103 protein-coding genes and 1 tRNA gene (2 of these 104 cut by a window edge) are annotated in these 103,582 nt (G+C 67.2%); 41 read left to right on the top strand and 63 right to left on the bottom strand.

All coding sequences use genetic code 11. The features are described from left to right. Positions 1-67, bottom strand: the 5' portion of a protein-coding gene (gene tyrS, locus Q5Z10_RS01735) for a tyrosine--tRNA ligase (RefSeq protein WP_303637642.1). Its footprint begins 1,142 nt before the window's first position; only the first 67 of its 1,209 coding nucleotides appear in the window; its start codon is at positions 65-67; the stop codon falls past the left edge of the window. A gap of 167 nt (positions 68-234) precedes the next feature. Here tyrS and Q5Z10_RS01730 point away from each other — a divergent pair, with 167 nt between their 5' ends. Both Q5Z10_RS01730 and Q5Z10_RS01725 read left to right on the top strand, forming a co-directional pair. Continuing rightward, the gene (locus Q5Z10_RS01730; RefSeq protein ID WP_303637641.1) at positions 235-1,707 is read left to right on the top strand and encodes a M23 family metallopeptidase; all 1,473 of its coding nucleotides are present in this window, start codon (positions 235-237) and stop codon (positions 1,705-1,707) included. Positions 1,708-1,772: 65 nt separating this feature from the next. Further along, positions 1,773-2,900, top strand: coding sequence for an anhydro-N-acetylmuramic acid kinase (locus tag Q5Z10_RS01725; RefSeq protein WP_303637640.1), 1,128 nt, complete (start codon positions 1,773-1,775; stop codon positions 2,898-2,900). Positions 2,901-3,006: 106 nt separating this feature from the next. Here Q5Z10_RS01725 and Q5Z10_RS01720 read toward each other — a convergent pair whose 3' ends face one another. From Q5Z10_RS01720 to Q5Z10_RS01710, 3 genes are all read right to left on the bottom strand, one after another. Then, positions 3,007-3,237: a hypothetical protein gene (locus tag Q5Z10_RS01720; RefSeq protein WP_303637639.1), complete on the bottom strand. Its 231-nt coding sequence runs from the start codon at positions 3,235-3,237 to the stop codon at positions 3,007-3,009. A gap of 77 nt (positions 3,238-3,314) precedes the next feature. Continuing rightward, on the bottom strand, positions 3,315-4,619 hold the full coding sequence (locus tag Q5Z10_RS01715) for an AmpG family muropeptide MFS transporter (RefSeq protein WP_303637638.1): 1,305 nt from the start codon (positions 4,617-4,619) through the stop codon (positions 3,315-3,317). Next, positions 4,616-5,416: an exodeoxyribonuclease III gene (locus tag Q5Z10_RS01710; protein ID WP_303637637.1), complete on the bottom strand. Its 801-nt coding sequence runs from the start codon at positions 5,414-5,416 to the stop codon at positions 4,616-4,618. The genes Q5Z10_RS01715 and Q5Z10_RS01710 overlap by 4 nt, the downstream gene beginning before the upstream one ends. A 163-nt stretch (positions 5,417-5,579) precedes the next feature. Here Q5Z10_RS01710 and pyrE point away from each other — a divergent pair, with 163 nt between their 5' ends. The 8 genes from pyrE to Q5Z10_RS01670 all read left to right on the top strand — a co-directional run bounded on the left by pyrE (position 5,580) and on the right by Q5Z10_RS01670 (position 15,034). Continuing rightward, entirely contained in the window at positions 5,580-6,239 is a 660-nt protein-coding gene (pyrE, locus tag Q5Z10_RS01705; RefSeq protein ID WP_303637636.1) for an orotate phosphoribosyltransferase, read from the top strand. An 18-nt stretch (positions 6,240-6,257) separates the two neighbouring features. Next, entirely contained in the window at positions 6,258-6,923 is a 666-nt protein-coding gene (locus Q5Z10_RS01700; RefSeq protein ID WP_303637635.1) for a hypothetical protein, read from the top strand. Between the two features lie 172 nt (positions 6,924-7,095). Further along, positions 7,096-7,188, top strand: a complete 93-nt coding sequence (locus Q5Z10_RS01695) for a potassium-transporting ATPase subunit F (RefSeq protein WP_005407770.1) — start codon at positions 7,096-7,098, stop codon at positions 7,186-7,188. A 12-nt stretch (positions 7,189-7,200) separates the two neighbouring features. After that, complete coding sequence (gene kdpA / locus Q5Z10_RS01690; RefSeq protein ID WP_303637634.1) at positions 7,201-8,910, top strand: potassium-transporting ATPase subunit KdpA; 1,710 nt, start codon at positions 7,201-7,203, stop codon at positions 8,908-8,910. Positions 8,911-8,920: 10 nt separating this feature from the next. Then, positions 8,921-10,981: a potassium-transporting ATPase subunit KdpB gene (kdpB, locus tag Q5Z10_RS01685; RefSeq protein ID WP_303637633.1), complete on the top strand. Its 2,061-nt coding sequence runs from the start codon at positions 8,921-8,923 to the stop codon at positions 10,979-10,981. Further along, entirely contained in the window at positions 10,978-11,628 is a 651-nt protein-coding gene (kdpC, locus tag Q5Z10_RS01680; protein WP_303637632.1) for a potassium-transporting ATPase subunit KdpC, read from the top strand. Before kdpB ends, kdpC begins: the two co-directional genes overlap by 4 nt. A gap of 51 nt (positions 11,629-11,679) precedes the next feature. Next, the gene (locus Q5Z10_RS01675; protein ID WP_303637631.1) at positions 11,680-14,340 is read left to right on the top strand and encodes an ATP-binding protein; all 2,661 of its coding nucleotides are present in this window, start codon (positions 11,680-11,682) and stop codon (positions 14,338-14,340) included. Beyond that, a complete protein-coding gene (locus Q5Z10_RS01670) occupies positions 14,321-15,034 on the top strand; it encodes a response regulator transcription factor (RefSeq protein ID WP_303637630.1) in 714 nt (237 codons plus the stop codon). The genes Q5Z10_RS01675 and Q5Z10_RS01670 overlap by 20 nt, the downstream gene beginning before the upstream one ends. A 47-nt stretch (positions 15,035-15,081) precedes the next feature. On the opposite strand, the gene Q5Z10_RS01665 is transcribed toward Q5Z10_RS01670, so the two are convergent. The 3 genes from Q5Z10_RS01665 to coaBC are packed head-to-tail and all read right to left on the bottom strand — an operon-like array spanning position 15,082 to position 19,217. Next, entirely contained in the window at positions 15,082-17,427 is a 2,346-nt protein-coding gene (locus tag Q5Z10_RS01665; protein ID WP_303637629.1) for a phosphomannomutase/phosphoglucomutase, read from the bottom strand. 12 nt (positions 17,428-17,439) lie between these two features. Next, complete coding sequence (gene dut, locus Q5Z10_RS01660; RefSeq protein ID WP_303637628.1) at positions 17,440-17,901, bottom strand: dUTP diphosphatase; 462 nt, start codon at positions 17,899-17,901, stop codon at positions 17,440-17,442. A gap of 23 nt (positions 17,902-17,924) precedes the next feature. Further along, a complete protein-coding gene (gene coaBC, locus Q5Z10_RS01655) occupies positions 17,925-19,217 on the bottom strand; it encodes a bifunctional phosphopantothenoylcysteine decarboxylase/phosphopantothenate--cysteine ligase CoaBC (RefSeq protein WP_303637627.1) in 1,293 nt (430 codons plus the stop codon). 196 nt (positions 19,218-19,413) lie between these two features. On the opposite strand from coaBC, the gene Q5Z10_RS01650 reads away from it, so the two are divergent. The 4 genes from Q5Z10_RS01650 to Q5Z10_RS01635 all read left to right on the top strand — a co-directional run bounded on the left by Q5Z10_RS01650 (position 19,414) and on the right by Q5Z10_RS01635 (position 23,556). Beyond that, entirely contained in the window at positions 19,414-20,040 is a 627-nt protein-coding gene (locus Q5Z10_RS01650; RefSeq protein ID WP_303637626.1) for a response regulator, read from the top strand. Positions 20,041-20,149: 109 nt separating this feature from the next. After that, a complete protein-coding gene (gene radC, locus Q5Z10_RS01645; protein WP_303637625.1) occupies positions 20,150-20,854 on the top strand; it encodes a RadC family protein in 705 nt (234 codons plus the stop codon). A 113-nt stretch (positions 20,855-20,967) separates the two neighbouring features. Then, the gene (argS, locus tag Q5Z10_RS01640) at positions 20,968-22,656 is read left to right on the top strand and encodes an arginine--tRNA ligase (RefSeq protein WP_303637624.1); all 1,689 of its coding nucleotides are present in this window, start codon (positions 20,968-20,970) and stop codon (positions 22,654-22,656) included. Positions 22,657-22,677: 21 nt separating this feature from the next. Further along, on the top strand, positions 22,678-23,556 hold the full coding sequence (locus Q5Z10_RS01635; protein ID WP_303637623.1) for an SPOR domain-containing protein: 879 nt from the start codon (positions 22,678-22,680) through the stop codon (positions 23,554-23,556). A 60-nt stretch (positions 23,557-23,616) separates the two neighbouring features. Here Q5Z10_RS01635 and Q5Z10_RS01630 read toward each other — a convergent pair whose 3' ends face one another. Further along, positions 23,617-24,369, bottom strand: a complete 753-nt coding sequence (locus tag Q5Z10_RS01630; RefSeq protein ID WP_303637622.1) for an SDR family NAD(P)-dependent oxidoreductase — start codon at positions 24,367-24,369, stop codon at positions 23,617-23,619. Positions 24,370-24,458: 89 nt separating this feature from the next. Beyond that, the gene (locus Q5Z10_RS01625; RefSeq protein ID WP_303637621.1) at positions 24,459-24,941 is read right to left on the bottom strand and encodes a hypothetical protein; all 483 of its coding nucleotides are present in this window, start codon (positions 24,939-24,941) and stop codon (positions 24,459-24,461) included. 86 nt (positions 24,942-25,027) lie between these two features. Here Q5Z10_RS01625 and Q5Z10_RS01620 point away from each other — a divergent pair, with 86 nt between their 5' ends. Next, positions 25,028-25,495 (top strand): YehS family protein, encoded by a 468-nt coding sequence (locus Q5Z10_RS01620; protein ID WP_303637620.1) that lies wholly within the window; start codon positions 25,028-25,030, stop codon positions 25,493-25,495. Here Q5Z10_RS01620 and Q5Z10_RS01615 read toward each other — a convergent pair. Continuing rightward, positions 25,464-26,351 (bottom strand): LysR family transcriptional regulator, encoded by an 888-nt coding sequence (locus tag Q5Z10_RS01615; protein ID WP_303637619.1) that lies wholly within the window; start codon positions 26,349-26,351, stop codon positions 25,464-25,466. The genes Q5Z10_RS01620 and Q5Z10_RS01615 overlap by 32 nt on opposite strands. A gap of 98 nt (positions 26,352-26,449) precedes the next feature. Between Q5Z10_RS01615 and Q5Z10_RS01610 the strand changes: the two genes are divergently transcribed. Beyond that, positions 26,450-27,643: an MFS transporter gene (locus Q5Z10_RS01610; protein ID WP_345783976.1), complete on the top strand. Its 1,194-nt coding sequence runs from the start codon at positions 26,450-26,452 to the stop codon at positions 27,641-27,643. Here the strand turns inward: Q5Z10_RS01610 and Q5Z10_RS01605 are convergent. After that, positions 27,640-28,338, bottom strand: coding sequence for a TorF family putative porin (locus Q5Z10_RS01605; RefSeq protein ID WP_303637617.1), 699 nt, complete (start codon positions 28,336-28,338; stop codon positions 27,640-27,642). The genes Q5Z10_RS01610 and Q5Z10_RS01605 overlap by 4 nt on opposite strands. A 177-nt stretch (positions 28,339-28,515) precedes the next feature. On the opposite strand from Q5Z10_RS01605, the gene Q5Z10_RS01600 reads away from it, so the two are divergent. Continuing rightward, positions 28,516-28,905: a DUF6165 family protein gene (locus tag Q5Z10_RS01600; RefSeq protein WP_303637616.1), complete on the top strand. Its 390-nt coding sequence runs from the start codon at positions 28,516-28,518 to the stop codon at positions 28,903-28,905. 6 nt (positions 28,906-28,911) lie between these two features. Here the strand turns inward: Q5Z10_RS01600 and Q5Z10_RS01595 are convergent, their stop codons facing one another. Together Q5Z10_RS01595 and Q5Z10_RS01590 are read right to left on the bottom strand one after the other, a co-directional pair. Next, complete coding sequence (locus Q5Z10_RS01595) at positions 28,912-29,592, bottom strand: response regulator transcription factor (protein WP_303637615.1); 681 nt, start codon at positions 29,590-29,592, stop codon at positions 28,912-28,914. A gap of 187 nt (positions 29,593-29,779) precedes the next feature. Beyond that, entirely contained in the window at positions 29,780-30,352 is a 573-nt protein-coding gene (locus tag Q5Z10_RS01590; protein WP_303637614.1) for an OmpO family porin, read from the bottom strand. 278 nt (positions 30,353-30,630) lie between these two features. On the opposite strand from Q5Z10_RS01590, the gene Q5Z10_RS01585 reads away from it, so the two are divergent. Next, positions 30,631-30,990 (top strand): DUF1428 domain-containing protein, encoded by a 360-nt coding sequence (locus tag Q5Z10_RS01585; protein WP_303637613.1) that lies wholly within the window; start codon positions 30,631-30,633, stop codon positions 30,988-30,990. Positions 30,991-31,005: 15 nt separating this feature from the next. On the opposite strand, the gene Q5Z10_RS01580 is transcribed toward Q5Z10_RS01585, so the two are convergent. Then, a complete protein-coding gene (locus tag Q5Z10_RS01580) occupies positions 31,006-31,695 on the bottom strand; it encodes a hypothetical protein (RefSeq protein WP_303637612.1) in 690 nt (229 codons plus the stop codon). A gap of 132 nt (positions 31,696-31,827) precedes the next feature. Beyond that, entirely contained in the window at positions 31,828-32,670 is an 843-nt protein-coding gene (locus Q5Z10_RS01575) for a histone (RefSeq protein ID WP_303637611.1), read from the bottom strand. Positions 32,671-33,173: 503 nt separating this feature from the next. Here Q5Z10_RS01575 and Q5Z10_RS01570 point away from each other — a divergent pair. From Q5Z10_RS01570 to Q5Z10_RS01525, 10 genes are all read left to right on the top strand, one after another. After that, positions 33,174-34,607 (top strand): Do family serine endopeptidase, encoded by a 1,434-nt coding sequence (locus tag Q5Z10_RS01570; protein WP_303637610.1) that lies wholly within the window; start codon positions 33,174-33,176, stop codon positions 34,605-34,607. A gap of 101 nt (positions 34,608-34,708) precedes the next feature. Further along, positions 34,709-35,071: a hypothetical protein gene (locus Q5Z10_RS01565; RefSeq protein ID WP_303637609.1), complete on the top strand. Its 363-nt coding sequence runs from the start codon at positions 34,709-34,711 to the stop codon at positions 35,069-35,071. 8 nt (positions 35,072-35,079) lie between these two features. Next, positions 35,080-35,550 (top strand): phage holin family protein, encoded by a 471-nt coding sequence (locus Q5Z10_RS01560; protein ID WP_303637608.1) that lies wholly within the window; start codon positions 35,080-35,082, stop codon positions 35,548-35,550. Further along, positions 35,547-35,999: a protein sip-5 gene (locus Q5Z10_RS01555; RefSeq protein ID WP_303637607.1), complete on the top strand. Its 453-nt coding sequence runs from the start codon at positions 35,547-35,549 to the stop codon at positions 35,997-35,999. Before Q5Z10_RS01560 ends, Q5Z10_RS01555 begins: the two co-directional genes overlap by 4 nt. A gap of 67 nt (positions 36,000-36,066) precedes the next feature. Next, entirely contained in the window at positions 36,067-37,173 is a 1,107-nt protein-coding gene (locus Q5Z10_RS01550; protein ID WP_303637606.1) for an AI-2E family transporter, read from the top strand. Positions 37,174-37,270: 97 nt separating this feature from the next. Next, positions 37,271-37,741 carry a hypothetical protein gene (locus Q5Z10_RS01545; RefSeq protein WP_303637605.1) on the top strand — a complete coding sequence of 157 codons (471 nt, stop codon included), beginning with the start codon at positions 37,271-37,273 and terminating at the stop codon, positions 37,739-37,741. A gap of 65 nt (positions 37,742-37,806) precedes the next feature. Beyond that, positions 37,807-38,535 (top strand): HAD family hydrolase, encoded by a 729-nt coding sequence (locus Q5Z10_RS01540; protein WP_303637604.1) that lies wholly within the window; start codon positions 37,807-37,809, stop codon positions 38,533-38,535. A 3-nt stretch (positions 38,536-38,538) separates the two neighbouring features. Beyond that, positions 38,539-39,906 (top strand): leucyl aminopeptidase family protein, encoded by a 1,368-nt coding sequence (locus Q5Z10_RS01535; RefSeq protein WP_303637603.1) that lies wholly within the window; start codon positions 38,539-38,541, stop codon positions 39,904-39,906. Positions 39,907-40,043: 137 nt separating this feature from the next. Further along, on the top strand, positions 40,044-41,147 hold the full coding sequence (locus Q5Z10_RS01530; protein ID WP_303637602.1) for a catalase family peroxidase: 1,104 nt from the start codon (positions 40,044-40,046) through the stop codon (positions 41,145-41,147). Then, complete coding sequence (locus Q5Z10_RS01525; protein ID WP_303637601.1) at positions 41,144-41,680, top strand: cytochrome b; 537 nt, start codon at positions 41,144-41,146, stop codon at positions 41,678-41,680. The genes Q5Z10_RS01530 and Q5Z10_RS01525 overlap by 4 nt, the downstream gene beginning before the upstream one ends. Positions 41,681-41,806: 126 nt before the next feature. Here Q5Z10_RS01525 and Q5Z10_RS01520 read toward each other — a convergent pair whose 3' ends face one another. Genes Q5Z10_RS01520 through Q5Z10_RS01505 form a run of 4 tightly spaced genes read right to left on the bottom strand, consistent with a single transcriptional unit; the run spans position 41,807 to position 45,296 of the window. Then, complete coding sequence (locus Q5Z10_RS01520; protein WP_303637600.1) at positions 41,807-42,409, bottom strand: response regulator transcription factor; 603 nt, start codon at positions 42,407-42,409, stop codon at positions 41,807-41,809. Beyond that, complete coding sequence (locus Q5Z10_RS01515; protein ID WP_303637599.1) at positions 42,406-43,620, bottom strand: sensor histidine kinase; 1,215 nt, start codon at positions 43,618-43,620, stop codon at positions 42,406-42,408. The genes Q5Z10_RS01520 and Q5Z10_RS01515 overlap by 4 nt, the downstream gene beginning before the upstream one ends. A gap of 6 nt (positions 43,621-43,626) precedes the next feature. Further along, complete coding sequence (locus tag Q5Z10_RS01510) at positions 43,627-44,403, bottom strand: ABC transporter permease (RefSeq protein WP_303637598.1); 777 nt, start codon at positions 44,401-44,403, stop codon at positions 43,627-43,629. Further along, a complete protein-coding gene (locus Q5Z10_RS01505) occupies positions 44,400-45,296 on the bottom strand; it encodes an ABC transporter ATP-binding protein (protein ID WP_303637597.1) in 897 nt (298 codons plus the stop codon). Before Q5Z10_RS01505 ends, Q5Z10_RS01510 begins: the two co-directional genes overlap by 4 nt. 203 nt (positions 45,297-45,499) lie before the next feature. On the opposite strand from Q5Z10_RS01505, the gene Q5Z10_RS01500 reads away from it, so the two are divergent. From Q5Z10_RS01500 to Q5Z10_RS01480, 5 genes are all read left to right on the top strand, one after another. After that, positions 45,500-46,750 carry an efflux RND transporter periplasmic adaptor subunit gene (locus Q5Z10_RS01500; protein ID WP_303637596.1) on the top strand — a complete coding sequence of 417 codons (1,251 nt, stop codon included), beginning with the start codon at positions 45,500-45,502 and terminating at the stop codon, positions 46,748-46,750. 101 nt (positions 46,751-46,851) lie between these two features. Beyond that, complete coding sequence (locus Q5Z10_RS01495) at positions 46,852-47,541, top strand: ABC transporter ATP-binding protein (protein WP_049435531.1); 690 nt, start codon at positions 46,852-46,854, stop codon at positions 47,539-47,541. Positions 47,542-47,555: 14 nt separating this feature from the next. Further along, positions 47,556-48,713: an ABC transporter permease gene (locus Q5Z10_RS01490; protein ID WP_303637595.1), complete on the top strand. Its 1,158-nt coding sequence runs from the start codon at positions 47,556-47,558 to the stop codon at positions 48,711-48,713. A 13-nt stretch (positions 48,714-48,726) separates the two neighbouring features. Further along, on the top strand, positions 48,727-50,043 hold the full coding sequence (locus tag Q5Z10_RS01485) for an ABC transporter permease (protein WP_303637594.1): 1,317 nt from the start codon (positions 48,727-48,729) through the stop codon (positions 50,041-50,043). A 358-nt stretch (positions 50,044-50,401) separates the two neighbouring features. Continuing rightward, the gene (locus tag Q5Z10_RS01480) at positions 50,402-53,260 is read left to right on the top strand and encodes a TonB-dependent receptor (RefSeq protein WP_303637593.1); all 2,859 of its coding nucleotides are present in this window, start codon (positions 50,402-50,404) and stop codon (positions 53,258-53,260) included. Positions 53,261-53,395: 135 nt separating this feature from the next. On the opposite strand, the gene rarD is transcribed toward Q5Z10_RS01480, so the two are convergent. Both rarD and yedA read right to left on the bottom strand, forming a co-directional pair. Continuing rightward, positions 53,396-54,295: an EamA family transporter RarD gene (gene rarD / locus Q5Z10_RS01475; protein ID WP_303637592.1), complete on the bottom strand. Its 900-nt coding sequence runs from the start codon at positions 54,293-54,295 to the stop codon at positions 53,396-53,398. Continuing rightward, positions 54,292-55,197 carry a drug/metabolite exporter YedA gene (gene yedA / locus Q5Z10_RS01470; protein WP_303637591.1) on the bottom strand — a complete coding sequence of 302 codons (906 nt, stop codon included), beginning with the start codon at positions 55,195-55,197 and terminating at the stop codon, positions 54,292-54,294. Before yedA ends, rarD begins: the two co-directional genes overlap by 4 nt. Positions 55,198-55,504: 307 nt before the next feature. Here yedA and Q5Z10_RS01465 point away from each other — a divergent pair, with 307 nt between their 5' ends. Then, a complete protein-coding gene (locus tag Q5Z10_RS01465; protein WP_303637590.1) occupies positions 55,505-56,839 on the top strand; it encodes an MFS transporter in 1,335 nt (444 codons plus the stop codon). A gap of 254 nt (positions 56,840-57,093) precedes the next feature. Here the strand turns inward: Q5Z10_RS01465 and Q5Z10_RS01460 are convergent, their stop codons facing one another. The 4 genes from Q5Z10_RS01460 to Q5Z10_RS01445 form a co-directional block, all read right to left on the bottom strand. Continuing rightward, positions 57,094-58,746, bottom strand: coding sequence for a M28 family metallopeptidase (locus Q5Z10_RS01460; RefSeq protein WP_303639122.1), 1,653 nt, complete (start codon positions 58,744-58,746; stop codon positions 57,094-57,096). Between the two features lie 119 nt (positions 58,747-58,865). Next, a complete protein-coding gene (locus Q5Z10_RS01455) occupies positions 58,866-59,798 on the bottom strand; it encodes an MBL fold metallo-hydrolase (protein ID WP_303637589.1) in 933 nt (310 codons plus the stop codon). Between the two features lie 159 nt (positions 59,799-59,957). Continuing rightward, a complete protein-coding gene (locus Q5Z10_RS01450) occupies positions 59,958-60,254 on the bottom strand; it encodes a hypothetical protein (RefSeq protein ID WP_303637588.1) in 297 nt (98 codons plus the stop codon). A 92-nt stretch (positions 60,255-60,346) separates the two neighbouring features. Next, entirely contained in the window at positions 60,347-61,639 is a 1,293-nt protein-coding gene (locus Q5Z10_RS01445) for a tryptophan--tRNA ligase (protein WP_303637587.1), read from the bottom strand. A gap of 108 nt (positions 61,640-61,747) precedes the next feature. Here Q5Z10_RS01445 and Q5Z10_RS01440 point away from each other — a divergent pair, with 108 nt between their 5' ends. Beyond that, complete coding sequence (locus tag Q5Z10_RS01440) at positions 61,748-62,554, top strand: hypothetical protein (protein WP_303637586.1); 807 nt, start codon at positions 61,748-61,750, stop codon at positions 62,552-62,554. Between the two features lie 68 nt (positions 62,555-62,622). Here the strand turns inward: Q5Z10_RS01440 and Q5Z10_RS01435 are convergent, their stop codons facing one another. The 3 genes from Q5Z10_RS01435 to rocF form a co-directional block, all read right to left on the bottom strand. Beyond that, positions 62,623-62,844 (bottom strand): CsbD family protein, encoded by a 222-nt coding sequence (locus Q5Z10_RS01435; RefSeq protein ID WP_117309302.1) that lies wholly within the window; start codon positions 62,842-62,844, stop codon positions 62,623-62,625. A 207-nt stretch (positions 62,845-63,051) separates the two neighbouring features. Beyond that, positions 63,052-63,189 (bottom strand): entericidin A/B family lipoprotein, encoded by a 138-nt coding sequence (locus Q5Z10_RS01430; protein ID WP_053520147.1) that lies wholly within the window; start codon positions 63,187-63,189, stop codon positions 63,052-63,054. A gap of 162 nt (positions 63,190-63,351) precedes the next feature. Then, on the bottom strand, positions 63,352-64,272 hold the full coding sequence (rocF, locus tag Q5Z10_RS01425; RefSeq protein WP_303637585.1) for an arginase: 921 nt from the start codon (positions 64,270-64,272) through the stop codon (positions 63,352-63,354). 563 nt (positions 64,273-64,835) lie between these two features. Here rocF and Q5Z10_RS01420 point away from each other — a divergent pair. Further along, positions 64,836-65,522, top strand: a complete 687-nt coding sequence (locus Q5Z10_RS01420; RefSeq protein WP_303637584.1) for a hypothetical protein — start codon at positions 64,836-64,838, stop codon at positions 65,520-65,522. After that, positions 65,498-66,286 (top strand): hypothetical protein, encoded by a 789-nt coding sequence (locus Q5Z10_RS01415; protein WP_303637583.1) that lies wholly within the window; start codon positions 65,498-65,500, stop codon positions 66,284-66,286. Before Q5Z10_RS01420 ends, Q5Z10_RS01415 begins: the two co-directional genes overlap by 25 nt. Positions 66,287-66,366: 80 nt before the next feature. Here the strand turns inward: Q5Z10_RS01415 and Q5Z10_RS01410 are convergent. From Q5Z10_RS01410 to birA, 4 genes are all read right to left on the bottom strand, one after another. Then, positions 66,367-66,442 (bottom strand) — tRNA-Thr (locus Q5Z10_RS01410). Between the two features lie 39 nt (positions 66,443-66,481). Then, positions 66,482-67,315 (bottom strand): SPOR domain-containing protein, encoded by an 834-nt coding sequence (locus Q5Z10_RS01405; RefSeq protein WP_303637582.1) that lies wholly within the window; start codon positions 67,313-67,315, stop codon positions 66,482-66,484. 9 nt (positions 67,316-67,324) lie between these two features. Beyond that, positions 67,325-68,056, bottom strand: a complete 732-nt coding sequence (locus tag Q5Z10_RS01400) for a type III pantothenate kinase (RefSeq protein ID WP_303637581.1) — start codon at positions 68,054-68,056, stop codon at positions 67,325-67,327. Continuing rightward, complete coding sequence (birA, locus tag Q5Z10_RS01395) at positions 68,053-69,018, bottom strand: bifunctional biotin--[acetyl-CoA-carboxylase] ligase/biotin operon repressor BirA (RefSeq protein ID WP_303637580.1); 966 nt, start codon at positions 69,016-69,018, stop codon at positions 68,053-68,055. The genes Q5Z10_RS01400 and birA overlap by 4 nt, the downstream gene beginning before the upstream one ends. A gap of 143 nt (positions 69,019-69,161) precedes the next feature. Here birA and Q5Z10_RS01390 point away from each other — a divergent pair, with 143 nt between their 5' ends. Both Q5Z10_RS01390 and Q5Z10_RS01385 read left to right on the top strand, forming a co-directional pair. Beyond that, entirely contained in the window at positions 69,162-69,440 is a 279-nt protein-coding gene (locus Q5Z10_RS01390; protein ID WP_303637579.1) for a hypothetical protein, read from the top strand. After that, positions 69,407-70,195, top strand: a complete 789-nt coding sequence (locus Q5Z10_RS01385) for a M90 family metallopeptidase (protein ID WP_303637578.1) — start codon at positions 69,407-69,409, stop codon at positions 70,193-70,195. The genes Q5Z10_RS01390 and Q5Z10_RS01385 overlap by 34 nt, the downstream gene beginning before the upstream one ends. 160 nt (positions 70,196-70,355) lie before the next feature. On the opposite strand, the gene Q5Z10_RS01380 is transcribed toward Q5Z10_RS01385, so the two are convergent. From Q5Z10_RS01380 to Q5Z10_RS01250, 27 genes are all read right to left on the bottom strand, one after another. Then, positions 70,356-71,780, bottom strand: a complete 1,425-nt coding sequence (locus Q5Z10_RS01380) for an ATP-binding protein (RefSeq protein ID WP_303637577.1) — start codon at positions 71,778-71,780, stop codon at positions 70,356-70,358. A 22-nt stretch (positions 71,781-71,802) separates the two neighbouring features. Beyond that, positions 71,803-72,486: a response regulator transcription factor gene (locus Q5Z10_RS01375; protein ID WP_004136763.1), complete on the bottom strand. Its 684-nt coding sequence runs from the start codon at positions 72,484-72,486 to the stop codon at positions 71,803-71,805. A 72-nt stretch (positions 72,487-72,558) separates the two neighbouring features. Beyond that, positions 72,559-72,927, bottom strand: coding sequence for a hypothetical protein (locus Q5Z10_RS01370; protein ID WP_303637576.1), 369 nt, complete (start codon positions 72,925-72,927; stop codon positions 72,559-72,561). A 214-nt stretch (positions 72,928-73,141) separates the two neighbouring features. After that, the gene (dusA, locus tag Q5Z10_RS01365; RefSeq protein WP_303637575.1) at positions 73,142-74,173 is read right to left on the bottom strand and encodes a tRNA dihydrouridine(20/20a) synthase DusA; all 1,032 of its coding nucleotides are present in this window, start codon (positions 74,171-74,173) and stop codon (positions 73,142-73,144) included. Between the two features lie 99 nt (positions 74,174-74,272). Beyond that, entirely contained in the window at positions 74,273-76,669 is a 2,397-nt protein-coding gene (locus Q5Z10_RS01360; protein ID WP_303637574.1) for a peptidoglycan-binding domain-containing protein, read from the bottom strand. 41 nt (positions 76,670-76,710) lie between these two features. Beyond that, positions 76,711-77,232, bottom strand: coding sequence for a lysozyme inhibitor LprI family protein (locus Q5Z10_RS01355; RefSeq protein WP_442758933.1), 522 nt, complete (start codon positions 77,230-77,232; stop codon positions 76,711-76,713). 198 nt (positions 77,233-77,430) lie between these two features. Further along, the gene (locus Q5Z10_RS01350; protein ID WP_303637572.1) at positions 77,431-78,231 is read right to left on the bottom strand and encodes a lysozyme inhibitor LprI family protein; all 801 of its coding nucleotides are present in this window, start codon (positions 78,229-78,231) and stop codon (positions 77,431-77,433) included. A 229-nt stretch (positions 78,232-78,460) separates the two neighbouring features. Beyond that, positions 78,461-79,915 (bottom strand): SulP family inorganic anion transporter, encoded by a 1,455-nt coding sequence (locus Q5Z10_RS01345; protein ID WP_303637571.1) that lies wholly within the window; start codon positions 79,913-79,915, stop codon positions 78,461-78,463. Positions 79,916-80,175: 260 nt separating this feature from the next. Further along, a complete protein-coding gene (locus tag Q5Z10_RS01340; RefSeq protein ID WP_303637570.1) occupies positions 80,176-80,907 on the bottom strand; it encodes a hypothetical protein in 732 nt (243 codons plus the stop codon). Beyond that, a complete protein-coding gene (locus Q5Z10_RS01335; protein ID WP_303637569.1) occupies positions 80,908-81,201 on the bottom strand; it encodes a hypothetical protein in 294 nt (97 codons plus the stop codon). It abuts the gene before it with no gap. Continuing rightward, on the bottom strand, positions 81,201-84,698 hold the full coding sequence (locus tag Q5Z10_RS01330) for a TipJ family phage tail tip protein (RefSeq protein WP_303637568.1): 3,498 nt from the start codon (positions 84,696-84,698) through the stop codon (positions 81,201-81,203). The genes Q5Z10_RS01335 and Q5Z10_RS01330 overlap by 1 nt, the downstream gene beginning before the upstream one ends. Further along, positions 84,695-85,312 (bottom strand): tail assembly protein, encoded by a 618-nt coding sequence (locus tag Q5Z10_RS01325; RefSeq protein WP_303637567.1) that lies wholly within the window; start codon positions 85,310-85,312, stop codon positions 84,695-84,697. The genes Q5Z10_RS01330 and Q5Z10_RS01325 overlap by 4 nt, the downstream gene beginning before the upstream one ends. Then, positions 85,305-86,045, bottom strand: a complete 741-nt coding sequence (locus tag Q5Z10_RS01320) for a C40 family peptidase (protein ID WP_303637566.1) — start codon at positions 86,043-86,045, stop codon at positions 85,305-85,307. Before Q5Z10_RS01320 ends, Q5Z10_RS01325 begins: the two co-directional genes overlap by 8 nt. Positions 86,046-86,109: 64 nt before the next feature. Next, positions 86,110-86,805, bottom strand: coding sequence for a phage minor tail protein L (locus Q5Z10_RS01315; RefSeq protein ID WP_303637565.1), 696 nt, complete (start codon positions 86,803-86,805; stop codon positions 86,110-86,112). A gap of 149 nt (positions 86,806-86,954) precedes the next feature. After that, on the bottom strand, positions 86,955-88,136 hold the full coding sequence (locus Q5Z10_RS01310) for a hypothetical protein (RefSeq protein WP_303637564.1): 1,182 nt from the start codon (positions 88,134-88,136) through the stop codon (positions 86,955-86,957). Next, complete coding sequence (locus Q5Z10_RS01305) at positions 88,102-88,572, bottom strand: hypothetical protein (RefSeq protein WP_303637563.1); 471 nt, start codon at positions 88,570-88,572, stop codon at positions 88,102-88,104. The genes Q5Z10_RS01310 and Q5Z10_RS01305 overlap by 35 nt, the downstream gene beginning before the upstream one ends. A gap of 1 nt (position 88,573) precedes the next feature. Continuing rightward, positions 88,574-89,728: a carbohydrate binding domain-containing protein gene (locus Q5Z10_RS01300; protein WP_303637562.1), complete on the bottom strand. Its 1,155-nt coding sequence runs from the start codon at positions 89,726-89,728 to the stop codon at positions 88,574-88,576. A 36-nt stretch (positions 89,729-89,764) separates the two neighbouring features. Next, a complete protein-coding gene (locus Q5Z10_RS01295; RefSeq protein WP_303637561.1) occupies positions 89,765-90,910 on the bottom strand; it encodes a hypothetical protein in 1,146 nt (381 codons plus the stop codon). A 69-nt stretch (positions 90,911-90,979) separates the two neighbouring features. Then, positions 90,980-92,128 (bottom strand): hypothetical protein, encoded by a 1,149-nt coding sequence (locus Q5Z10_RS01290; protein ID WP_303637560.1) that lies wholly within the window; start codon positions 92,126-92,128, stop codon positions 90,980-90,982. Positions 92,129-92,136: 8 nt separating this feature from the next. Then, complete coding sequence (locus tag Q5Z10_RS01285; protein WP_303637559.1) at positions 92,137-92,466, bottom strand: phage tail protein; 330 nt, start codon at positions 92,464-92,466, stop codon at positions 92,137-92,139. After that, positions 92,463-95,099: a phage tail tape measure protein gene (locus tag Q5Z10_RS01280; protein WP_303637558.1), complete on the bottom strand. Its 2,637-nt coding sequence runs from the start codon at positions 95,097-95,099 to the stop codon at positions 92,463-92,465. Before Q5Z10_RS01280 ends, Q5Z10_RS01285 begins: the two co-directional genes overlap by 4 nt. A 64-nt stretch (positions 95,100-95,163) precedes the next feature. Beyond that, complete coding sequence (locus Q5Z10_RS01275; protein ID WP_303637557.1) at positions 95,164-95,463, bottom strand: DUF1799 domain-containing protein; 300 nt, start codon at positions 95,461-95,463, stop codon at positions 95,164-95,166. Positions 95,464-95,471: 8 nt separating this feature from the next. Further along, a complete protein-coding gene (locus Q5Z10_RS01270; RefSeq protein ID WP_303637556.1) occupies positions 95,472-95,780 on the bottom strand; it encodes a phage tail assembly chaperone in 309 nt (102 codons plus the stop codon). Further along, positions 95,780-96,439: a phage tail protein gene (locus tag Q5Z10_RS01265; protein ID WP_303637555.1), complete on the bottom strand. Its 660-nt coding sequence runs from the start codon at positions 96,437-96,439 to the stop codon at positions 95,780-95,782. Before Q5Z10_RS01265 ends, Q5Z10_RS01270 begins: the two co-directional genes overlap by 1 nt. Before the next feature lie 76 nt (positions 96,440-96,515). Next, positions 96,516-96,872 (bottom strand): tail completion protein gp17, encoded by a 357-nt coding sequence (gp17, locus tag Q5Z10_RS01260; protein WP_303637554.1) that lies wholly within the window; start codon positions 96,870-96,872, stop codon positions 96,516-96,518. A 23-nt stretch (positions 96,873-96,895) separates the two neighbouring features. Further along, on the bottom strand, positions 96,896-97,246 hold the full coding sequence (locus tag Q5Z10_RS01255; protein WP_303637553.1) for a head-tail adaptor protein: 351 nt from the start codon (positions 97,244-97,246) through the stop codon (positions 96,896-96,898). Then, positions 97,243-97,755 carry a head-tail connector protein gene (locus tag Q5Z10_RS01250; RefSeq protein ID WP_303637552.1) on the bottom strand — a complete coding sequence of 171 codons (513 nt, stop codon included), beginning with the start codon at positions 97,753-97,755 and terminating at the stop codon, positions 97,243-97,245. Before Q5Z10_RS01250 ends, Q5Z10_RS01255 begins: the two co-directional genes overlap by 4 nt. 378 nt (positions 97,756-98,133) lie before the next feature. On the opposite strand from Q5Z10_RS01250, the gene Q5Z10_RS01245 reads away from it, so the two are divergent. Together Q5Z10_RS01245 and Q5Z10_RS01240 are read left to right on the top strand one after the other, a co-directional pair. After that, positions 98,134-99,090 (top strand): cation diffusion facilitator family transporter, encoded by a 957-nt coding sequence (locus Q5Z10_RS01245; RefSeq protein ID WP_303637551.1) that lies wholly within the window; start codon positions 98,134-98,136, stop codon positions 99,088-99,090. A 110-nt stretch (positions 99,091-99,200) separates the two neighbouring features. Then, on the top strand, positions 99,201-99,626 hold the full coding sequence (locus Q5Z10_RS01240; protein WP_303637550.1) for an organic hydroperoxide resistance protein: 426 nt from the start codon (positions 99,201-99,203) through the stop codon (positions 99,624-99,626). Between the two features lie 130 nt (positions 99,627-99,756). Here the strand turns inward: Q5Z10_RS01240 and mmsB are convergent, their stop codons facing one another. The 4 genes in view from mmsB to Q5Z10_RS01220 are tightly spaced (each overlapping or abutting the next) and all read right to left on the bottom strand, a layout consistent with a single transcriptional unit that may run on beyond the window. Beyond that, positions 99,757-100,647, bottom strand: a complete 891-nt coding sequence (mmsB, locus tag Q5Z10_RS01235; RefSeq protein WP_303637549.1) for a 3-hydroxyisobutyrate dehydrogenase — start codon at positions 100,645-100,647, stop codon at positions 99,757-99,759. Next, positions 100,644-101,819, bottom strand: a complete 1,176-nt coding sequence (locus Q5Z10_RS01230) for an enoyl-CoA hydratase/isomerase family protein (RefSeq protein WP_303637548.1) — start codon at positions 101,817-101,819, stop codon at positions 100,644-100,646. The genes mmsB and Q5Z10_RS01230 overlap by 4 nt, the downstream gene beginning before the upstream one ends. Continuing rightward, a complete protein-coding gene (locus Q5Z10_RS01225) occupies positions 101,816-102,613 on the bottom strand; it encodes an enoyl-CoA hydratase (protein ID WP_303637547.1) in 798 nt (265 codons plus the stop codon). The genes Q5Z10_RS01230 and Q5Z10_RS01225 overlap by 4 nt, the downstream gene beginning before the upstream one ends. Further along, positions 102,610-103,582, bottom strand: partial view of an acyl-CoA dehydrogenase family protein gene (locus Q5Z10_RS01220; protein WP_303637546.1) — the 3' portion only. The gene runs 194 nt beyond the window's last position; 973 of the gene's 1,167 nt are visible here — the last part of the coding sequence; its start codon lies off the right edge, out of view; it ends in the stop codon at positions 102,610-102,612. Before Q5Z10_RS01220 ends, Q5Z10_RS01225 begins: the two co-directional genes overlap by 4 nt.

Raw genomic sequence — 103,582 nt, 5'->3', positions numbered from 1 at the left:
CCTCGAGCTTGAGGATCTCGTCGGCACCACGGCCGATCAGGGCAAGGGCTTCTTCAATCGAGGACACGTGACTACTCCCGGCAACGCCGTTTCTTATGTGGGGTGTTAAAGCGAAGTTAACCCGATCGGCTTCACAAAAGCCAATAGGCACAAGGGTTTGACGCCAATTTGTTAGGTGTCTATGTTACCGGCGTTTAGGCCCGCGTTCCCGGGTCAGCCAGAGACCAACATCTGATGCTCAATTCCGATCAAGGCCGCGCACGCAAGCAGCGCTTCCAGGAACGACTCCACGTCCTGCACGACAACGCCCTGCACCGGAAGCTCAGGCAACACCTTCCTGCCGCCTTCAATGAACGCTGGACGCGGCGCCATTGGGTGCACGCCAGCCTGTTCGCCACCATCGGCGCGCTGGTGGCGACGATCGTGCCCGGCTTCTCGCACACCATCGACGCCCCCTATGCCGACAGCCACACCAGCCTGGCCCTGCCGCTGCCGCCGCTGGCCCTGGCCCGCCAGCAGCAGATCCCCGGCGACAGCTGGCAGGTGCTGCGGGTGCAGCGCGGACAGACGCTGAGCGATCTGTTCGACAAGGCCGGCATCTCCGCGACCACCCTGCACCGCGTGCTGGACCACCCGGGCGCGCGCGAGGCGCTGACCAAGCTGCGCCCCGGGGCCGAGATCGCGTTCGACCTGCCGCTGTCCGGCGAACTGCGCAGCATCCGCTTCGACCGCGATGCCGACAACCGGGTGGAACTGAGCCTGACCGCCGACGACATCAAGGAGAAGGTGACCCGGCGCGAGACCTCCACGCGGACGGTGGTCACCAGTGGCGAGATCACCAGCTCGCTGTACGCAGCGGCGCGCCGGGCCGGGCTGTCGCCGTCGGCGATCGCGACGATGACCGACGACATCTTCAAGTACGACATCGACTTCTCGAAGGACCTGCAGCCGGGCGACCGCTTCAGCGTGGTGATGGACGAGACCTGGCGCGAAGGCGAGAAGGTCGATACCAGCAAGATCCTGGCAGCGACCTTCACCACCGGCGGCAAGACCTACTCCGGCTTCCGCTTCGACCGCAACGGCAAGTCCGAGTATTACGACATCAACGGCCGCTCGCTGAAGAAGAGCTTCATCCGCATGCCGATCCCGTTCGCACGGCTGAGCTCGACCTTCGGCGCGCGCAAGCACCCGGTGCTGGGCAAGATGCGCATGCACAAGGGCGTGGACTACGCCGCGCGCACCGGCACCCCGATCATGGCCGCCGGCGATGCCCGCGTGCAGTTCGCCGGCGTGCAGCGCGGCTACGGCAACGTGGTGATCCTCGACCATGGCCGCGGCCACACCACCCTGTACGGCCACATGTCGCGTTTTGCGAACATCCGGACCGGCCAGCGCGTGGCGCAGGGCACGGTGATCGGCTATGTCGGCTCCACCGGCCTGGCCACCGGCCCCCACCTGCACTACGAATTCCGCGTCAACGGCGAGCACCGCAACCCGCTGACGGTGACCATGCCGCCGCCGGAACCGCTGAAGGGTGCCGAGCTGGTCGCCTTCCGCGCGCAGACCGCGCCGGCGATGGCGCGCATCCAGGGCATGGAAAAGCTGATCTACGCCGACGCCAGCCCGGCGCCGACCGGCCGCGACGAGGCCGCCGCCGAGGTGGCCAGCACCAAGGACAAGCAGGCGACCGGCCGCAAGCGCGGCTGAGCCCCTGCGTTGACGAGGAAGGACGCGGCAGCCCAAGCTTGCCGCGTCCTTTTTTTATGCCCGCCATGAACACGACTGCCGACGTTGACGCCCCCCTGTACCTTGGCCTGATGTCGGGCACCAGCGCCGACGGCATCGATGCCGCGCTGGTGCAGTTCCCCGGCAGCGGTGGCTGCCGCTTCGTGCACGGCCTGACCGCCCGCTGGGAGCCGGTGCTGCGCGCGCGGCTGGTGGCGCTGGGCGAAGGCGGACCGCTGGACTCGCTGGAGGAACTGGGCGAACTGGACGCGCGGATCGCGATCCACTTCGCCGAGGCCGCCAACCAGCTGCTGGCCGAGGCCGGTGTGGACCGCAGCCAGGTGCGCGCGATCGGCTCGCACGGGCAGACCGTGCGCCACCGCCCGCTGGCCGACCCGGCGTTCACGGTGCAGCTGGGCGATGGCAACCGGATCGCCGAGCTGACCGGGATCACCACCGTCTGCGACTTCCGCCGCCGCGACGTGGCGGCCGGGGGCCAGGGCGCGCCGCTGATGCCGGCCTTCCACCTGGGCATGCTCGGTACCGCCGAAGAAGACCGCGCGGTTCTGAACCTGGGCGGCATCGCCAACCTGACCCTGATTCCCCGCCAGGGCAGCGTGCGCGGCTTCGATACCGGCCCGGCCAACGCGCTGATGGACGCCTGGTGCCAGCGCCATACCAGCCGCACCTTCGACGCCGACGGCGCCTATGCGGCCAGTGGCGCGGTGGATGACAGCTTGTTGGCGGCGTGGCGTTCGGACCCCTGGTTTGCGCTGCCGCCGCCGAAGAGCACCGGGCGCGAGCAGTTCCACCTGCCGTGGGCCGAAGCGCACATGGCGGCCGGCCAGTACACAGCCGCCGACGTGCAGGCCACCCTGCTGGAACTGACGGCGGCAACGGTGGCCGACGCAGTGCTGGCCCAGCAGCCGGACACCCGACGGGTGCTGGTATGCGGCGGTGGCGTGCGCAACGCGCAGCTGATGCGGCGGCTGGCGGCGCGGCTGCCCGGCGTGGTGGTGGAGTCGAGCGCGCTGCACGGGCTGGACCCGGAGTATGTGGAGGCGATGGGGTTTGCCTGGCTGGCGCAGCGGACGATGGACGGGCTGGCCGGCAACCTGCCGAGCGTGACCGGGGCGAAGGGGCCGCGGATCCTGGGAGCGATCCATCTGGCCTGAGCGGGGCTACATCCGCCGGGCATGGCCCGGCGCTACCCCGTCGACAGCATCCCGGTAGCGCCGGGCCATGCCCGGCGGACAGGTATCGCGGCGACCGGGCGTCAGGTCAGTCGAAGCCCTGCCCTGCGGGCAAGGCCTGCAGGGCAGCGATGGCATCGGACAGCGCGTCCACTTCCGGATCGCCGAAGCCGGAGCGGACTTCCAGCTCGCTGCTGTACAGGCCCTGCTCGAGCAATGCCGCACAGGTCTGTTCGTGGGTCCAGCCGCGGGCGGCAGCCACCCGCTTGATGCGTTCCAGCAGCAACGGGTCCAGGTCCCGCAGCATTACGTCGGCCATGCTCCCCTCCCCGTTCGCAAGGCACCGCCCCCACGGCGCGTCCGGGCGATGATCCCGCAGTCCGGGCGGGCAGGCAATCAGGCCGCCGCGGACGGTCCACGGTCGAGGATGCGCGGCCACAGCCAGGCCAGCAGCAGCAGGGTCGGCACCACCGTGACCGCGCTGAGCATGAAGAAGGTGCTGTACGACGTTGCCTCCACGAGGTAGCCGGAGACGCCGCCGACGAACTTGCCCGGCAGGTTCGCCAGCGACACCAGCAGGGCGTACTGGGTGGCGGTGAAGTTGCGGTCGGTCAGTGACGACATGAAGGCCACCAGCACCGTACCGGCGAAGCCCTGGAACAGGTTGTCGGCACTGAGCGCGGCGTAGAACGCCCACAGCTGGCCCGGGTGGTGCGCCATCAGCAGGAAAGCCAGGTTCGACAGGGCCACGCCCAGCGCCGCCACCAGCAGCATCCGCCGGAAGCCGAACGCCGCCACCGCGATTCCGCCGAGGAAGGCGCCGCCAATGCCCATCCACACGCCGAACAACTTGGACACGGTGGCGATGTCGGCCTTGTCGAAGCCCGAATCCAGATAGAACGGGCCGGCCATGACCCCGATCACCTGGTCGGGGAACTTGAACAGGCCCACGAAGGCCAACAGCCCCAGCGCCAAGGCGATGCCGTTGCGGCTGAAGAAGCTGGTGATCGGCTGTACGAAGGCTTCGGCCACGTCGATGCGGCGCTGCACCGCGTTGGCCGGGCGATCGGGTTCACGGCAGAACAGCGTGGCCAGGATCGGCAGCAGCATCAGCCCGGCCATGGCCAGGTAGGCCACGATCCAGCCTTCGAACTGGGCCAGGTACAGGGCGCCGGCACCGGCCAGGATCAGACCGATGCGGTAGCCCAGCGTATAGGTGGCGGCCAGCGCGGCCTGCGCGGTCTGCGGGGCGATTTCGATGCGGTAGGCATCGACCACTGAATCCTGGGTGGCGCCGGCGAAAGACGCGGCCAGCACCCAGCCCACCAGCGGCCACACCCCCTGTTCGGGACGCACGAAGGCCAGCGCCACCAGGCCGGCCAGCACCGCCACCTGGGACACCAGCAGCCAGGAACGGCGGCGGCCGAGCCTGCCCAGCAGCGGAAACGCGTAACGGTCCAGCAGCGGGGCCCACACGAACTTGAGCAGGTAGAAGAAGCTGGCCAGGCTGATCAGGCCGATGCTGCCGAGATCCAGGCCGACATCGCGCAGGCGGGTCGACAGGGTCTGCGAGGCGATCAGCAGGAACGGCAGGCCGCTGCCGAAGCCGAGCAGCGCCATGGTCAACGCCGACGGCGTGCCGAAGGCGCGCTTGATGCCGGCCCAGCCCTTGTAGCTGGGCGCCGCCGCGGCCTCACTCACAGGTCGTAGTCCACGATGAACGGGGCGTGGTCGGAGAAGCGCTGGTCGCGGTAGATCGAGCAGCCGCGCAGGCGGTCACGCAGGCCCGGGGTGATGAACTGGTAGTCGATGCGCCAACCGACGTTGTTGGCGCGGGCGGCGCCACGGTTGCTCCACCAGGTGTAGTCCTCGCCGGTGGGGTTGAGCAGGCGGTAGGCGTCGGCCCAGCCGCGGCCGGCGGCGACATCGGTGGCCTGGCCGTGGTCGGCGCACAGGGCATTGAGCCAGTCGCGCTCTTCCGGCAGGCAGCCGGAGTTCTTCTGGTTGGACTTCCAGTTCTTGATGTCCAGCGCCGAACGCACGATGTTCCAGTCGCCGCACAGCACGTAGTCGCGGCCGCTGCGCGCCCACTCCTCGAGGATCGGCCGCAGCCATTCCATCACTTCGAACTTGAAGCCCTGGCGCAGATCACCGGAGCTGCCGGACGGAATATAGAAGGACACCACGCTGAGGTTGCCGTAGCGCGCCTCGATGTAGCGGCCTTCGTCGTCGAACGGGGCCCAGCCCAGCGAGGTGATGACCTGGTCCGGCTCGCGCCTGCTGTAGATCGCCACACCGCTGTAGCCCTTCTTGGTGATGGCGTCGCGGTAGAAGCAGTGGTGCCCGTCCGGGCGGAACATCGGGTCGGTCAGCTGGTCTTCCTGGGCCTTTGTCTCCTGGATGCAGAGGACGTCGGCATCCTGAGCCCGGAACCAGTCAAGGAAGCCCTTGGTGGCGGCCGAACGGATGCCATTGGCGTTGAAGCTGATGATGCGCATGCGGAAGAACCTACGGCGGGAAACCGGGCAAGCATACCGGTTGGCTGCCGGGCTGCGCAGTCCGCCCGGCGGGCCCGGGCGGTGCCCGTGAAGGCGCCGGACGAGCGCGGAAAGCCCAGCTGGATTAGGATTTGCGCTCCAAATGAAGATGAATCGAGTTTTGATGAGCGACCACCGTCACCGTTTCCTGCAGCTGGCCCTGACTGCCGACGCCCTGCGCTTTGGCCAGTTCACCCTCAAGTCCGGCCGGCTGAGCCCCTATTTCTTCAATGCCGGTCGTTTCGACTCCGGATCCCTGCTGTCGCAGCTGGGCGCGTGCTATTCCGATGCCATCGACGCCAGCGGGATCAAGTACGACGTGGTGTTCGGCCCGGCGTACAAGGGCATCCCGCTGGCCACCGCGATGGCCTGTGAGCTGGCCCAGCGCGGCCGCGACCTGCCGTTGTCGTTCAACCGCAAGGAGGTGAAGGACCACGGCGAAGGCGGCCAGCTGATTGGCGCCGACATGACCGGCAAGCGCGTGCTGATCGTCGACGACGTGATCACCGCCGGTACCGCGATCCGCGAGGCCCTGTCGATCATCCGCGCCGCCGGTGGCATTCCGGCTGGCATCGTGGTGGCCCTGGACCGCCAGGAAATCGCCTCGGACAGCGACCACCGCTCGGCGGCCCAGGCCGTGGCCGAGGAATCCGGGATTCCGGTGATCGCCGTGGCGACGCTGGCCGACCTGCTTGATTTCGCCTCCGGAAATCCGGAACTTGTGGGCTACCGGCAGCCGCTGGAGGCCTATCGCGCCCAGTACGGTGTCCGTTCCACACGCTGACCCCAGGGGAAAGGTCGCATGTTCCGAGTTCCTGCCATCGTTGCCGCCGGCCTGTTGCTGGCACTCCCGGCCGCGCTGCTGGCGCAGCCGCGCGGCAAGGCCGCTGCGGAGAAGAAGCTGTACTGCTGGAACGAGGGCAAGGAGCGGATCTGCAGCGATGCGCTGCCGGCCGATGCGGTGAACAACGCGCGCGAAGAGTTCAATGCGCGCAGTGGCGTGCGCAATGCCCAGGTGCAGCGCGCGTTGACCGACGAGGAACGCGCTGCCGCCAGTACGGCGGCGGCGCAGGCCCAGCTGGACCAGATGGCCGAGCAGACCCGGCAGCGCACCGAACAGGCGATGCTGACCACCTACAGCGACGAGGATGCGCTGCGGCGGGTGTTCGCCGAGCGCCAGGAAGTGCTCGACAACAACCTCAAGACCGCCCAGTACAACGTCGCCAGCCTGCGCGACTCGCTGGTGGCGCTGCTCGCGGCCGCCGGTGACCGCGAACTGGCGGGCGCCAAGGTGGCCGCAAAGCAGGCCACGGCCATCCGCCAGCGCCATGCACAGCTGCAGTCGCAGCAGCGGCTGCTGGCCAGTTTCGAGCAGCAGCAGCAGGCGCTGAAGTTCGAGATCGACAACAGCCTGCAGCGCTATCGCCAGTTGAAAGGCCTGGCGCCGCCTGCCGCCCCGGCGGGCTGAGCGCCGCATCGCGGCGGACCGGCCCGGCCACGCCCGGCGCCTGGTTACGGCAGCGGGCCAGGAATTTATGCACTTTTTACGTGCCGGCCAGCTCCGGCACGTAGTGCGTTTATGCGTGGCAGGATGACGATGGCGGCCTGAGGTGGAGGGGTTCCACCAGGTCTCACATTCCATGTCCCCCTGGCTGTCGTTGTTGTGTGGCGTGCTGGTGCTGGTTGCCGCCGCCTATCTTCTGTATGTCGTGCTGCGGCCCGAGTCGTTCTGAACGGAGCCTGCCATGACTGAAATTCTTGCCATTCTTGCCGCCAGCCTGCTGCTGGCATGGCCGCTGGGCCTGTACCTGGCGCGGGTGATGCGCGGCACGCCGATGAAGGTCGACGTGCTGTTCCACTGGATCGAGAAGCCGCTGTACAGGATCCTCGGCGTCGATCCCGCGCGCTCGATGTCCTGGCGCGGCTACGTGCTGGCCTTCGTGCTCAGCAACGTGGTGGTCGCGGTGCTGACCCAGGCCGTGTTCATGACCCAAGCGTGGTTGCCGCTGAATCCGGACCAGATCCCGAACATGCGCTGGGACACCGCGCTGCACACGATGATCTCGTTCCTGACCAACACCAACCAGCAGCACTATTCGGGACAGGCGCAGCTGTCCTACTTCTCGCAGATGACCGGCATCACCGGCCTGCAGGTGGTGACGCCGATGATGGGCCTGGCACTGGCGGTGGCCACCCTGCGTGCGCTGTTCTCGCCTGCGCCGCAGGCCGCTGCGGCCACCGGTAGCGGCGACGACCGCCAGGTGGCGGTGGGCAACTACTACGCAGACGTGGTCCGCCTGTGCGTGCGCTTCCTGTTGCCGTTGTGCCTGGTGTGGACGCTGCTGCTGACCAGCCAGGGGGTTCCCTCGACGCTGGCCGGCGGCCCGCAGGCGACGCCGATCGATGCCGCCGCAGGCATGGCCCAGCAGAAGCTGCCGCTGGGCCCGGTGGCGGCGATGGTCGCAGCCAAGCAGCTGGGCGCCAATGGCGGCGGCTGGTACGGCCCGAACAGCAGCTTCCCGCTGGAAAACCCGACCCCGGTGTCGAACATGCTGGAAGTGATCGGCATCCTGCTGGTACCGATGGCGGTGATCTTCATGATCGGCGCATTCACCGGCCGCCGCCGCTTCGGCGCCCTGGTGTTCAGCTGCATGCTCGGCATGTCGCTGCTGTCCACCGGCGCGATGGTGTGGAGCGAGGGCCACAGTGCCAGCGCGGCCACGCCGTTGTTGATGGAGGGCAAGGAAGTACGCTTCGGGGCCGATGCCACCGTGCTGTGGGCGGCGGTGACCACCCAGGTGTCCAACGGTTCGGTGAACGGCATGCATGATTCGCTGAGCCCGCTCTCCGGTGGCCTGGCGATGGTCAACATGCTGGTCAGTGCCATCTGGGGCGGCATCGGCTGCGGCCTGCAGCAGTTCATCGTCTACCTGCTGCTGGGTGTCTTCCTTGCCGGCCTGATGACCGGGCGCACGCCGGAACTGTTCGGCCGCAAGCTGGAGACGCCGCAGGTGCGCCTGCTGGCCCTGCTGGTGCTGCTGCAGCCGATCACGCTGCTGCTGTTCACCGCGATCACCCTGGCCGTGCCCGGCCTGGCCGGCACCTCCAACCCGGGCTTCCATGGCATCAGCCAGGTCTTCTACGAATACGTTTCGGCCTATGCCAACAACGGCTCGGGCTTCGAGGGCCTGGGCGATGCCACCCCGTGGTGGAACCTGAGCTGTTCTCTGGTGCTGTTGCTGGGCCGCTTCCCGCTGCTGGTGATTCCGCTGGTGGTGGCCGCGCAGCTGGCCGCCAAGCGGCAGGCACCGGAATCGGCGGGCAGCCTGCAGATCGAAACCCCGACCTTCGCCCTGACCCTGGTCTCGGTGATCGTCATCCTTACCGTGCTGCAGTTCATGCCGGCGCTGGTGCTCGGCCCGATCGCCGACCACCTGAGCCTGGGACTGCACTGAGGACACCCCCATGAGTAGTCACGCAACCGCACATCGTTCCTCTTCCGTGGTTTCCCGCCCCGCCCTGCTGGATGCCGCCGGCCTGCGCCGTGCGCTGTTCGAGGCGGTGCGCAAGCTGTCACCGATGCACCTGGTGCGCAGCCCGGTGATGGCCGTGGTCATGGCCGGCACCCTGGTCGCCGCGCTCATCACCCTGAGCGGCAATGCACCGCTTGGCTTCGGCCTGGCGGTGACCGCGATCCTGCTGGTCACGGTGCTGTTCGGCAACTTCGCCGAGGCGGTGGCCGAAGCCCGCGGCCGCGGCCAGGCCGCCTCGCTGCGGCGTGCCCGCCAGGACCTGGTGGCACGCCGGTTGGCGGCGCCGCAGGCAGGCGCGGTGGAAACCCAAGTGCCGGCGGCCGAACTGCGCCCCGGCGACCATGTGATCGTCAGCGCCGGCGAGCTGGTGCCGGCCGATGGCGAGATCGTGCAGGGCCTGGCCACCATCAACGAAGCAGCGGTGACCGGCGAATCGGCGCCGGTGCTGCGCGAAGCCGGCACCGACCGCTCGGGGGTGATCGGTGGCACCAAGGTGCTGTCCGACCAGATCATCGTGCGGGTGACCGCCGAGCCGGGCCACAGTTTCCTGGACCGGATGATCGCGCTGGTGGAAGGCGCCAACCGCCAGAAGACCCCCAACGAGATCGCACTGACCCTGCTGCTGGCGGCGATGACGCTGACCTTCCTGGTGGTGGTGGCGACGCTGCCGGCGATCGGCGCGGCGGTGGGCGTGGCGGTCGATCCGCTGCTGCTGATCGCGCTGCTGGTGTGCCTGATTCCGACCACCATCGGCGGCCTGCTGCCGGCCATCGGCATCGCCGGCATGAACCGGGCGCTGGCGGCCAATGTGCTGGCCAAGTCGGGCAAAGCGGTGGAAGTGGCGGGCGACGTCGACGTACTCCTGCTCGACAAGACCGGCACCATCACCTACGGCGACCGCCAGGCCAGCCATTTCCACGCGCTGGCCGGGATCGATGCCGAGCAGCTGCGTGAAGCCTCGTTGCTGTCGTCGCTGGCCGACCCGACCCCGGAGGGCAAGTCGATCGTGCGCCTGGCCCGCGAGCAGGGCTGCACCACGCCCGAACCGGACCACGCCGAGTACCTGGCCTTCAGCGCGCAGACCCGCATGTCCGGTGTCGATCTGGCGCACGGTCGTCAGATCCGCAAGGGGGCGGCTGATGCCATCCGTGCCCACGTGCAGGCGCTTGGCGGCAACGTGCCGGCCGAGCTGGCCGGCCGCGTGGATCAGGTCGCCCGCAATGGCGCCACCCCGCTGGTGGTGGCCGAGGGTCGCCACGTGCTGGGTGTCATCGAGCTGTCCGACGTGGTCAAGCACGGCATGCGCGAGAAGTTCGCGCAGCTGCGTGCGATGGGCATCCGCACGGTGATGATCACCGGCGACAATCCACTGACCGCGGCGGCGATCGCGGCCGAGGCCGGCGTCGACGACTACATCGCCGAAGCGCGGCCGGAAGACAAGCTGGCACGTATCCGCGCCGAGCAGGCCGGTGGTCGGCTGGTGGCGATGGTAGGCGATGGCACCAACGATGCACCGGCGCTGGCCCAGGCCGACATCGGCCTGGCGATGAACTCCGGCACGCAGGCGGCCAAGGAGGCCGGCAACATGGTCGATCTGGATTCGGATCCGGCCAAGCTGCTGGCGGTGGTGGAAGTGGGCAAGCAGCAGCTGATCACCCGCGGCGCGCTGACCACCTTCTCGCTGGCCAACGACGTGTCCAAGTACTTCGCGATCCTGCCGGCGCTGTTTGCCGCCACGGTGCCGGCGATGGCCGCGCTGAACGTGATGCAGCTGTCGAGCCCGCGCAATGCGGTGCTGGCCGCGCTGATCTTCAACGCCCTGGTGATTCCCGCGCTGATTCCGCTGGCGCTGCGCGGCGTGCGCTTCCGTCCGGCCACCGCAACGGCGCTGCTGCGCCGGAACATGCTGGTGTACGGCCTCGGTGGCGTACTGCTGCCCTTTGCTGCGATCAAGGCGATCGACCTTCTTCTTGTCCTGGTATTCGGCGCATGAACCGTCCCCTGTCCCCCTCCTCCTCCCTGCCGCGCGAACAGCAGGCCACTGCCGCCGTGTCCAGCCTGCAGGACGACGCCCGCTGGCGCCCGGCGATCGGGCTGGGCCTGGCGACCCTGCTGCTGGCCGGTGCGGTCTATGCCGGCATCGCCACCGGCTTCGCCGGCCTGTCCTTCCCGACCCAGGCCGAGGGCAGCGTGCTGCGCGATGGCAGCGGCCAGGTGCGCGCCTCGGCGTGGCTGGCACAGCCGTTCGTCGGCGATGGCTACTTCCAGGCACGGCCGTCGGCGGCCGGCTACGACCCGATGGCCGCGGCCGGCTCCAACCTGGCGCGCAGCAACCCGGCACTGGCCGAGCGCGTGGCCGCCGCCACCGCGGCGGTGGCCGCGCGCGAAGGGGTCAGCCCGGCGCAGGTCCCCGCCGATCTGGTCACCCAGTCCGGCGGTGGACTGGATCCGCAGTTGACGCCTGCGGCAGCGCAGCTGCAGGTGGCGCGCGTGGCGCGTGCGCGTGGCCTGCCGGTGCAACGCGTGCAGGCGCTGGTCCAGGCCCACACATCGGGACGCCAGTGGGGCCTGTTCGGCCAGCCACGGGTGAATGTGGTGACGCTGAACTTCGCCCTGGACCACGCGGCTGCAGCGCCATGATGCCGGCCCGCCCCGACAGCGCGCACAATGGTGGCCATGACAGCGGCCCCCATGACTGACCTGCGGACCCGCCAGGCTGATGCGCTGGCGGAAGGACTGCAACGCGAGGCAGGCGGCAAGCTGACCGTGTTCCTCGGCGCGGCGCCCGGCGTGGGCAAGACCTACGCCATGCTCACCCGTGCCCAGGAACAGCTGCGGCGAGGCGTGGACCTGGTGGTGGGGCTGGTGGAAACCCACGGCCGTGCCGACACCCAGGCCCTGCTGGAGGGCCTGCCGCAGGTGCCGCTGAAGGACGTGGCCTACCACGGCCATACCCTGCTGGAGATGGACCTGGATGCCGTGCTGGTGCGGCACCCGGCGCTGGTGCTGGTGGATGAGCTGGCCCATCGCAACGCACCGGGCAGCCGCCACGAGCGGCGCTGGCAGGACGTGATGGAACTGCTCGATGCCGGCATCGACGTCTGGACCACGGTCAACATCCAGCACCTGGAAAGCCTCAACGACGTGGTGATGCGCATCACCGGCGTACGCGTGAGCGAAACCGTGCCCGACGTCGTGCTCGATCGCCTGCACGACATCGTGCTGGTCGACCTGCCGCCACGCGAGCTGATCGCGCGCCTGCAGCAGGGCAAGGTCTACGTGCCCGAACAGGCGGCGCAGGCGCTGCAGGCGTTCTTCTCGCCGGCCAACCTGACCGCGCTGCGCGAGCTGGCGATGCAGGAGGCGGCCGACCGCGTCGACAGCAGCCTGCGCGAAGCACGCGCCGCACGCGGCGAAAGCAACCTGCCACTGCGCCGCGGCGTGCTGGTGGCGATCGATGGCGGCGGCCAGAGCGAGTACCTGGTGCGGGTGGCGCGGCGCATCGCCGAACGCCGCGACGCGCCCTGGACGGTGGTGACCGTACAGGGGCGACGCCAGGACGAAGCGACCCGGCGCGAGATCGATGCTGCCTTCGCGCTGGCGCGGCGGCTCGGTGGCGATGCCGAGCTGCTGCATGGTTCAAGCATTGCCGATGCCCTGCTCGACCACGCCGCGCACAACGGCGTGTCGACCCTGGTGCTGGGCCGGACCCGCGAGCGCCCGCTGGCGCGCATGTTCAACCGTACCCTGACCCAGCAGCTGATCCAGCGCGGCGCGCACTACGAGATCACCATCATCAGCACGCCGCAGGCGCGTGCACGCGCGCGCCGCGAAGGCCTGCTGCCGCCGATGCGCGGCATCAGCCACGAACCTCTGCAGGCGCTGCTCGCCACCGCACTGGCCTGTGCGGTGGCGTGGCTGGTGGAACGCTGGGTCGGCATGGCCGACCTGTCGATGGTGTTCATCGTGGCGGTGGTGCTGGTCGCCGCGCGCACCCGTGCCAGCGTCGCGGTGATGGCGGCGATCCTGTGCTTCCTGGCCTACAACTTCCTGTTCATCGCACCGCGCTTCACCTTCGCCATCGGCGCGCGCCAGGGCGTGATCACCGTGTTCCTGTTCCTGGCCGCCGCACTGGTGGCCGGCCGCCTGGCCTCGCGCCTGCGCATGCAGGTGGTGGCCCTGCGTGCCGCCAACCGCCATGCACGCGCGCGCCAGCAGCTGGGCCGGCAGCTGGCCAGCGCTGCCGGCAACGGCGAGGTGGCGCAGGCGGGTCGGCACGCACTGGAACAGGCCATGGACGTGCCGGCGTGGCTGCGGATCGGCGCCGACACCGCCGCCGGAGGCCGCAGCCTGCCGGGCGATACCGATCTGGCCGCCGCCGACTGGGCGCTGCGCCACGGCCAGCCCAGCGGCCGCTTCACCGATACCCTGGCCGGCGCGCAATGGTGGTTCCTGCCGCTGCTGGACGGCGATGATCGGGCGATCGGCGTGGCCGGCCTGTACCTGCCCGATGCACAGGCCCGGCTGCTGCCGGAGCAGCGCCAGCTGGCCGAGGCGATGGTCGATGACATCGCCCAGGCCGCGCTGCGCACGCGGCTGGTGGCCGAGCTGGAACAGGCGCACGTGAGCAACGAGACCGAACGCCTGCGCTCGGCGCTGCTCTCTTCGGTATCGCATGACCTGCGCTCGCCGCTGGCGGCGATGATCGGTTCGGCCGACAGCCTGGCCAGCTATGGCGGGGCGATGGACGTGGCCGATCGCCGCGCGTTGCTGGACACCATCCTGGTCGAAGGCGAGCGCCTGGACCGCTACATCCAGAACCTGCTGGACATGACCCGGCTCGGCCATGAGGGCCTGAAGATCAACCGCGACTGGATCGGCGTGGACGAGCTGATCGGTTCGGCCGCACGCCGCCTGCAGCGCTACCAGCCGAAGGTGCAGCTGCAGCTGGACATCCCGGCCACGCTGGCACCGATCTGGGTGCACCCGGCACTGGTCGAGCAGGCGGTGTTCAACGTGATGGAGAACGCCGCCAAGTTCTCCCCGCCCGATGCTGCCGTGCAGGTGCAGGCGCGCGAACTGGACGGCCAGCTGCGCATCGACGTGATCGATGCCGGCCCGGGCATTCCCGATGACGAGCGCGCACGCATCTTCGACATGTTCTACAGCGTCGAGCGCGGCGATCGTGGCCGCCACGGCACCGGCCTGGGCCTGACCATCTGCCAGGGCATGATCGGCGCGCACGGCGGCAGCGTGCAGGCGCTGCCCGGACGCGACGGTCGCGGTACCCTGATCCGCATCACCCTGCCCCTGCTCAAGCCGACCGCCCACGATGAGCCCGATCCAGACTGAGGCCAGTGCGCCCGCGCCGCGCGTACTGGTGATCGATGATGAAACCCAGATCCGCCGCTTCCTGGACATCAGCCTGCGCGCGCAGGGCTACCAGGTGCGGCAGGCGGCCAGCGGCCAGGAAGGGCTGCAGATGGCGGCCAGCGAAGACATGGACCTGGTGATCCTGGACATCGGCCTGCCGGACATGGAAGGCCACGAGGTGCTGGAGCAGCTGCGGCAGTGGAGCCAGGTGCCGGTGATCATGCTGACCGTGCGTGCCGGCGAAACGGAGAAGGTGCGCGCATTGGACAACGGCGCCAACGACTACGTGACCAAGCCGTTCGGCACCCAGGAACTGATGGCGCGGGTGCGGGCATTGCTGCGCACGCGCAGCGTGCCGGCCGATGGCACGCCGCCACTGTTCGACGATGGCCACCTGCACGTGGACCTGGTGCGTCGCGAAGTCGCGCTGGACGGGCAACCCGTGGCGCTGACCCGCAAGGAATACGCGCTGCTGTCACTGCTGCTGCGCAATGCCGGACGGGTGGTGACCCAGCCGCAGATCCTGCAGGAAATCTGGGGCCCGACCCACCAGCACGACACCCACTACCTGCGCATCCTGGTCGGAAAGCTGCGGCACAAGCTGGGCGATTCGGCGCTGGATTCGCGCTACCTGTTCACCGAACCGGGCGTGGGACTGCGCTTCAAGGGGTGAGGGGTGCCGACCCACGGTCGGCACCCACCCTGCGCGGGTGCACCGTCTCAGAACCCCAACGGGGTGTCGCCCAGCACCGGCTGCAGCTGGCTGCGGAACAGCGACTGGATGCGCTCCAGTGCCGCGTCGTCGACGCCTTCGAAGCGCAGCACCAGTACCGGCGTGGTATTCGAGGCACGGACCAGGCCCCAGCCATCGGGGAAGTCCACGCGCAGGCCATCGATGGTCGACAGGCGACCGCCCACGTAGGGGTTGTCCGGCGACTGCGCCGCCGCCACCAGCATCGCCACCAGCGCGTGCGGCGTGCCCTCCGCCACCGGCACCTTCAGTTCCGGCGTGGATACCCGTTCCGGCAGCTCGGCCAGCACCTCGTCCGGACTCTCTTCGCGCTGCGCCAGGATTTCCAGCAGGCGTGCGGCGGCATACAGACCGTCATCGAAACCGAACCAGCGCTCCTTGAAGAAGAAGTGGCCGCTCATCTCACCGGCCAGCTCGGCATCGGTCTCGCGCATCTTCGCCTTCATCAGCGAATGGCCCGTCTTCCACATCAGCGGGCTGCCGCCATTGCGCAGCACGTGGTCGGACAGGGTGCCGGTGCACTTCACGTCGTAGATCACCATCGCGCCCGGGTTGCGCATCAGCACGTCGGCCGCGAACAGCATCAGCAGGCGATCGGCGTAGATGATCCGGCCCTGCCCGGTCACCACGCCGAGGCGGTCGCCATCGCCGTCGAAGGCCACGCCAAGGTCGGCGCCGAAACGCTTGACCGTCTGCACCAGGTCCTGCAGGTTGGCCGGCTCGCTGGGATCGGGATGGTGGTTGGGGAAACTGCCGTCGACATCGCAGTACAGCGGGATGACCTCGGCGCCGATGGCCTCCAGCAGCTGCGGTGCGAATGCCCCGGCCACGCCGTTGCCGGCGTCGGCCACCACTTTCAGCGGACGGTCCAGCTGCACGTCATCGGCGATGCGCTGGATGTAGTCCGCCGCAACCTCGCGCTGCTGGTAGTCACCCGGTTCGGCGGCCTGCACCAGGCGGCCTTCGGTGATGCGCCGGTAAAGATCGGTGATCGCATCGCCGGACAGCGTTTCACCGCCGATGACCACCTTGAAGCCGTTGTAGTCCGGCGGGTTGTGGCTGCCGGTCACCGCGACGCAGGTACCGGTACGCAGGTGGAACGAGGCGAAGTACACCAGCGGCGTCGGCGCCAGGCCGATGTCGATCACCGTGCAGCCGGCACGCCGCAGGCCCTCGGCCAGGCCTGCGGACAGTTCCGGACCGGACAGGCGGCCGTCGCGGCCGATCACCACCTCACGCAGCCCCTGTTCCAGTGCGACGGTGCCGATCGCCTGGCCGATCAGCGCCGCAGTCCTCGCGGTCAGTTCGCTGCCGACCACGCCACGGATGTCGTAGGCGCGGAAGATGCCTGCGGCCAGCTCGTCGGCCGGAACCGGCGGCGGCGGCGGCGGCGTGCTGGCGGCGGCGGCATCGGCCACCGCCGGGGGAGCCATCTGCAGGCTTTCGCGCAGGGTCGGCCCGTGGTCGGTCTCTGCGGCGGCGCTGCGGCGGCTCGGCAGCGGCAGTGCGTTGGGCAGGCGCCCGCGGCCCACCACCAGCAGCACGGCGATGAACGCCAGCAGCAGGGCGACGATCGCGCAGGCCAGTGCCCCCAGCCCCAGCGGGCCGGGTTCCACGTTGGGTACGCTGGCGGTCAGCCGCAGCGGCGTGCCGGGCACCGGGCGCGCCAGCGCTTCGGCGCTCTCGGACAGGCGCGCGTCGCCGTGGGCAATGATGTTGTGCGCCCCCTGGCGCAGGGCCAGGAAGCCGGTATCCGGGACACGCACCTGGTCCAGCGGCGAGGTCAGGCGCAGCAACGGCTGGCGCACGTAGACCACCGCCGGCCCCACGCCGGCCAGCTGCACCGGCGCCGCCAGGCCGAGGCGGTTGCCGCCGCCGTCGCGGACCACGCGCAGGGAAGGCCTGGCGTCGGACAACGCCGATTCGAGCAGTGCCAGGCGTGCATAGCCGAAGGCCGCTGCGTCGGCATAGCCGGTCGCCAGGTCAGCCGCCAGCACGTCCACCTGCTCGACACCGGTCCAGCTTTCGCGCAGCGCCAGTGCGGCACCGGCGGCATCGCCCGCCTGCAGCGCCTGCTGCACGCGGTCGCCCTTCAGGTGCTGCTGCAACTGCTGCAGCTGGCCACTGGCAGCCTGCTGCAGGCCCTGCACGGCCTGGTCACGCGCCTGTTCCAGGGCCTCCCCGCTGGCCGCCTGCCGCCACTGCTGTACCGCGCTCCAGCCGAACCAGCCGGCCAGCAGCACCAGCAGTACGCCCAGCAATGGCGCACTCCGTCCCAACGATCGTTCCCGCCGTGCTTCCGCGTTGCCGCTCATCGATGTCCCCTGTCAACGCACCCCGGTATGGCCGAATCCACCCGTTCCCCGCACGCTGTCGGTGAAAGTATCCACCACCTGCAGGCTGACGCGTGCAATCGGCACGATCACCAGCTGGGCGATGCGATCACCCGGCTCCACGGTGAAGGCCTCGCGGCCCCGGTTCCACACGCTGATCAGCAGCGGCCCCTGGTAGTCCGCATCGATCAGGCCGGTGCCGTTGCCCAGCACGATGCCATGGCGATGGCCCAGCCCCGAGCGCGGCAGGATCACCGCACACAGGTTCGGATCGGCGATGTGGATGGCCAGGCCGCTGGGCACCAGCGCGGTATCCCCCGGCTGCAGGGTCAGCGCGGTTTCCAGCGCGGCCCGCAGGTCCATGCCCGCGCTGGCCTCGGTCGCGTAGGCCGGCAACGGCCAGCTGTCGCCGAAACGCGGGTCGAGCAGCTTGACCTGCAACGGTTGGGTCGTCATTGCCTGGGTTGCGCCCGCCTGGGTCATGCCTGAAGCCTCCGCGCGATCAGCGCCAGCAGTTGTTCGGCCAGCTCACGCTTGGAGGTGGCCGGGAAGACCTGTTCGCCGTCCTGCCAGAAGGCCGTGGCGGCGTTGTTGTCGCTTTCAAAACCGCCGCCACTGATGCCCACCTGGTTGGCGATCACCAGATCCAGGCGCTTGTCCACCAGCTTGCCGCGCGCGTACTTCTCCACGTCGTGGGTTTCGGCCGCGAAACCCACCACCAGCTTCAGCGACTGCGTCTGTGCCGCCACCTCGGCCAGGATGTCCGGCGTGCGCACCAGTTCGATCACCAGCGATTGGCTGTCGGCGGTCTTCTTCAGCTTCTGCGCGGCCACCTGGCGCGGCGTGTAATCGGACACCGCCGCAGCCCCGATGTAGATGTCGGCCGGAAGTGCCTGCAGCACGGCGTCGCGCATCTGCGCAGCCGAACGCACGTCGATGCGCTGCACGCCGGCGGGGGTCGGCAGCTGCACCGGGCCACTGACCAGCACGACCTGCGCACCAAGCGCCGCTGCGGCAGCAGCCAGGGCAAAGCCCATTTTGCCGCTGCTGCGGTTGCCGACGTAACGCACCGGGTCGATGTCCTCATACGTCGGCCCGGCACTGATCAGCAGGCGCAGGCCCTGCAGGGCGCGGGTTTCCGGCGCGGGGGCGGGGCCGTTGGCCGCGCCGCCGGCGGCTGCCAGCGCGGCGACGATGTCAGCCGGCTCGGCAAGCCGCCCCGGGCCGGACTCGCCTTCGGCCAGCGGTCCATCGACCGGGCCGATGACCTGCGCCCCGCGCTCGCGCAGCAGGGCGATGTTGGCCTGGGTCGCCGGATGCAGCCACATGCGGTGGTTCATCGCCGGGCAGACCGTGAGCGGCGCGGTGCTGGCCAGGCACAGGGTGCTGACCAGGTCGTCAGCGTGGCCCTGGGCCAGGCGCGCCAGCAGGTCGGCCGTGCCCGGCGCCACGACGATGCGGTCTGCCCAGCGCGCCAGTTCGATGTGACCCATGGCCTGCTCGGCAGCGCTGTCCCACAGGGTGGTGCGGGTCGGCTGCCCCGACAGCGCCTGGAAACTGAGCGGGGTGACGAACTGCTGGGCGCCAGCGGTCATCGCCACCTGCACCTGCGCGCCGGCATCACGCAGCCGCCGTACCAGCTCCAGGGCCTTGTAAGCCGCGATCCCGCCGCCCACGCACAGCAGCAGTTTCTGGCCTTCCAGCGCGCGGCGCGGCGCGGGGGAAGCGTTGGGGAAGTCAGCCACCTGGAATTCCTGTGCAAACGAGGGCATTAGCTTACCCGAAGGCCGGCAATTCCCCGGTGTACACAGCACATAGCGCGCGGCTATCAGTACATGGAGTGGCCTGACATGGCTTTCCGGCATTGGCGCATGCCGATTCGGATCTTTCCTATACCTCTGGCCGCCCCCGGTTTGCAGAATCGTCGCTGGCATGCCGAGGCGTGCCGTTTGATTTCCGAGGAGCTCCGTGCAACCGCGCATCATCATTGCCGACGACCACCCGGTCGTCCTGCACGGCATCCGCATCGTGCTCGAAAGCCACCAGATGGATGTTGCCGGCGCCGCCGCCGATGGCGCCGGTCTGCTGCGACTGCTCCAGGTCCATCCCTGCCACGCGGTACTCACCGATCTGTCCATGCCCGGCCCCGGCCCGGACGGTCCGGAACTGCTGGCCGTGCTGCGCGACCGCCATCCGGGTCTGCCGGTGGTGGTGCTGACCGGCGCGCGCCACCCGGGGCTGCTCGATGGCCTGCTCCGCGACGGGGTACATGGCCTGGTCGACAAGAGCGCGGACTTCACCGAACTGCCGCAGGCGCTGCATGCGGCCATGGCCGGGCAGGTCTTCGTTTCGCAGCAGATGCGCCGTCATCTGCAGGCCCGCGACCTGTTGTTTCCGCACCCGCCGGCGGCCCTGTCGTCCCGCGAGCAGGAGGTGCTGCAGCTGCTCGCAGAGGGGCTGAGCATCAATGCCATCGCCGAGCGCAGCGGACGCAGCCCGAAGACGATCAGCCGGCAGAAGGCCGAAGCCAAACGCAAGCTCGGCCTGAAGAACAACCAGGAGCTGTACGACTATCTGCAGACCCGGAGCGAGTGACGCCTTGGCCGGACCGGACACGCAACAGCGGCCCTTGAGGCCTTGACCGACCGGCGCGGGCGGCAAGTGCTGATGTTGCCCGGCGGCGCCAGCACCGATGATGGCAGCCATGCCCATCCATGAATGGCCCGAACAGGAACGCCCGCGCGAAAAGCTGCTGGCCCGCGGCGCGACAGCCCTGTCCGATGCCGAACTGCTGGCGTTGTTCCTCGGATCCGGTACCGGCGGCCGCGACGCGGTGCAGACTGCCCGCGACCTGCTGCGCGAGCACGGCCCGCTGCGCGTGCTGCTGGACCGGACCGCCCGCGACCTGGCCAGACTGCCGGGGCTGGGACCGGCCCGCAGCTGTGCGCTGATGGCCGGGCTGGAACTGGCCCACCGCTATCTGTCCGCCGAGCTGCAGCACGGTGAAGCGGTGGGCGACAACCCCAGCGCGGTCGGCCGCTACCTGCAGCACCGCCTGCGCGGCCAGGCCCGCGAACTGTTCATGGTGCTGTTCCTGGACAACCGCCACCGGCTGCTGGCCTGTGAAGAACTGTTCAGCGGGACCATCAACGCCGCCCCGGTCTATCCGCGTGAAGTGGTGCGACGTGCCCTGCTGCACAACGCTGCGGCGGTCATCCTCAGCCACAATCACCCCTCCGGCGACCCCGAGCCCTCTGCGGCCGATGCCCAGATCACCGATGAACTGCAGCGTGCGCTGGCGCTGGTCGACATCCGGCTGCTGGACCACTTCGTGGTCGGTGAAGGGCGGCCCGTTTCATTTGCTGAACGGGGCCTTCTGCCGCCCCGCCAGGCCCGCCTGATCGGCTGACCGCCGCGGCGGCCGGGACCGGGCGCGCCCGCACAGGCAGGCGTTGGTCAGCGTTGGCGCTGGCATCTGCGCTAAAATGGGCGATTCCGCCGCTCATTCTCACAGCAGGCCTCGTGAAAAATCTCCTCCGCGCCCTGATCAGCCAAGGCATCGAAGCCTTGCGCGCCAATGGCACCCTGCCCGCCGACTCCCTGCCGCCGGACTTCGTGGTCGAGCGCCCGAAGACCCGTGACCACGGCGACTTCGCCACCAATGCCGCCATGCTGCTGGCCAAGGCCGCGCGCAGCAATCCGCGCGCACTGGCACAGGCGCTGGTCGAGGCGCTGCCGCGCAGCGAGGACGTCAGCAAGGTCGAGATCGCAGGCCCGGGCTTCATCAACTTCCACCTGGCCCCGGCCGCGTACCAGCGCGAAGCCGCGTCGGTGCTGAAGGAAGGCCACGACTACGGCCGCAACCTGTCCGGCAACGGCCGCACGGTGGGCGTGGAGTACGTGTCGGCCAACCCGACCGGCCCGCTGCATGTCGGCCATGGCCGCGCCGCCGCCATCGGCGACTGCGTGGCGCGCGTGCTTGATGCCAACGGCTGGAACGCCAAGCGCGAGTTCTACTACAACGATGCCGGCGTGCAGATCGAGAACCTGGCGCTGTCCACCCAGGCCCGGATCAAGGGCATTGCACCGGACCAGGACGGCTGGCCGGAAGGCGGTTACCGGGGTGACTACATTGCCGACGTGGCGCGTGCCTACATGAGCGGCGCCAGCGTCGATCTGGAAGGCAGCACCGTGGTCGGTGCCAAGGATCCGGACGACATGGCGGCGATCCGCCGCTTCGCCGTGGCCTACCTGCGCAACGAGCAGAACCTGGACCTGGCCGCATTCGGCGTGGACTTCGACATCTACTTCCTGGAAAGCTCGCTGTACGCCGATGGCAAGGTGGCCGAAGCGGTCGCCAAACTGCAGGCCTCGGGCCACACCTACGAAGAGGGTGGCGCGCTGTGGCTGCGCAGCACCGATTTCGGTGACGACAAGGACCGCGTGATGCGCAAGTCCGACGGCACCTTCACCTACTTCGTGCCGGACGTGGCCTATCACCTGTCCAAGTGGCAGCGCGGCTACGAGCGCGCGATCACCGAGCTGGGCGCCGACCACCACGGCTCGCTGGCGCGCGTGCGCGCCGGCCTGCAGGCGATGGAAGTGGGCATCCCGCAGGGCTGGCCGGAATACGTGCTGCACCAGATGGTCACGGTCATGCGCGGCGGCGAGGAAGTGAAGCTGTCCAAGCGGGCCGGCAGCTACTTCACCCTGCGCGACCTGATCGACGAAGCCGGCCGCGATGCGACCCGCTGGTTCCTGATCGCGCGCAAGCCCGATTCGCAGCTGACCTTCGATATCGACCTGGCCCGCCAGCAGAGCAACGACAACCCGGTGTTCTATGTGCAGTACGCGCATGCGCGCGTCTGCAGCCTGCTGCGCCAGGCGCAGGAGAAGGGCATCACCCATTCGCCGAGCGCGGGTCTGGCCGGCCTGTCGAGCTTGGACGACGAATCGTCGCTGTGGCTGATGGTGGAGATGTCGCGCTATCCGGAAGTGGTCGAATCGGCCGGCACCCTGCTCGAACCGCACCTGGTGGCGCAGTATCTGCGTGAACTGGCACATGCCTTCCACACGTGGTATCAGAGCAAGAAGATCCTCGAACTGGCCCAGACCGAACTCGACGCACGCCTGGCCCTGGCCAGCGCGGCACGTCAGGTGCTGGCCAATGGCCTCGACCTCCTGGGCGTCAGCGCCCCGGAAAAGATGTAAACATCAGGAGACGCAGTAGACATGGCAGCACGACGCGGCAAGACACAGGCTCGACGCAACAGCAGCCAAGGCACGCCCGGATGGGTGTGGCTGGTTGCCGGTGTGGCGATCGCGGCCGTGGTGTTCCTGGCGGCGCCGAACCTGTTCAAGGGCGAAGGCGATGGCTTCCTGCGCGCCGGTCCGCAGCCAAACCCGAACGCGCAGCCGGCGCCGGTGGCCGATGGCGAAGGCGATGTCGGCACCCAGCCGGCCGCCACGCCAGCCACGCCGAAGCCGGCCGAGGCGGAAAAGCCGGCCGCCACCCAGTACGACTTCTATACCCTGCTGCCGGGCAAGGAAGTGGAGATGTCCGACGCGGAGCTGGCCGCCAGCGCGCGCGCCGAGGAACAGCGCCGGGCCAAGGCCGAAGCGCAGCGCGCGCAGGCGGCACTGGACGGCAAGCCGGTTCCGGCCGCGCCGGCTGCCACCGCCAGCGTCGCGAGCACGGCACCGGTGACCGCCACCGACCGTGCGTTGCCGGCGCCGCTGAGTGAACGTCCTGCCGCCGCCCCGGCACCGGCGGCGAGCACCCCGCCGGCCAGCACCGGCACCGCCTCGACCACCGCGGTCGCACCGGCGGCGACGGCACCGGCGGCTTCGACCGCACCGGCCGCCGCGGCCGCGGACAACGCCCGTTACATCCTGCAGGCAGGTGCGTTCGGTGCCTCCGGCGACGCCGAGGCGACCAAGGCCAAGCTGGCGATGATGGGCCTGGCAGCGCGCGTGGAATCGGCGCAGATCAACGGCAAGACCGTCTACCGCGTGCGCATGGGACCGTATGGCAGTGCCGGCGAACTGGCCGAAGCCAAGCAGAAGCTGGATGGCACGGGCCTGCAGGCCATGGCGATCAAGGCGCAGTGAGTCTTCGGACCCGATACAGGAAAGCCGGGCATCGCCCGGCTTTTTTTTGTGCCCGGCCGGTCAGCCTTCGCGGGCGACCTGGAAGCCGGCAAACGACTGGCTGACCGGCATCAGCTCCAGGCGGTTGATGTTGAGGTGCGGCGGCAGGCTGGCCACCCAGAAGATCTGCTCGGCGATGTCATCGGCCGTCATCGGGTTGGCGCCGGTGTACAGCTTGTCCGAGGCGGCCTGGTCACCGTGGGTGCGGACCACGGTGAATTCGGTTTCGGCCATGCCTGGCTCGATCGTGGTCACGCGTACGCCGGTGCCATGCAGGTCCGAGCGCAGGCCCAGCGAGAACTGGCTGACGAAGGCCTTGGTGCCGCCGTAGGCATTGCCACCCGGATACGGGTAGACGCCGGCCACCGATGAGATGTTGATGATCGCGCCCTTGCGCTCGACCAGCAGTGGCAGCAGCCGGTGGGTCAGGGTCACCAGCGCGGTGATGTTGGTGTCGATCATCGTCGTCCAGTCTTTCAGGCTGGCGCTCTGCGCCGGTGCGGTGCCCTGCGCCAGGCCGGCGTTGTTGACCAGCAGATCGATGTCACCGAACGCCGGCGGCAGGGCCAGCAGTGCCGCTTCCATGGCCACCGGATCACGCATGTCGAACACCGCCGCGTGCACCACGTCCCTGCCATAGCGTTCGACCAGCGGCTGCAGGCGCTCACTGCGGCGGCCGGTGGCAATCACTTTCCAGCCCGCCTGGGCGAAGCGGTGGACGGCAGCAGCGCCGAAGCCGGAAGTGGCGCCGGTAATCAGGACGGTGCGGGTCATGCAGACAACTCCGTGGGTAACCAGAGCGCCATTCTGGCACCGACGGCCCTCGGCTGCGTTGCCGGATCGGCCCGCTGCAGTGCACCGGCTCAGCGCAGGCGGAACACCCGCGCCTTCGGCAGGTCTTCATCCACCTGCAGGAACCAGCGGCCGGCGATACCCGGAATCACTTCGATCTGCGGTGCCTGCAGGGTCTTGCGCAACGTCATCTGGCCTTTCATCACCTGCCACTGCTGGCCGTTGTCCAGGGTGAACACCGTGCCCGGTGCCCAGCCCGCAACGTCTCCGACCACGCGGGCGCTGACCGGCCCTTCTTCCAGGCCCAGGTGCATCGCAGCCGGGGCGGGAACGTTGGCCGGCACCGGTGCAGCGGCCACCGCAGCCACCGGCGCCGGGCTGGACGCCTCGGCCTCGCGCAGCACACGGTTCAGGGTCTGCAGCTGGGCGGCGCTGAGCCCGACCTCGGCCAGCTGGGCCGCACTGAGCCGTTGCTCGACCGGCACGAAGCGGTCCTGGGCGGTGGCGGTGGCGCTGCTGACGACCAGCAGGGTGGCAAGAAGGTACCGGCGCATCGGAGAGGATCTCTGCAGAACAGCGCTCACGATGCTGCAATCCGGTGACAGTCCGATGACAGCTGCCGGGGCCGGTACAATGGGCCATGATCAACAATGATGTACTGCGCAGCGTGCGCTACTCCCTGGACCTTGGCGACCACCATGTGGTGACCCTGTGCCAGATGGCCGACCCCGCCTTCGCGGTGGACATCGAACAGGCCAAGGCCTGGCTGCTGCGCGAGGACGAGCCCGGTTTCCAGCCGATGAGTGACGGTGCGCTGGCGCACTTCCTCGACGGACTGATCGTGCACCTGCGCGGCCGCGACGAGAGCCAGCCGCAGCGGGCGGTGGAAACCCGCATCGACAACAACCTGGTGCTGAAGAAGCTGCGCGTGGCGTTCCAGTTGCGGGATGTCGACCTGATGGAGATCTTCGCCAGCGTCGGCTTCAAGGTGTCCAAGTCCGAGCTGGGAGCGTTGTTCCGCCAACCTGGCCACAACAACTACCGGCGCTGCCTGGACCAGATGCTGCGCAACTTTCTCAAGGGCCTGAGCCTGCGCCTGCGCGGCTGAGCACGGCGTCGACGAAGGCACGGGCGGCGGGGGTCGGCAGTCGCTGCCACACCAGGTGCACGCGCCGGGTCGGGGTCGGCTGCAGCGGCACCCGCACCACCCCCTCGAAGCCCTCGGCAACCGGCACCGGTACGATGCCCACCGCCAGCCCGTGGCGGACGAAACGCTCCACCAGTTCCATCAGGTTGACCTCGAAGCGCACCGCGTGCGGCAGGCCTGCCGCCGCGAACGCATCATCGGTCTGCCGGCGCGCACCAGTACCGCGCGGGAAATCGACCAGTGCCTCATCCTGCAACGCTGCCAGCGGCAGCCGCCGGCGTCCGGCCAGGCGGTGCTGCGGTGACAGCACCGCAACCAGGTCTTGCTCCTGCAGCATCCGATGGCAGACGCCGCCCAGGTCAGCCGACGGCGCCAGCCCCACTACGGCCACGTCCAACGCACGCGACTGCACCTGCTCGAGCAGGGTCTCGCTCTTGTCCACCCGCAGCTGGAACTCGACCTGCGGGTGTTCGCGCTGGAACGCGGCCAGCATCGCCACCACGTCGATGCCGGTCAGCGATGAGATCTGGCCGATCGCCAGCAGCCCGCGTACCTCGCCGCTCACCGCTGCAACATCGGCACGCAGATGACGCAGGCTGGCCTGCACCTGCCGCGCGTGCACCAGCAGCGCGTCGCCGGCGGCGGTCGTGCGCACCCGGCGTGGCAGCCGTTCGAACAAGGGCGTGCCCAGTTCCTGTTCGAGATGGGCGATCTGGTGACTCAGCGCGGACTGCACCACATGGCAGCGCGCGGCCGCGCGGGTGAAATTGCCTTCCTCGGCCAGGGCGATGGCGAACTCGAGCTGTTTGAGATTCACATGGGTATCTCAATTTGCGATGACAGGGATGATGATGATTCATTTCCATCATGCCCGCAGCAGGCGGACACTGTACGCCCCGCCTGATGGACCCGCGCGTGAGCCCTTCCCTTCCCCCCCTGCAGCGTTGGCAGATCCTGCTGATGGCGGTCGCCACCGGCGTGGCGGTGGCCAGCAACTACTACGCGCAGCCGCTGCTGCATACGATCGCCGATGCCTTCAACGTGCCCTTCAGCCAGGTCGGCATGGTGGTGACCGCGGCGCAGCTGAGCTATGCCGCCGGCCTGATCCTGCTGGTGCCGCTGGGTGACCTGTTCGAACGCCGCCGCCTGATCGTGGTGATGAGCCTGTTGTCCGCCAGCGGGCTGGTGATCAGTGCGTGCGCGCCGTCGCTGCCCTGGCTGCTGGTGGGTACGGCGATCACCGGTCTGTTCTCGGTGGTGGCGCAGGTGCTGGTGCCGTTCGCGGCCACCCTGGCCGCACCGGAACACCGGGGCCGTGTGGTGGGCACCCTGATGAGCGGGCTGCTGCTGGGCATCCTGCTGGCGCGCACCGTGGCCGGCCTGCTGTCCAGCCTGGGCGACTGGCGCCTGGTCTACGCGATCGCCGCCGCCACCCTGGTGTTGACCGCGCTGGCCCTGCAGCGTGGCCTGCCACGCTTCCACCACAGCGCCGGTCTGGGCTATTTCGCGCTGTTGCGGTCGATCGGCACGCTGTTCCTGCAGGAACCGGTGCTGCGCCGACGCACGCTGCTGGGCGCGTGCAGCTTTGCCATGTTCGCGATCTTCTGGACCCCGTTGGCGTTCCTGCTGGCGGAGCCACCCTACGCCTACAGCGATGCCACCATCGGCCTGTTCGGGCTGGTCGGTGCCGCCGGCACGCTGGCCGCCGGGCTGGCAGGCCGCATGTCCGATCGTGGCCAGAGCGGACGGGCCACCGCCATCGCGCTGGTGATGCTGCTGCTGTCCTGGTTGCCGCTGGGGTTGTCGGCGCAGTCGCTGCTGGCCCTGCTGTTGGGCGTGGTGGTGCTCGACCTGGCCGCGCAGCTGCTGCACGTCAGCAACCAGAACGTGATCTATGCGCTGCAGCCGGACGCACGCAACCGGCTCAATGCCGGCTACATGACCGGCTACTTCATCGGTGGCTCGCTGGGTTCGCTGCTCTCGGCACAGGTCTACCAGCACGCCGGCTGGACCGGCGTGTGCGTGGCCGGTACCGCGGTGGCGGTACTGGCACTTCTGCTCTGGCTGCCGGAGGCCTGGCGCGCGCGCAGGGCGGCAGCCGCCGGTTAGAAACTGCGCTGCAGGGCGACTTCCCAGCGCCCACCCGCATTGCCCGGGAACAGGCGGCGGGCGGCGCTGTCGGTGTCGTGCACGGTGGCGCGCAGTTCCCAGCCCGGGCCCAGCGTGGCGATGGCGCTCAGTTGCCCATGCAGGTAGTCCGGACCCTGCACGCGGTCCAGCCAGTAATGGCCGACCGCCGCCTCCAGCCGCAGGCGCTCGCCCAGCGGCAGGCGGGCCCCCAGTTGTGCATAGGTGCCGCGCTGGCCGCCGGCCAGCGCATCGCTGGAATGGGCAAGCTGCAACCACAGGCGCTGTTTCCAGCTGGCGGTGGCCGACAGTTCGGTCCAGTCCAGCGAGCGGCCCGTGCCCGGGTACACGTAGCGGGTCAGGTTCGCATCCAGTGACCAGTCGCTTGCCAGCTCGCCGGACCAGCCAGCGACCAGGTCGAACTCACTGCGTGCGCCGTTGTCCGGGCGGAACGACACGTTCGATCCCCACACGCTGGCGTACCAGCCGGAGGCGAGCGCGATGCGGGCGCTGGCCTGCACCGCCGGATCGCCATCGCTCTGCGAACTGCCCCGCCACACATAGTCGCTGGTCAGTGCCGCCGTACCACTGGCCTGCACCTGCGCCTGTACGCTGGCCGCAGCCAGCAGCCCTGCCACCACGAGCCCACCGGTGGCGATCTTCCCCTTGTTGTTCACTGCACTGTCTTCTCGTCGCAGGCGGTCGTTCCGCCGGGACGGCAGTGTCGGCGGCGTGGCCGTAACCGTTCGATGGCGCTGGCCCGGCAACGGCGCAAATTCAGCGTAAACCCCGTGACCGGCGGCTGCGGCGGGCCGGCGCGCTATCATGGCAGCCTGTTTCCAGGAACCAACCGCGTGGACGCCATCCTGACCCCGGTATCGATCGGCGAGCTGATCGACAAGATCACCATTCTCGAGATCAAGGCCGAGCGCATCGACGATGCCGCCAAGCTGGCCAATGTGCAGACCGAACTCGGTGGCCTGCTGCCGCTGCTGCAGCAGCAGCTGGACGCGCAGCCGGCACTGGCCGCGCTGAAGGCGCAGCTGAAGACCATCAACGAACGCATGTGGGACATCCAGGACCAGCTGCGCGACAAGGAAGCAGCGCAGGTGTTCGACGATGCGTTCGTGCAGCTGGCACGCGGTGTCTACGGCACCAACGGCGAGCGCGTGCAGGTGAAGAACGAGATCAACCGCGTCGCGGGTTCGGCGCTGGTCGAGGAGAAGCAGTACCAGGGCGAGTAAGCGCCCTCAGCCGTACTCGAGCAGGTGGCGGATCCGGAACAGGTCGCCATCGCTGCGGATACCCAGCTTGCGGTAGGCGGTCTTCTTCTGCGTACTGATGGTGCTGGCCGAGCGCTGGAAGCGCCGCGCCATTTCGCCGGTGCTGCAGCCCTGCAGCACCAGCCGCAGCACTTCGCGCTCACGCACGCTCAGCGGTGCCAGCGACGGCGTCGCCGGCAACCATCGCGAGCGTGAGCGGTGCAACTGCTCGCGCAGTTCCGGCGGCAGGAAACGGCCGCCGCGCGCAACCACCTCCACCGCACGCAGCAGCGTCTGCGGGGTGGTCGCCTTGGACAGGAAGCCGCGGGCACCGGCCTGCATCGCCGTGGTCACGGTGCTGGCATTGCAGTGCGCGGACAACACCAGGACCGGCAGGCTGGGCCAATGCCGCGACAACTCGCGCAGCAGTGCCACCCCGTTGCCCAGATCGCCGAGCGGCAGCGCGTCGGTCACCAGCAGATCGATGCATTCGGGATCATGCCGCAGCAGTGCCAGCAGATCGCGTGGGTCGGCATAGCTGCCGTGCACATGGATGCTGCTGTGCTGGCGCAGCAGCACTTCCACGCCCAGCCGCAGCACCGGATGCGGATCCAGCAACGCCAGGCGACGCGGCCTGTCGGGAAGCAGCGGGGGAAGGACAGGCGGCATCAGCGTAGTCCGACAGCACGGGAATGCCACCGTAGAAGGCCGATGAAAGGCGCGGAATCCAATTTGTTGCAATGCCGCATGGAGCGCCGACGCACGGTCAGGTGCCGTTTCAGGTCCCCACAACGCAACAGGCCCGGCAATGCCGGGCCTGTTGCTGCAGCCAGCGCACGCAGCGCCGGTGATGCGATTACCAGCTGAAGCGCGGACCGACGGTGTATTCCTTGTCGCCGTGACGGTTCATCTTCAGCTCGCCGTTCAGGCCCCAGTTCTGGTTCAGCTTGACCTGACCACCCAGGCGGCCGTACCACTGGCTGTCGATGTCGATGCCGTGCTTCTTGGAGTAGTCTTCGTAACCGACCAGGCCGTAGACCTCAGCGTGGGCACCGAATGCGGTGCGGATGCCGGCTTCGGCGCTGTAGCCGTTGAAGTCCAGGCCGTGCTTCTGGTCGAACTTCTGGTAGGCAACGCGGGCAACGAAGTCGGTCGACGGTGCGATTTCGACGTTGTAGCCGGCACCGACCTTCCACTGGTCAACCTTGATGTTGGTGTGGTCGACTTCCTGGCGGCTGTACTCACCGAAAGCGTGGAAGTTCGGCAGGAAGCCATAGGAACCCTTGACGCCCCAACCATCAGCCTTGACGCCGTCAACGTCGGTCTTGGCGTAGTCAGCTTCGGCGTAGTTGTAGGACAGGTTCTCGGCGGCCGAAGCGGTGAACGGCAGGGCAGCGGCCAGGGCCAGAGCAATCAGCGAATTCTTCATGGGGGTACACCTTTACTTTCTTATGGTGTGCAGCAGCGCCAGGGCGCCATCGCATCGGGAATGTAAATTCTCCGTTATTCGCCACAACGCTCCCTGAAAACAGCGGTCTTCGCATTGCTGAATTTTCGGGTGCGATTCAGCAAGGCTCTGGCATACGCGCGCGCCTGCGCTTCGTTTCAGATACCGGTCTGCGAGCGGTCGCTGTCGATTTCCCGCGCCCTGCGACGTCGAGTCAATGAAGGCCGTGCATGTGGCACGGCCCACACCGGAGGCAAGCGATGAGTTACATCGATGGTTTCGTACTGGCGGTGCCCACTGCCAACAAGGAAAAATTCCTCGCCCACGCCCGCGCTGGCGACGTGGTGTTCATCGAGTACGGTGCGCTCCGCGTGGTCGAGTGCTGGGGCGATGACGTGCCGCACGGAAAGACCACCGACTTCTTCGGCGCGGTGAAGGCCACGCCGGACGAAACGGTGGTGTTCTCCTGGATCGAGTGGCCGGACAAGGCCACCCGCGATGCCGGCATGCAGAAGATGATGGAAGACCCGCGACTGGATCCGACGAAGAATCCGATGCCGTTCGATGGTGCGCGGATGATCTACGGTGGGTTCACGCCGATCTACGAGCTCAAACGCTGATGCAGGCGGGCGCCCTCAGCGGGCGCCCGTTTCATCATCGCCGCTGGCCTTGCCGGCGCCCATGGCCGCACCCGCGCCGAGGCCGAGCCCGCCCATGCCGGCGCCCATGCCACCACCACCGCCACCGCCACGGCCGCCCTTGCCATCGGCTTCGCCGCGGCCCTTGCCGGCACCGCCACCGCTGCCACCCGGGCGGGTCGGCCCCTGCCGCGGAATCTCCAGATCGACCGGCACCGGCGCCAGGTCCAGCGCCTCGCGCACGAAATCGCGCAGTGACACCACCAGCTCATGGGTGTGCACCGCCCTGCCCTGTGCCAGCTTGCTGGCAGCGCGCGCGGCCAGCCGCACCTGTTCATCGGTACCCAGCAGCAGGATGTCGGACAACGCGGCCTCGACTGCATCGCGGATGCGCCGCGCCCGGTCCGAACCAGGCTCGGCCAGGCCTTCGGCATGGGCGCGCTGGCGCAGTTCGCGCAGGTGGGAGGGATCCACTCCAAGTTCACCGGTGAACGAACCGCCCAGGGTCTTGTAGGCCGCCATCAAGGTGCGCAGGCGCTCGTTGATCTGGCGGTTCTCGCGCTCACGGCGCTGCTGCAGGGTCTGCATCACCAGCAGGCGGATACCCACGCCCAGCAATGTGATCAGCACCAGGCCGGCCAGGGTGGACAGTACCCCCTGCCAGGAACTGAAATCGATACCGCGCATCGCCAGCCCTCCTGCGGAAGGCCCCCATCTTGCACTACGGTGATGGATCCGCACCATGCGCGGCCAGGCCGGCCCATGAACGCAGAAGGCCCTCCCGCCAGGTGGACGGAAGGGCCTTCGAACCGCGCGCGATTACTTGCGCTTGGCGGCCTTGCGCACGGCCTTCTTGGCCGGCGCCTTGCTGGTGGCGACCTTCTTCAGCGGCGCAGCCTTCTTGGCAACGGTCTTGCGGGTCGCGGCAACCTTCTTGCCGACGGCCTTCTTGGCGACAGCAGTCTTCTTGCCGACCACCTTCTTGGCAGCCGCGGTCTTCTTGCCGACGACCTTCTTGGCAGCCGCGGTCTTCTTGCCGACGACCTTCTTGGCGGCCGCAGTCTTCTTGCCGACCACCTTCTTGGCGGCGACCGGCTTCTTGCCGACGACCTTCTTGGCAGCAACCGTCTTCTTGCCAGCAACCTTCCTGGCAGCGACGGTCTTCTTGGCAACCGCCTTCTTGGCCACGGCCTTCTTGGCGGTCGCAACCTTCTTGGTGGCGGCCTTCTTCACGGTCGCGACCTTCTTGCCGGCAGCCTTGGTGGCGGCCTTGGTGGTCTTCTTGGCAGCAGCAGCCTTCTTGGTCACGGCCTTGCCGGCCGCGGCCTTCTTCTTGGCCACTTCCTTCTTCAGGGCAGCGGCTTCGGCCTTGGCATTCTTCTTGGCCGCTTCCAGCTTCTGCTTCGCCTTGGCGACGGTCTTGCCGACCGACTTGGCAGCCTTCTCGGCCTTCTTGGCAACGGTCTTCTCGACCTTGGCCACGGCCTTCTTGGCCTTGGCGACGCGGGTGGTGGCAGCCTTGCGGGCGCGCTTGACGGTCTTCTTGACCGACGTCACTGCGTCTTCGGCGGCGTGGGCGATGGTCTCGCCGACGTTGGTGGCGGTTTCTTTCACGTTCTCGACGGCGTCGGTCACGACCGACACACCATTACCGTTGCTCATGTTGCCCTCCTGGGGGCCTGGATTGTCAAAACGGGGCGATGCTATACCGACAATGACGATCGTGGAACGGGCAACGCCCGCGCAGTCGCATGTGCTGCGACGCCAGTGGTGTAGCGCGCGTACCCGGGCGACGCCACCGGCATTCAGAAAACCCCTTTTTTTAAGCCCTGCGCTGCACGGCAGGCAGATGCGGCGGCAGCGCGCAGGCACGGTCAGCCGATCAGCGCGTGGATGACGCATCCCGTACGCCTGCAGCACCAGGATGCGCGGAACTGCGCAAGCACGACCACCGCGATGTCGCACAACGCGGCACGTCGGTCCGGTCCTGCACACGGTCGGGATTGGCGGCAAGCGGCAGGTACCGACGGCGGTGGCGGTGGCGGTGGCGGTGGCGCGACCCGCTGGGTTTTCATGGGGCATTTATCCCCACCACGACAGACTCATTCAGCTTGTTCTACCGTATAGGCCGACCTTCCCCCTCCCTTCGCCTGCGAACCCACCCCATGCGACCGCTTCCCACCCTGCTCACGCTCGCCATTGCCGCTGCCTTCGGCGGCTTCGTCGCCACCGGCGTCAATGCGCATCTGGACAACCGGGCCGACGCCGCGCCGCTGCCGGCTGCGCTGCCCACTGCTGCCGCACTGCCGGCGTCGGTCGCCGGGCAGGCGGTGCCGTCCCTGGCGCCGATGCTGGAAAAAGCGATGCCGGCCGTGGTCAGCGTCAACACCAAGCAGGTGGTACGGGTACGCAATCCGTTCTTCAACGACCCGTTCTTCCGCCGCCTGTTCCCGGACATTCCGCAGGAGCGGATCAACGAGTCACTCGGTTCGGGCGTCATCATCGATGCCACCGAAGGCCTGGTGCTGACCAACCACCACGTCATCGACAACGCCGATGACGTCCAGGTGACACTGGCCGATGGGCGCACGGTGAAGGCCGAGTTCCTCGGCTCGGACCGCGACACCGACATCGCGCTGATCCGCATCCCCGCGCAGAACCTGACCGACATCAAGCTGGGCAACAGCGACCAGCTGCGGGTCGGTGACTTCGTGGTGGCCATCGGCAACCCGTTCGGTTTCAGCCAGACGGTGACCTCGGGCATCGTCTCGGCGGTCGGCCGCAGCGGCATCCGCGGCCTGGGCTACCAGAACTTCATCCAGACCGACGCGTCGATCAACCCGGGCAATTCCGGCGGCGCACTGGTGAACCTGCAGGGCCAGCTGGTGGGCATCAACACGGCCAGCTTCAACCCGCAGGGCAGCATGGCCGGCAACATCGGCCTGGGCCTGGCGATTCCGTCCAACCTGGCCCGCAGCGTGGTCGACCAGCTGGTCAAGCACGGCGTGGTGGTGCGCGGCACGCTGGGCATCGAAAGCCAGAACCTGAGCGCGCAGATCGCGCAGGGCCTGGGCCTGGGCGAAACCCGGGGTGCGCTGGTCACCCGGGTGCTGGCCGGTTCGGCCGGTGCTGCCGCCGGGCTGAAGCCGGGCGACGTGGTGGTGTCGGCCAACGGCCAGCGCGTGGACAGCGCCGAGGCGCTGCACAACGTGGAAGGCCTGGCTGCGGTGGGCAGCGTGCTGACCCTGGACGTGCGCCGCGAAGGCAAGCCGCTGCAGATCAAGGCCACGCTGAAGGAGCAGGCACGCGCGGTCAACGGCGAGAGCCTGGACCCGCGCCTGAGCGGTGCCACCTTCGTCGACCTGCCCGAATCCCTGCGCCAGTCCGGCGTGGGCGGGGTGCTGGTCAGCGAGGTCAAGCGCGGCAGCCGCGCCGCCGGCAATGGCCTGCAGCAGGGCGACATCATCACCGAGGCCACGGTGGGTGAATTCGCCGACCTGGCCAGCTGGCGGGCCAACTTCCAGCAGCGCCCGCCGACCCTGGTGCTGCGCATCCTGCGCAACAATGGCCAGCAGCAGGGCCAGCTGGTGATGCGCTGATCGCCTGGCCGTAACGCCTCCTATACCCCGGCAATGCTATTGCTGTACGTCCCTGTCGGCTGTGCCGATCGTCCATCCCCCATCGCAACAGGAGTGATTCGATGAGCCCCACCAATACCGAGAACCTGAAGGAACACCTGGGTGACGCCGGTTCCCACCTGAAGCAGGCTGCCACCGCAGCCGGCGGTGCGATCAAGGGCGCCACCGGCGCTGCCACCGATGAACTGCGCATCGGCAAGGCCAACGTCAAGGCCGAACTGTCCGACAGCGCGCTGTCCGGTCTGGCTGCCGCGGAGTTCGGCGGTGCGGCCGCCAAGGAACAGGTCGATGCGTTGATGGACAAGGGCAAGGACCTGATCGACAGCGCTGCTGAATTGATCCGTGAGCGTCCGCTGGCGTCCTTCGGTGTGGCCTTCGCCACCGGTTGGATCATCGCCAAGCTGGCCCGCGGCAGCGACAAGTAAGCTGCGGCGTGAGCGAAGAGTCCAAGCAAGCCCCCGATCCAGCGGCGACCCCGCCGCTGGACGAGAGCATCCGCCAGGTCGGCGCGGCCGGCAAGGCCGCCGCCGATTCTGCCAAGCACACGCTGCGCTCGCTGCGCAGGTTGGCATCGGCCGACTTCGCGCTGGCCCGCAGCGCGTTCGGGCGGGCACTGGCGTGGGCGGGCGTCGGCATCGTATTCGGGGCCTCCGCCTGGCTGCTGATGGCCGCCACCCTCATCGCCCTGCTGCAGAGCTGGGGGCTGAGCTGGCTGCAGGCCCTGCTGATCACCTCGCTGCTGAGCCTGGCGGTGACCGGTTACGCGATCTGGCGGGTGTCCTACTTCTTCCACCACACCGGCATGCACGCCACCCGGCGTCAGCTGTCCAAGCTGGGCCTGTTCGACGAGCCCAGCGAGGACGATCCCGATGCCGGGGTGCAGTTGCCGGAGGGCAAGCCATGAAGTTCGGAGCACTGCAGCGGCGGGTCAAGCGCTGCGAACAGGTGGTGACCGTACGCATGGGCGAAACCCAGGACAACTGGAGCGTGCTCAGCCAGGTCTGGCGCCAGGGCTGGTCGCCACTGCGCATCGTGGTGGTCGGCCTGGCCGGTGGCTTCATTGCCGGCAAGCTGGAAGTGCCGGGCAAGGTCAACGGCGCACGCTGGCTGCAGATGGTCGGTTCGGTGTCCAACCTGTTCGCCAGCGGCCAGGCGGCTTTTGCCGCGGCGATGGCCGCACACGCCGCCGATACCGCCGATGAGGCGGCCGACACCGCCGATGAAGCCGCCGGGCAGATGGCCCCCGGTGCTGCGACCGGCCCGGCGCCGGCGCGCGCAGCGGCGCCGGACGCCGAGCCCGAACTGCGGGAGCCTCTGCCGGCCGAGGCAGCCACCGACGTCTCCGAACGTTGACTGGATGCATCCGCCGCGTTGATCGCGGCGGGCGGATAATGGGGGCTCCTTTCCGGTCGGTGCGTCGATGAGCGAGTCCCTGTTGTCCCCCTCGGCCGCCGAACCGGACGAAGCGCCGCCCCCGCCTCCGCCCGCGCGTCCGCGTGGCCCGATGTCGCTGGTGGTGCTGGCCACCCTGGCGGTGGCCTACACCCTGTGGGCCGCGCAGGACATCATTCTGCCGGTGCTGCTGGCGATGTTCTTCGCCCTGGTCGGCAACCCGATCCTGCGCTTCCTGCGCCGCCTGTGGATTCCGCGTGCGGTCGGTGCGCTGCTGGTCCTGGGTGCCGGCCTGGGCGTGACCACCGCCCTGAGCGTGCAGCTGATCGGCCCGGCCATGGACTGGGCCCAGGAAGCACCGCAGCAGCTGCGCAAGGTCGCCCGCCAGGTGCAGGACCTGACCAAGCCGGTGCAGCAGGCCAATCAGGCAGCGGAGAATTTCGCACGCGTGGCCGGGGGTGACGGTAACCGCAAGGTGCAGGTGATCCGCACCCAGCTCGATGACCCCTACCGCATGCTGACCCGCGCACCGCGGCTGGCTGCGTCGGTGCTGGCCGTGGTGCTGCTGACGCTGTTCTTCATGATCTACGGGCAGAGCCTGCAGCGCGCGGCCATCGCGTTGTTCCCGAACCGGCAGCAGCAGCGCTTCACCAGTGACATCCTGCGTTCGATCGAACACGAGGTGTCGCGCTACGTGCTGACCATCAGCGTGATCAATACGCTGGTCGGCCTGCTGCTGGCCGGGGTCCTGATGCTGCTGGGCATCGGCCTGCAGGAGGCCCTGCTGTGGGGCACGGTGGCGGCACTGCTGAACTTCGCGCCCTACGTGGGCCCGTTGATCGGCGTGGCGCTGATGCTGCTGATGGGCTTTGTCGAGTTCCGCGATCCGCTGCAGGCGCTGCTGCCGGCAGCGGCCTACCTGGCCCTGCATACGCTGGAGGGTCAGCTGGTAACGCCGATCGTCCTGGGCCGGCAGATGAAGCTGTCACCCCTGGTGCTGATCCTGGCGCTGATGCTGTTCGGCTGGGCCTGGGGCATGATCGGCCTGCTGCTGGCGGTGCCGCTGCTGGTCTGCATCAAGCTGGTGCTGGCACGCCTGGACGGCATGCAGGGCTGGGCACGGCTGCTGGAATGAGCGCAGCGCATGGATCGGCGCGCGCACCGTAGCGTCCGCACGACAGCCCAGGCTGGCAGACTATGCGCCCGCTTTTTCCAGGATGGATCCGTCCCCCATGTTCTCCTTCACCCGTAGATGTCTCGTTCTGGCCAGCCTGGCCGCGCCCGCCTTCGCCGCAGCTGCGCCGACTGCGGAGGTGGCCCGCACCCAGCTGGTGGAGGCCATCACCTGCCAGCGCCATCTCACCCCCGAGCAGTTCGATGCCATGGCCAAGGTGCTGATGCCCGCCGGCAGGAAGACCCGGGATGCGTACGACGATGGCTACACGCTGGCCACGCCGCTGACGGTGCTGGGTCTGCCGGTGACCCACCTGACCGCCTACGACGGCGCCAGCGGCGAGGATGGCGTGGACAGTTACACGGCGTACTTCGGCAGCACGGAGATCAGCAAGGTCGCCGCGCTGGCGAAGATGCCGCCGGCGGTGGCTGGCAGTTACACGCGCGAAGTGGGCCGGCACGATCTGAACGTGGCTCGCCTGGACGGCCAGACCATCCTGTACTGCGCCTACGACCTGCGCAGCCACTGACCGTGGCTGCGTGCCTGCCCGCCGCGCGGCATGAAAGCCCCGGCGGGCAGGGGTAGAATGACCGGGTGAATTTCCCAGTCCAAGCAATCACCCTCGACCTCGACGACACGCTGTGGCCGTTCGCGCCGATCGGCGCCCGCATCGACGTGGTCCTGCACGAATGGATGCGCGAACACAGCCCCGCCACCGCCACGATGTACCCGGTGGCGGCGATGCGCGAATTGCGCGAGCGCTCGTTCCGCGACAATCCCCACCTGCATTTCGACCTGAGCGCGCTGCGCCGGCTGACGATCCAGGAAGCATTGCAGAACAGCGGCGCCAGCCTGGACCTGCTGGAACCGGCGTACGAGGTGTTCTATGCCGCCCGCAACCAGGTCGAGTGCTACCCCGACGCCCTCGACGCCCTGGCACGCATCGCCGCGCGGGTTCCGGTAGCGGCGTTGAGCAACGGCAACGCCGACCTGGAGCGCATCGGCCTGGCCCATCACTTCAGCTTCCAGCTGGGCGCGCGCGAACACGGCGCGGCCAAGCCCGCGGCCAGCATCTTCCACGCGGCCTGCGAACGCCTGGGCGTTGCCCCGGCGCAGGTGCTGCACGTAGGTGACCACATCGAGATGGATGTGGCCGGCGCCATCGCCGCCGGCCTGCGCGGTTGCTGGATCAACCGCGAAGCGGCCACCTGGAACCATCCGCAGCTGCAGCCCGACCTGCAGTTCGACACCCTCACCGGCCTGGCCGACTGGCTTGATGCCAACGTCGACGCCGACAGCACTGACGCCCCCCGGAGTACCTGACGCATGAGCGAGATCACTGGTTTCACTGCAGATACCACCACGGCATTGCCGCTGCACGTGGTTGACCGCACCCGGTTCGAGGCGTGGAAGAACGACCAGCCGGCCGCCCTCCAGGCGTGGCTGGCGGCGCAGGGCTTTACCGGCGCAGCGCACACGGTGGCCCTGCTGCCCGGCAACGACGGCCTGGCCGGCGCGGTGATCGGCGTCGGTGATCGCGCCGATGCCTACAGCTACGCCCATGCCCCGCACGCCCTGCCGGAAGGCAGCGTGTGGCAGCTGGCCAGCGAGCTGCCCGAGGACGAACAGGCGCTGCTGCAGCTGGGCTGGGGCCTGGGCAGCTACCGCTTCGACCGCTACCGCAAGCGCAACCGCGCACCGGCCCGGCTGGTCGCTGCGCCCTCGGGCGAGGTGGCCGATCTGATCGCCGCCAGCCTGCGCGTGCGCGACTGGGTCAATACCCCCACCGAAGACATGGGCCCGCAGCAGCTGGAAGACGCCGCCCGCGCGTTGGCACAGACCCATGGTGCGCAGATTGAAGCGATCACCGGCGATGCCCTGCTGCAGCAGAACTTCCCGGCCATCCATGCCGTTGGCCGCGCCTCGCACCGCGCGCCGCGACTGATCGTGCTGCGCTGGGGCAAGGACACCGATCCGGCGCTGGCGCTGGTCGGCAAGGGCGTGTGCTTCGATACCGGCGGCCTGGACATCAAGCCTGCCGACGGCATGCGCAACATGAAGAAGGACATGGGCGGTGCCGCGCACGCGCTGGCGCTGGCCGGCCTGGTGATGGCGCAGCAGCTGCCGGTCCGGCTGACCCTGCTGATCCCGGCCGTGGAAAACGCAATCGGTCCGGATGCCTTCCGCCCGGGCGAAGTGATCGCCACCCGCAAGGGCCTGAGCATCGAGATCGACAACACCGATGCGGAAGGCCGGGTGATCCTGTGCGATGCGCTCACCTTCGCCGGCGAGCAGAAGCCCGACCTGGTGCTGGACTTCGCCACCCTGACCGGTGCCGCGCGCATCGCGCTGGGCCCTGACCTGCCGGCACTGTTCAGCAACGACGACACGGTGGCCCAGCAGTGGCTGCAGGCCGGCGATGCCACCCGTGATCCGGTCTGGCGCATGCCGTTATGGCGCCCGTACCTGCGTTATCTGAGCAGCGGCATCGCCGACCTGGCCAACGCCGGTTCGCGCATGGCCGGCTCGGTGACCGCGGCGCTGTACCTGGAACGTTTCCTGGAAGACGGCCAGCGCTGGGCGCATCTGGACGTATACGCCTGGAACGATGGTGAGCGCCCGGGCCGCCCGGCCGGTGGCGAAGCGCTTGCGCTGCGTTCGGCCTGGGCGATGCTGAAGGCGCGTTACGGCTGATCGGGCCGCCGGGCCTGGCCCGGCGCTGCCGGATGGGCCGGCAAACTTGACGAAAAATTGAATACCGGGCCTGGAAGGGTTCTGCGAGGATGTGCGGGTCGCCCACCCACACGCTTCGTGAAGGCAGGACTCCGACCATGTCGCTCTTCCGCTACACCCGCGCCGGCCAGACCCCGGGCGCAGCGCGCCGGCATTCACCGCTGCCCTGGATCGCACTGATCGCGCTCATCCTGGGTGCGGTGGCGCTGACCTTCGCCTGGCTGGCCGGCTGGATCGGCGACCGCCTGACCGCGCAGCGCTTCACCGACACCATCGAGGCCACCGGCCCGGCCCATCCCGGTTTCCGCCGTGCACACAGCAAGGGCGTGTGCGTGAGCGGCTGGTTCGAACCCAGCGCGCAGGCGCCGGCGCTGTCCAGCGCGCGGGTCTTCTCGCAGGCCCGCGTGCCCGTGATGGGCCGCCTGTCGATCGGCGGCGGCGACCCGTACGGCGCCGACAACACCGCGCGGGTTCGCAGCCTCGCCGTGCAGATGGTCAGCGACGATGGCCAGGAATGGCGGATGGCGATGAACAGCTTCCCGTTCTTCGCGGTGCCCACGGCCGAAGCGTTCTACGAACAGACCCGCGCACAGCTTCCCGACCCGGCCACCGGCAAGCCGGACCCGAAGAAGATGGCAGCGGTGCTGGACACCTACCCCAGCGCCCGCGCGTTCCAGCAATGGGCCAAGAGCGCGCCGTGGACCGACAGCTGGGCCAACACCACCTTCAACAGCGTCAACAGCTTCTGGTTCACCAATGCGCAGGGCCAGAAGCGTGCGGTGCGCTGGCGGTGGCAGCCGCAGGCGCCGGAGGTGGAGATGGATGCCGACACACGCCGGCAGGCCGACGTGGATTTCCTGAGCAGGGAGATGCAGCAGCGCATGGCCGGCGGCCCGGTACGCTGGAACCTGGTGGTCAGCATCGCCGAGCCCGGCGACGCCATCGACGATCCATCGGTGCCGTGGCCGGAGGCACGCGAACAGGTGGTGGCCGGGGTGCTCAGCCTGGATCGGCTGCAGTCGCAGGAACACGGCGCCTGCGGGCAGCTCAACTTCGATCCGCTGATCCTGCCCAACGGTGTACGCGGCAGTGACGACCCGATCCTGGCAGCGCGCTCGGCGGTGTATTCGCAGTCGTTCAACCGCCGTGAGCGCGAACGCGCCGTCGGTAATGTCGAGCAACCGAAGGAGGCCGCACGATGAGCACCGGCAACGGCCACTTCAACCTGCTGGCGCGGGTGCTGCACTGGACCATGGCAGTGATGATCCTGGCCATGCTGTTTGTGGGCGTGACCATGGTCGCCTCGCTGCACCTGCGGCCGATGCTGATCGACCTGCACCGTCCGCTCGGCATCGCCATCGGCGTACTGGTGCTGCTGCGCCTGTACAACCGATTGCGCCATCGACCGCCACCGCTGCCGGCCGACCTGCCGGCCTGGCAGGTGCTGGCCGCCAAGGCCTCGCATTGGCTGCTGTACGCCCTGATGCTGGCGATGCCGCTGATCGGCTGGGCGATGCTGTCGGCCGGCGGCTACCCGATCGTGCTGTGGGGCGGCCTGCACCTGCCACCGATCGTGCCGCACACGCCGGCCCTGTATGCCGCCCTGCGCAATGCGCACAGCCTGCTGGCCTATGTACTGTTCGCCACGGTGCTGATGCACGTGGGTGCAGCGCTGTTCCATCTGTGGGTACGCCGCGATGGCGTGTTCCAGGCGATGGCGCGCGGCAAGGATTGAACGGGGCCTCGAATCGGTAGCGCCGGGCCACGCCCGGCGGATCGTTTCGTCGCACGTGCAGGTGCAGGTCAAGGGCGGCCGCTTCGCTCGCCGCGCATGGCCCGGCGCTACCGGCGCATCGCGCCCTTACAACCACCCCTTCTGCCGCGCCAGCCGGTAGGCCTCGATGCGGTTGGCCACGCCCAGCTTGCCGATGCACTCGGACAGGTAGTTGCGCACCGTGCCGTGCGACAGCCCCAGCTGTTCGGCGATTTCGCCGGCGGTGCGGCCCTCGCCCGCCAGCCGCAGCACGCGACGCTCGCGGTCGGTCAGCGGATCGGCCTGCGACCAGGCGTCCAGTGCCAGCTGTGGATCGATCGCGCGGACGCCCTGCTTCACCTTGCGCAGCGCGTCTGCCAGGTTCTCGGCCGGTGCGTCCTTCAGCAGGTAGCCGAGCACCCCCGCCTCCAGCGCGCGACGGAGGAAACCGGCACGGGCGAAGGTGGTCACGATCACCACCTTGATCGGCAGTTCGTGGCGGGCGATGCGCTGCGCCAGCTCCAGCCCGCTCAGGCCCGGCATCTCGATGTCGGTGACCAGGATGTCCGGCTGCAGCTGCTGCAGCATGCGCCAGGCGGCCTCGCCGTCGGCAGCACTGCCAAGCACCTCGATGTCCGGCTCCAGCCCGAGCAGGGCGGACAGCGCGCCCCGCACCATCGCCTGGTCCTCGGCCAGCAGGATGCGGATCATGCTGCGCCTCCCTTTGCCACTGCCATCGGCGCCAGCGGACTGGTCGCGGCGATCAGGGGCACGCGCACCGTCAGAACCGTACCTTCCCCGCGCGGCGACTGGATTGCCAGCTGGCCCCCCAGCGCGGCCACCCGCTCACGCATGCCGCTCAAGCCGTTGCCTTCGGCCTGCACGCCACCGCGGCCATCATCGCGAATCTGCATCGCCAACTGTCGTCCCTCCAGCATGAAATCCACCTGCACCTGGGTTGCCTGCGCATGGCGCACGATGTTGGTGGCCGCTTCACGCAGCACCAGCGCCAGCCCGCGTTCGACCTCCACCGGCATCGGCGGCGGCGGCCCGTACTGCAGGTGGACCTGCTGGCACTCCAGCAGCAGGCGCGCGGATGCCAGTTCGCCGGCCAGGTCGCTGGCGCGGATGCCGGTGACCGCACTGCGCACCTGGGCCAGGGCATCGCGGGCGATGGCCTCGGCTTCGCCGATCTCCTGCCGCGCACGTGCGTCATCGCGGTCGTACAGCCTGCGCGCCAGTTCCAGCTTCAGCGTGATCAACGACAGCGTATGGCCCAGCAGGTCGTGCAGGTCGCGGCCGATACGCTCGCGCTCGGCGCTGGTCGCCAGGCGCCGTACCTCGTCCTGGGACAACTGCAGGGCAACGTCCCGTTGCTGGCTCAACGCCTCCACGTTCACCACCAGCCCGACGATGAACGATACCGCCGGCATCCACACCATGGCCTGCCACGGGTAACCGAAGTACAGCGCGGTGCCGCAGAACAGCAGATTCAGCCCGGTCAGCTGCAGCAGGTACAGCCACCAGCCGCCACGACCACTCATGCGGATCATCACGCAGCCGAACACGAAATAGCTCAGCCCCGACGGGTACCACGGCAGCAGTACCAGCGCCATCGCGATCATGCCCAGCGCGTAGCGCCACGCGCGGTGCCGGGGTGCCAGCATCACCTTCGCATACAGCAGCAGGAACAGCGGGTAGCTGACCAGTGTCAATAGCAGCCAGCGCAGCGTGAAACCCGTGCCGAGCACCGGGGTGAGGAAGATCCACACCGACCACAGCAGGTGGATCGCCCCACTCCAGGGCGACTTGCCACGTCGCAACAGTTCGGCCACCGCCGAATCCGGCGCGGGGCGCAGCAGGGACGCAAACCAGCTTGGCGGCACGGGACATTCCAGGCAGGGACGATCGCTGCCGATCATGCCAGTTCAGCCGACCCGGCGCAGGCGGCGGCGCGCCAGCAGCAGCGCCACGGCGGTAACTGCCAGCAACACCAGCAGGTGGCCGGCCGCACTGCCCAGCGCGGGCTGCCCGACCACTGGCAGCGCCAGCTGGGCCAGGTGCCAGGTCGGCCACAGCGGCGCCATCGACGCGAACACCTTCGGCAGCGCCGACAACGGCAGCCACAACCCCGACAGCAATGCCAGCGGCAGGTACACCAGGTTGACGATCGCCGGCGCGGCACTGGCACCGACATGGCTGCCGATCAGCAGGCCGATCGCCCCCAGCGGCAGCGCCGCGAAGGCAGCCACGGCCAGCAGCTGCAGCACCTGCGTCGGCTGCAAGGCGACGCCGCCGACGCCGATCGCCACGCCGATCAGCATCGCGGCGATCAGCGTGGCAAACAGTACCGCCATCGCCAAGCGTGCCAGCAGGGGTGCCGCAGCCGGCATCGGCAGGGCGCGCTTGAGGGTCAGCAGGCCGCCTTCGCGGTCCAGTGCCAGCTGTACCCCGAAACCGAACAGCGCCGGCGCCATCGCGCCGAACACGCAGTACGTGGCCAGCAGGTAGACCGGGGCATGGCCACGGCCCAGCAGCACCCCGAACAGCACGTAGAACAGCACCGGGAACAGCAACGAAGGCAGTACGAAGGCCGGCGTACGCCACGCGCGTCGCAGTTCGGCGATCAGCTCGGCCCGGTAGGGGCGCAGCACGGCATGCCAGCTGGCAGCAGGCGCGCGGGCAGTGCGGGTCAGGGTATTCATGCAGCCTCCCGGGTCAGATCGAGGAAGGCGTCGGCCAATGCCGCGCCCTGTACTTCCAGCTCACCCAGCTGGGCATCGCTGGCCAGCAGGCGCGCCACCACCGGCTCTGCCGGGCTGGCCAGCAGCTGCAGGTGCTCGCCTTCGCGCTGTACCTGCTGCACACCCGGCCACTGCAGTACGTCCTCGGCCGGCAACGCACTGCGGCAACGGATGCGTCGCGGCCGGTCGGCCAGGCGCAGCGCAGCCAACGGCGCGTCAGCCAGGACCCGCCCCTGCTCGAGGACCACCACCTGCTGGGCCAGCGCTTCGGCTTCCTCCAGGTAGTGGGTGGTCAGCAGCACGCCACAGCCTTCGGCCACCAGCTGCCGGATCGCCTGCCACAGGGTCTGCCGCGCCTGGATGTCCAGGCCGGTGGTGGGCTCGTCCAGGAACAGCACACGTGGCCGGCCGCAGATCGCGATGGCGAACTGCACGCAGCGCTGCTGCCCGCCGGACAGCTGGCCATAGCGGCGCCGGGCGAGTGCCTGCAGGCCGGCGCGCTGCAGCACCTCCTGCAGCGGCATCGGATCGGGATAGCAGGCACTGGCCTGGTCGACCAGTTCATCCACCCGCAGCATCGGCGGCAGGCTGGTGCTCTGCAGCATCACGCCCAGGCCGAGGCGACTGCGGCGCTGCTGTGGATCGCCACCCAGCAGCTCGACCTGTCCGCTGTCGGCGCGGCGCAGGCCCAACAGCACGCTGATCGCGGTACTCTTGCCGGCACCGTTGCGGCCCAGCAGTGCCAGTACCTGGCCAGCGCGTACCTGCAGGTCGATTCCCTGCAGGGCGGTATGCTCGCGGTAACGCACCTGCACCTGCTGCAGGCGGGCCAGCGACGGGGTAGTCGGATCCATGGGGCGGTACCGGTAGCGGGGACGTTGCCATCCTGTGCCGCTGTGGTCACATTTGGCAGTTGCCGCCGTCAATGTGTTCGGATGACAGCTGTCACTGCCGTCACCGATCCCCCTGCCGTCATGCTGTGCCGCACGCTCCACCGCCGGAACCGCTGCAGTCCGCCCTTCCGGTCACACCCGCCCGAACGCCTGTGATGGAACGAATGAACGCTTCTGCCGAGCTGTTGAAGGAACTCCGTATCGACCGCAAGTCGCCCTCGCCTGCCCCCGGCGGCAGTGGCGGCGGCGGACGTCGTTGGCTGTGGATCGTGGTGGCGGTGATCGTGCTGCTGCTGGCAGGTGGCGCGTTCGCCCTGTTCGGCCGCGCGCCGGCGGTCGAGGTGGAGACCGCGCCGGCGGTGGCCATACAGCAGGGCAACGCCAGCAGTTCGGTGCTCGACGCCAGCGGTTATGTGGTCGCCCGGCGCATGGCCACGGTCTCGGCCAAGATCACCGGCAAGGTGCGCGAAGTGATGATCGAGGAAGGCATGCGGGTCGAACAGGGCCAGGTCATGGCCACGCTGGATCCGATCGATGCCGATGCGCAGCGCAGCCTGTATGCCTCGCAGCTGCAGGCCGCGCGCAGCCAGGTCGCCGGCCTTGACGCCCAGCAGAAGCAGGCCAGCGCCGAGGCCAGCCGCCTGCAGGCGCTGGTCGGCCAGCAGCTGGTCTCTCGTTCGCAATACGACCAGGCCGTTGCGCAGCGCGACAGCCTGCGCGCGCAGCTGGAAACCGCACAACGCAATGTCCGGGTCGCCAACGATCAGCTGGCCATCGCCGACCTGGGTGTGGACAACAACATCGTACGTGCGCCGTTCTCTGGCGTGGTCACCGCCAAGGCCGCCCAGCCTGGCGAAATCGTGTCGCCGCTGTCGGCCGGCGGTGGCTTCACCCGGACCGGCATCGGCACCATCGTCGACATGGAATCGCTGGAGATCGAAGTCGAGGTCGGCGAGGCCTTCATTGGCCGCGTGCAGCCGAAGATGCCGGTGGAGGCCACGCTCAACGCCTACCCGGAGTGGAAGATTCCGGCCGAGGTGATCGCCATCATTCCCACCGCCGATCGCGGCAAGGCCACGGTGAAGGTGCGCGTGGCGCTGAAGGTGAAGGACCCGCGCATCGTGCCGGAAATGGGCGTGCGGGTCAGCTTCCTGGAGCAGGCGCCGCCGCAGGCGGCGGCCCGGCCACAGGGCGTGCGCGTGCCGGCCGCCGCAGTGGTGCAGCGCGGGACGGCATCGGTGGCGTTCGTGCTGGGTGACGACGCCCGCGTGCAGCAGCGCACGGTCGAGGCTGGCCAGGCGATGGGCAAGGACCGCCAGATCCTGAAGGGCGTGAGCGCGGGCGAGCTGGTGGTGGTCAATCCGCCGGACAGCCTGCGCGATGGCGCCAAGGTGCAGCAGAAACAAGCGCAGTAACAGGCTGGCGCCCGCGGGCGCCGCCGGCAGTACCGCTCGACGCACGCCCGGCTGCCGGCCGGCGCGACATCCCGTTTCCTGCCTTTCGTGGAGAACCACCCATGTCGACCCTGGTTTCACTGCGCAACATCACCAAGACCTACCAGCGTGGCCCCGAGAAAGTGCAGGTGCTGCACGGCATCGACCTGGACATCGCCAGCGGCGACTTCGTCGCGCTGATGGGCCCGTCCGGATCGGGCAAGACCACCCTGCTCAACCTGATCGGCGGCCTGGACAACCCCAGCGGCGGCGAGATCAGCATCGAAGGCGAGCGCATCGACCAGATGAGCGGTGGCCAGCTGTCCACCTGGCGCAGCCACCATGTCGGCTTCGTGTTCCAGTTCTACAACCTGATGCCGATGCTGACCGCGCAGAAGAACGTCGAACTGCCGCTGCTGCTGACCCACCTCAGTGCCGCGCAGCGCAAGCGCAACGCCGAGATCGCGCTGACCCTGGTCGGCCTGGCCGATCGCCGCAGCCACCGCCCCAACGAACTGTCCGGCGGCCAGCAGCAGCGCGTAGCCATCGCCCGTGCGATCGTGTCCGATCCGACCTTCCTGATCTGCGACGAACCCACCGGCGATCTCGACCGGCAGTCGGCCGAAGAGATCCTGGGCCTGCTGCAGCAGCTCAACCGCGAGCACGGCAAGACCATCATCATGGTCACCCACGATCCCAAGGCGGCCGAGTACGCGACCCATACGGTGCACCTGGACAAGGGCGAGCTGGCCGACGCGCCGCTGGCCCACTGACGGAGGCCACGGCGATGAAATATTTCTCGTTGGTCTGGGCGCAGCTGTTCCGCAGCCGCACCCGCACGCTGCTGACCCTGCTGTCGGTGGTTGCCGCATTCCTGTTGTTCGGCATGCTCGACTCGGTACGGGTGGCGTTCTCCTCCGGCGGCAGCGTGGAAGGCGCCAACCGGCTGGTGGTGGCGTCGCGGCTGTCGATCACCCAGTCGCTGCCGATCCGCCTGGAAGCCCAGGTGCGCCAGGTGGCCGGCGTGCGCGACGTGGCCTACGGCATGTGGTTCGGCGGCATCTACCAGGACCCGAAGAACTTCTTCCCGAATTTCTCGGTCTCGCCCAACTACTTCGATGTCTACCGCGAACTGCAGATCGATCCGGCGCAGCTGGAAGACTGGAAGCAGACCCGCACCGGCGCCATCGTCGGTGAAACGCTGGCCAAGCAGTTCGGCTGGAAGATCGGCGACACCATCCCGATGCAGGCGACGATCTTCCCGCGTGGTGGCAGCAACGACTGGCCGCTGGAGCTGAAGGGCATCTACCGCTCCAAGGACCGCGCCCTGGCCGCCAACGAAGAGCGCCAGTTGATGATGAACTGGAAGTACTTCGATGAATCCAACGACTACATCAAGAACCAGGTGAGCTGGTACACGGTCACGCTGGACAACCCGGACCAGTCCTCGCGGGTGGCGCAGGCCATCGATGCGATCTCGGCCAACTCCGACCACGAGACCAAGACCCAGACCGAGTCGGCGTTCCAGCAGGCCTTCGTCAAGCAGTTCGCGGACATCGGCATGATCGTCACCTCGATCATGGGCGCGGTGTTCTTCACCCTGCTGCTGCTGACCGGCAACACCATGGCCCAGGCGGTGCGCGAGCGCGTGCCCGAGCTGGCCACGCTGAAGACGCTGGGCTTCAAGGACAGCACCGTGCTGACCCTGGTGATGGTGGAATCGGTGCTGCTGATCGGCCTGGGTGGCCTGATCGGCATGGGCCTGGCCGCGCTGATCCTGCCGGCCATCAGTCCCAAGAGCATGGGCATGCTGCCGCCGCACGTACCCACGCCGACCTGGCTGGTGGGCATTGCACTGATCGTGGTGATCGGCATTGTCGTCGGCCTGCTGCCGGCGCTGCGTGCCAAGCGCCTGAAGATCGTCGACGCCCTCGCCGGCCGCTGAGAAGGACACCGACATGAACAAGCTCAAGAAGTGGTTCGGCAATGCGCTGACCGTGGTGCTGCTGGCACTGGGCCTGGCGGTGTGGATCGGCCTGCCCTGGATCGGCGTGCTGGCCATCGCGGTGCTGGTCGCGCTGTGGCTGCTGTTGACGCGCAGCGGACGGCTGGCACTGGCCGCTACCCGCATCGGGATCGCCAGCCTGCCACAGCGCTGGGGGGCATCCTCGGTGATCGTGGTCGGCATCGCCGGCGTGGTCGGCGTGCTGGTGGCGATGCTGGCGATGGGCGAAGGCTTCCAGGCCACGCTCAACAACACCGGCGATGACACCACCGCGATCGTGCTGCGCGGCGGCTCGCAGGCCGAGACCAACTCGGTCATCACCCGCGAGCAGGTGCCGACGTTGTCCACCCTGCCCGGCATCAGCCGCGATGCGGAAGGGCGCCCCCTGCTGTCACCGGAGCTGTCGCAGGTAGTGAATCTGGTCTCCAGGGCCGATGGCACCGACGTCAATGCGCAGTTCCGCGGCGTCGGGCCGCAGGCGTGGGCGGTGCATGACAAGGTCAAGATCGTCGAGGGCCGCAGGTTCGCCGCCGGCCTGCGCGAGATCGTGGTCGGTCAGGGCGCCAAGAGCCAGTTCCGCGACATGGAGGTCGGCAAGACCCTCACCCTGGGCAACCAGGCCTGGACGGTGGTGGGTGTGTTCGCCACCGGCGATGCGCATGATTCGGAGCTGTGGACCGATGCCGATACGCTGGCCACCACCTACCAGCGCAGCGCCTGGCAGTCGATCAGCGTCCGCACTGACGGCAAGGCGGGCTTCGAGCAGTTCAAGGCCGCCGTCGCGGCCGATCCACGCCTGAAACTGGATGTGGAGACCACGCGCGTCTATTACAGCAAGCAGGGCGGCGGGCTGACCAAGCTGATCGACATCCTCGGCAAGGTGATCGGCACGATCATGGCAGTGGGTGCGGTGTTCGGTGCGCTCAACACCATGTACGCCGCGGTGGCTACGCGCGCACGCGAGATCGCCACCATGCGCGCGATCGGCTTCCGTGGACTGCCGGTGGTAACCGCCGTGATGCTGGAGACCATGCTGCTGGCGCTGCTCGGTGGCCTGCTCGGCTGCGCAGTGGCGTGGCTGTTGTTCAACGGCTACAGCGTATCCACCATCGGCAGCAACTTCAGCGCGGTGGTGTTCAAGTTCCATGTGTCGCCGGAACTACTGTGGAGCGGGCTGAAGTGGGCGCTGGGCATCGGCCTGGTGGGCGGCCTGTTCCCCGCACTGCGCGCGGCGCGCCTGCCGATCACCACGGCACTGCGCGAAACCTGAGCACCGCGCACGGATGAGTTGGGCAGCGTGCAGGGGACGGAGCGAAAGCGCCGTCCCCTTTTGTTTGGACGACATCCGTGCGCAGCGCCGATGAATGACCGCGCACCACGCGCATTACAGATTACGCAACCCGCGCCGTTATCGGTGTCTCTGTGCATGCAGCGCTGTGCGCGCGTGACGCCGCGCACAGCCCACCTGTGGATTGTTGGTTGCGATTCATTTTCGCGTCGTTACAGCGCGCGCGGATAAACAGTTTCGAATGAAAACACTCTAGAATCCCGGCCCCACGTTGGTTTGCAGCACCCCACGCGCCCACAGAACGGGCGCATGTTTTTTTCTGAAACACGAGATTTCACGGATGTCCCTGAAGACCACACCGCTGCGCAACGCGATCGTCATCGCGCTGGCCGCCAGCTGCACCACGCCCGCTTTCGCCCAGGAAGCCGGTGATACCCCCACCAACCTCGACCGCATCGAAATCACCGGCTCGCGCATCCGCCAGGCCAGTGTCGAGACCGCGCAGCCGGTGGTGGCACTCAACCGCGCCGAGATCGAGAAGAAGGGCTACGTCAACGTTGCCGACATCCTGCAGGACGTCACTGCCGCCGGCGCACCGAGCCTGAGCCGCTCCTCCTCCCTGAGCTCCTCGCGTGACTTCGGCGGCATGTACGTCAGCCTGCGCAACCTCGGTCCGGAACGCAGCCTGGTGCTTATCGACGGCCGCCGCATGGGCGTCAGCGCCGGCGGCTACTCCGATCTGGCATCGATTCCCTCGGCCATCGTCGAACGGGTCGAAGTGCTGACCGACGGCGCCTCGGCGCTGTACGGCTCGGACGCCATCGCCGGTGTGGTCAACATCATCACCCGCAAGAACTTCGACGGTGGCGAAGCCAGCGTCTATGTCGGCCAGTACGGTGAAGGCGACGGCCAGAAGCGTTCCTACAGCGCCACCTTCGGCAAGACCTTCGACCGCGGCTGGTTCAGCGTCGGCGCCGAGCGCACCAAGGAAGACGAGATCCTGGGCGATGCGCGTGAGTTCAGCCGTTACCCGGGCGGCCCGCGCCACGCCGACGATGTCGATGCGCTGAGCCAGACCACCCAGTGGGGCACCGTGACCGTCGGTGGCAAGCCGCTGACCGTGGGTCCGGGCGGTGATCCGAGCCAGGCCGGCAACTTCCATACGCCGGACCCGGCCGATGGTGCCAACGCCAAGACCAACATGAGCCTGTTGAGCGGCCTGGAGCGCACCTCGGTGTTCGCCAACGGTGGCTTCTCGATCACCGACAACCTGCGCATTGTTGCCGACGCGCTGTACAGCAAGCGCGAATCGACCAAGCACCTGGCCGGCTACCCGTACTCGGTCTCTGCCGCGCAGGCGCGCAATGGCACCCGCGCTGCGCTGTCCAAGGACAGCACGTTCAACAAGTGGGGCCAGGACGTGCTGTTCTCGCACCGCAGCGAAGAACTGCCGCGCGGCACCGAGAACACGCTGGAAACCAAGCGTGCCAGCCTCGGCCTGGAAGGCAGCTTCGAAACCGGTTCGCGTTACTGGGACTGGAACGTCAGCTACATGTACAACCGCAACGAAGGCGAGCGCGTCGGCACCGGCAGCATGTACCAGCCGCACGTCAACCTGGCCGTCGGCCCGTCCTTCATGGACGGCAATGTGGCCCGCTGCGGCGCACCGGGTGCGGTGATCGCCGGTTGCGTGCCGTGGAATCCGGCAGCCCCGATGGGCTACACCGGCCCGGGCTCGCTGAGCAACCAGGACGTGCAGGACTACCTGTTCACGCGCTTCGTCGACCGCATGCGCAGCACCACCAAGGTGGCCAGCGCCAACATCTCCGGCTCGCTGTTCACCCTGCCGGCCGGCGACATCATGGGCGCGATGGGCTTCGAGCACCGCAGTGAAGAAGCCAGCTACACGCCGGACCTGATGGTGCAGAAGGGCCAGATCGCCGGCACCACCGGCCAGCCGACCCGCGGCGATTACTCGCTCAACGAGGTCTACCTGGAAATGCAGGTGCCGCTGCTGGCCGATCTGCCGTTCGCCCGCGAGCTGTCGCTGGACCTGGCCGGTCGCTACACCGACTACAACACCTTCGGTTCGACCACCAACAGCAAGTTCGGCTTGAAGTGGAAGCCGATCGACAGCCTGCTGGTGCGCGCCACCTACGGCACCGGCTTCCGTGCACCGACCGTGGACGATCTGTACGGTGGCGCGGTGTCCAGCCGCGATTCGTTCACCGATCCGTGCGACACGAAGTTCGGCATCGCCGCCAGCAGCGCGACCGTGGCAGCACGCTGCCAGGCGCTGAACGTGCCCGCCAACTTCCGTCAGCAGACCGGTGCGGACGGCAACCTTGCCAACCGCCCGGGCCAGCAGGCCACCTCCGATTTCAACTCCGGCTCCAACCCGGAACTGAAGCCGGAAACCGCCAAGACCTGGACCGTCGGCCTGGTCTACAGCCCGGACTTCGTGCAGGGCCTGGACGTCAGCCTGGACTGGTGGAAGATCCGCATCGACAACGCCATCGTCGGCGAATCGGCCACCGACATCCTCAACCAGTGCTACGTGCAGGGCGTGGATTCGGCATGCGGTCGCTTCACCCGTTCCACCGCTGCGGCCACCCGTGGCCAGGTCACCGCGCTGGATCGCTCGCTGGTCAATGCCGGCTACCGCGAAACCGCCGGCTATGACATCGGCGTGCGCTACCGCCTGCCGGAAACCGCGTACGGCAAGTTCGCCATCAACTGGAACACCACCTACACCGACTACCTGGAGCAGCGCAACGACAGCGCCGCCACCACCCCGGTGGAACAGCGCGTGGGCTGGGCCGGTGACTTCCGCGTGCGTTCGACGGTCAACCTGGACTGGCAGTACGGCAACCTGGGCATCGGCTGGACCGCGCGTTACTACTCGGGCATGAAGGAAGCCTGCTCGTACGATCTGGACGGCGGCCCGGACTGCAACATGCCGGACTTCGCTTCGCCGTATACCGATGCACAGCCGAGCCGCAAGGTGGGGTCCAACACCTTCCACGACCTGCAGGTGCGTTACAGCCTGCCGTGGGATGGCACCGTGTCGCTGGGCCTGAACAACGTGTTCGACCACCAGGGTCCGATCATGTACAGCCAGCCCAACAGCAGCTTCACCTACTACGGTGGCTTCGACATCGGCCGCTTCATGTACATGAAGTACCAGCAGCGCTTCTAAGCCTGCAACCGCGTTCCCGTCACGGCCAACTCTCTCCTGGCCGTGGATGGAAGCAGAACGGCGCCCCTTGGGGCGCCGTTCTTTTTTGCACGGTGGCTGCCGGCCGCGCCGTGCGGCCGCCGGGATGGCCTGGCGCTAGCGCTTGCCGGCACGCATCGCGCGCACATTGTCACCGACAAACAGCACCAGCCCGGCCCAGATCGCGGCAAAGCCGATCGCCTTGCCGATGTCGAATGCCTCGTGGAAGAAGAACACGCCCAGCAGCAGCTGCAGGCTCGGCGCGATGTACTGCAGGATGCCGACCAGCGACAGCGGGATGCGTTTCACCCCGTAGGCGAAGCCGATCAGCGGCACCGCAGTGATCACGCCGCCAAAGATCAGCAGCAGATCGTTGCCCCAGCCCCAGCCGCCGAAGAAGCCACCGCCATGCCCGTTCTCCGACCACAGCGCGAAGCCCAGCGCCGGCAGGAACAGGTACAGGCTTTCCACGCCCAGCCCGGCCACCGGATCGACCGACACCAGCTTGCGCAGCAGGCCATACAGGCCGAACGAACAGGCCAGCCCGAGGGCGATCCACGGCGGTGTGCCGGCGTCGATGGTCAGCCAGGCCACGCCTACCGCCGCGATCGCCACGGCCAGCCATTGCACACGGCGCAGGCGCTCCTTCAGTACCAGTACGCCCAGCAGCACGTTCACCAGCGGATTGATGAAGTAGCCCAGGCTGGTCTCGATCACATGCCCGGCGTTCACCGCCCAGATGTACAGGCCCCAGTTGAAGGCGATGGTCAGGCTCGACAGCAGCAGGATCGGCAGCGCGCGCGGCTGCGCGGCGATCTTCTGCCACCAGCCCAGGCGCGAACTGAGCAGCAGCCAGCCCACCACCAGCACCGCACTCCAGATGATGCGGTGGGCGATGATCTGGAACGAGGGCACCTCGTTGAGCAGGTGCCAGTACACCGGCACCAGCCCCCACAGCACGAAGGTGGAGGCCGTGACCAGCAGCCCCCGGCGTTGTTCCTTCTCGTCCATGCTCATCGCTTGCGTGTCCTCGCCATCGTCAGCACCACCACACCCAGAAGTATCACCGCCATGGCCAGGAAGTCCCGCCAACCGAAGCGTTCGCCATTCAATCCAGCGCCCAGCAGGACCGCAATCACCGGGTTGACGTAGGCGTAGCTGCCCGCCAGCGCCGGCCGCACGTTCTGCAGCAGCCAGACGTAGGCGGTAAACGCCACGATGGAGCCGAACACGCACAGATAGGCCATCGCCAGCAGGCCACCGGTGTCGGGCAGGGTGGTCGGACGCTCGCCCACCGCCAGGCCGATCAGCACCAGCAGCACACCGCCGCAGATCATCTGTCCCGCAGCGGTCATGAACGGACCCGGCAGATCCAGGCCGCGCGCCCACACCGAGCCGAATGCCCAGCCGACCGGTGCGATCAGCAGCAGCACCAGCCCGGTGGGTGAGGCGGTCAGACTGCTGCCGGCATTGAGCCAGACCACGCCGACGAAGCCGACGGCGATGCCCAGCCATTCCCCCCTGCTGGCGTGCTGGCCGCGCAGCGCGGAGAACAGCGCCATCCACAGCGGCACCGAGGCCACCGCGGTGGCGGCCAGGCCCGAGGACACCTCGCGCTCGGCCAGCACCACCATGCCGTTGCCCAGCACCAGCATGGTCACGCCCATGATGACCAGGTTGCGCCACTGCCGCAGGCTCGGGTTCGGCATCTTCCAGAACAGGCGCAGGGCCAGGAACATCAGGCCGCCCGCAATGATGAAGCGGCTGCCGGAGACCATCGTCAGCGGCAGTGCACCGCCATGCAGGGCCTTGGCGATGCCCAGGTAGGTCGAGCCCCAGACCACATAGACCAGCAGCAGTGCCAGCGCGACAAGGCCACCCCGGGGGGCAGCCGTAGACGGAACAGGGGGAGCCGACATGACGCACCAGGGAGCTGGGGGAAGGCGGATTCTAGGACGTTCGGCTGGCGGATATCACCCCGTTTTTCGACACACTGCAATGCGGATGGGCGATTTCCAGGATGTGGGACGCGACAGGGCGTACGACGATTTAGCTATTGGCCCATCCGGCACCCGCTGTCACCCTGTCAGGTCCCATCCCCCGCCCGCCCCTCCGGCACCCGGCGTTGACGTGGGATGCAGTACCTAGGAGGCTGGCCGGCAGCGCGACGCGCGCCTGGCAGCGAATTTTCCGCATGGACGCACCCCATCGAGGATCCCCACCCAGATGAGCACCACGTCCCATCCCGCCGTACCCGCCACCGATGGCGCCGCGCTGCGGCGTTCCATCTCCAATACCCTCAAAGGCTCCGCCGGCAATCTGGTGGAGTGGTACGACGTCTACGTGTACTCGGTATTCGCCGTGTACTTCGAATCGCAGTTCTTCTCCCCGGATGACAAGAACTCCACGATGTATGTGTGGGCGATCTTCGCCGCGACCTTCCTGATGCGCCCGATCGGCGCCTGGTTCTTCGGCCGCTTCGCCGACCGCCATGGCCGGCGCCTGGCGCTGACGGTGTCGGTCACGGTGATGGCGGCCTGCTCGTTCCTCATCGCCATTACTCCCACGGCCGCCAGCATCGGCATCTGGGCAGCAGTGATCCTGCTGTTCGCGCGACTGCTGCAGGGCTTCGCCACCGGGGGTGAGTACGGGGCCAGTGCCACCTACATGTCCGAGGCCGCCATCCCCGGCCGTCGCGGCTTCCTGTCCTCCTTCCACTACGTCACCCTGGTCGGTGGCCATGTCCTGGCGCAGCTGACCCTGCTGCTGATGCTGACCTTCTGGGGCAAGCCCGAGATCTCCGAGTGGGGCTGGCGCATCGCGTTCGGCATTGGTGGCATCGCCGCCGTGGTCGTGTTCTGGTTGCGCCGCGGTATGGACGAGTCGCTGTCGGAGTCGTCGATCGAAGCGGCACGCGAGGGCAAGGCGCAGAAGTCCGGTTCGATGTACGAACTGTTCGTGCACCAGTGGCGCCCGCTGCTGCTGTGCTTCCTGATCACCGCCGGTGGCACCGTGGCCTTCTACACCTACTCGGTGAACGGCCCGAAGATGATCCAGAGCGCCTTCGCCGGCAATGACCCGATGACCGGCACCCTGATCAACCTGGGCGTGCTGGCGTTCCTGATGGTGCTGCAGCCGGTCGGTGGCTGGCTGTCGGACATCATCGGCCGCAAGACCCTGCTGGTCTTCTTCGGCGCCGGCGGCGTGCTGTACAGCTGGTACCTGATCACCGCACTGCCGCACCAGCACGACGCAACGCTGGCCTTCCTGACCCTGGCACTGGGCTTCGTCATCCTTACCGGCTACACCTCGATCAACGCGGTGGTGAAGGCCGAGCTGTTCCCGACCCACGTGCGCGCACTGGGCGTGGGGCTGGGCTATGCACTGGCCAACTCGCTGTTCGGCGGTACTGCCCCGCTGCTGTACCAGGGCGCGCTGAAAACCGGCCATGTCGACTGGTTCGCCATCTACGTCACCGCCACCATCGCGGTATCACTGGTGGTCTATGTGTTCTTCCTGACCAACAAGGGCCCCAACTGGCTCGACGGCACCCGCAAGTAAGCGCGTCGTCGTCATCGCGGCCACCGGCACAGCGCCGGTGGCCGCTGCGTCTTCCCGCCGCCGCGGATCTGGATCGCGGCGACGCTGCTGCGCCGGCAGGGACAGCCGCCCGGCACGGCTGGCGACAGCCAGCGTCGACCGTGGGTCGGCTGCTCGCTGGCGGCGCCCCGAACCGCCGCAGTACGCGCGAACGTCAGGCAACCGCCGACGTTATGCCCCCGGCGGAACCTCATGGCGCCCGGAGGCGCCGTCCCTCAACGGCGTGCCGCCTCGCTCTTGTCGCGCGTGGCGCGGAACTCCGATTCCTTCTCCCAGGTCGGCCAGCGGCGGCTGTTGGCCAGCTCGGCACCCAGGTCGTAGACCAGCAGGGTATCGGCGGCGTGGCCGCTCGGGTCCCAGCGCGGGGTCCAGGCATCGCAGGCCTGGTGGTAGCAGTCGGCGAAGTACTTCTCGCGCAGCGCGCGGCCGGCTTCAACACCCCCCTCCAGCTTGTCCAGGCCCGGGCCGATGGTGATCGCCGGCACGCCCAGGCGGGCAAACGCGAAGTGGTCGGCGCGATAGAAGAAGCCGGCTTCCAGGTTCGGGTCCGGGCTGTAGCTGCGGCCACGGGCCTTGGCCACGCGCTCCAGGTCACCTTCCAGCGAGACCCGGCCCTTGCCCCACGAAGCGATGTCCCGGGTCGGACCATCCGGGCTGAACATCTCGATGTTCAGCACTGCGGCGGTCTTGTCCAGCGGCGCCAGCGGGTGCGCAGCGTAGTAGCTGGCGCCCAGCAGGCCCTTCTCTTCGGCGGTGAGCGCCACGAAGTACAGCGTGCGCTGCGGCTGCGGGCCGGCAGCGAACACGCGGCCCAGTTCCAGCACCGTGGCCACGCCGGTGGCGTTGTCGATCGCACCACGGCGGATGCGGTCACCCTGGGCATCCGGCTGGCCGATACCGAAGGCGTCCCAGTGCGCAGAGAAGATCACCGCCTCGTCGCCATGCTCGCCACCGGGCAGCTTGGCCACCACGTTGCGGGTCACCACCTGCTCGCGCTTGAGCGCGAAATCCGCGCTCAACCTGGCGTTTTCCAGCGCAACCGGGCGGAAGTCGGCGCGCATCGCCTTGCGCTTCTCGGCGTCGAAATCGAGACCGGCGTCGGCAAAGATCGCCTCGGCCAGCTCACGCTGCATCCAGCCGCGCAACGGGGTGTGCTGGGCCATCGCTTCGGCCTCGCTGCGTTCGATATCGAACAGCGGCGAGGTGCCCGAGCTCTTCACCGTCGCCCAGCCATAAGCCGCCGGCGCGGTCTCGTGCACGATCAGCACGCCCTCGGCACCACGGCGGGCGGCTTCCTCGAACTTGTAGGTCCAGCGGCCGTAGTAGGTCACCGCCTTGCCGTCGAACGCTCCGGGCGCGTCGGCCTCGAAGTCAGCGTCATTGATCAGCACCACGGCGATCTTGCCGTGCAGGTCGACGTCCTTGTAATCGTCCCAGTGGCGCTCTGGTGCATCGATGCCGTAGCCGACGAACACCAGCGGTGCATCCTTGATCTGCACGCGCTTGCGCGGCTGCAGGCTCTGCAGGGTCACGTCCACGCCGTTGGCCAGTGCGCGGCTGCCTTTCTTCAGCGACAGGCTGGCCTTGGCCGCGCCGTCCAGCTGCGCGCGCACCAGCGGCACCGGCTGCACCCAGCTGCCGTCCACGCCGCCCGGCTGCAAACCGTAGCTGCGGAACTGCTCGATCAGGTACTGCACCGTGCGCTCCTCGCCTTCGCTGGCCGGTGCACGGCCTTCGAACTCGTCCGAGGCCAGCACGCGGACGTGACGCGACAGCGCCTGCGGATCGATGCCCCCGCCGGGCAGGTCATTGGCCGCATGGGCCAGGCCACCGACAAACAGGCAGGACGACAGCAGCAACACGCGCATCGGGTTCACGGCAGTACCACGGCTAGCTTGGAAGTCACCAGAGTGTAACGTGGCCGTGCGGTGGCAGCGCAGGTCCGGGCGGCATCGCCACGGTGGGGATGTCCTCTGGCGTACGGCGATCAGCGCCGCTCGCGGTCCAGCCAGCACGCCAGTCCCTGCGCGTTGAGTTCAATGTCCATCGCCAGCACCGCGGCCACGGCGGCCTGGTCCAGCGCGCAGCCATGCTGCTGCGCACGCTCCAGGTACAGCGCCTGCAGCGCTGCCAGCAGGCAGCGATGGCGATCGGGGCGACCGTCGCACTGCCGCCCGATAGCCACCATGGCATCGATCTGTTCGAACAGGTCCGCAGCAAGCTTGTCGACCTGTTCCACACGCCCGTAGTGGGTGAGGTACATCGCCTGCGGTGCATGGGCCAGCATGCGCTGGATCGAGGCCTTCATTGCCTGCGGGTCGAACTGCACCGGCGATGAGGTCGGAAAGATGAAGGCCCCCTGCGCACTGTCCAGCTCACGGTAGGAGATGCCGAAGGTATCGCCCGTGAACCAGCTGCGGCTGCGCGCATCCCATATGCAGTAGTGGTGCAGCGCATGGCCCGGGGTATGCAGCAGCATCAGCGCGCGCCCGGCCAGGTCGATGCGATGGCCGTCCTCGGCGACCACCACGCGCGCTTCGGGAATCGCCTCGATGCGGCCATAGCTGCGCGCGATTTCCTCGGCGCCATACACCGCGGTGGCGCCGGCGATCAGCCGGGTCGGATCGATCATGTGCGGGGCACCGCGCGGATGCAGCACCGCCTTTGCATGGGGCAGCTGCTGCATCAACAGGCCCGCACCACCGGCATGATCCAGATGTACATGGGTCAGCAGCAGCCAGTCCACCGCATCCACGCCCAGGCCGGCATCGGCCAGGGCCTGCAGCATCGCCGGGACCGACAGGCCGGTGCCGCAGTCGACGAAGGCCGCGCGACCGTTCTCGACGATCAGGTAGGCGGCGTCGAAGTCAGGCCGCTGGAAACCGGTATCGATGGTGTGGATGCTGGGATCAGCGATCATCGGCGCGCACCTGGCAGGATCGGGAACGGTTCCCATGGTAGGCGCGTCGGCGGGTCGTATTCGATGCGGCTTTGGTCGGAGGCGCAACGCTGTAGAGTCGAGCCATGCCCGACTGGACGGAAAAACAGTCGAGCATGGCTCGACGCTACACAAGCGGGATTACCGGGCCAGGTACCTCGGGCGCAGCAGCAGGGCCAGCACCAGCACCGCCAGGAAGGCGCCGTAGGCATACAGCACCGCCAGCACCTGCGGCCAGATCGGTCCGGCGCCGGGCTGCGCCACACCGGTGTGGTGCCCCCAGAGCATCGCCAGGATGCTCAACGCGAACGCCAGCACCAGGGTGCTGCCGTCGAACACACGCCGGCGCGCGGTACGCGGCTGGCGCGGAAACAGCCAGTACAGGCTGCCCAGCAGAATGAACCAGGGCAGGAACAGCAGCAGCGACAACCAGGCCATCGCAGACTCCATGTCATCGCGCCGACGGCGCCCGCGCATCATGCCACGGCCGCTGCGCCGATGGCGGTGCCGACCAGGGTCGGCGCCCCCGATTACGCCTCGCGCAGTGCCGCCAGCGCAGCCAGAACCACGTCCACCTCAGCGTCCAGCTTGAACAGCTCGCTCTGCAGCTGGTCGCCCTGCTCGGCCTGCTTCAACACGGCGATCAGCTGGCCGGCATCGCGCGGCGAGTCGAAGCCTTCGCTCTGGATCAGCAGCGTGCCGTCACCGGCGCTCAGCTTGAAGTAGAAGCGGCCATCCTTCTCGCGGTACTGCTTGAACAGCGGCGGCGCCACGCGTGCAACACCTGCATCCTCGCTGGCAATGTCACCGGCGCTGGACAGGTCGCGCAGGCCCACCGCATGGCGCAGTTCGTCCAGCAGCGGTGCCGCCAGCTGCTCGCGCAGCTGCTGGCCGCGGCGCTTGAGCAGTGCCTCGATCTTCTCCGGCTCGGCCATCAGCGCGTTGTAGCGTTCGCGCAGCGGCGACAGTTCGCTGTCGATGCGCTCGAACAGCTGCTGCTTGGCCTCGCCCCAGCCGATGCCGGCGGCGAACGCCTTGGCGAACTCCGCGGTCTGTTCCGGGGTGGCGAACGCCTGGTACATCTGGAACAGCGCCGAGCCTTCGGTGTCCTTCGGCTCGCCCGGTGCCCGCGAGTCGGTGAGGATCGAGAACACCAGCTTCTTCAGTTCCTCGCGCGGCACGAACAGCGGAATGGTGTTGTGGTAGCTCTTGCTCATCTTGCGGCCGTCCAGGCCGGCCAGGGTCGCCACCTGCTCGTCGATCACCACCTCCGGCAGCGGGAAGTACTCCTTGCCATAGACGTGGTTGAAGCGCTGGGCGAAATCGCGCGCCATCTCGATGTGCTGGATCTGGTCACGGCCCACCGGCACCTGGTTGGCCTTGAAGATCAGGATGTCGGCGGCCATCAGCACCGGATACATGAACAGGCCGGCGCTGACACCGGCATCCTCGTCCACGCCCTCCTCGCGGTTCTTGTCCACCGCCGCCTTGTAGGCATGGGCACGATTGAGGATGCCCTTGCTGGCGATGGCGGTCAGGAACCACATCAGCTCGGTGGTCTCGCGGATGTCGCTCTGGCGGTAGAACCACACGTGTTCCGGGTCCAGGCCGCAGGCCAGCCAGCTGGCCGCGATCTCCAGGGTGGCGCGCTGGGTGCGCTGCGGGTCCTGCGACTTGATCAGGCTGTGCAGGTCGGCCAGGAAGAAGAAGCTCTCGATCCCCGGGGCGCGGCTGGCGGCGATCGCCGGACGGATGGCGCCAACGTAGTTGCCCAGGTGGGGCGTGCCGGAGGGGGTGATGCCGGTAAGGACTCGGGTCGTCATGACTGCGTGCGGAAACCTTCTATGAACGGGGCCAGTTTACCGCGCACGCGGCCAACCCCGTCAGAGCCCGCGGCGCGTTCATTCACCTAACCCCGCTGGAGACGTCCGATGAAACGCCTGCTGCCCCTGCTGCTGATCCTGCCCCTGGCCGGCTTCCGGCCGGCTCCGCTGCCGCCGCCGGCGTACGACGACGGCCCCGTGCGCATGGCCCTGGTCGACCGCGACCGTGGCACCGAACTGCGCAGCTATCCCGCCGACGGCCAGCGCTGGGTGGCCGGTGAACGCGGCCATCGTTATGCGGTCCGGCTGTACAACGACAGTCCGCGCCGGGTGCTGGTGGTGCTGTCGGTGGATGGGGTCAACGCCATTTCCGGCGAAGACGCCGATCCCTCGCAGACCGGCTACGTGCTCGATCCCGGCCAGCGCGCGGACATCACCGGCTGGCGCAAGACCCAGGACGAGGTGGCCCAGTTCGTGTTCAGCAGCCCCAGCGGCAGCTATGCCAGCCGGACCGGTCGCCCCGACAACGTAGGCGTGATCGGCGTGGCCGTGTTCGAGGAGGCCCGACGCCGGTACCCGCGACCGGAGCCGATCCTGCGCCGCAGTGCCCCACCCGCGCCGGCGGCGGCCGAATCGTCCGCTGCCGCAGACGCCAGCGCCAGCCGCATCGAGGGCTACGCCCGCAGCGCACCGGCCCCGGCACTGGGCACCGGCCACGGCGCGCGCGAACAGTCGTCGGTACGCGATACCGATTTCGAGCGCGCCAGCCGCAGCCCGGCCCAGGTCGTGCAGCTGCGCTACGACAGCGCACGCAACCTGCGTGCGCGCGGCATCCTGGTGGCGTCGCCGTCGCGCCTACCGCGCCAACCGCAGGCGTTCCCGGAGCGGTACGTGCCGGATCCGCCGGCGCGCTGAGCAGCCCCACAGCACGACGCCCGCAACCTCACGGTGCGGGGGTCGTGCTGTGGGGGAGCAGCGGCTGCTTACTTGTAGTCCGGATAGTCCTTGCGCACGCTGGCCTCGAAATCACGCACCTCGCTTTCCGCGCGGTCCTTGGCCCAGCCATAACGCTCCTGCAGCCGGCCTGCCAGGTACTCGGCGTTGCCCTCGGCCACATCGAAATCGTCGTTGGTCAGATCGCCCCACTTCGCCTGCGCCTTGCCCTTGAGCTGCGACCACTTGCCGGAAATGATGTCTTTGTTCATCGCTGAGGCTTCCTTTGATTGCAACGGCGTTGTTACCGTGGCTCCAGAGTGGCGCAGCGGCCGTTGCAGCGCGGTCAACCGGTCATGAAAGCAGTGCTCACCTGCTTGAATGGTTCACTCCGCTTCGACGTACCGGCCTGCCAGCACGCGCGCATGAAAAAGGCCGGGATGTTCCCGGCCTTTTCCGTGGTGCGCACCGCGTCGGGCTTAGTTGCCCTTGGCGGCATCCTCGACCTTCTCGCCAGCCTTCTGCACGTCCTTGCCGGCACCGGCAACGGTGTTGCAGCCGGCCAGCATGGCCACCGAGAACATCGACAACAGCATCAGGGCAACTACGCGCTTCATGGGCTTCTCCTTGGGTTTTCCGCTACACCGCTCAATCACGGGGTTCGGTGGGTGATCGGGGCGGCGGGATGGCCAGGAGCCACCACTGCCGCGTGAAGTGCAATCTGGCGGCAGTGGCGTGGAGCGCGCGTGAACGACGCAGTATTCCGTTCAGGCTGGCACTCAATCGCGCATCAGTGTCGACTTGCCGAACAGGCTTTCGACCAGGTCCACGGCCAGCTCGGCGGTGGCATTCTGCTTGTCCAGCAAGGGGTTGAGCTCGACGATGTCCAGCGATCCCATGCGACCGCTGTCGGCGATCATCTCCATCACCAGCTGCGCCTCGCGGTAGTTCACTCCGCCCGGCACGGTGGTGCCTACGCCGGGCGCGATGCTCGGGTCGAGGAAGTCCACATCGAAGCTGACATGCAGGTGGGTGTTCTCGTCGATGCCGGCCAGCGCCGCTTCCACGGTGCGCTTCATGCCGTTTTCGTCGATGTAGCGCATGTCATACACATCGACCTTGTGGGTCTTGATCAGGCGCTTCTCTTCCGGGTCCACCGAGCGGATGCCGATCTGGTGCACCTGCGCGGGCCTGATCGCCGGCGAGGTGCCGCCGAGCCTGGTCAGCGCATCAGGGCCGAGGCCGCACAGGCACGCCACCGGCATGCCGTGGATGTTGCCCGACGGAGTGACATCACTGGTGTTGAAGTCCGAATGTGCATCCAGCCACAGCACGCGCAGCTCCTTGCCCTGCTCGCGGCACCAGCGCGCCACGGCGGTAATCGAACCGATGCCCAGGCAGTGGTCGCCGCCGAGCATGATCGGCATGCGGCCGGCCTGCAGTTCAGCGTAGCTGGCTTCCATCAATGCGTGGTTCCACGCCACCACCTCGTCGAGGTGGCGGTAACCCTGCACCGGCGCGGTCCACGGGTTGCGCGGGCCATCCAGGTTGCCCAGGTCGCGCACCTCCACACCGCGCGCTTCCAGTGCCTCCGGCAGGCCCGCCACGCGCAGGGCCTCCGGCCCCAGCCTCGCGCCCCGGTGGCCGGCCCCGACGTCGGTGGGAACGCCGATCAGGGATACGGAAATGGGATGGGCCATGGGTGCCTCCTGCGGGGGAAAAAGAAGCACAGTCTAGCCAGACGGATGTGACACCACTCGCGGCGGTGCAGCAGGACATTGGCATGGCAGGATGCCGCGCGGACCCGACCGCCCTTCATTGAAGATTGCGATGTCGCCCTTCATCAATACTGCCTGGCCACGCTTTTTTTCATGGCGCGCAGTGAATCCTGCGCAGGCGAAGCTGACATTTGATGTCGCGCCGCCCAGCGTTGCGCTTGAAGAGATCATCCGGGAGGGAACGGCACAGTATCCATCTCGGCCTGACGCCCCTGACTCCCGCCCCTACTGGAGCGCGCCAGTGAACGGTGCCGAGGTTGCACCCACTCTTGCCCCTGACAATGTGACATTGACCCACGTATTGATCAGTCAGCGTTGCCCCCCGGGCAGGAGCCTCAACATGGAACGTACTGAAGACTCTGTACTGCCACAGCCGCAGGAGGGTGCACGCCCAGGACCCGTACGCCGTCCTGCACCCCCGCTGACTGACCCCTCGTTGGCGCCGCTTCTGGCGAAATTCCCAACACTTCGGGCGACAAGCCGGTATGGGCACCAATCTTGTTTCCGGTGAGAATATCGTTATCGACGAGAATGCGATTGAGCAAGGCTCCAGAATCGCACACTCGCTTTCCCACGAGGTGGGGCACCACCTCTTTATCGAACGTCCCGATCCAACGTCCAAGCAATCCTATATAAATACCCTGCTACGAGGAGAAACAGCTGCGACGCTCAGTAATGTCCAGGTCCAGCGTGAACTCATCGCGGCTGGTGGACCGGACATTGGCGTGTCGGGCACAGGTAATCGGCCGCAACAGTATGAAGCCATTGCCGTTGAACTCCAGGTCGGGTGGATCAATCGAAACCAGGCGCTCGGACAGATCGCTGACGTGTTCAAAACGGAGGCTCCGTCTGTTGTACCTCACGCGACATACGAGCTCTACCATGGCGCGCACTATGATCAGCACATCGCACCCTCGCAATGTCGACGTAGGCCAGAGCCAGAATTTGACGCCGAGCGCACCGCGGTTACGGAAAGAGTCGCCGCAGTCGCCGACGACTCACCCCCAATGCAGCGAACAGCTTCCTCAGCAGCTGAACTCGGCGATGCTGACCGTCAATCACCCATCACCGCACTTGTGCATCGGGATGTAGCACTAGTTGACTCACCGGAGCGGGGGCACGCCCCCCGCTTCTTTGTGGAGATGGAATGTACAGAATCGCAATCTTCTTGATCGGCGTCTGCGCCATGGGCCTTGCAGGCTGCGCGACCACCACGCTGCCCAAGGGCGTTGCTTCATCGGGTTACACCGAAGTTGTTTCGGTACCGATCGGTCCTCTCCGCTACTTCCACACCGCTTCCTTGCTGCCTGGTCGAACCGACATAGGCACCACTCATGCCCACCTCTGTACAAACACTGAGCGGAGTATCAGGCTGCAGATCGCGGCCGAGCTTGCAATCGTTGCTGAAGATGTCTGTGCGCGTGTCGATGCGGCAGCGGACTTGGCCGAATCATGGATACCTGCGGCATCCAACGACTATCGGATCCTGCTTGTACCGGAAGGCACTGCGGGAGCGATAAGGGCAAGGTCGCTCGGCCGCTTTGCGACAGGCAGGACGCTTGCACTTGCCTCGCACGTTTACCGCGATCAACAACAGGCCTACGCAAATCTGGTTGACCTAGTTGCGCATGAGACCCTTCATGCATTGGGAGTCGCTACGAAGCATCCCAGAGCGCGCGACGAAAGAAGCGCCTACTACGCGGGGCTGTGTGCGCAACTCAAGATCAACGGGCTCATCAAGGAAGAGAGCTTGCCCGGAGCCCCGCTCGCTGCAGGTGATCGGGCAGTCCGCATCTCGTCCCAGCAGGCTTATCGTGTGCGGCTTGAGACTTATCCGTTGCTGGTGGACGGCACCATCCGGCTTGGAACGCCATCCGGCGAGTCGATGCTGCAACGGTGTCAGCAGATTGGAAACGAGTTGGTTCGTCCGCAGTAGGTCTGGACGCGAAAAGGCCAGCGCAGTGCGCTGGCTTCTCCAGTTGCCCCCCGCTTCCGGGGCGCATGGGCAATCCCAGATGGTGCCGCTTATCCGAATCGAACGGATGACCTACTGTTTACAAGACAGTTGCTCTACCAACTGAGCTAAAGCGGCATGGTGCTTCACCGGCGGCGCAGCCGCGGTGGGGGGATTCTAGCGCAACCGCGCGCATTCCAGCGACCGGCTCTGTGCCGCGCCGCTGCGCTGCTGGGCCTGGGCTGGCTCGCTGCCGCTGGCCACCTGCCCTTCCAGCCACCACTGGCCGGCGTCGCCGCTGGCCACCAGGCGCGGCTGGAATCCGGCAGCCTGCACCGCCGCCACGCGCCGTTCGGCACCTTCACGGTTGCGGTACTGGCCCAGCGCAATGGCGTTGGTCTCCTCGCCCTGGCCGATGATGTAGTAGTCGCTCAGGCCGGCGGCGACGATGCGCTTGACCGTGGCCTGAGCGTCCTCACGGCTGGCGGCAGCCGGCAGCAGCACGCGGTAGCGGGCGCTGCCGCTGGCGGCGGGCTGCTCGCGCAGGCGTGCCTGGCTCAGCAGGTTGCCCGCACGGCCCTGTGCGGCGGCGGCGGCGGCGCGGTCGGCGAACGGCCCCAATGCCAGGCAGCGTGGCGGTGTGGTCGGGGCTGCGGGCTGCTCGGCCGCCGGTTCGGCCGGGGGCTTGGCGACAGCAGCGACCGGCTCGGGTGCGCTCACCGGTTCGGTCGGCCTGCGGGCTGCCGGAGACGTTGCTGTTGCCGGTGCGGGTGCAGCGGCCACTGCGGTGGCCGATGCAGCCTCACGCTCCACCAGTGCTTCAGTGGGTGCCGCTGTCGAGGCCTGTGCGGCCACGGTCGCATCGGTACCGCCAGGCAGCCAGCGCAGCTCGGCCACGCCGGTCGGCGGCGGCGGCAACGGCGCGCGCGCCGGTTCATCGCGCAGCAGCCACCAGCAGGCAACACCAAGATTGAGGATCGCCAGTACGACGATCAGGGCACGGGTCAGCATGCGCCGATACTAGCGTGCGGGCTGGTGCACCGCCCAGCGGGCGAGGCCATCCAGCACCAGCGAGGGGTGATAGTCGGCGCCATCGAGCAGCGGCATCAGTGCCGGTGCGCCCCCGCCATGCACCAGCAGCGAGGGCATCACGCCCAGCAGTTGCTGCGCCTGGCGGGCACTGCGCTCGACCAGGGCCACGGCGGCACCATCGCAGCCGGAGGCCAGCGCATCGGCGGTGTCGTTGGCGAATTCGCTGTAGTCGCCGCCCGTGGCCGGCAGCTGGACGGCACGCGCGTGCAGCGCTTCGCGCATGGTGGTGGGCGAGGCGGAGATGCGGCCGCCGTGATGCTGGCCATCGGCATCAAGCAGATCAAGGGTCAAGGCGGTGCCGACGCCGACCACCAGCACCGGCCGTTGCGCCTTCGCGGCGGCCAGCAGGGCCAGGAAGCGATCGACACCAAACTTTTCCGGCCTGGCATAGGCGATGCGCACACCGGCACACGCGGCACTGGTACGCACCACCTGTACGTGTTCGAAGCGGCGCTGCAGCTGGTCCAGCATGGCGCTGGTCAGCGATGGTGCGGCCACGCTGGCCACAAACGCAGTACCACCGCTGGGCAGGCTGTGGGGCGGTTGCGCGGCCATGCCTTCGGCACCGTGCGCCCAGGCCTGCACGTCGCCGGCGCGGTCACCCTGCAGCGGTGCGAATTTGAAGCGCGAATTGCCCAGATCGAACAGCCAGTCGCTCATGCCTTCCTCACGCTGACTTCGCCGGCATGCAGCAGGCGCTCGCGGCCATCGATATCCACCCGTAGTGCGCCGTCCTCGGCCAGGCCGAGCGCGGTGCCGTGCTGCCACTGCCCTTCCAGGTCGACGCGCACGGCGCGGCCGGCCAGCATGTCGAAGCGGGCGTAGCGCGGCAGGAACGGGGCCAGCCCTTCGCGATCGAACTGCTCCAGCGCCGGCAGCAGACGCGCCAGCACCGCAGCAACCACGACGTTGCGATCCACCGGTGCGCCGGCCAGGGTGTCCAGATCGACCCAGGGTTGGGTGATCTGTTCGGCGAAGGCCGGCGGCATGTGCACGTTGATGCCGATACCGATCACCGCGCGCGCCGGGCCAGCGTACTCGCCACCGCCTTCGGCCAGCAGGCCGACCAGCTTGCGGCCCTCCACCAGCACGTCATTGGGCCATTTCAGCTGGGCCTGCACATAGCCGAGGTCGTGCAGAGCTTCGGCCACCGCGACGCCGGCCACCAGGCTCAGCCCGGCCAGGCGGCCCAGGCCACCTTCGAACAGGCGCAGCACCGACAGGTACACATGCGCGGCCAAGGGCGACGCCCAACTGCGGCCGCGACGGCCACGGCCGCCGGTCTGGCGCTCGGCCAGCAGGACGCGAACGCCGCGCTGCGGGGCGCTGCACCGCAACAATTCGGCATTGGTGGAATCCACCGACCAGGCCACCTGCAGGTCGTCCAGCAGGGTCAGGGCGGGCTGCGGCATGCCCGCGCGGATGGCCTGCGGGTCGAGCAGATCGATCGGCCGGGTTACCCCGTAGCCCTCGCCTGCGCGCCCTTCAATATCCACCCCGGCGGCTCTAAGCCCTTGAATCCGCTTCCAAATCGCCGCCCGGGTCTGGCCCAGCTCACGGGCCAGGGCGTCGCCGGACAGGCGACCGGCAGCGAGTTTGGCCAGCAATTGGCGATCGTCCACGGCAGCTTCCACAAGGTCAGGACGGAATTATGCGGGAAAGCCGCCAGCGACGCCCGCCGCCCCGGTTGCCGGCGGGCTTCCAATCTGGCGCGGGGTTCGGGCTAGAATCGGGAACTCACCTTCCCTTAACCTGGATGTCGTCAATGCGCCGTTATGCCCATTGCCTGATCCTGCTGAGCATGCCCTTCGCGGCATCGGCCACGGCAGCGCTTGATGACAGCCGCGGTGCCTGTGTGTACTCGGCCGGCGATGCCGCTTCGCAGCGCACGCCCAGCACCGCGCCGGCGACGGCAACCGCCAAGCCGGCGCAGGTACGGCCGGCAGCCAATGCCACCAGCAGTGGCGGCGGCGGCGATGACGATGTACTGCAGCGCATCCGTGCGCCGAAGTGGCACAGCTACCTGCCGGGTATGTTCCGCTGATCAAGACGTTGCTGCAGTGGCTGCGGCCCGCGCCGCGGCCGATCGAGGATGCGCTGTGGGACCATGCCTGCCACCGCGCCGCGTGGCTGCAGGGCCTGGGTGAACAACGCCGCGACAGGCTGCGTGCACTGGCCACCCGCTTTCTGCATGAGAAGACCATTTCCCCGATTGGCGACCTGCAGCTGCAGCCTGGCGATCGGGTGCTGCTGGCCGCGCTGTGCTGCCTGCCGTTGCTGGAGTTCGGCGAGGTGGGACTGGAAGGCTGGTCGCAGCTGATCGTCTACCCCGATGCATTCCGCGTGCATCGAAGCCACATGGACGCCGCCGGCGTGCTGCACGAGTGGGATGACGAGCTGATCGGCGAGTCGTGGGACAGCGGTCCGCTGATTCTGTCCTGGGCAGACGTGCAGGCCGATCTGGCCGCACCGCACGATGGCTACTGTGTGGCCGTGCACGAGATGGTGCACAAGCTGGACGCGCTGGATGGCGCGATGGATGGTACGCCACCGTTGCCACGTGCCTGGCAGCGCGCGTGGGCTGCGGCCTTCCAGACGTCCTATGACGCGTTCTGCGCGCAGGTGGATGCGGGGGTGGAGACGCTGATCGATCCGTACGCGGCCGAGGCACCGGAAGAGTTCTTCGCAGTGGCCAGCGAGTACCACTTTTCCGCGCCGGACCTGCTGGCCGAGGCGTTGCCGGACGTGGCCGCGCACCTGCGCCGGTTCTACGGCGAGCCGCCAGCGATGGGCGGTTGATCGGTGTATCCGCCGGGCATGGCCCGGCGCTACCGGTCAACACGCGTCTGCGGTGAAGGTCCGGACGGCCCCACGGTAGCGCCGGGCCATGCCCGGCGGTGAGGATTCAAGGCCCCCCCGCCCCCTGCGGTAGCGCCGGGCCATGCCCGGCGGTGAGGGTTCAGGGCCCCGGCGGCAGGCGCGCTTCGAAGCGGGCGCCGCCCAGTTCGCTGGAACGGGACACCTGCAGCTCGCCGCGGTAGTCCTTGATCAGATCCTGCACGATCGACAGGCCGATGCCATGGCCCTGCACGCGCTCGTCGCCACGCACGCCACGCTGCAGCACCTTGCCGATGTCCTCCGGGGCGATGCCCGGGCCGTCGTCGTCCACCGCCAGCAGCAGACCGGCGCGACGCGCGTTCGGCGCCGGCAACGGCTGCGCGGTCAGCAGCACGCGGCGCTTGGCCCACTTGAAGGCATTCTCCAGCAGATTGCCCAGCAGCTCCTGCAGGTCACCCGGTTCGCCATGGAAGCGCGCTGCCGGATCGATGTCGAACTCGCACAGCACGCCCTTGGCGGCGTAGACCTTTTCCAGACCCCGCACGATTTCCTCGGCGTTGGACTCGATCGGCAACGGTGCGGAGAACAGCTTGTGGCCGGAGGAGGCCGCGCGCGCCAGCTGGTACGACACCAGGTTGTTCATGCGCTGCAGCTGCACGTCCAGTTCCTCGCGCAGCGCGCCATCGCCGGCACCGCTGTCCATCTGCGTGCGCAGCACCGCGATCGGTGTTTTCAGGCTGTGCGCCAGGTCGGCCAGGGTATTGCGCTGCCGCTCCAGATTCTCGCGCTCGCTTTCAATGAAGGCATTGATGCTGTCGGTCAGCGGTTCCAGTTCGCGCGGGTGGCGTTCGCTCATGCGCTCGGTCTCACCGCGCTGCACCTTGGTCAGCTCGGTGATCACGCGGCGCAGCGGACGCAGGCTCCACTGCAGGATGACGGTCTGCAGCAGCAGCAGGATCAGGCCGATGCCGCCCAGATAGAACCAGACCCGGCTGCGGAACACGCGCAGCTGCGCACCCAGCGCGCGCGAGTCTTCCATCACGTAGATGGTGTACGGGAACTCGGTGGCCGGGTCGGCGTCGGCGTCCCACACCAGGCCAAGGCCATAGCGGTACACCGAGCCCTGGCTGCCGTCGATCTGGATCATCGGCAGCGGGCCTTCGAACACTTCCTGGCGCGGGGCCAGCAGCCCGCCGCCGACGGTGGGCAGCATCGGGCCTTCGGCGGACATCGAATTGCCCTTGCCGTCGGGCATCACCACCTGCAGGTACAGGCCGCTGCCGGGGACGTCGAAGCGCGGATCCGGCGGCTGCTCGCGGATGTACAGCGAGCGGTCGCGGGTGAAGTCGATGCCGGCCGCATAGGCGGTGGCATAGTTCTTCAGGCGCTCGCGCAGGTTGGCCTTCGCCGTATCGGCGAAGGCGGCATCAAGCGCGTAACCGGCCAGGGCCAGGAACGCGACCAGGCCCACGGACGCGGCGAACATCTGGCGCGCCTGCAGTGAGCGCGGCCGCCAGCGTCGGAAGAACCACAGACGGCCGGACATCGTTTATCGCCTGCTGAAGGGCTCAGCCCTCGTTGCGCGGAATCGCGAAACGGTAGCCGCGACCACGCACGGTCTCGATCGGCTTCAGTTCGCCATCCGGATCCAGCTTCTTGCGCAGGCGACCGATGAACACTTCCAGCACGTTCGAGTCGCGGTCGAAGTCCTGCTGGTAGATGTGCTCGGTGAGGTCGGCCTTGGAGACCAGTTCACCGGCATGCATCATCAGATACTCCAGCACCTTGTACTCGTAGCTGGTGAGGTCGACATTGCTGCCGGCCACGCTGACGGTCTGTGCCGCCAGGTCCAGCGCGACCGGACCGCATTCCAGGGTCGGCTTGCTCCAGCCAGCGGCGCGGCGCAGCAGCGCGTTGACGCGAGCCAGCAGCTCTTCCACATGGAACGGCTTGACCAGGTAATCGTCGGCGCCCTGCTTGAGGCCTTCGACCTTGTCCTGCCAGCTCGAACGCGCGGTCAGGATCAGCACCGGGAACTTCTTGCCTTCATCGCGCAGGGCCTTGATCAGTTCCATGCCCGACATCTTGGGCAGGCCAAGGTCGATGATGCCAACGTCGAACGGCACTTCGCGGCCCATGTAGAGGCCTTCCTCGCCGTCCTGCGCTGCATCGACGGCAAAACCTTCGCGCTTGAGCCGGGCTGCCAGGGTCTCACGCAGCGGGGCTTCGTCTTCGACCAGAAGGATACGCATGAACTCTCCCTAGTGTCCTGGGTGTGGCCCGGAGGCCTGTGGGTACGGGTTGATAGCGACAACTATCCCTGTTCAGGGGTTATCGCCGCGTAGTGATGACATATCCGACCGCGGCGTGCGCGGCTGTGAACGTGTCGGGGCGGGGTCGTCCATGTAGCGGACCCGGCCGCGGTCGTCCATGTACTTGACCCGGTTGATGTCGCGGCCATCGAACGGCACGCGCTCGGCCCCCAGGATGTGGCCCCCGGTGGTGCGCTGCACACGGCGCACGGCATCGGACAGCGAGCGCTCGTTGCCGGCGCCACGGCCGCCCCGCTCCATCATTTCGGCGCGGCCCTGCTCCCGCTGCGGGTCCTGCGCCAGCGCTGAAGACAGCGGCGCAGCCGCCAGGACCACGCAGGTGGCCAGGGCAAGACGGCGGTGGAAGGGAGCGGAAGACATCGATGCGATCCTAGCCGAGCACGGCGATTCGTTCAAAAGTCGTAAATCCGGGCACCGGGAGGGGACCCGGCGTTTTTTACAAATCTTTTGCAAATTCTTGGTTTGGGGCGGTGAATCCGATCTGAACTTTTCCGGGCCTCCCCGGACGTTGTTCATCTAAGTGAACATTCGGGACGAATTCCCAGCGCATGTCAAGTCAGGAATGTGACTGTGGTCACGCCGCAGCGCGCTCGGCTTCGCGTTCGGTCACTGCCAGTGCCTGTTCGATGAGCGTCCAGTCGGCGCCCGGACGATGCGCGCCTTCGCTCAGCACCTGGCGGAAGGCACGGCCGCCGGGCTGGCCGTGGAACAGGCCGAGGAGGTGGCGGGTGATGTGCTTGAGGGCCAGGCCCTCGCCCAGGCGCGCCTCGACGTAGGGACGCAGCGCCCGCAGCAGCTCGCCGCGCGGGCGCAGCGGTGCGCCGGTCTGCAGCGCTTCCAGCTGATGCAGCAGGTAGGGGTCGTGGTAGGCGGCACGGCCAAGCATCACGCCATCGACGTGCGCGGCCTGCGCCTGCACCGCCTCGATGCTGGCCAGGCCGCCATTGAGCACCACCGGCAGCGCCGGGCGCTCCTGCTTGAGGCGGTAAGCCCAGTCGTACTTCAGCGGCGGAACCTCACGGTTCTCTTTCGGCGACAGACCCTTCAGCCACGCATTGCGCGCGTGCACCACCACCATCGCCGCACCGGCATCGACCTGGCGATCGACGAAGCTGGCGAACACGTCGTAGTTGTCATCCTCGTCCACGCCCAGCCGGCACTTCACGGTGACCGGGATGTCCACCGCGGCGACCATGGCGGCCACGCACTCGGCCACCAGCACCGGCTCGCGCATCAGGCAGGCGCCGAAACGGCCGGCCTGCACGCGGTCGGACGGGCAGCCGCAGTTGAGGTTGACCTCGTCGTAGCCCCAGTCCGCGGCGATGCGCGCGGCCTGCGCCAGCAGCAGCGGATCGCTGCCGCCCAGCTGCAGCGCCAGCGGCTGTTCGCTGCGGTCGAAGCCGAGCAGGCGATCGCGATCACCATGGATGACCGCGTTGGCGTGCACCATTTCGGTGTACAGCCGCGCACCTGGCGCCAGCACGCGATGGAACACGCGGCAATGGCGGTCGGTCCAGTCCATCATCGGGGCGACGGACAGGCGCAGGGAATCGGCGTAACGGGCGGTGGCGGACGTCATCGGGATGCTGATCGTGGAGACTGGCATTCGCCAGTGAGATCAATAGTTTACACCGCCCAGCTGAATGGCGCCGGGCGCGCCCGGCGCTGCCGGGAGCCGCCCGATGGCCCATCCCGGGGCGGGGCGTTACTGCGCGCGCCCCTTCACCTGTTCCTGCTGCTGATCCTGCACGCGCTGGTTGAACTGGGCGTCCAGGTCCTCGCTCTGGCGGGTACTGGCCTCCACCGACTGCGATACCGCCTGCTGGCGATCGACGAAGATGCGCTGCGCGGCCGGGTCGCCGAGGTTGCCCTGCACGCCGAACAGGCCGCTGCCATCGGGGCGCGCGACCACATGGTCGATCCGGTGCATGCCGGCAACCTTGCTCTCGTAGGCGAGCTGGCCAGCGGCACGTTCGGTTTCCTGTGCATTGGCAAACAGCGGGCACAGCCCGGCCTGCACGCGCTGCTGTTGCAGCGCCTGCAGTTTCTCCAGGGCCTGGTTGAAGCGCGGGTTCTCGGCATGCGAGGGGTCGCGCATGCTGGGGGCAGCCGGCGTGGTCGGCTCGGTGCGGGCCGGACCGGCGGCGGTCTGCGCGCCGGGCTTCACTGCGGCCGGGTCGTTCAATCGGGCCAGCGTCTGGCGGCCGGCCTTGCCGTCCTGTTCCAGGCCATTGTCGATCTGGAACCGGGTGACCGCTGCAACGGTGTCCTTGCCGTAGATGCCATCGGCGGCCAGCGGCTTGCCGTCCGCGCCCACATGACCCAGCGCGGCCAGCTTGCCCTGCAGCGCCTTGACCTCGTCGCCGCGCTCGCCCTTCACCAGCATGCCGTCGGCCATCGGTGCCTGCTGCGTGGCACGTGCGGCCTGCGCCGCTTCCGGACCCTGCGCGTGGACTTTGCCACCGAGCGTGATGCGGTCATTGAGCATGTCGCCGAGGTACCTGCGGAACTGCGCAGGCTCCACTTCGATATGTGCGTGCACTGGTTTGCTGCCGGCGTTCGACTGCTGGATCAGCGGCGCCCCGTATTCGACGAAGTCGCCGTTCTTGTAGGGCGACGTGCCGGCTGCACCGTGCAGCACCTGCCCTACCAGTTCGCGGCGCGGATCGCCGACGGGGTGGCTGTAGAGGCTGATCGAATGGGTGGCGTCCTTGTTGAACTGCGCGTAGCCAGCCACCGGGTTCGGAATCATTACATCGCGGTTGCCCAGACGGTCGGTCAGGATCAGATCCTTGCGCACCAGGGGAATGTCATTCTTGTCCTCGCGCGTGCGGATGTTCTCCATCTCGCCCTCGACCATGCCTGATTGGCGGTCGGCCTTGCGCGCGTCGCCGGTGCGCACGGCTTCGGCATTCCTGTTGGGGTGATGGATCTTCAGCTCGCGGTAGGCCGTTTCACCACTGATGCCGTGGGCCAGCGTGCGGTTGCTGGTGACGTTGCCGTAGGGCTCGATCACCGTGATGCGACCGCCACCAGGCGCGGCGGCCACCGACGCAGCCGCTGCGGCGGGCGCCTTTGCTTCGTGGCGTTCCGGCAGAGGAACCGACGCCGCTGGCGGTGCCGGCTGGCGAACGGCAGCATTCAGTGCAGACAGCGTATCGCGCCCCGCCTTGCCGTCTTCTTCAAGCCCATGTGCCTTCTGGAACTGACGCACCGCATGATGGGTGTCGCTGCCGAAATCGCCGTCGGGCTTCAGCACCTTGCCATCCATACCGGTGTACCCGGCCTGGGCCAGCTTCTGCTGCAGCGCGTGCACCTCATTGCCGCGCTCGCCCTGCACCAGCACACCATCGGCCATGGGTGCACGCGCTGCGCGTGCGGCGGACTGACGATGCGCCGGCTCACCGAATGCCTGCTCGTAGGTCTTGCCCCGGTAGGGCTGCGGGTCGTGGTTGATCTTCTCGTAGCGCGCCAGTGCGACCAGCTCGGACTTCTCGTTGAGCGTTCGTTCGCGTAGCGAATCCCACTGCCTGGGTGAACTCTCGAAGTGGCGCTGGACGTTGGCATGCTTGTAATCCTGCACGGCCCGGACAATCTGTTCGTCGCTCAGTTCGGACAACCTGTAGTCATCGCCGTAAGCCTGCTTCAGGCCGTTCTGGAATACACCGCGGGTCATGTTGCGATACTGCACCGAGGTGCTCCACAACGCGTCCTGCACAGCGGGGCCGCGACCTTCCAGATCCACGCCGGCCTTCTTCAGGCGACCCTTCTGCACGTCGTAGTACTGGTGCTGGATGAAATCGTGCTGCTCCTGGGCAAAGCCCTTTTCGTCGCGCGCGGCCACTGCTTTCCAGCGCTCGCTGAAGGCATCCGTAGCCGGCTTCAGGCCGTGGAACTGGTCGGCATACCGGGACGACTTCAGATATTCGTCCACCCCGCCAAAGGCGCTGGCGAACTGGTAGCTGCCATAGGACACGCCGCCATGATCGCCCTTGCCGGAAGAAATCCAGCCCGGGCCACGGTTGTCGGTTTCAAAACGGGCGGAGGTCTGGCCGCGATGCCAGTGCTCCATCGCCTTCTTTGCGTCGGCCACCACATCCATGTCGAAGGACTCCTCTCGGTTGGCAATGCCGTGGACTCAGTTCACTTGTTCTGCGCAGCGGCCTGCAGCTGGTCAACGCGGTTGGCCACGCGGTTGATGCGGCACGACTGTGCGTCCAGCATCTGGCCCTGGCCATCGGTTTTGGGATCCCAACGGCAATGGCGATTGGTATCGGACCACCAGGCGGCCTGCGCATCCATCCAATCATCCTTGTCCTTGCTGTCAGGACTTGCCACGACACCGGCAACGATCTCGGCCAAGCGGTCTTCCTGGTAGCTCAGCTCCTCGTCGCCACATGCCTGCAGACGCGGCGTCACCGCTTCGCTGGCGTCCACGCACTGGGCGTAGGCGGGACGCAGATTGGCCTGGGTGTAGGACGCATCAGGCAACGGCGCGGGAAACTCATCGGCATCCACGTCGGCATCGGCGGCTGTCGCTGCAGGTGGCGCGCTGGCCGGCGTCGCTGTTGCCGCCGGTGCAGACGCATCTGCGCTGGTGGCCGGAGTGGCCGGGGCACTGTCCGCCGAAGGGGCTTGGCACGCGCTCAGCAGAAGGCACAGCACCAACGCCATCCCGCGTGGGCTTTGAAAGGCGCATCGATCACTGCGCGCAGGCGCGCTCACGGCTTGCATGGCTTGCTTCTCCCTTGTGTGTCGCCAGCTGGACCGGCAAAAAAGAGCCGTCCATCGGCCCTATCACTGCGGCGATCGTACTCCAGCACAGAACGCCAATGACTGACTGCGTTCAGGTTTCAGGTGCCCTCAACGAAGCCCGGCAAGCGCCTGCAATTCCACTGCACGGTTGGCATAGCGGTTGATGCGGCATGACTGCGCGTCCAGCGCCTGACCGACGCCGTCGGTGGCCGGGCTGCAGCGCTTGTCGGTGTCTTCAGCCCAATCGGCCTGCTCGTCCATCCAGCGATCCTTGGCCGGGCCATCGGGGCCATCCATCAGCCGGGCGACCTGCTTTTCAAGCAGCCCCTGGTGATGGGCGAGCTCGGCCGCGTCGCAGGCTTCCAACCGGTCATCCATGCCCCGGGCTTCCTGCACGCAGCGGGTGTATTCAGGGCGCAGCGTGGCCTGGGTATACGAGGTATCCGGCGGTGCGCTCTGCGCCAGCAGCTGGTCGGCGCGGTTGGCTACGCGGAACAGGCGACATTCCTGCGCGTGCTGCAGTTGCTCTGCGCTGCTGTTGGAAGCGGCGGTGCAGTGACGGTCGGTGTCGTTGCGCCAGGTTGCCTGCGCGGCCGTCCAGCTCTGCTTCGCACTGCCATCCAGCGTCGCGACGACCTTGGCGGCAGCGTCAGCCAGACGGGCTTCCTGATAGGCCAGCTCGTCTTTGCCGCAGGCGGCCAGCTTGCCGGCGTCCTGCCCGGCTTCATCCACGCACCAGCCGTAGGCCGGGCGCAGACGGCCATCGGTATAGGACGCATCGCGCTGCGGCTGCGCGCTTTCGGTCGCGGCCGGTGCCTGCGGTTGGGTGGCAGCCGGGGCGGCTGGCTGCAGCGCAGCGGCGGCCGTATCGGCTGGAGGCGCCTGGCAGGCGGCCAGTACCAGGCACATCGCCAGCATCCCTCCCCGCCGCGTGCCAGGAGAGATCCATTCAAGGCCCCGACGGGCGTTTGCTGCCTGCATTGCTCACTACTCCCTGGCACGTGGCCGGCTGGGCCGGCAAGCAGGGGCCGTCCATCGGCCCCGTAACGAGGACAATGCTACGTCAGCCTTGGTTTCAGATGGCTGACTGGATTCAGCTTTCCGGCGCGTCGCGCAGGCGCAGGCCGAAAGCCACTGCTCAATGCAGCCTGCCGCGTGCGCCTACCTGCTCCACCAGCGTCTGGCTGGCCGCATTGAGGCCGACCACGCTGACCTGCGCGCCATGCGCGGCCAGCTTTTCCTGCGCGCGCTCCAGCGCGGCCACGGCGGTCAGATCCCACAGGTGGGCGTCACGCAGGTCGATTTCGACCTTCGGTGCTACGTGCTGGTAATCGAAGGCGGCACCCAGCTGTCCGGCCGAGGCGAAGAACACCTGGCCGCGCACGCGGTAGACCTGGGCATCGCCCACATCCTCGCGCTGTACGTCCAGCATGCGGCCCACCTTGCGCGCGAAGAACAGCGCCGACAGCAGCACGCCGCTGAGCACGCCCTTGGCCAGGTCATGGGTGGCGACGGTGACCACCACGGTGAGCAGCATCACTGCCGATGAGCTGCGCGGGTGCGTGCGCAGGTCACGCAGCGAACGCCAGCTGAAGGTACCGATGCTGACCATGATCATCACCGCCACCAGCGCGGCCATCGGGATCTGCCGCACCAGCTCGCTGCCGTACACCACCAGCACCAGCAGCAGCACGCCGGCCACCAGGCAGGACAGCCGGCCGCGGCCACCGGAGGTCACGTTGATGACCGACTGGCCGATCATCGCGCAGCCGGCCATGCCGCCGAGGAAGCCGGTGACCGTGTTGGCCACGCCCTGGCCGACGCATTCGCGGTTGCGTTCGCTGGGGGTTTCAGTGATGTCCTCGACGATCTGCAGGGTCATCATCGATTCGAGCAGGCCGACCACGGCCAGCGTGGCCGACACCGGCAGCAGGATGCGCAGCGTGTCCCAGCTGAGCGGCACATCGGGAATGAGGAACTGCGGCAGGCTGTCCGGCAGCTGGCCCATGTCTCCGACGCTGCGGACATCGATACCGAAGCCGATCACCACGACGGTGAGCACGACGATCGCCACCAGCGGCGAGGGCACGGCACGGGTCAGGCGCGGCAGCAGGTAGATGATTGCCAGTGCGGCGGCACACAGCACGTAGACCGTGGGACCGCGGCCGATCAGCTCGGGCATCTGTGCCAGGAAGATCAGGATCGCCAACGCGTTGACGAAGCCGGTGATGACCGAGCGCGAGACGAAACGCATCAGCGAACCCAGCTTGAACACGCCGGCCAGCACCTGCAGCAGCCCGGCCAGGATGCTGGCGGCGAACAGGTACTGCAGGCCGTGATCCCTGACCAGATCGACCATCACCAGCGCCATCGCGCCGGTGGCGGCGGAGATCATGCCGGGACGACCGCCGGCGATGGCGGTGATGACGGCAATGGAGAACGCGGCATACAGGCCGACCTTCGGATCGACGCCGGCAATCAGCGAGAAGGCGATGGCCTCGGGAATCAGGGCCAGGGCGACGACGGTACCGGACAGCAGATCGCCACGGAGGTTGCCGAGCCATTGCTGGCGCAGGGGATAGGACGTTTGCATGCAAAATCTCCGCGCGCACGCGGGTGTGGCCGCATGGCGCTGCAGTGGAAAGACACGGGTTCCTGGGCCGGGCGGGCCGGCTGCCGATGTGCGGCAAGGGTCAGGGTGGCGTGATCACTGCAGTGCGTCGTCGGGGAGCGTGGGAGGGGCGCAGTCTACGGGAAGGGGCCGGGCGGCTCAAATGGCCGCCCGGACTGGATCGCTGACAGACAATGGCTGGGTAGTCACGCAGTGGCACGCCCCATCCTCCAACGCCCAAGTCAGTAGTTTCTTACATCACACACCAGAGCAGAAGCGTTGAAGCTGCCGATGATGCCACCGCCATAGGGCGGCGTACCTTGGCCCTCATTGGTGAAGGAGTTGATGGTTATCAGGCGCGACTGAATCTGTCCATTGCTCGTTGTCATGAAGCCAGCGACGTTCACCGTGACCTGATAGAGCCAGTATCCGCCACCACTGATTGGACCGCCGGCGATCAGCGTACTCAATGATGCGTTGCCAAACCCAACCGCGACACCCGAAGCAACGGGGATCGCATGAGACTGAGCGCCGGTTCCCATGGTGGTGTTGATCAACTTCAGAACGCGCATGTACTTGTACCTGGAATCAAATATCACTCGTCCATCGTCGGAATTTCGGATACGCAAGCCCTTCGACGTGACAAACGCCATCTGCGCCACATTGGTGGTATCGAAGACCCAGTACTCGATATCTACCACCGGGCTGCTGGCGACGAGCTGCCAGGAGTAGGTGGCACCCACCTTGTTGCGCGAACGAAGCCCTATAAACACGCCATCACACCGAACCATCAACAGTGGTTCGTTGCAGCCAGAAAGCTGGATCGTGGCTACGCCAACGTTTCTGGAAGCACCACTGGTTCCGAACATTTCTGTTCGCACAACACCCTTGTCACGAAGACAAAGGTTCTCGAACTGCGGATCGATCTGTACCAATGATCCATCTTCACCCCGGATTCTTGCTCCGATGGACATTCAGTACCTCCCGTATGCCAACGTGCCGCCGGCGTAATACGCAGAACCCGGATAGGTCCACGAAATGGTGTTTGCGCCGTCATTCACTGTGATGTTGGGAGAACCCGCTTCCCGACCCGGAATATTGCTGCCAGCGTAATAGTAGAAGATCGGGTTGTTGCCGCTCGTCGGCACATACACCGAGCCACTAACACCTGGGGAAAGGGTCACCCGGCCAATAATTCGCGGCAACCGGGTAGTTACGTCGACCAGGAGGTTGCCCGCCGGGTCACGTTGACGAAAGCCTTTGGCCATTACAGCAGCTCCCCCAGCTCGATCAGTGCAACATTCCCGGCACTGTTCCAGAAACGAAGCGCGTTGTCGTTCAACTCCATGAAGCCACCGTTGGCATTTGCACCGCGAATGGTCAGCGACCCATTCTTGTCCAGCCTCCATCGCGGTTGCCCCCCAGCACCGACCGCGTTGGACTGGATCACGTCACCAATCATGGCGTTCTGGATCCAGCCGTTGCCGATCAGTGCCTGGTTGATGAAGGTCTGCCCGCCCTGCACCACGAACGGCGCACTGACCTGGCCACTGTTAGTGTTGAACAAGGCGAAGCGATCGGCCTGCATCAGGATCTGGCTCTGGTAGCTGCCGTCCGGCTGCTGCTCGACACCTAGGCCCATGCCGGCCATGTAGATCTGCCCGGCGCTGCTGATCTGCGCCTTGACCGTATAGGTCGCGCTGACCTTGCCGTCGAGGTTGACCACCGCCTGCGAGACCTGCTGGACCGCAGCACTGACACCCTCGATCTTGCCGGGAACACCCTCGATGGAGGCTTCGACGGTATCCACACGCTTGGCCAGGGCCGCGTCCTTCTCGGCCATCACACTGTAGACGGTGATGGCGCCGGCGCTGACGTCGTTCTCGCCGACGTTGTAGTCCTCCTCACCGGCACTGTGGTCGCTGACCTGCGCGAACAAGCCGTCGACCTTCTGCCCCTGCGCGGCTACCTTGCCATCGACGTCGGTGACGTCCAGTTCAAGCTGGTCGACACGGCCGACGATGGCGCCCGCCTCGGCGATGGCGTCGCCGATGTTCTTCCAATGGCTGCCTGGCGGCGTTTCATTGCCCGCGGCGGCGCCTTGCCAGCTCCAGATCCGGCCATCGTGGATGACGGTCTGGCCCGGGGTGTAGGTTGCCTCGGCATCCCAGACCAGCGGCAGCACTTCGGTGACGCGCTCGATCGTGCCCCTCAGCTGCTGGCCCAACGCGCTTTCGTTGATGCGACCGGCGAAGTAGGCATCGTAGTCAGCCTGGTTGCTGCTGGACTCGCCAAGGACCCCCTGATCCACCGGATGCCACGGACCGATGTTGCCGCTGCGATCGACCAGGCGCCCCCAGAACCAGAAGCGCGCGCCCGCCGCGAGACCGTTCATCTGGTGACGCGACTGTGGATAGGCGAAGTCGCCGAGCTTGATGGCGGCCGCGCGATCCGGGCTGGTGCTGTACCAGAGTTCCGTGCGCTCGGTATCCGTGGCGCCTGCCGGGAACTGCCAGGCCAGCTCGATGCCGAACACCTGGCTGCGGGCGGTCAGCGAGGTCAGTGCCGGTGGCGGTGACGTCTTTCCTTCAATGCGGGTGAGCGCACTGAGCGTTGGCTGCGATACCGCACCGAGCGCATTGACCGCACGCACCCGCGCCAGATACTCGCCCGCATAGATGCCCCGCACTTCCAGGCTCTGCGTCCCGACGCGACCGGCGCGGACCCAGTTGAGATCACCACGGCGCCATTCCACGTCGTAGCCGATTGCCTTGTCTGCCGCGTCCCATTCGATGGTGAGCACGGAGGTGGCGATGCCCTGGTCGACCACCACATGCGAGTCCATGCGCACGTTGGCCGGCGGCGGCTGCACGCTGGGCGGAATGATGCTGATCGGCGGCTGCTCCAGCCGCGTGCCATCGTCGATGGCGGCGTACTTGCCCGGAACATGCTTGAGCGCCGTGATCTGGTAGGTCAGCTCTTCGCCCTCGCTGATCGACAGCACGCGATAGTGCTGCAGCGCCAGCTCCGGTGATTCCAGCGCCCAGACCGACTGCGCCACCGGCAACGCCGACCATGGTGCAGTGACGGTGACCGTTTCGCCGTCCACCGATTGCACCGTGCGTGCTTCGGCCTGCCCACTGGGCAGGGTGGCCCGCAGGGTGTCACCGGCGGCGATCTGCTCGGGCACCCGGTCCAGCACCAGGCTGCGCACGCCGGCACTGCGGATGCGACCGGCATTGCGGCGGCCGGCACGGTTCGGATCGGCCACCAGGATCACGTCGCCCGGCATGCAGCCCAGCGCGTCAAGTCCCACCGAGAAACTGATGGTTTCGGTTTCCAGCATTTCGGTATGCAGGATGTGGTTGCCGACGCGCTGCGCCTGCGAACGCGAATGGCAGCCGACCGCCGTCACTTCGGTCTGGTTGATGCCGTAGCGGGCCACGCCGGGCAGATGCTGCACCACCTCGACCTTCTGCCGGCCGAAGTCATCCGGATCGATCCACGATACCAGCGCCACCGTGTGCCGCGCCGTGCGACTGCTGCCCGCATAGTGGAAGCGCCCTTCGATGACGTTGGCCTGGCTGTAGGTCAGCACCGGGTCCTTGGGCATGTCGGCAGAGGCCATCACCTGCCCTGCCGCGTAGAAGCTGATGCCGCGGAACATGGTGGCGATATCCTGCAGCACCCGATAGGCCTCGGCGCGGGTCTGCAGATACAGGCTGCAGGTGAAGCGCGGCTCCTTGCCGCCCTGGCCATCACTGACCAGCTCGTCGCAGTAGCGTGCGATCTGGTACAGCCGCCACTTGTCCACCCAGTCCAGCGGAACACGGTGACCCAGGCCGAAGCGATCGTTGGTCACGATATCGAAGAACACCCACGCCGGGTTGTTGGTCCAGCCGCTCTTGAAGGTGCCGTCCCACACGCCGCTGTAGAGGCGGCTGAGCGGATCGTAGTTGGAGGGGATGCGCACGATGCGCCCCCACAACTGGTAGGAACGGGTGGGAATGTTCTGGAACTGGCTGGCATCGACCTGCACCGCCGCCAGCGCACAGTTCGGATAGCGCAGCTTGGCATCGATGATCTCGGTCATCGACAGCACGTTGATGGTGTCGGCGATGGTGCTGCTGTTGGCGTTGGTGGTCAGCCGGCGGATGCGCACCTGCCACTGGCTGCCGGCAGGCAGATCGATGCGGCGACTGCGCTCGTACTGGGTGGTGGTCTTGCCACTGAAGGCATCGGTCAGCACCGTGCTGAACGGGCCGCCGTCGGTGGCCAGGTCCACCGCATACATGATGCGATAGCCCTCGGTGTCGCCATTTTCGGTATTGGTCTTCTGCAGCGCCGGCACCGCGAAGCGGATGCGCACGGCCGACAGGTCGGCACCGGACACGGTGCGCACCACCGGCGCATCACTGCGCAGCTCGACATTGACCGCGACTTCGTTCTCGATGGAAGGGAAGCCGCTGATGTGCTCCTGGTCCTGGGTACCGGAGCGGGTCTGCACGTCGACGCCGGAGAAGTTCAGCGTGCCGTCCGCGTTCTCGATCGGTACCTGGTCCAGGTAGATGGATTGCCTGCCGGCGACCAGGCCGCGGATTTCGCCTTCGCTGGCCAGGTCGATGATGCGCGCAACTGCCATCGAGTGCAGGCTGTCCGGCGTCTCCACCGGTGTGCGGGCATTGCTGGCGCCCTTCTTGGCGCCCACCAGCAGGGGGGCTGCTGCACCGCGCGTGCGCGGTGCGGAGTGAGTGATCTGGTTCAAAACTGGTCCTCCGCGAGGATGCCGCCGCTGATCACGGCCGAGCCGATGAACATGCCCTTGCTGTCATGGCCGCCGTAGGCGACCGGTACGGGGTTCCCCTGCGCCTGTGTGTTGACGGTGCCGTTCATGCTGTGACTCGGCGTGTTATCAGGACTGTCCTTGGCGCCCATTCCCTTGGGTTGCGGCGTCAGCATCTGTGCGACGCCGCCCAATGCCATGCTCCAGCCCACAGTGCCGACAGCCCCCCAGAACTTTGCGACTGCAGTACCTGCGCCCGGACCGCCGTAAATGCTGGCAACCACGATCAGAACGACACCGATGACAGTCTGCAGCACGCCACCCCGTTTGCTGCCCACCATGACCGGCGCAATGCGGATGTCATCCTGCCCGGGCGGATCGTGCAGCTGATCCCGCGACAGGTTCTGGCGGCCATTGAACACGGCAAATTCCATGCCCTTGGCCTTCGCACCCATCAGGTACTGCTGGAAGCCAGGCAGCATCACGCACAGCGCATGCACGGCCTCGGCCGGGCTGTTCACCGCCAGCCGGAACCTGCGCCCGAAGCGCGCGCCCAGCTTGCCGTACAGGCGGATCGTACGCAGACGGTCAGTCATGGCGCACCCCGCGATGGCGGACGATGCAGCGGGTACGTTCGGCCCACATGCCGCCGTAGGGTACGGTCTCGGACAGACGGCCATGCAGGTGATGCAGCATCTGCCCGTCGCCGAGGTAGATGCCTGCGTGGTTGGTGACCGGCGAGCGGATCTGCATGAGGATCATGTCGCCCCGCTGCGGCTCGCCCTCGATCAGGTCGAAGCCCTCCGCATGCAGGCGTTCAAGGCTGTACAGGTCCTGGCCGTGGCTCCACCAGTCGTCCTGCCGTTCGTACTCCGACAGCGGGATGCCCAGTTCGCGTGCGTGGAAGTCACGGACCAGGCTGTAGCAGTCCAGCACGCCGTGGGCGAACTGGCGACCGACCAGCGGTGCCACGTAGCCCGAGGGATGCAGGGTCTGCAGATCCCCGCAGAGTGGCGCCTCGCCAGCGACCTGACCAACGCTGACGATGTGCCAGGTCAGCCCGCTGCGCTCGCACATGACCCGATCCGCATCCGAAGGTGTCGCGGCCGCGTCGGGATGGCTGTGCACCAGCGCCAGCACCTCGCCCTTGTCCTCGGCGACGGCATAGTCCTCGGCCGGCAGCCGGAAATGCTCACTGGGTGTGGCAGCCACATTGCGGCAGGGAAGATAGTGTTCGTGGCCGTTGATGGCCACGATCAGCCCGCAGCATTCGCGCGGGTACTCGGCCACGGCGTGTGCCTGGATGGCCTGCAGGGTTGTCGGTTGCATGTTTCACCCATGAAAAAGGCCCACACGGGCGGGCCTGGAAGTGGAAGGTCGGTGGACGGCTGGCTCAGGAGCGCAGCAGACCGGCGGCGGGAAAGCCGCCATAGGGCAACGGCTTGTCCTGGCCGAAGCGCAGCTTGCAGCTGCGCACGCGGCCCCCGCACTGGTCACGGGCAGGATCGTCGGTGGCCACGTCGTCGCCGTCGGCCACCGCCGGCCCGTTGTAGCCGCAGTAGGGGCCGCGGTAACCACCGCGTACCAGCCAGCCGCACATGCCGGCAATGATCTGCCTGCCCGGCAGCTGCTGGCCGTTGAGGTCGATGGCAGTGGTCAGCTCGAACTCGACCATCTGCTTGTCCTCGCCGATCTTGCGTTCGATGAACCAGACTTCATCGGGGAAGTGCTCGGCGGGATCCGCACTGGGATTGCCCTCCTCGAAGTTGGCCGCGTCCAGGTACTTTGCCAGTGTCTGCCGGCGGATGATGCGGGCACCGACCAGGTCATCGAACAGCAGGCACATGGCGGTGATGCGACCGTCGATATTGCTCACGCGCAGGCGGGGATTCGGCGGCTGGTCACTGGTGCGCTCGAAGCCACTGGCCTCGATCGGCCAGGGGCCATACTCCTGGCCCTGCCACCAGATGAGGCCACTCTGCAGGTGTGCATGGAAGAACAGTTTGTCGGCACCGAAACTGCTGGCGTCCAGCTCGTAGACGGTGATGCGGCCACCCGGCTCAAGCTGCTGGGCATCGGCGGTGATCATGGGGTGCGCTCCTGTGCGACGAGGGGAAGAGGCGGTACGGGATAGGGTGGATGGCCGTGGGGCACGATGACGCGGTGCCCGGGGCGCAGTGACACAAGGGTGGTGAAGCAGGGAATGGGGCCGGTTCCGGTGGTGATTCCGTTCATGGCTCAGAGCTCCGCATCTGCGTGCACCAGAATCTGGGAGGTGGTCGACCACACCACCACCGCGCCCCACTGCTGCATGTTGTTGGACATCGTGGACAACACGGCCGCGTCCACGGTGGACTGCCAGCCGGGGCTGCCGCCGTTGAAGTTGATGAGGCTGCCTTCGGAGCCGAAACCCACCAGGTTCAGTGCGTTGGACGGCGAGGAGATCCTGGGCGCTATCCGCTTGCGCACCTTGAACGGGATGCAGGCTCGCGTGTCGCCGTTGGCGGTGTAGGTGATGCCCAGGATCCGGTTCACATCCACCGTTTCGTAATAGCGCTGGCAGAGCATGAGTTCCATTGCGTCGGAGCGACGATCGAAGTCGGTGGCGGTGTCGCCCGCTTCGATCTGCACTTCGGCCAGCTGCACACTGCCGCTCTTCTGCCCGGCGGCAAAGGCCCGCCCGCTGAAGTCGGCACCTGCGTCCAGCCAGAAGCTGAGTTGCAGGTAGCTGTCCGGGCCCAGCGTGCTGCCGGCAAGGCCGGGCACCTCCACGGTGACCTGATGCCAGCGCCACAGCGTGTCGAGCACGACCGAGGCGCCGATGCTGTCGCGCGCGGTCGACCCGCCCGTTCCATGGGACTGCTGCAGCTCCACGCCGATGCGGAAGTCGTCCACCGAGGCCCGCGCCTTGAAGCTGATGGTGACGGTGCGCCCGGCCAGGGTCCGGACGTCCTCGATGCGTTGCTGGACCAGCGCCATGTTGCCGGCAGCGGCGACGCTCTGCACGTCCAGCCGGAGCAGATGGCGTGATCCGGCCAGCAGGCGCCCACCTGGGCCGCCGCCGGCGGGTACGTCTTCGCGTGTGACGGCTACTGTGGTGCCGGTGGCATTGGCCAGCCAGCGATCAGCGATGTAACGCGGGCCCGTGGATGCAGGGAACGCTGCCCCGCGCTGCCAGAGCCGGAAGTCGCCATTGATGAGTGCGTTCCTTCCGGCCATGCGGCCTTCCAGGTGCATGAGCGCCGATTCCGCGTCATCCAGTCCGGCATAGATCTCGGCGAAGTTGTCGTTGATCTTGGTGAACGCCGGGCGCTGTGTCTCACCCCGTTTGCCATTGGGCTGGACGGTGTCGAGGTCGATGATTTTCCTTGCCATGAGCGTTTCTCTAGATTTCTGCGGGTCCGCGCACTGGCGGAACACTGTCGGAAGTCCCGCACAGCCAGTCGAACATCTCCGGTTGCGGCAGCCGTTGCTTGATCTGATCCCAGTTCTGCGCATCATCAGGCGATGCGATGGTCAAATTTTTCAATGCCAGAGTGACCGCATCGCGCCACGCCACCATCGCTCGGGCCTCGCAGGCCAGCCCGGGAATCACACTGCTGGTGTAGCTACAGCAGCTTTCCACCGATGAATGGCCCAGTGTCTGGGCGTACTCGCACATCCATTGCTCCGCCTGGCGCCGCAGCTGATGCAGGTGCTCGGCAGATCCTGCCGGATAGGGCAGCGGCACCGGCGAGGGCGCGTTGCCAGCCAGTATCCACGCCTCGTAATCCCGCCACATCCAGTGGCCACGCGGAATGAATGCTCCGGTGTCTTTACACTTGATGATGTCCGGCTCCTGCGTCAGTTGATACATGTCAAAGCTCCGAATCTGCAGTCCAGTGGAAGGAGGAACCCCAGTTCCCGGGTGCCGACACATAATTGACCTGGGCACCGGACTGGCCGGGATTGACGATCGATGTCACCGTACCGGCACCACCGGATGCACCCGAAACTTGGCCGGCAATGCCGGTTGTGTCGTTGTAGACGGTGTAAGCGGGTGTCGCCCGCTTCAGTACACGGCATCGGATGTGCGAGGTGCTGCCCACGCCGATCGTGCGGTCATAGAACTGGTTGTCCCGCCCGGATACGTCAGCGGTCCCTGGTGGTACATCAATGTTGTAGCTCTTCTCGAAGTAGCGCTGGCACAGCAGCAGCTCCAATGCATCGGGTCTACGCTCGAAGTCGGTGGCTGCCGCGCCGTCTTCCAGCTGCACCATCGCGATGTCGAAGTTGCCGGTCTGATGGCCCAGGCCAGGTACCCGGTCGCTGAAATCCGGACCGGTGGACATCCACAGCGAGACCCACGTGCAGTGTCCAGCACCGTTGGTGTTCTTTCCGGAAACACTGGGTACATCGAACGTCATCGCGTACCTGGTCCAGGCTCCCGTCAGCGTGGCGATGCCTGCAAATGTCTGTGTCGAGGCATCCTGGCCACGTAGATCCTGCTCGATCTCCACGGCAATTCTGGCGCCAAGGGCTGCCTTCGCATAGAAGGAAAGCGTCAGCTTCCTGCCGCTGAGGAGTGTTACGTCTTCGATCAGTTGCGAAACACGCTGGTAGCTGTTCCTGGCTGAGGAGGCGCCTACGTTGACATTCATGTACCAGCGTGGATTGCCGGGAATCGCGGTCTGTCCTGGTTCCAGTGGGAAGCGCGCCATGGACAGGGTTCCATTGCCGTTGTCCCGCTTCCAGCGATCGGCCAGATAGGTCGAGCCTGTGCCCTGTGCCAAGCCCCACCCGCGCTGCCAGAAGCGGAAGTCACCATTGACGAGGTAGTTCCTGGCCAGTGATCTACCGGCCAGTGCTGCATCCAGGGTGGCTGGAATGGCGGCGACTGCCTCCTGAGCATCAAGCAAGCCGCTATAGACTTCGTCGAAATTCTCGTTGATCTTGGTGAATGCCGGGCGCTGCGTTTCACCCCGTTTACCATTCGCTTGAACGGTATCGAGGTCAATGATCCTTCTTGCCATGTCGGGGTCCTGTTGTCTTGGAGAGAGGCCTACGGATCAGAACTCTGCATCCGCCCACCAATGCCACCAGCCACCCCAACGCCCTGCATTGTTCGACCAGCTGACTTCGTAGCCTGAGTTGGACGCGTAGTTCACAACGCACGGCACCCTTGAGATATTGTCTTCGGCGATATGCCCGTTCTGCTGCACAGTGTCCGCCGAAATGATCATCACGTACGGGTGAGCACGCTTGGAGGTCTGGAATCGGATGCTCTGGTAGTGGGCGATACCCGGCGTATTGGATGAGAACGCCTCGCGACCTTCGTTTGTCGCCGTGTTCGGCGGCACGTCCAGCTTGTAGCTCTTCTCGTAGTAGCGCTGGCAAAGTGTCAGTTCTACACCAACTGGTCGCCAGTCGAAGCGCGACGCCGTGCGTCCTGCTTCGACCTGGAACTGGGTGAAACCAAATGAACCGTTCTGACCCAGCAGCTCTCCGCCATGACCCGTACTGCAAAGGTCGAACACCACGTACAGATGGTCGTTTCCATCGCTGCCGAGCGTCTTTCCTTTGGTACTTGGCAAGCTAACGGTGATGCAGTGTCGGCTGGCCGCCGTACTCAGTGTGATCACCCCCACTTCAGCAACCGTCTTTGGCGAAGGCGAACCGCCCGTTCCGAAATCCTGAATGACACGCACGCCAACCTTGCGTCCCGGGGCATCGCTGTTTGCCCATACCGATATCGTAATATCACCGCTCGCACTGCGGACCCCTTCGATCCTCTGTCCCATCCAGGCGCCACTGCTGGCAACGGCATTGGACACCGTGCAGACGAGGATAGAACGGGTGTCCTCCGGGAAGCCTGCCTGCCGGCCGTCATAGACAACGCGCTGGACGTCCTGATTACAGCTCAACGCAGAGTTGGAGAAGCGGTCCGCGAAGAAGGTCTCCGCCCCCAAAGTACCTGCCCCGCTGCCGACACGACCGGAGGTCCGTCGCTGCCAGAACTGCAGACCACCGTTTATGAGGAGATTTCTGCCTGGGATACGCTCGGTGATCACCGCGTCGATGCTCTGCGGAACCGATTCAAGTGCGTCGTATAGCTCCGCGAAATTTTCGTTGACCTTGGTGAAAGCCGGACGCTGCGTTTCGCCCCTTTTCCCGTTCGGCTGAACGGAATCTAGATCGATGATTTTCAATGACATGTCTAGTGTCTCCTTGTCATTTGAGATGTGGCACGAAGCCGTGTATGTCGCGAGCGTTCTTGCGCATTTTCAGATTTCCGCGTCCAGGTTGATTCCGGTACCTGCGCCGGCCGAGTCGCTGCTCTGAAGGATGCCGGCCTGACCTGCAGCCCCGTCGGTCAAGGAGCCGACAATCGTCATCCGCGTTGATGAAATCTCTACGGCCTCGATCGACGTCAGGCTCACAGCTCCGGTGCCAGTGAGAAGCCGCCACTGCGGCAGGCTGGAAAATCCAACCCTGGGAATGGTTCGCATGCGTTGGCTGAAGCGATAGGTCAGGTAGACCTTGTTGTCACCTCGGATGAGTCCTACACCAGCGTTGAAGCGACTACCACCATCGAAATGGCTTCCCGTGGCATCGGTCTGGTAGTAACGCCGACAGCGCTGCATCTCTTCGGCCGGCGGACGCCATTCGAAGTCCGTGCCCATCGCACCGCCCTCCCACTGGAACTCGCCGAAGTACAGCTGGCCCTGCTGCCCACCAAGGCCGGCGGTGCGGTTGGCGAACTGTGTGCCCGCCGAGACCCAGACGCAGACAACTGCGGCCCCCTCATCAGATAGTGTCTTTCCTGAGATCGAGGGCAACGTCACTGTCTTGCGGATTCTGTTCAATCCCGGGGCGAGCTCGAAGACCTCAGGCGCAATGGCCAGTACCGGAGCGCTGCCCGTGGCGCCGAAGGTCTGCGCGAACTCCAGCGCGATCCTGCGCCCTCCCGCACCCGCGTTGAATACCAGGAAGGACACCGTGCTTTGGGCATCCGCGAAGTTGCGCACGTCCTCCACACGCTGCTCGAAGACGAAGAAGTGCTTCTCTCCGTCGGTGTTTCCGCTCGAGCTGGTGGACAGCGTGTACCTGCTGCGGGGAAAGTTATTGTCCCCCACTGCCGTGGGATTCCGCCGGAACACCGGATCTGCGATGCCGTGCATCTGCAGGAACCAGCGATCGGCCGTGTACGCCCCCCCTGTATTGAAGCTGATACCCCGCTGCCAACAGTCGAAGTTCCCGTTGATCAGGCGATTTCTTCCCGAGACGGCCCGTGCAACTGCCTCGGGAACTGCATCCAGCGCCAGGGCAACTTCTTTGAAGTTCTGGTTGATCTTGGTGAAGGCCGGGCGCTGGGTTTCGCCCCGTTTACCGTTGGGTTGGATGGTGTCCAGATCAATCTGCTGTAGATCCATGTCTGCTCCTACGGCTGATGTGTCTGTTCAAATGCCGCGGTAATGCTGAACATCGAGCCGCCCAGATGACTGTCGGTGTAGGAATCACAGGTATACAGCCCCTGCCCCAGTGGCCCATTCCACAGGAAGCTGCGGCCGGCATGACCATCCAGGAACGTCACGATCTCGTTGATCGTCCTGCGGTTGCCGACGAACTGCAGCTGGTAGCTGCGCGAGGTGGCGTTCAGACCATCGGCAGCGGCCTGCGCATAACCATCGCCGAACTTCGCACGCTTCACGGCGGCGGTAGTGGTTCCGGTGCTCTGGCTGGTTGCCGGCCAGGTAAAGGTATCGGTCATTGCATGGCACTCCTGCTGAGCACGCCGCCCGCCTTCAGGTCACGACTCTGCAGTTCGCGGTACTTGCGTTCCACGAACTGGCCGATCTCGTTGCCGAACTGCTGCAGCATGCTTTCGTTGGTGGTGACTTCCTTGCCGCCGTTGTTGTCGATGCGGATGCTTACACCCACGCCTCCGCTACCGCCGCCACCGTGTGCGGCTACGCCGAGACGACCGTCCGGCCCGCGCCGCAGCGGCATGATCGCTTCCGGTCCCGCTTCGCCGAAGACGCCTGCGCCCTTGGCGAAAGCGAACAGCTGCGGGGTGTTGTAGACGCCACCGGAGTAGGCGGAGAGGCTGGGCGATGCATAGACACCGCCAAGCGCATTGGGGGTCATGTTGCCGCTGCTCAACCAGCCGGTGTTGTTGCCGAAACCGGCAGCGAACCCTGTGGAAGGAGCTGAACCTGCGCCCGCACCCATGCTCCCGGCGAAAACACCGACGACACTGTTGATGATGCCCATCAGGGCTTGCTGGGCTGCAATTCGTGCCAGGTCTGTGATGATCGAATCGGCCAGATCGCTGAAGTTTAGCTTGCCAGTTAGAACGAACTTGGTCAGCGCGTCTTCGGCACCCTTGAATGCCTTGCTGAAGAGTTCCTGGGTCATACCCGCTGTGTTGGAAGCGGATTCGCTGTAGTCGTCGAAGGCGCTGCGCGCGCCATTGCGCCAGTCGCCCATCTCCTCCATTCGACGCCCTTGGTAGTCCTGCTCATCGCTCAGGCGTCGATCACGGCTTGAGCGAAGCGCGTCAGACTGCTGGCGGAAGTTGCGGCTGTCCTCGGGAATGCCGCTGTCGCGCAGTGCTTTCATGCCCTGCTCGTACTCACGCTGGATGCCATTGACACGACCGAGGCGCGCTGCAGCTTCTTTACCGTGTCCGAGTCCGAGCAACTCCTGTTCGTTTGCCTTCCGACGCGCCTCTTCGGCGTCCATCAGCGACCTGTTGAGCTTCTCAAGCTGAGTGGTAGCCGCAACCTCTTCGCTGTGCAGTGCAAGTTGCTGCTCGCTCGCCTGCAGGTTCTTGAGCGCCAGTTCCAGGCGTTGCGCGGCGGTCACGTTGCCGTCTTCTGTCGCATCCTTGAGCGCAAGCTTTGCCTGCCGCTGCAAGCGCTCGCTGGCAGACAGCTTGTCCATTCCCAGTCGCTGGCGCTCATTCTGGTCGATCTGTTCCTGGATCTGATCGAACAATGAAGGAACGGACGGCGGAGAGGCGATGGTTTGGGCCGGGGCAATCGACGGGGGGCCAGGATTGGGCGCAGGCGTTCGTGCTTGACCGGGCTTTGGAGGCACCGTCGCCTCGATCAGGATGGGCTTGAGGTTCTTCTGCAGCGCGCGCAGCGCCTCCTCCGCTTCCTTCTTGGCACGACTGTACTCGGCCAGGCTGTAACTGGAGCCTGTGGTTCCGTCCAGCGTGGTGTAGCTCCAGCGACGAACGCTTGATTCGGCATCTGCCAGGTTCTTGCGCAGATCGTCGACGCTGTCCGCACGGAATGGCTCCTTCACCATGTCCCACAGGTCGGAGAAGACAATCTTCGCCCTGCGCCAGGCGCCTTCCATCAACGTAGCGCTGTCGATGACCTTGGGTGCAACCTCCCCGATCTTGCCTGCGTAGGCCTGCATCAGCAGAGCCGACGCATCTGCCTGGTTTCCCTGCGCGATCAGCGATTGGATCTGCTGCTGCTGTGCGAAGGTGAGAACGTCGGTCTGCTGCTCCAGTTCCTTGAGTGCCGCGACCGGGTTCTGCTTGATCTTGACGAATGACGCAATGACTTCTTCTGCACTGCTGACGCCTGCTTCCTGCCATTGCAGTGCGGCCTGCGCGACCAGTCGCAGTTCATCACCGGCGAACTGGCCGGTCATCGCGACCTGGCTCAATGCTTCGGACGCTTCACTCATGGTGATGCCATCAATCCGCCGCATTGCCTGCGCGTAGCCTGTCAATTGCGCTTCGTTGACGTTGAGGCGATCACCGACGATCAGGAGGGATCGCTCGAAGGAGGATGACTCAGCGCTGGCGGAGTTCCACGCTATGGCCACGCCGCCGACCGCGGCGGCCAGCGCTGCCGCCGCTGCTGCCATCGGATTGGCCAGCGCAGGGAAGCGGCCAACCAGGCCGGAGACAACCTCCGCTACATTCTCGTATGCGCCCTTCAGCTCGCCCGCTTTGCCGAGCTGATCCAGGAACGACGAGCCCGCGGCTGCACTGCTGGCGCCAGCCGATGAGGCGGTGGCGTTGTCCGTAGTGCTTGCCAGCGCCTCGGCTTCACTGCGGTATGCCCGCATCTCATTGCGTGCCGCACGCATGGCGCGTTCGTTGCTGGCCATCTGACGGGCCATTTCATTGATCAGTACTGCGCTGGACTTGAGGACGGCATTGAGCATTTCCTGTTCAATGCGCGTTCTGTCCACCTGTGCGCTTTGCTGGAGCAGCATCTGCAGGCGTGCGCGCTCGGCCCTGTCCAGTTGCTGGTACTGCTGCTGTGCAGAGGCCGTCATGTCGGCCAGGCTTCGTTTGGCAGCCTGCGTGGCAGCGCCGAGGTTGCTGTTGACCTCGATATCCACCCGCGCAACACCGAGCGGTATGTCGCTCATAGGGGTTTCCTCAGAAAAGAATGACCCCGCCGGATGGCGGGGTCGGAGTGAGCCAACAGATGGCTCATTGGCGGTGCATCTCGTCCAGTGCGGCCCGCTCTATCACGCGGATGCCTGCCATTGCTTCTGCGTGCTTCTCGGCAGTAAGCCCTTCACGCTCGAGTTCCTGGTAGACCACGTTGTAGTCCAGACCCGTCGGGCCACCGGCGCCGATACGCCACTGGGTGGAGACCCGCGAGAAGATGTCGATGGGAAGTGCACACTCCGGCCAGAGTTCGACCTGTGGCGGTGGAAAGTGCTTTGCTTTCAGACCGAGCTGGTTCAGTTCGGCCTCGGTGGGGGCACGCCAGTACAGTGCCCCCACCGCCTCGATCAGTTTCCCTTGCGAGCGACCTGCAGGGCCTGCACGTAGCCACCAACAATGGCGCCGTCCAGGCCGATCTGCTGCTGGAGAGCCAGTTCGACACCGGCTGTATCCAGTGCCACATCCGCGTCCCACTCGGCGACGATGTCCAGGATCGCCTGGGCAGGCGTCACCTCCCCCCCCGCCAAGCGCTGCAGCAGGTCCGCATAGGCGGCCTGCTGCAGATGACGGTAGGTCAGGTTGAGCTTTTGCTCGCGCCCATGGCCGGCAATGGTCAGGGTGCTTTTGAAAGTCTCAGGTGCCTTGACCTGGAACATCAGACATCCTCCACCAGGATGGAATCGGCCAGCGCGGTGAACGTCGCGGTGGTACCCATCGGGGTGTTGGCGGCCATGGTCGGGTCGCCGTTGTAGCTCAGGTAGCCGTACCAGTACAGCACATCGCCACCGACCAGCTTGGCGCGCAGGATCACCGGCTCACCCTTGGCGTCAACGTTCTTCAGCGCCGAGTACCACGGCTTCTTCGGATCGTAGAACAGCGGCAGGGTGATGGTCTTGGCGTTCTTGAAGGTCGGCATCTGCACCTGGCGACCGGTCGGGTCTTCCAGCAGCGTGCCGCTCCAGTACTGCTGCTCGCCACCGGCGGTGGTCGGGTCGCCCTGCTGGTCCAGGTCGACGAAGGCGCCGGCCTTGCGCAGTACGCCGGCACCGCTGGTGCCCGGGAACAGCACGGTGTCGGTGGTGTCGATGCCCAGCAGTTCAACGCTGCCGGTGGCTTCGGCACCGGCGCGGGTGGCGCGGTTGTTCAGGGCCGGCCAGCCCGGCAGTTCGATGACCACCACATCACCGGTGTCGACGCTGTTGGCGGCGACGCTGGCCAGTGCCGGTGCGGCCTTGGAGATGGCGGTGACGGCGATGGCGGTGGAGACCACCGGAGCGAAGCCGAACTGGGTGCCCTTGGGGAGCTTGAGTGCCATGTTGCATTTCCTCGTTTGGATAGAAAAAAAAGGCCCGGCGCATGCCGGGCATCAGGTGGTACGTGGAGCGGTGGAACTACGGGTTGGCGTACCACAGCCCGAACTCGAGCCGTGCGCCGTACTTCTTGAGTGCCGGCTCATGCACGGCAATGGGTGCGCCAAAGGATTCAGACTTCGGCAGGCCCGCGCATACCTGGTCCTCGATCTCACGGATCAGGGTGTTGGCCTGGGCACGACTGTCTGCCCAGACGGTCAGCTGCACGCGAGCGTGCTTCTGTCCGGGAATGGAACCTTCGTTGAACCACACGGACTGTCCGCCCACCTGCTGGTACACAGCACAGGGGTAGATGACCGGTTCCGGCGGAACGTCGGGATGCAGCCGGCCCTGCAGCAGCGGGCCCAGCAATGCGTGCAGCTGTGCTTCGTAACTCATCGGGGTGTCCTGGTTGGCGTCGCTCAGGCCATGCCTGAGGATTGTTCGGTGAACAGCACCGTGGTCTGGCGCCTCCCGAAGTCGGGAGCAACACCGGTGATGTCGAAGGTGCGGCCGTCATGCACGATGCGCATGCCGACGTGGATGCCGGCCTGCCGCGCGGCCGCCAGGCGCAGATGGAACCGCTGGCGGCGGACCGTTGCCGGCAGGCGGCTTTCCAGCGTCAGCCGTTGCACGCTGTCACCGCCATCGGCACTGATGGCAGCCCAAAGTTCGGCCACCGGCTGCCAGGCGTCCAGCGGCTGCCCCCATGCATCGCGCTGGCCGTCCTGGCGCTCGATGCGGATGCGACGATTGAAGTGGCCGGCGGTCATGGCGTTGCTGCCTGGCGATACGGATCGAGCAGCGCGGCCACGCCGAACGGCAGTTCCATCGCAATGGCGGCGGTCGCTGCCGGCGCATCGATGGTATGCGCGGAGACAACGACGGCTTCGCGGTGGGCGTACAGGTGGCCCAACAGCAGGCGCACCGCGGCGCGGATGCTGTCGTTGGCCGGCATGCCCAGCAGCAGGCGCGCGCTGCGTGCAGTGGCCACGGCCAGGCGGCGGTCGGCCACATCACGCATGGCCTTGGCCTTGGCCGTGTTGGTTTCGGCATTGGCGGCGGCAACCGCGGCGTCATGCCCGGTCACCGCCGCCGCCATGTCCTGCGGCAGCTGATCCAGTGCCTGGTCCAGCGTGGCCTGGTCGGCGTACAGGTCGCGGCCCAGGTAGGCAGCGGCTGCGTCGCTGGCTGCAGCCAGCAGGTCACCCAGGATGGCGTCGTCGTAGTCGCCGTCGATACGGCAGTGCGCGCGGCACTGCTCAAGGGTCAGCAGGGGCATCGAATCCTCCTTCGTTGATGGATGTGGAGTGCCCCGACCCTGCGCGCACGGCGGCGCCCCACGCGGTCACCAGGACGGCGCGGGACAAGCAGGGTCGGGGCGGAAAACGGAACGGCCGCGACGGGGACGTCGAAGCCGGTGGCGATGGCAACGCAGCGCGCGGGGGCGCAAACGAAAGAAGCCCCCGGGGTCACCGGAGGCTTCTATGTCATCGTGGTACAAACGATACGCTTCAGGTGTGCACCCGTCAATCCGCAAACGGTTACCAGTCTGGTGACGTCTGCGGACCCTGTGCAGCTGCGGTCACGGCGGGGTGCCGTGGGCTGGATAGAATGGCGGCGCGCTGCTCCCGCAGCACATGTCCCGCTGGATGCCCGCATGCCTGCCACCGCCGAACGCTTCTTCGATACGCGCACCGAACAGGGCGTGCTGCGCCTGTCCATCGCAGGCTCATTGCTGCTGGCTGCTGCCGCAGTGGTGTTCGGCCTGCTGGCCAACTCCTCGCTGATCATCTTCGACGGCATCTACGGCCTGATCGACGTGGTGATGACCTGGTTGTCGCTGCTGGTCGCGCGCCTGATCGCACTGTCCACGCAGACCGACGCGCTGCAGTCGCGCCTCAACCAGCGCTTCACGATGGGTTTCTGGCATCTGGAACCGATCGTGCTGGGGGTGAGTGGCACACTGATGATCGGCGCGGCGCTGTATGCCCTGGTCAATGCGGTGGACGCGCTGATGTCCGGCGGCCGCCACATCGCCCTCGGGCCGGCCATCGCCTTCGCCGGGCTGTCGATCGTCGGCGAAAGTGCGCTGGCCTGGTTCGTGCTGCGTGCCAACCGTCGCATCGGCTCGGAGTTCATCGCGCTGGACGCGAAGAACTGGGTGATCGCGGCCAGCATGTCGGCCTGCTACCTGCTGGCCTTCCTCGGTGGCGTGCTGGTGCGCGGCACGTCGCTGGCCTGGGTCGGGCCGTACATCGATCCGGCCATCCTCGCCTTCGTCTGCGTGCTGGTGATGGTCGCCCCGCTCGGCACCGTGCGGCGGGCGCTGGCCGGCATCCTGCTGGTCACGCCGCCGGAACTGCAGGCGCACGTGGATGCGGTCGCGCGCGGCATCGTCGCCCGGCACGGCTTCGTCGAACACCGCAGCTACGTGGCGCAGGTGGGCCGCGGCGAGCAGATCGAGCTGTTCTTCGTGGTGCCGGAAAACGACCCGCCGCGTCCCCTGCGGGAATGGGACCAGTTGCGCGACGAGATCGGCGATGCGCTGGGCGAGGCGTCGCCGGACCGCTGGCTGACCATCATGTTCACCACCGACCGCGAATGGACGATCTAGGCCGGCAGGACGATCGATCAAATTTTTCGTACGCCTTGCAACCCAACGTACCCGGGAACCGGGCAAAGTAGGCTCCAACGCACCACCCACCCACTGACCAGGAGCATCCCATGTCCATCGAAAAGGTTCTGTACACCGCCCAGGCCACCTCCACCGGCGGCCGTGAAGGCCGTTCCATCTCCTCCGACAACGTGCTGGACATCCAGCTGTCGACCCCGCGCGAGCTGGGCGGCGCCGGTGGCCCGGGCACCAACCCGGAACAGCTGTTTGCCGCCGGCTACTCGGCCTGCTTCCTGGGCGCGCTGAAGTTCGTGGCGGGCCAGGCCAAGGTAGCGCTGCCGGCCGAGACCACCGTGACCGGCAAGGTCGGCATCGGCCAGATCCCGACCGGCTTCGGTATCGAAGCCGAGCTGACCATCAACGTGCCGGGCGTGCCGCGCGAGCAGGTGGAAGAACTGGTGCAGAAGGCGCATATCGTGTGCCCGTACTCGAATGCCACCCGCGGCAACATCGACGTGACGCTGATCGTTGCCTGATGCGGTGATGCCGGCCAGCGGCCGGCACTATCACTGCAAGAGCAAAAAAATGGGCGGATGCCGGTCGAAACCGGGCATCCGCCCATCCCACCTCGGGTGGGCCCCGGCACAGGGCCGGGGACGCATTCGCTTACTTCTCGCTCGTGATGAGCTGCACGACGCTGGAGAAATCCAGCTTGCCGCGGCCGGCCTGGTGATTCATCGAGTACAGGTTGCGGGCCACTTCGCCCAGCGGGATCGAGGCGCCGACACTCATCGCCGCTTCCACGGCCAGGCCCATGTCCTTCAGCATCAGGTCGCTGCCGAAGCCGCCGCTGTAGCCACGCGAGGCCGGCGCGTTTTCCAGCACGCCCGGCCACGGATTGCACACTTCCGTCGCCCAGCTGCGGCCGGTACTGACCGCCATCATCTGCGACAGCACCTTCGGGTCCAGCCCGTGCGCCACGCCGAGTGCGATGGCTTCACCGGTGACGGCCATGATCACGCCCAGCGCCATGTTGTTGCACAGCTTGGCGACCTGGCCGGCACCGCTGGCGCCGACGTGAAAGATGTTCTTGCCCATCGCCTGCAGTACCGGGCGCGCGCGTTCCAGCGCGTCCTCTTCGCCACCGACGATGAAGGTCAGGGTGCCGGCCTGGGCACCGGCGGTACCGCCGGATACCGGCGCATCGATCATCTGCAGCCCACGCGCGGCGGCGGCTTCGGAGACCTTGCGGGCGCTGGCCGGGGCGATCGTGCTGCAGTCGATGACCAGCGCACCGGCCGGAATGGCGCCGAGGATGCCATCCTCGCCCAGGTACACGCCCTCGACGTGGCGGCTGGCCGGCAGCATCGAGATCACCACCTCGGCGTCGGCCAGGGTCTCGCGCGCCGACGCCGCGGCACTGGCGCCGGCATCCACCGCCGCCTGCACGGCGGCCGGCACCAGGTCGAACACGCGCACGCTGTGGCCGTTCTTGACCAGATTGGCGGCCATCGGGCCGCCCATGTTGCCCAACCCAATGAATGCAATACGGCTCATGCCAGGCTCCTTTCAACGACAGGGGTGCCCAGGTCGGCCAGCGGATGCGCGGCGTCGGCCCAGGGAGAAGCGAAGAACGTATCGGCCCACGCGGGGGTGGCCTCGGTCAGGGTGGCCGGCTTCCACTGCGGAGTACGGTCCTTGTCGATCAGCAGCGCGCGGATGCCTTCGGCGAAATCCCCGTGCGCGGCGCAATGCAGGGCAACGATGTACTCCAGGCGGTAGACGCTGGCCAGGTCCTGGCCCGCGCTGCGGCGCTGCAGTTCGAACGCCAGGCGTGCCGAGCCCGGCGCACCCGCGGCGAGGGTTTTCTGTGCCGCCTGCAGCCAGGCGTCGTCGGTCTGCAGGCCGGCAATGCGCGCGACGATCGCTTCAAGGTCATCGCCTTCGCACAGCGCATCGACCTGCGCGGCGTGGCCCAGCAGCGGACCGGTCGCCGCGTCCGTGGCGAAGGACATCAACAGCTGCGACAGGCGCTCGTGGTTGCGCGCGGCGTCGGCAGACCACGCCACCTGCAGCAGCGCATCGAACACCGCGCTGCGGCGTTCTTCGGCCACGTGCACGTCGGCCAGGCCGGCATAGATGGCATCACCGGGATTGAGCAGCGCGCCGGTGAGCGCCAGGAACAGGCCGCCCTTGCCCGGAACGCGCGGCAGCAGCCAGCTGCCACCCACATCGGGGAACAGGCCGACGGTGATTTCCGGGAAGGCCAGCTTGGAGCGCTCGCTGACCACGCGATGGCTGGCGCCGGACATCAGGCCGATGCCGCCGCCCATCACGATGCCATGGCCCCAGCACAGGATCGGCTTGGCGTAGGTATGGATGAGGTAATCGACGCGGTACTCGACGTCGAAGAACTCGGCGGCGTAGTCGTTCTCGCGGATGTCGCCGTGGCCGGCTTCGCGGAAGGCGACCATGGCCTTGTACAGGCTGTGCAGGTCGCCACCGGCGCAGAACGCCTTTTCGCCCGCGCCCTGCAGCACCACCATCGCGATGCCATCGTCGTCTGCCCAGGCATTCAACTGCTTCAGCAGCAGGTGCGCCATCGGCAGCGAGAAGCCATTGAGCGTACGCGGCGCGTTGAGCGTAGCGATGCCGATGCGCGTGCCATTACCGGCCACGCGCTCTTCGAACAGCACCGGTGCGTCGGCAGCAGCGGTGTCGGTGCTCATGCGTTCTTCCACTGCGCGGTGCGCTTTTCCAGGAAGGCACTCACACCCTCGACCTGGTCGGCCGTGTCGAACAGATCGACAAAGGCTTCGCGCTCGGCCACCAGGGCCGCGGCATGGGTGCCGGTGCGGGTGGACTGCACCAGCGCCTTGCAGGCAGCAATGCTGGTCGGGCTCTGCTTGCCGGCCTTGTTCGCCCAGTCCAGCGCCAGTGCCTTGGCTTCGCCCTTGCCGACCTTTTCCTCGGCAAGACCAATGCGCACGGCGGTTTCAGCGTTGATGCGCTCGCCCAGCAGGATCATGCGCTTGGCCCAGCCTTCGCCGACCAGGCGCGGCAGGTTCTGGGTGCCGCCGGCGCACGGCAGCAGGCCGACGGTGGCCTCCGGCAATGCCACCTGGGCGTGCTCTTCGATGATGCGCAGGTCGCAGGCCAGCGCGCATTCCAGGCCACCGCCCATGGCGTAACCGTTGATCGCGGCGATCGACACGCCACGGAAGCCGGACAGCGCTTCGAAGGCTTCACCGAACCGGCGTGCGGCTTCGCGCGCGGCGGCCTTGTCGCCCGATGCGAACTGGTTGAGATCGGCACCCGCGGAGAAGAATTTTTCGCCGTCGCCGGTGATCACCAGCGCGTAGATGTCGCGGTCTGCGTTGAGCGCGCCGACCAGGTCGCGCAGCGCCGACAGGCTGTGCACGGTCCAGGTGTGCGCCGGCGGGTTGTGCAGGGTGACCACGGCGGTGTGGCCATCGGCCTCGACCTTCAGGCCCACGTGCTCCTGGGTACGCCAATCCTTCATCGCAGTTCCTCTTCGGTGTTGAGCAGGTGACGGGCAACGATCACCCGCATGATCTCGTTGGTGCCTTCCAGGATCTGGTGCACGCGGCTGTCGCGCAGCAGGCGCTCGATCGGGTATTCGCGGATGTAGCCATAGCCGCCGTGGATCTGCAGCGCTTCGTTGCAGATGGCGAAGCCGGCATCGGTGGCGAAGCGCTTGGCCATCGCACACCACACGTTGGCATCGCTGGCACCGGCATCGAGCTTGCGTGCGGCGGTGTGCACCATCTGCCGCGCCGCGACCAGCTGGGTGACCATGTCGGCCAGCTTGAACTGCAGCGCCTGGAATTCCGCCAGCGCCTTGCCGAACTGGCGGCGCTCGCCCATGTAGCGGCGTGCGGCATCCAGCGCACCCTGCGCCGCACCCAGCGAGCACGCGGCGATGTTGATGCGGCCGCCATCGAGCCCCTTCATCGCCAGCTTGAAGCCGCCGCCTTCCTCTCCCAGAAGGTGGCTGACCGGCACGCGGACGTTCTCGAAGGTGATGCCGCGGGTGGGCTGGCTGTTCCAGCCCATTTTCTCTTCCTTGCGGCCGAAGCTGATGCCCGGCAGGTCGGACGGCACCGCGATCGCGCTGACACCGCCCGCACCGGCACCGCCGGTACGCGCCATCACCACCAGCAGTTCGGTGGCACCGGCACCGGAAATGAAGGCCTTGGCGCCGTTCAGCACGTAGTGGTCGCCATCGCGCACCGCCGTGGTTTTCAACGAGGCCGCATCGGAACCGGCACCCGGTTCGGTCAGGCAGTACGAGGCCAGCTTGCTGCCCGAAGACAGGTCGTTGCCCCACGCATCGCGCAGTGCCGGCTGGCCCCACTGCGACACCATCCACGAGGCCATGTTGTGGATGCTGATGTACGCCGCGGTCGACGGGTCGACGTTGGCGAGCTCCTCGATGACGACGGCGGCGTCCAGGCGGCTGAGGCCGCTG

Source organism: Stenotrophomonas sp. 704A1 (assembly GCF_030549525.1).
GTDB lineage: Bacteria > Pseudomonadota > Gammaproteobacteria > Xanthomonadales > Xanthomonadaceae > Stenotrophomonas > Stenotrophomonas tuberculopleuritidis.
The sequence above is the reverse complement of the archived record's forward strand: the minus strand, read 5'-3'. Positions and strand labels throughout refer to the sequence as shown.

Bases quoted from the DNA above. Each gene is read 5' to 3' on its own strand.
- Q5Z10_RS01315 (WP_303637565.1), bottom strand. From the start codon at position 86,805: ATGATCACCGCCGATGCCCAGCAGCTTGAGCCGGGTGGCCGCATCACC.
- gp17 (WP_303637554.1), bottom strand. From the start codon at position 96,872: ATGAGTTACGAAGCACAGCTGCACGCATTGCTGGGCCCGCTGCTGCAG.
- Q5Z10_RS01670 (WP_303637630.1), top strand. From the start codon at position 14,321: ATGAGCCCGATCCAGACTGAGGCCAGTGCGCCCGCGCCGCGCGTACTG.
- Q5Z10_RS01270 (WP_303637556.1), bottom strand. From the start codon at position 95,780: ATGTTCCAGGTCAAGGCACCTGAGACTTTCAAAAGCACCCTGACCATT.
- Q5Z10_RS01440 (WP_303637586.1), top strand. From the start codon at position 61,748: ATGAAACGCCTGCTGCCCCTGCTGCTGATCCTGCCCCTGGCCGGCTTC.
- Q5Z10_RS01255 (WP_303637553.1), bottom strand. From the start codon at position 97,246: ATGACCGCCGGCCACTTCAATCGTCGCATCCGCATCGAGCGCCAGGAC.
- Q5Z10_RS01580 (WP_303637612.1), bottom strand. From the start codon at position 31,695: ATGCGCGGTATCGATTTCAGTTCCTGGCAGGGGGTACTGTCCACCCTG.
- Q5Z10_RS01320 (WP_303637566.1), bottom strand. From the start codon at position 86,045: ATGCAACCGACAACCCTGCAGGCCATCCAGGCACACGCCGTGGCCGAG.
- Q5Z10_RS01245 (WP_303637551.1), top strand. From the start codon at position 98,134: ATGCCTGCCACCGCCGAACGCTTCTTCGATACGCGCACCGAACAGGGC.
- Q5Z10_RS01435 (WP_117309302.1), bottom strand. From the start codon at position 62,844: ATGAACAAAGACATCATTTCCGGCAAGTGGTCGCAGCTCAAGGGCAAG.
- Q5Z10_RS01350 (WP_303637572.1), bottom strand. From the start codon at position 78,231: ATGTGCCTGGTACTGGCCGCCTGCCAGGCGCCTCCAGCCGATACGGCC.
- Q5Z10_RS01360 (WP_303637574.1), bottom strand. From the start codon at position 76,669: ATGGATGTGGTGGCCGACGCAAAGAAGGCGATGGAGCACTGGCATCGC.
- Q5Z10_RS01730 (WP_303637641.1), top strand. From the start codon at position 235: ATGCTCAATTCCGATCAAGGCCGCGCACGCAAGCAGCGCTTCCAGGAA.
- kdpB (WP_303637633.1), top strand. From the start codon at position 8,921: ATGAGTAGTCACGCAACCGCACATCGTTCCTCTTCCGTGGTTTCCCGC.
- Q5Z10_RS01495 (WP_049435531.1), top strand. From the start codon at position 46,852: ATGTCGACCCTGGTTTCACTGCGCAACATCACCAAGACCTACCAGCGT.
- Q5Z10_RS01515 (WP_303637599.1), bottom strand. From the start codon at position 43,620: ATGATCGGCAGCGATCGTCCCTGCCTGGAATGTCCCGTGCCGCCAAGC.
- Q5Z10_RS01240 (WP_303637550.1), top strand. From the start codon at position 99,201: ATGTCCATCGAAAAGGTTCTGTACACCGCCCAGGCCACCTCCACCGGC.
- Q5Z10_RS01450 (WP_303637588.1), bottom strand. From the start codon at position 60,254: ATGGCCTGGTTGTCGCTGCTGCTGTTCCTGCCCTGGTTCATTCTGCTG.
- Q5Z10_RS01445 (WP_303637587.1), bottom strand. From the start codon at position 61,639: ATGACGACCCGAGTCCTTACCGGCATCACCCCCTCCGGCACGCCCCAC.
- Q5Z10_RS01265 (WP_303637555.1), bottom strand. From the start codon at position 96,439: ATGGCACTCAAGCTCCCCAAGGGCACCCAGTTCGGCTTCGCTCCGGTG.
- Q5Z10_RS01305 (WP_303637563.1), bottom strand. From the start codon at position 88,572: ATGTATCAACTGACGCAGGAGCCGGACATCATCAAGTGTAAAGACACC.
- Q5Z10_RS01720 (WP_303637639.1), bottom strand. From the start codon at position 3,237: ATGGCCGACGTAATGCTGCGGGACCTGGACCCGTTGCTGCTGGAACGC.
- Q5Z10_RS01225 (WP_303637547.1), bottom strand. From the start codon at position 102,613: ATGAAGGATTGGCGTACCCAGGAGCACGTGGGCCTGAAGGTCGAGGCC.
- Q5Z10_RS01430 (WP_053520147.1), bottom strand. From the start codon at position 63,189: ATGAAGCGCGTAGTTGCCCTGATGCTGTTGTCGATGTTCTCGGTGGCC.
- kdpA (WP_303637634.1), top strand. From the start codon at position 7,201: ATGACTGAAATTCTTGCCATTCTTGCCGCCAGCCTGCTGCTGGCATGG.
- Q5Z10_RS01455 (WP_303637589.1), bottom strand. From the start codon at position 59,798: ATGATCGCTGATCCCAGCATCCACACCATCGATACCGGTTTCCAGCGG.
- Q5Z10_RS01460 (WP_303639122.1), bottom strand. From the start codon at position 58,746: ATGCGCGTGTTGCTGCTGTCGTCCTGCCTGTTTGTCGGTGGCCTGGCC.
- Q5Z10_RS01280 (WP_303637558.1), bottom strand. From the start codon at position 95,099: ATGAGCGACATACCGCTCGGTGTTGCGCGGGTGGATATCGAGGTCAAC.
- Q5Z10_RS01665 (WP_303637629.1), bottom strand. From the start codon at position 17,427: ATGAGCGGCAACGCGGAAGCACGGCGGGAACGATCGTTGGGACGGAGT.
- yedA (WP_303637591.1), bottom strand. From the start codon at position 55,197: ATGTCGGCTCCCCCTGTTCCGTCTACGGCTGCCCCCCGGGGTGGCCTT.
- Q5Z10_RS01290 (WP_303637560.1), bottom strand. From the start codon at position 92,128: ATGGATCTACAGCAGATTGATCTGGACACCATCCAACCCAACGGTAAA.
- dusA (WP_303637575.1), bottom strand. From the start codon at position 74,173: ATGCCAGTCTCCACGATCAGCATCCCGATGACGTCCGCCACCGCCCGT.
- Q5Z10_RS01565 (WP_303637609.1), top strand. From the start codon at position 34,709: ATGAGCCCCACCAATACCGAGAACCTGAAGGAACACCTGGGTGACGCC.
- Q5Z10_RS01550 (WP_303637606.1), top strand. From the start codon at position 36,067: ATGAGCGAGTCCCTGTTGTCCCCCTCGGCCGCCGAACCGGACGAAGCG.
- Q5Z10_RS01520 (WP_303637600.1), bottom strand. From the start codon at position 42,409: ATGATCCGCATCCTGCTGGCCGAGGACCAGGCGATGGTGCGGGGCGCG.
- kdpC (WP_303637632.1), top strand. From the start codon at position 10,978: ATGAACCGTCCCCTGTCCCCCTCCTCCTCCCTGCCGCGCGAACAGCAG.
- Q5Z10_RS01490 (WP_303637595.1), top strand. From the start codon at position 47,556: ATGAAATATTTCTCGTTGGTCTGGGCGCAGCTGTTCCGCAGCCGCACC.
- Q5Z10_RS01480 (WP_303637593.1), top strand. From the start codon at position 50,402: ATGTCCCTGAAGACCACACCGCTGCGCAACGCGATCGTCATCGCGCTG.
- Q5Z10_RS01535 (WP_303637603.1), top strand. From the start codon at position 38,539: ATGAGCGAGATCACTGGTTTCACTGCAGATACCACCACGGCATTGCCG.
- Q5Z10_RS01595 (WP_303637615.1), bottom strand. From the start codon at position 29,592: ATGCCGCCTGTCCTTCCCCCGCTGCTTCCCGACAGGCCGCGTCGCCTG.
- Q5Z10_RS01525 (WP_303637601.1), top strand. From the start codon at position 41,144: ATGAGCACCGGCAACGGCCACTTCAACCTGCTGGCGCGGGTGCTGCAC.
- Q5Z10_RS01325 (WP_303637567.1), bottom strand. From the start codon at position 85,312: ATGACTGACCGTCTGCGTACGATCCGCCTGTACGGCAAGCTGGGCGCG.
- Q5Z10_RS01335 (WP_303637569.1), bottom strand. From the start codon at position 81,201: ATGGCCAAAGGCTTTCGTCAACGTGACCCGGCGGGCAACCTCCTGGTC.
- Q5Z10_RS01585 (WP_303637613.1), top strand. From the start codon at position 30,631: ATGAGTTACATCGATGGTTTCGTACTGGCGGTGCCCACTGCCAACAAG.
- Q5Z10_RS01295 (WP_303637561.1), bottom strand. From the start codon at position 90,910: ATGTCATTGAAAATCATCGATCTAGATTCCGTTCAGCCGAACGGGAAA.
- Q5Z10_RS01625 (WP_303637621.1), bottom strand. From the start codon at position 24,941: ATGCGCCGGTACCTTCTTGCCACCCTGCTGGTCGTCAGCAGCGCCACC.
- Q5Z10_RS01405 (WP_303637582.1), bottom strand. From the start codon at position 67,315: ATGCTGACCCGTGCCCTGATCGTCGTACTGGCGATCCTCAATCTTGGT.
- Q5Z10_RS01485 (WP_303637594.1), top strand. From the start codon at position 48,727: ATGAACAAGCTCAAGAAGTGGTTCGGCAATGCGCTGACCGTGGTGCTG.
- Q5Z10_RS01230 (WP_303637548.1), bottom strand. From the start codon at position 101,819: ATGAGCACCGACACCGCTGCTGCCGACGCACCGGTGCTGTTCGAAGAG.
- Q5Z10_RS01340 (WP_303637570.1), bottom strand. From the start codon at position 80,907: ATGTCCATCGGAGCAAGAATCCGGGGTGAAGATGGATCATTGGTACAG.
- Q5Z10_RS01420 (WP_303637584.1), top strand. From the start codon at position 64,836: ATGGGCACCAATCTTGTTTCCGGTGAGAATATCGTTATCGACGAGAAT.
- Q5Z10_RS01695 (WP_005407770.1), top strand. From the start codon at position 7,096: ATGTCCCCCTGGCTGTCGTTGTTGTGTGGCGTGCTGGTGCTGGTTGCC.
- Q5Z10_RS01545 (WP_303637605.1), top strand. From the start codon at position 37,271: ATGTTCTCCTTCACCCGTAGATGTCTCGTTCTGGCCAGCCTGGCCGCG.
- Q5Z10_RS01250 (WP_303637552.1), bottom strand. From the start codon at position 97,755: ATGCCCCTGCTGACCCTTGAGCAGTGCCGCGCGCACTGCCGTATCGAC.
- Q5Z10_RS01570 (WP_303637610.1), top strand. From the start codon at position 33,174: ATGCGACCGCTTCCCACCCTGCTCACGCTCGCCATTGCCGCTGCCTTC.
- Q5Z10_RS01725 (WP_303637640.1), top strand. From the start codon at position 1,773: ATGAACACGACTGCCGACGTTGACGCCCCCCTGTACCTTGGCCTGATG.
- Q5Z10_RS01285 (WP_303637559.1), bottom strand. From the start codon at position 92,466: ATGACCGATACCTTTACCTGGCCGGCAACCAGCCAGAGCACCGGAACC.
- Q5Z10_RS01500 (WP_303637596.1), top strand. From the start codon at position 45,500: ATGAACGCTTCTGCCGAGCTGTTGAAGGAACTCCGTATCGACCGCAAG.
- Q5Z10_RS01415 (WP_303637583.1), top strand. From the start codon at position 65,498: ATGTACAGAATCGCAATCTTCTTGATCGGCGTCTGCGCCATGGGCCTT.
- mmsB (WP_303637549.1), bottom strand. From the start codon at position 100,647: ATGAGCCGTATTGCATTCATTGGGTTGGGCAACATGGGCGGCCCGATG.
- Q5Z10_RS01575 (WP_303637611.1), bottom strand. From the start codon at position 32,670: ATGAGCAACGGTAATGGTGTGTCGGTCGTGACCGACGCCGTCGAGAAC.
- Q5Z10_RS01630 (WP_303637622.1), bottom strand. From the start codon at position 24,369: ATGACCCGCACCGTCCTGATTACCGGCGCCACTTCCGGCTTCGGCGCT.
- rocF (WP_303637585.1), bottom strand. From the start codon at position 64,272: ATGGCCCATCCCATTTCCGTATCCCTGATCGGCGTTCCCACCGACGTC.
- Q5Z10_RS01620 (WP_303637620.1), top strand. From the start codon at position 25,028: ATGATCAACAATGATGTACTGCGCAGCGTGCGCTACTCCCTGGACCTT.
- Q5Z10_RS01380 (WP_303637577.1), bottom strand. From the start codon at position 71,780: ATGTCCGGCCGTCTGTGGTTCTTCCGACGCTGGCGGCCGCGCTCACTG.
- Q5Z10_RS01555 (WP_303637607.1), top strand. From the start codon at position 35,547: ATGAAGTTCGGAGCACTGCAGCGGCGGGTCAAGCGCTGCGAACAGGTG.
- Q5Z10_RS01590 (WP_303637614.1), bottom strand. From the start codon at position 30,352: ATGAAGAATTCGCTGATTGCTCTGGCCCTGGCCGCTGCCCTGCCGTTC.
- Q5Z10_RS01345 (WP_303637571.1), bottom strand. From the start codon at position 79,915: ATGCAAACGTCCTATCCCCTGCGCCAGCAATGGCTCGGCAACCTCCGT.
- rarD (WP_303637592.1), bottom strand. From the start codon at position 54,295: ATGAGCATGGACGAGAAGGAACAACGCCGGGGGCTGCTGGTCACGGCC.
- Q5Z10_RS01710 (WP_303637637.1), bottom strand. From the start codon at position 5,416: ATGCGCATCATCAGCTTCAACGCCAATGGCATCCGTTCGGCCGCCACC.
- Q5Z10_RS01700 (WP_303637635.1), top strand. From the start codon at position 6,258: ATGTTCCGAGTTCCTGCCATCGTTGCCGCCGGCCTGTTGCTGGCACTC.
- Q5Z10_RS01505 (WP_303637597.1), bottom strand. From the start codon at position 45,296: ATGGATCCGACTACCCCGTCGCTGGCCCGCCTGCAGCAGGTGCAGGTG.
- Q5Z10_RS01390 (WP_303637579.1), top strand. From the start codon at position 69,162: ATGCGCCGTTATGCCCATTGCCTGATCCTGCTGAGCATGCCCTTCGCG.
- Q5Z10_RS01635 (WP_303637623.1), top strand. From the start codon at position 22,678: ATGGCAGCACGACGCGGCAAGACACAGGCTCGACGCAACAGCAGCCAA.
- Q5Z10_RS01510 (WP_303637598.1), bottom strand. From the start codon at position 44,403: ATGAATACCCTGACCCGCACTGCCCGCGCGCCTGCTGCCAGCTGGCAT.
- Q5Z10_RS01370 (WP_303637576.1), bottom strand. From the start codon at position 72,927: ATGTCTTCCGCTCCCTTCCACCGCCGTCTTGCCCTGGCCACCTGCGTG.
- radC (WP_303637625.1), top strand. From the start codon at position 20,150: ATGCCCATCCATGAATGGCCCGAACAGGAACGCCCGCGCGAAAAGCTG.
- pyrE (WP_303637636.1), top strand. From the start codon at position 5,580: ATGAGCGACCACCGTCACCGTTTCCTGCAGCTGGCCCTGACTGCCGAC.
- Q5Z10_RS01400 (WP_303637581.1), bottom strand. From the start codon at position 68,056: ATGAGCGACTGGCTGTTCGATCTGGGCAATTCGCGCTTCAAATTCGCA.
- dut (WP_303637628.1), bottom strand. From the start codon at position 17,901: ATGACGACCCAACCGTTGCAGGTCAAGCTGCTCGACCCGCGTTTCGGC.
- coaBC (WP_303637627.1), bottom strand. From the start codon at position 19,217: ATGCCCTCGTTTGCACAGGAATTCCAGGTGGCTGACTTCCCCAACGCT.
- Q5Z10_RS01465 (WP_303637590.1), top strand. From the start codon at position 55,505: ATGAGCACCACGTCCCATCCCGCCGTACCCGCCACCGATGGCGCCGCG.
- Q5Z10_RS01375 (WP_004136763.1), bottom strand. From the start codon at position 72,486: ATGCGTATCCTTCTGGTCGAAGACGAAGCCCCGCTGCGTGAGACCCTG.
- Q5Z10_RS01300 (WP_303637562.1), bottom strand. From the start codon at position 89,728: ATGGCAAGAAGGATCATTGACCTCGATACCGTTCAAGCGAATGGTAAA.
- Q5Z10_RS01675 (WP_303637631.1), top strand. From the start codon at position 11,680: ATGACTGACCTGCGGACCCGCCAGGCTGATGCGCTGGCGGAAGGACTG.
- Q5Z10_RS01530 (WP_303637602.1), top strand. From the start codon at position 40,044: ATGTCGCTCTTCCGCTACACCCGCGCCGGCCAGACCCCGGGCGCAGCG.